The sequence below is a fragment of the Hyphomicrobium sp. CS1BSMeth3 genome (genome assembly GCF_900117415.1).
In the GTDB taxonomy this organism is placed as follows: Bacteria; Pseudomonadota; Alphaproteobacteria; order Rhizobiales; family Hyphomicrobiaceae.
Genome location: NZ_FPEI01000004.1, coordinates 732757 through 845809 on the forward strand (window position 1 = coordinate 732757; position 113053 = coordinate 845809).

A 113053-nucleotide genomic window follows, 5' to 3' on the forward strand; every position below is an offset into this window, starting at 1 on the left:
GCATCGCCGTCATCATCATCACGCACAACCTCGGCATCGTCGCGCGCTACGCCGACCGCGTGAACGTCATGTACGCCGCCCGGCTGATCGAAACCGGCCCCGCCGAGGCCGTCTTCGGCCATCCCATCCACCCCTATGCACGCGGGCTGCTCGCCGCCGTGCCGCGCCTCGATCGCGGCCGCGCGAGCCAGCTCACTACTATCGAGGGCGCGCCGCCGAACTTGCTCGATCCACCCGAGGGCTGCCGCTTCCGGCCGCGCTGCCGCTACGGAATCGACAAATGCGCCCACGTGCCCGCGCTCGCGGAGATAGAGCGCGGGCATTTCGCGGCCTGTCATCGCGCCGGCGAGATCGATGCGCTCGAAAAGGCCTCGCAGAAGGCCGATGCCGGCGAGCTGCAGACCGGCGCCGCTGAAAAGGGCGATCCGATCCTGCGCATCAACCACACATTGAAATTCTTCCCCGTCGGCGGCGGCTTCCTGCGCGGGCCGGCACGCCAGGTCAAAGCCGTCAACGACGTCTCGCTGCACATCATGCCGGGCGAGACGCTCGGCCTCGTCGGCGAGTCCGGCTGCGGCAAGTCCACGCTCGGCCGCCTCGTGCTCCGCCTCGACGATCCGACCGGCGGCGAGATCCTGTTCGCCGGCACGGACCTCGCCGCGCTCTCGCGCGCCGAGATGACGGGCGTACGCAAGAAGATGCAGGTGATCTTCCAGGATCCCTACTCCTCGCTCAATCCGCGCATGACCGTCGGGCAGATCATCGGCGAGCCGATGCGCGTCCACGACATCGTGCCGAAGGCCAAGGTTCCCGATCGTATTGCCGAGTTGCTGCAGCTCGTCGGGCTTTTCCCCTACATGGCGCTGCGCTATCCGCACGAGCTTTCCGGCGGCCAGCGCCAGCGCGTCGGCATTGCGCGGGCGCTCGCCGTCGAGCCCGATGTGATCGTGTGCGACGAGGCCGTCTCCGCGCTCGACGTTTCGATCCAGGGCCAGGTGATCAACCTGCTCGAGCATCTCCAGCGCAAGCTCGGCCTCACCTATCTCTTCATTGCCCACGATCTCGCGGTCGTGCGGCATATCTCGAGCCGCGTCGCGGTCATGTATCTCGGCCGGATCGTCGAGCAGGCATCGTCCGACGAGCTGTTCGCCAATCCGAAGCACCCCTACACACAAGCGCTGCTCGCTGCGGCCCCCGTTCCCGATCCTGTCATCGAACGGACCCGCCCGCGCACCATCATCACGGGCGAGTTGCCGAGCCCGCTCAATCCGCCTCCGGGCTGCGTCTTTCATCCGCGCTGCCCGAAGGCCACTGCCGAATGCAAGAAGGCCGTCCCCGATACGCGCGAGCTCGTCAGCGGACACACGGTCGCCTGCATTCACGCCTGACCGGCACCCAGAACGACGCAAAACAATAAGCGTCGCAATTCGCGAATGAACGAAGTGGAGGAAACTGAAGATGAGACGCACGACAAGTATCGCCTTGGCGTTGACCGCCGCGGCGCTGGTGGCCGCTCCGGCGGCTGCCCAAACTCCCAAGAAGGGCGGCATTCTGAAGTTCGCCTCGGTCGCCGAGCCGCCGACCACGGACTGCCACGGCACGACGACCTTCGCCATGATCCATCCGGTCGTGCCGCAGTACTCGACGCTGCTCAAGCTCGTCGGCCCGCACGACAAGACGCGGACCGAAGGCGACCTCGCGGAGTCGTGGGAGATCTCGCCGGACGGCCTGACCTATACCTTCAAGCTGCGCCGCGGCGTGAAGTGGCACGACGGCTCGCCGTTCTCGTCCGCCGACATCAAGGCGACCTACGAGCGCATCGTGAACCCGCCGGAGGGCGTCGTCTCCTCGCGCAAGGCCGTCCATCAGGACATCCAGCAGATCACGACGCCCGATGACTACACGGTGGTCTTCAAGCTGAAGCAGCCGAACGCATCGATGATCCTGCACTTCGCCTCGCCCTTCAACTGCGTCTACAATGCCGCCAAGCTCGCCAAGGATCCCACCTATCCCTCCAAGGAGGTCATGGGCACGGGCGCCTTCAAGTTCGTCGAGTACGTGAAGGGCTCGCACTGGGTCGCAACGCGCTTCGAGGACTACTGGGACAAGCCGCGGCCCTATCTCGACGGCTATCGTCTCTTCTTCGTGCGCGGCACCGCGGTCGTCGCAGGCATGCAGGGTGGCCAGTTCGATGCCGAGTTCCGCGGCCGCACCCCGCAGGAGCGCGACCAGCTCGTCGCCGCCATGAAGGACAAGGTCACGGTGCTGGAAGGGCCGTGGACCACCAACATCCTGCTCTCCTTCAACACCGAGAAGAAGCCCTTCGACGACGTCCGCGTGCGCCAGGCCTTGACCATGGCCATCGATCGCTGGGGCGGCTCGGAAAGCCTCGGCAAGGTCTCGCTGATCAAGGGCGTGAGCGGCGTCTTCCGTCCGGGCTCTCCCTACTCCATCTCCGACGAGGAGCTGAAGAAGATCCCGGGCTTCTGGCCGGACATCAACAAGTCGCGCGAGGAAGCCAAGCGCCTGCTGAAGGAAGCGGGCGTCAGCAACCTCAAAGTCAAGCTGCTCAACCGCACGATCGCGCAGCCCTTCACGCCGGCCGGCATCTTCGCCATCGACCAGTGGCGGCGCATCGGCGTCGAGACCGAGCACGTGCAGGTCGAGACCAAGCTCTGGTACGACGGCATGGAGAGCGGCAACTTCGATGTGTGCGTGCAGAACATCTCGGACTTCACCGATGACCCGAATGCCCAGTTCAACACGCTGCTGAGCAAGAAGGTCTCGGCGATCGCCTACTCGCGGCACACCGATAGCAAGATCGACGACATGTACACCCTGCAGTCGGGCACGGTCGATCCGACGGCCCGCTTGAAGATCGTGAACGATCTCGAGAAGTACGTCCTGACGCAGGCCTACAACATTCCCCTGCTCTGGTATCAGCGGATCGTCGTCAACAATGCGAAGATAAAGGGCTGGGATCTGACGCCCAGCCACTTCACCGGCCAGCAGCTCACGCACGTCTGGCTCGACGAGTAGGCCGCAAGAGCGGCGACCATTTTTCCCCTCTCCCCGTGCTTACGGGGAGAGGGTTAGGGTGAGGGGCGGCGACACACGCTGACGTTGGTAAGTGCCGCCGCCCCTCATCCCGACCTTCTCGTCGCGCTGAAAGCGCGCCTCTGGCGCGACAAGCACGGGGAGAAGGAGAAGTTCGCTCCTTACTGCGACATCGGACACCCATGACCGGCTACATCATCAGGCGCCTGCTCCTCGTTATTCCCTCGCTGATCGGGGTGGCTGTCGCCGTCTTCTTTCTCATCCGCGTCATGCCGGGTGATGTGGTCGTCGTGAAGCTGCGCGCTGACGGCGTTGCGGTCAGCGAGGACGCCATCATCGCCGAGCGCAAGCGCCTCGGCCTCGACAAGTCGATCGGCCACCAGTTCGTCGACTACATGTGGGGGCTGAGCCGCCTCGATCTCGGCAAGTCGCTCTGGACTGGCGAGCGCGTCGTCGACGAAATCATGCTGCGTTTTCCGGTGTCCCTGCAGATCGCCATCATGGCGACCCTCATCGCGGTCTTCATCGCGATACCCTTGGGCACGCTATCCGCGCTCTACCGAGATACCTGGATAGACTACACCGTGCGCGTCGTTGCCGTGTCCGGCCTCGCCATCCCGAGCTTCTGGCTCGGCATGATCATCGTGCTGGGCCTGATCACCGTATTCGGGTGGCTGCCGCAGATCGGCTATGTCTCGATCTTCGAGAACCCGTGGGCCAATCTCGCCGCGCTCTTCTGGCCGGCGTTGTCGGTCGGCTACCGCTACGCGGCCGTCGCGACGCGCATGATGCGCTCAGCCCTGCTCGAAGTCATGCGTGAGGACTACATCCGCACGGCGCGCGCGAAGGGCGTCTTCCGCCGCATCATCACGCGCCGCCACGCCATGCGCAATGCCATGCTGCCCGTCGTCACCGTCATCGGGCTCGAGTTCGCCTTCCTGATCGGCGGCCTCGTCGTCACCGAGCAGGTCTTCAACATCAACGGCATCGGCAAGCTCTTCGTCGACGCGACCACCCGCGGCGACTTCACGCTCATACAAGGTCTCGTGCTGCTGATCGCGGTGACCTTCATCCTCGTCAATCTTGTGGTCGACCTGCTCTATGCTTGGCTCGACCCGCGCATCCGCCTGAGCTGAGCGGGAGACACACTATGGCCGACGTCACGTTCTCTCCCTCGTCCGCAGCCCTGGCGCGACCCAAGCGGCCGAACCCTGTGCTGCACTTCATCCGCAAGCAGCCGCTCGGCTTCATCGGCTTCCTCATCATCCTCATCTATTTCGGCCTTGCATTCGGCGCCTACTGGATCTCGCCCTTCCACCCCGAGGAGATCGACTTCGCCGCCATGCTCGCCGCGCCGAGCCGCGAGCATCCCATGGGCACGGATCAGTACGGGCGCGACGTCTTCTCGCGCCTCGTGTATGGCGCCCGCACGGCCATGGCCGTCGGCATTCTCTCGGCCCTGCTCGGCTGCACGGCCGGCGCGCTGATCGGCGCCACGTCCGGCTACTTCGGCGGCCGCATCGACAACATCATCCAGCGCGTCGTCGACATCATGCTGGCCTTTCCGATCATCGTTCTCGCGATGGTCGTCGTCGCCGTGCTCGGCAAGAACCTGCTGTTCGGCGTCGACATGAACCTGATCATCGCCATCGCGCTCCCCATGGTGCCCAAGATGGCCCGCATTGCGCGTTCCTCGACGCTGTCGATCGCCCAGATGCCCTACATCGACGCCGCGCGCGCCGCCGGCTATGGCCACACGCGCATCATCCTCCGCCACATCACGCCGAACATCGTCGCCCCCTACCTCGTCATGGTGACGGCGTTCATTGCCCAGGCCATCCTGCTCGAGGCGAGCCTCTCCTTCCTCGGCCTCGGCGTCACCGAGCCGACACCCGCCTGGGGTCTCATGCTCTCCGGCGCCTCGGCGGACTTCTACAAGGCAGCACCCTGGATGATCATGTTCCCGGGCCTTGCCATCACGCTCGCCGTGTTCGCCTTCAACCTTTTCGGCGACAGCCTGCGCGACTGGCTCGACCCCAAGATGAAGGGCTGACCAGCCCGCCGTTCGCCGCAGGTGTCGTACACATGACCGTGCTAAGCTCGCGGCCATGCGTGCGCGTTCCAAATCCAGCCCTCTGAGCACCGCACGGCCGCGGACCAAGGCCGCGCCGGCCGTCGTGCTGCCCGAGCCGTTCGCCGGCTGGTTCGCACAGAAGGGCTGGCAGCCGCGCGCGCACCAGCTCGCGCTCCTTGCCCAGGCCGAGGCGCGCCGCTCGACCCTCCTCATTGCCCCGACCGGCGCCGGCAAGACGCTCGCCGGCTTCCTACCGAGCCTTGTTGCCCTGCACGCCAACCGCGACCAGCCCGCCAAGACTTCCGGCCTGCGCACGCTCTATATCTCGCCGCTGAAGGCGCTCGCGGTCGACATCGCGCGTAACCTGCTGACCCCGATCGAGGACATGGGCCTCGACATCCGTGTCGAGACACGCACCGGCGATACGCCCGCGAGCAAACGCCAGCGCCAGCGGTTGCGCCCGCCCGAAATCCTGCTGACGACGCCCGAGCAGCTCGCGCTCCTGCTCGCGAGCCCGGATGCCGCCTACATCTTCGGCGATCTCGACACGCTCATCCTCGACGAGTTGCACGCGCTCGCGCCCTCGAAGCGCGGCGACCTCCTCGCGCTCGACGTCGCCCGCCTCCGCGCGCTCGCGCCGAGCCTCATGTCGATCGGCCTCTCCGCGACGGTCGCCCAGCCGAGCGAGCTCCGCGCCTGGCTCACGCCGCAGAGGACGCCGGACACGACCATCCGGCTCGCCGATGTCGTGACCGTCGACGGCGGTGCCAAGCCGCAGATCATGATCCTCGAAACCGAAGGCGGCATGCCGATCGCGAGCCACACCGCGCGCTATGCCGTGCCGGACGTACTCGCGGCCATTGCCCGCCATCGCCTCGCGCTCATCTTCGTCAACACGCGCATGCAGGCCGAGCTCATGTTCCAGGAGCTCTGGAAGGCAAACACGGAAAGCCTGCCCATTGCCCTCCACCACGGCTCGCTCGATGTGGGCCAGCGGCGCAAGGTCGAAGCGGCCATGTCGCGCGGCGCGCTGCGCGCCGTCGTCGCTACCTCCACGCTCGACCTCGGCATCGACTGGGGCGATGTCGATCTCGTCATCCACCTCGGCGCGCCGAAGGGCGCTTCCCGCCTCATCCAGCGCATTGGCCGCGCCAATCACCGCCTCGACGAGCCGTCGAATGCCATTCTCGTGCCGGCCAACCGCTTCGAGGTTCTCGAATGTCGCGCGGCGCTCGAAGCCGCGCTCGCCGGCGAGCAGGATGCCGTCATCCACCGCAAGGGCACCATGGACGTGCTCGCGCAGCACGTGCTCGGCATGGCCTGTGCCGGTCCCTTTCACGTCGACGTTCTCTACGAGGAAGTGCGCGCCGCATTGCCCTACACAGGCCTCTCACGCACCGACTTCGACCGTGTCGTCGATTTCGTTGCGACCGGCGGCTATGCACTGCGCCAATACGAGCGCTTCGCCCGCCTCAAGCCCGACGCCGAAGGCCGCTGGCGCCTGACGCATCCGAGCTTTGCCCAGCAGTACCGCATGAACGTCGGCACTATTGTCGAGAAGCCGCTGCTCAAGGTCCGCATGATCAGTGCGCGTCGCCGACGCCCCGGCTCGGCGCAGGGCCTCATGGGCGGACGGATGCTCGGCGAGATCGACGACGAGTTCGCCGCCGAGCTGAGCCCCGACGACACCTTCATGTTTGCGGGCCAGATCCTGCGCATGGAAGGCCTCACGGACGAGGAGCTGCTCGTCTCGCGCTCCAATGCCAAAGACCCGAAGGTGCCGAGCTACCCGGGCGGGCGCTTCCCGCTCTCGACGCACCTCGCCGCGCGCGTCAGGCAGATGCTCGCCGATCCGGCACACTGGCAGAGCCTGCCACCTTCCGTCGCCCACTGGCTCGAAATCCAGCAGCGCGTCTCGATGATCCCCGCCGCCGACGAAGTCCTCGTCGAGACCTTTCCGCGCAACCAGCGCCACTATCTCGCGATCTATCCCTTCGAGGGCCGCATCGCGCACCAGACGCTCGGGATGCTGCTCACGCGCCGCCTGCACCGTGCCGGCGCCTTGCCCCTCGGCTTCGTCGCCAATGACTACGCCCTCTCGGTCTGGGCTGCCCGCGACATCGGACGCATGCTCGCAGACGGCGAGCTCGATCTCGCCGATCTCTTCGACGAGGACATGCTCGGCGATGATCTCGAAGCCTGGCTCGCCGAGACGAGCCTCATGCGCCGCACGTTCCGCACCTGCGCCGTGATCGCCGGCCTCGTCGAGCGGCGCGCGCCCCGCCACAAGAAGAACAGCCGCCAGCTCTCCATCTCGACCAACCTCATTTATGACGTATTGCGCCGGCACGACCCGCACCACATTCTCCTCGAAGCGGCCTATCAGGACGCGGCAACGGGTCTCCTGGATATCCAGCGCCTCGCCGGCTTCCTGGCGCGAATCAAAGGGAGAATCAGGCATAGTGCGCTCGATCGCGTATCGCCTCTCGCGGTGCCGCTGATCGTCGAGCTCGGCCGCGAATCAGTTCACGGCGCCTCTGCCGAGGAACTGCTCAGAGAAGCGGCCGAAGAGCTCATCGCCGAAGCCGCAGAACCCGGAAGCCTGGAGGCCCGATGAACGTTTTTGCGTTGAGCCCCGAGCGAGACCGCATGAGCGATAGCGCCAGCCAGCCGCTCGCGATCTGCGGCAAGCAGCTCCTCGCCGATATGTCCGGCGCGCTCTACTGGCCGGGCGAGCGCGCGCTCATCGTTGCCGACCTCCACCTGGAAAAAGCCTCGGCGCACGCCGAGCGCGGCACGCTGCTGCCACCTTACGACACGCGCGAGACGCTCGAACGCCTCGCGACCGTCATCGAGCGGTACGATCCCGAGGTCGTCATCTCGCTCGGCGACAGCCTGCACGATCGCGGCGCTGCGAAGCGCATTTCGTCCGGCGATCTCGCCGCGCTGCGCATTCTGCAGGAGGATCGCCGCTGGATCTGGATCACCGGCAACCACGATCCCGAGATCGGTCACCAGCTCGGCGGCGAGGTCGTGGATGGGCTCGCCGTCGGCGGCCTGCGCCTCGTCCACTTGCCGACCGAAGGGCACGCGACCCACGAAATTGCCGGCCATCTGCATCCGGCCGCCCGCCTCTCGCTCTACGGCCACACGCTGAGGCGCCCCTGCTTCATCGGCAACCGCCTCCGGCTCGTGCTGCCCGCATTCGGCACGTTCACAGGCGGCCTCAATGTGCTCGATCCGGCCTTCCTGCCGCTTTTCGGCAATGATGGCTTCGGAGTGTGGATGCTCGGGCAGGAAGGCGTCTATCCTGTTGCCACGCGCCAGCTCTACGGCGACTGACACCGGGGCGTGCCGCGCTTCTTCCCCTTCTCCCCGTTCTTACGGGGAGAAGGTCGGGATGAGGGGCGGCGACATACGCATACGTCGGCAGTTGCCGCCGCCCCTCACCCTGGCCCTCTCCCCGCGCGCGGGGAGAGGGGAATAGAGGAACACACTCTTGGCGCAGGAACTGTCAGCCAGACCAATCGCACGAAAGTGGCCCACCACTCTCGCACCGACGCCCGAGTACGAGGCCGCGCTCGACTATCTGAGCGAGGATGGCGGACATCTCTTCATCACGGGCCGCGCCGGCACCGGAAAATCGACGCTGCTGCGCGCGCTCTGCGACATGATGGAGGACGAGCACGTCGTCGTCGCGCCAACAGGGCTCGCCGCGGTCAATGTCGGCGGTCAGACGATCCATTCTTTCTTCGGCCTGCCGCCGCGCCTCATCCGCCCCGAGGACATCCGCCGCAGCCGCAATGGCGCCGTCATGCGCAAGCTGAAGCTGCTGGTGATCGACGAGGTCTCCATGGTCCGCTCGGACCTCATGTGGGCCATCGACCAGTCCTTGCGCATCAACCGCGGCCGCCCGCGCGAGCCCTTCGGCGGCGTGCGCCTCGTGCTCTTCGGCGACCTGCACCAGCTCCCACCCGTCGTGCAGGAGGCCGAGGTCGCGGCCCATCTCGAAGAAACGCACGGCGGCCCGTTCTTCTTCAGCATCTCGGCCCTGCGCGAGGGCGTCGGCACGTACCTGCTCGAGCTCTCGCACGTCTTCCGCCAGAGCGATGAGGCGCTCATCGACGTGCTGACGCGCGTGCGCGGCGGCGATGTCGAGGCCGAGCATCTCGAGCTGCTGAACTCGCGCGTCGCGCCTATCCGCACGCTCGCCGAGGGCGAGCCCTATGTCATTCTGACGCCGACCAATGCCGCCGCCAACCGCATCAACATGGCCTACCTCGATGCGCTTCCCGCGGCGCCCATCGCATTCTCCGCGACGACGACCGGCGAATTCTCGCAAGGCGCCCACCCGACCGACGAGACGCTCGTGCTGAAGGTCGGCGCCAAGGTCATGCTGCTGCGCAACGACTCCGAGCGCCGCTGGGTCAATGGCACGATCGCGCGCATCTCCCGCCTGGACGAAAAGCGCGTCTGGATCGAGGTCGACGGCAAGGAGCACGAAGTCGAAGCCGTCACGTGGGAGGCGCGCCGCTATGCCTACGACACCACGGCGCAAAAAATTGTCGAGAGCGTCGCCGGCACCTTCAAGCAGTTTCCCGTGCGCCTAGCCTGGGCTCTGACGATCCACAAATCACAGGGTCTGACGCTCGACCGCGTCTATATCGACCTTGGACGCGGAACGTTCGCCCACGGACAGGCTTACGTGGCCCTCTCTCGCTGCCGGTCGCTCGAAGGGTTGGCCCTCGCTCGACCACTCCGGCCGAGCGATATCCTTTTCGACCCCGCCGCCATGGGTTATCGGGAGATTTTTCCCACACTGACTTGAACTTAGCGCTCGGCTTCGGTGCTACACGACGCTCGTCGTTTACCTTGCAGTCAATAGGCGATACAGCCATGCCTATGACTTTTGAGTGATGTGCCGACGGCCAAGAGCGGTTAGGGTATTTGGAGAATTCATTTGAGTTGGCCATGCCTATGGACGAATTCGAGGCGGACGACGTCGCCCCACCGGGCAGCGAGGTGACTTCGTCGGGCACGCCCCGGCGACAGCCTCTCTATGTCCAGATCGCTGCGACGCTGGCGGCACAGATTGCCCATGGCAATCACCCGGTCGGCTCGCTCCTCCCGACCGAGGCTGAGCTGCAGCAGCAGTTCCACGTCTCGCGCTACGTCGTGCGCCAGGCCATCCAGCACCTGCGCTCCATGGGACTGGTCACGGCCCGCAAAGGCGTCGGCACGCGCGTCGAGGCGCGCCAGGCCGCGGCCCGCTTCCTCCTCACCATGCACTCCGTCGGCGACATTCGACAGTACGCGACAGGCATGCGCCTCGAGATCCAGGAAGTCGACGAAACCGTCCTGCGCGGCAGCAAGGCGGCGCTCATCGGCTCGCGCCCTGGCCGGCGCTTCCTGCGGATCACCGGCGTTCGCCGCCGCGATCGCGACAACAAGCCGATCAGCCATGCCGAGATTTTCGTCGATGACGCCTTCAGCGCCATCAAGTCCGAGATCCCGACCGTCGGCATCGCCATCTGGGAAATGATCGAGCGTCGCTCAGGCGAGACCCTGGTCGAGGTCGAGCAGCAGATCGATGCCGTCACTCTGGACCGCGAGCACGCACACCTCCTCGAGGTCGCCGAGGGCACGCCTGCACTGCGCGTCATCCGCCGCTACTACGTCACGGGCCGCCGTCTGGTCGAGCTCTCGATCAACCTCCATCCGGCCAATCGCTTTTCCTACAACATGCGCATCAAGCGGGATGTCGGCGAAGCCGTACCTCTCACGCGCAATCCGCGCTCGGGCAAGAAGTAGGCAGCCCCGCGATCCGCGGCCGATCACTGCGTCGGCTTGCCCCAGATGGCTTCGAGCCGGTCATCGCGTCCGCAACGATAGCGGTAGTACTTATAGCGCAGCGGATTCTTGACGTAGTAGTTCTGGTGATAGTCCTCAGCTGGCGTGAACGGTCCCGCATCACGCACGACCGTCGCGATCGGCTGCTTGAATGGGCCTGATACCGCAAGCGCCGCCTTCGAGGCCTCGGCCAGCTTCTTCTGCTCCGGCGTATGGGTAAAGATCGCAGTCGTATAGGACTCGCCGCGATCACAGAACTGGCCACCCGCGTCATAAGGATCGACATTCCGCCAGTACACGTCGAGCAGCTTCTCGTAGGTGACCTTTGTCGGGTCATAGAGGACCTGCACGACCTCGATATGGCCCGTGCCGCCGGCCGTCACCTGCTGGTAGGTCGGATTGGGCGTCGTGCCTCCCATGAAGCCCGAGGTCGTCGAGACCACGCCATCCAGCGCGTCGTAGGGCGGCTCCATGCACCAGAAACAGCCGCCCGCGAAGGTGGCGACGACAAGCTTCGCGGATTTCTCGGCTTCCGAGGACGGCGCCTGCGCGAGGACGGCAGCCGTCATAAAAAAAGCTGCCGCGAGGAGGCCTGCAACGAACGAAGCGATCTTTCCTGAGGATGTACGCATCGGACTTCCTCAACTCGGCACGCACTACGGCCTACGAGAATGGCCTCAGCGTACGGCGAGAGCAATCGGGCGGCAAGGCGCTCGCTGAAGGTCGCGAGCTGCTCAGGGCAGAAAGCCCTTCTCCAGGCTCAGGTCCTGGGAAAGGCGCTGCTTGCCCTTGGCCGTGCGCACGCGGAAGCTCCAGGCGAGATCCGTCCCGCCTTCCTCCGATGAGTGCGAGCGCACCTGGACGGCGAGCGTTTCCCCCGCCTTCAGTTCCATAGGCTCGAGCGCCGGCAGAAAGAGCTGCTCCCAGTGCGTCGGCGCGGCGAGCGGCGATGTCGAGAGCACGACGCCCGGCACCAGCTCCGCCACCCACCAGACGGCAAGACCGTGCACGGTGACCGGAGCCGCGATTGGCCACTCCGCCGTCCCCTTGCGCGCAAAGCGATTGCGCGCGTGGAAGTCGAGGCGATCCCAGGTAACGGCCGTGCGCCCCTTGTCCAACAGCTCGGCCGGCGGGAACACGCGCACATAGGCATTATTGAGGCTCATGGTATTGGCCGGGCCGAAGTTCAGCCCGCGACCAATGCGCTCCCAGGCCACGAGCTCATCGCGGCAGCGCGACGCGATCACCGGCGCGACCATCTGCTCGAGCCCGCCCGGAATGAGCACGCCGCCAGGCTTCAAATGCCGCGCCTTGGCATCGTTCATGGTCTCGACGAGAAATTCCTCGAGCGCGTAGTTGCCGAGCGTCTCGGTGACCACGACGTCGGCGCGCTCGGGCTCGATGATCTCGGTCGAGCGCATGGGAATGAGCTCGATGTTGCGCAGCTTGTTCAGCTTGACCAGACGCTCGGCGAGCGCGCCGATCTCCGCGAACTCGTACGCGATCACTTTCCGCGCACCGAGCTTGGCCGCGATCATGGCGAGAACGCCACTGCCCGTGCCGATGTCGGCAACGACCGTCTCACCCTTGCGGATGACTTTGGCGAGGGCGCGCTCGAACGCCGCGAGGCGGCCGATGTCGGCAATGAGCGAGCGATGATACTCGATGCGCATATGTTGGGGTCACCTGGGGCTGGCGCCGGCTTATGCTCGGATCATCGGGCCAGCAGCAGGACGAGGGGCGACGCATAATATCGGCACCATACGCCGCCCCTCGCCGTGGTCCTCTCTCCGCGAGCGCGAAGAGGGATGCCATAAGTCGATCAGAAAAGTCCAAACAATCACTGAAGATCAGCCGATGGTCTTCCAGTACGTGTCCTTCTTGGTCACATAGCCGTCGCGGAACTCCCAGAGGTCGCAGCCCACGAGATCGATCGGCGCGCCGCCGTTCTTCGGTGTACCGCGCACGATCCATTCCGAGATGGCCTTCGACTGATCGACAATCCAGTGACGTATCTCTTCCCAGCGCATGTCCGGGATGTCGCGGTAGCGCGCACTCAGAACCTCGCCGATCGCGGCCTTGCCGATAAGACGACGGCCTTCGGGCGCATTCGGACCGCGCGCCATGACCCATTCGCAGTCGTCGGCGAAGTGCGACAGGATCGCATCGACATCCTGCTTGTTGAAGCCATCCTGGATCTCGTCCAGCAGGGCAATCGTGACCTGTCGTGCCATGATCTTTGCGTCCTTCCCTTACTCGTGATCTTCCGCTCAACCTACCAGAGCCGCACGTCCTTGCCTTCCGCGCGCAGCTTTTCCGCGCGCTCGCCGAGCCACTTCTGGAACCCACCCGGCGCCGCGTACGCACGCTCGTGCACATAGGCGAATGTCTGGTGGAAGTGGAACGGCTTCCAGTAGCCGATGAGCTTCCAGGCTGCCGCCGAGCCACCATCCTTCCCCGCGAGCGCTGCAGCCGGCGGCACGAAGTAGTAGATGGTCGGCGTGAAGTTCACGCCCCAGCGCCGCGCCAGCGCCCGCTCCTCGAGCTCCTTGCCGTCGAAGTCGGTCACCGTCCGCGCGCCGTAGAGATTGAGCTGCACGACCAGGAAATGCTTCTGGATGTAGCTCGCGATCTCGGGATCGGAGAGGTTCGTGACGTGCATTTCCTTGCAGTAGGGACAGCCGCGCTGCTCGAACATGACGGCGAGGCTCTTTCCAGCCTTCTCGGCCTCCGTCAGGTCCTCCTTGAGGTCGAGGAAGGACTCGTGGAACCAGGGCTGCGTGTGGAGACCATCGTCATTGCGCGGCGGCTCCGGCTTCTCCGTCGCCCGAAGCGCGACCGGCGCAAGCGGCAGCAGCAAGCCGGCGCCTGTCAGTGTCAGCATCTCGCGTCGCGTGCGCATCATGGATCAGCTCCGAGGTTCGAGCTTTGCATGGAGTGAAGACGAGAACATCGCGCACGTCAATGTGCGTCGCGAATGCTTGACCTCGCCGCAACCGCGCCCGATCGTGGTCACAGCAAACAAAACGCGGAGGAAGCCCCATGAAAATCGTCGATGTCGAACTCACCTTGTTCAACTGGGACGACATCCCACCGACGCGCTATCACGCGGGCTCGGTGAACTCCGGCGGACGGAGCAACCTCGGCCTGCTCACCGTGCGCACCGATCAAGGCATCGACGGCCATGCTTTCCTCGGCGGTGCGACCAACCCTGCCGAGACCGACGCGGGCGCACTCATCCGCTTCCTCAAGCCCGTGCTCATGGGCAAGGATCCGCTCGCCCGCACGGACCTCCATGCCGCGCTGCGCGCCAAGCAGCGCACTGCCGGTCTGCGCACGGTCGGCGCGTGCGATACCGCGCTCTGGGACATTGCCGCCAAGGCTGCAAACCTTCCGCTCTACAAGTTCCTCGGCGCCGGCCGCTCCTCGATCGGCGCCTATGCATCGAGCCAGATCCTCGACGGCCGGCAGGCCTATGCGGGCGAAGCTGCCGAGTTCAAGGCCGCGGGCTGGAAAGCCTACAAGATCCATCCGCCGCAGGACCCGGACGAGGACATCAAGGTGTGCGAGGCCGTGCGCAAATCCGTCGGCGACGGCTACACGCTCATGCTCGATTCCACCTGGAGCTATCGCTATCCCGAAGCGCTCAAGGTCGGCCGCGCCATCGAGGAAATGGGCTTCCACTGGTACGAGGATCCGCTGAACGAGGAGGACATCTACTCCTACGTCAAGCTGCGCCAGAAGCTCTCGATCCCGATCCTCGCGACCGAATACCCCGCTGGCGATATCGGCACCTATGCCGTCTGGCTGACCGAGCGCGCGACCGACTACCTGCGCGGCGACATCCCCGTGAAGGGCGGTCTCTCGACCATGATCAAGACCGCGCACCTCGCGGAAGCCTTCCACATGAACTACGAGGTGCACCACGGCGGCAACTCGCTCAACAACATGGCGCAGCTCCACTTCGCCTGCTCGCTCAGGAACACGACCTACTTCGAGGTGCTGCTGCCGCACGGCGCGCACAAGTACGGCCTGCTGAACGACGTGACCATCGACAAGAACGGCATGGCGCACTGCCCCGAGACGCCCGGCATCGGCGCCGAGATCGACTTCGACCTCATCAAGAAAAAGCAGATCGCCGTGTTGAAGTGATCGGACGGCGCGCCCGCCTCACGCGGCGGGCGCAGCCGCCTGCGGCACCACGTCCACGCCGACCGTCACCACGTGCTCGCCGCCGCCGATCAGTACGCCGCTGATCGGGCTCACGTCATTGTAGTCGCGGCCATAGGCAATGGTGATGTGCTCCTCGCCGACCTCGATGCCGTTGGTCGGATCGAAGTCGCGCCATCCCGTCTCAGGTGACCAGACGGAAATCCAGGCGTGCGAGGCATCGGCGCCGGAAAGCTTCGGCTGCCCGGGCGGTGGATGCGTGAGGATGTAGCCGCTCACATAGCGCGCCGGCACGCGTAGCGCCCGAAGTCCCGCCAGAGCCAGATGCGCGAAGTCCTGGCACACGCCGCGCCGCTGCGCGAAGACCTGCTCGACGGGCGTCGAGACGTCCGTCGCGCCCGGATCAAAGCGGAAGTCGGCATAAATGCGCCGCGTGAGATCCATAGCCCCGTCGAGAACCGGACGACCCTGCCCGAACGAGGCCCGCGCGTAGTCGGCGATCTCCAGCGTCGCCCCCGTAATGCGCGTGCTGCAGCGGTACTGGATCACGTCGAGATCCAGCCCACCCGGCGCCTGCGTGATCACATCGTCCAGCCGGTCCCACGGCGTCGTCGCCGCAAGATCGGTGGCCTGAGGCGCGCGCGTCTCGATGGCACTGCGCGCCATCAGGATGAGCTCCTTGTGCGGCACCTGGACCTCGAGCACGACAAAGGGATTGCCGAACCCGTCCACGCCCTCATGGCGCATGGCCGGCGCCGGCTCCACCATCAGGTTGTGGCGGATCGTGGTCTGATGCCCGACCGTCCGTGGCGTCATGTGCACGAGGTGCTGCGACTGCGCGACCGGCGTCGCGTAGCGATAGTGCGTGCGGTGGCTGACCTCGAAAATCATGGCCGCGGCTCGATGCGCGTCAGAGCACGATGCGGTGTTTCTTCCGTCAGATTGAAATAGTGCCGCCCAACCGCATTGGAAAGCTCCGGCAGAACCTGAAGCTGCTCGCGCATGAGCCGCTCGAGCGTGGCGCGGTCCGCCTCCTCGGCAATGGCCATGACATCGGCGAGCCGGATGGAGGTCAGCAGCGAGAGAATGAGCCGGCGATCCTCCGCGAGACTGACGCCGTGGCGCGCATCGGGCAGCGCTTCGAGGTGCTTCGAGATGGCCGCAAGCTGATAGGCGAGCGCGCGCGGATTGGCTTCGTCGAGCAGCAGAAGATCGAGCACGAGCGCCAGCATCGGATCGAGGCGATAGCGCGAGCGGTACGTGATGAAGCTGTCGGCAAGCTCCAGCAGCAGAAGCAGGCTGCTCGTTTCCTCCTCGGCATCCGGCGGCGGAATGAAGAGCGTGAGAATGGCCTCGCTCAGGTTGTACGCGCGTTCGAGGCGCCGCCCCATGTCGAGGAACGACCAGCCATAGTTCCGCGTCATGTTCTCGTGCGTGAGACCATTGAACGAGGAAAGCGCGGCAAGGCCCTCGTCGAGAAGATCGAGCAGCGCGCCCGGTCCCGCGGCGCTCAGCGCGCGCATCCATGGATCGCCCGGCCGGAAACGGCTCAGCGTCTGCCAGGCTTCGTGCGAGAGACGATCGCGCACGAGATAGGACACCTGATAAAGCCCTTCGAGCGTGCGTGCGAGCGTGCGCGGACTGCGCGCGCGGGCAACGAGGTCAAGGCAGCGGCTTTCGACATCGCCAGCATCCGAGATCCGGCGCACGCCCGTGTCCGCCATCTCGGGATCGGTGAGCCGCATATCGAGGCAACGGCGCACGCCGCCGAGCCCGTCAACGGGACCACTGTCCTCCGCCACCCTGCGCAGCGCCCCGCGCAGCATGCGCATGGTCCAGTCGGCGCGCTCGCTGTAGCGCCCGAGCCAGTAGAGGTCATCGGCGACGCGGCTCTGCACGACACGCTGCGAACGCTCGACGCGCGCATTCTCGAGCTTCGGCCGCCACAGGCTCACGTGCGGCGCCTGCTGTGCATCCGAGAGCACCCACACATCGCGCGTGTGTCCGTCGGGCGCGCTCAAAGCCACGGCCCGCGCGGGATCGACTGTCATCGCGAGCCCACCCGGCATGGTCTCGAAGCCATTGCCCGTGTGTGCCACGAAGAAGCGCACCGCAAAGGGCCGCGCGACGAGGCTCTCGCCCTCGAAAGCAGGCGCCGTGCTGCAGCCGATCTTTTCTTCCGCGACGAGCCCCGCACCGTGCAGCGCGATCTCTGCCTTGAGCCGCTCGCGCTCGGCAGCGGAGATTTCTCCTGCGGCCCGGCCGAGCGCTGCCTGTCCCGGCCGCCCCGTCCCCTCCTGCGCGGCGCGAATGACGAGGCCATCGAGATTGTCGAGCACATGGCGACGCGCCGCCGGATCGCCGAGCCACCAGCGCGGCGCATCCGAAAGCAGCAGATCCTCACCGAGCAACTGCTTCGCGAGCGCCGGCAGATACTGGCCGAGCCCGCGGTTCTGCCCGAGCGCCGAGCCCACGGCATTCACGACGAGACGCGGGTTCTCGCGGTTCACGCGCAGCAGGCCCGCCGGCCCCATGAATCCTGCAGGATCGAGCTCCAGCGGATCGATCTGGCGCCCATCCACGCAGCGGACAATGAGATCAATCTCCTTCAGCCCTTCGAGCGTCTTGAGATAGACGTGGCTGCCGCGCGTGCGCAGATCCGATCCCTCGACCAGCAGCAGGCCGAGATAGCGCGCGAGATAAGCGTGCGAGAAATAGTCCTCGTGGTGCGGGCCCGGCGTCAACAGCGCGATCGCCGCGTTATCACGACCGGCGTGCGCCGTAAGCGCATTCTGCAAGCGCTGGCAGTGCGCCGCGAGACGGACGGCATTCACCTGCTTGAAGAGGTCACCCGTCACGTGCGTATGCGCGACGCGGTTCGCCAGCACGAAGCCGAGGCCCGCGAGCGTTTCGAGATGATTGTCGATGACGCGCCACTGGCCATCGGCGCCGCGTGCGAGATCCGCCGCGTAGAAGCGGAGCGGCCCGGCCTTGTCGAGAATACCCTGGCAGGGCCTCAGGAAAGCATTGTCGGAGAACACGAGCTCGGGCGGCACGAGGCCGTCGCGCATGAGCTTCTGCGAACCATAGACATCGGCGAGCAGCGCATCGAAGAGCCGCGCCCGCTGCGTCAGCGCCGTCGCCAGCCAGCGCCACTCGGCACTGGAGAGCACGATCGGCATGAGATCGAGCTGCCACTTCTGCGTCGCCGCATTGGGATCGGCGAACATGTCGTAGGCAACGCCCGTCTCGCGCACGCGCCGGTCGATGCGCGCCGCGCGGGCCGTGAGCTCCGCCGCAGGAAAATCGCCGAGGCCGCTGAGCAGCGCCTGCCAATAGGCGCGCACGGCGCCATCTGCGGCGCGCAGCTCGTCATAGCCGCTGGTCCCCGTCACGCGATAAAGATCGGCGAGGCTCGGTCCACCTTCCCGACGGGCGGAGGCGATCGTGTTCATCAGAGCCGGACCTTACCTCGTGCGCCCCCACCCGCGGCGAGACGCCCTCGCTTCAGAGCGCCATCGGGCGCCCCGTGTGTAGCACGCCGAATCGTTCTCCCAGCAACGGGTGCCCGCACCGCGCCGGTTTTGCCGCCAACCCTGTGACGCTGGCCACACACCGCCGGCTCCACTTACGCATTCCGACGCAGGTCGAGCGTCACGGGGTAGTCCGGGTTGACGCGCGCAGCCTGCGGCGCCATGAGCCCGGCCGTATGGCCATGGGCCTCGAAGCGCGCGAGGCGCCGCCCCTCGGCTTCGTAGGCATTGACCGGGAAGATCTCGAAATTGCGGCCGCCCGGATGCGAGACATGATAGCGGCAGCCGGCAACCGACCGTCCCGTCCAGCTATCGAAAACGTCGAAGGTGAGCGGCACGTGTGGCGGAACCGTCGGATGGAGCGCTGAAGGCGGCCACCACGCGCGATAGCGTACACCGGCGACAGCCTCGCCATAGGTGCCCGTCGGCGCCAAGGGCACAGCGCGGCCATTGCATGTGATGACGAAGCGCTCGCTCGTCAGGCCGCGCACCGCCACCTGAACCCGCTCGATGGAGGAGTCCACATACCGCGCCGTGCCGCCGATCACGCCCTCCTCGCCGAGCACGTGCCACGGCTCCAGCGCCTGCCGCAGCTCGATCTCCAAATCGCCCGCCGCAACTTTCCCCAATACCGGACAGCGGAACTCCGCGTGCGGCAAAAACCAGTCGAGCTCGATGGGCAGCCCCGCGGCCTTCAGATCCTGCACCACGTCGGAAAAATCCGACCACAGGAAGTGCGGCAGCATGAAGCGGTCGTGCAGCGCCGTGCCCCAGCGCACGAGCTTCTGCCGATAGGGCTTCTCCCAGAACATCACGACGAGCGCGCGCAGCAGAAGCTGCTGGGCAAGGCTCATTTGCGCGTGCGGCGGCATCTCGAAAGAGCGGAACTCCAAGAGCCCCAGACGCCCCGTCGGACCATCCGGCGAGTAGAGCTTGTCGATGCAGATCTCGGCGCGGTGCGTATTGCCCGTGACGTCGATCAGCAGATTGCGGAAGAGCCGATCGACGAGCCACGGCGAGATACTGCCCACACTCGGATCGGGCACCTCGGCAAGTGCGATCTCGAGCTCATAGAGGCCCTCGTGCCGGCCTTCATCCACGCGCGGCGCCTGGCTCGTCGGGCCGATGAACAGGCCCGAGAACAGGTACGAAAGCGAAGGATGGTTCTGCCAGTAGGTGACGACCGATGCGAGCAGATCGGGCCGCCGCAGGAACGGACTATCGGCCGGCGTCGCGCCGCCGAGCACGATGTGATTACCACCGCCCGTGCCCGTGTGGCGTCCATCGAGCATGAACTTCTCCGCGCTCAGGCGGCAGAAGTGCGCATCCTCGTAGAGTCCCGTCGTGATGGAAACGGCCTCGTCCCACGACATGGCCGGATGAACATTGACCTCGATGACGCCCGGATCCGGCGTCACCTTGATGACGTTCAAGCGCGGATCGTGTGGCGGCGTGTAGCCCTCGATGTGGATGGCGAGATCGGTCGCCTGCGCCGTCTGCTCGATGGCCGCGATCATGGCGGCATAGTCCTCGGCATCGGCGAGCGGCGGCATGAACACGCAGAGCCGCCCGTCTCGCGCTTCCACCGCCAGTGCCGTGCGCACCGAGCCGACGACCTCATCGGGAATTCCGACCGGCGACTGCGGCGCTTCGAGCGCGACCGTGCGGCGCCGCTGCATGAGAACGCGGCGCTCGGGCAGCGCCGGCGCGGGCGCGAACGGATCGCGCGGCAGCACGTGCGGATAGTCGACAGCCGGCAGCATGGCCGTCGAGCCGAGCGGCAGGCGGAACCCAACAGGCGAGTCGCCCGGCACGAGGAACAGCTTGCCGCGCCGCAGTGCCCAGCGCTCCGTCACCCAGCGCCGCCCGCGATCCTGCGTGTGCCAGACCTGCACGGGCAGCACATAGCCGACCGGCGCGCCGAGCCCGCGCTCGAATGTGCGCATGACGCGCGTGCGCTCGGCGGGATCATCGAGCTTGTTCGTCTCGGGCGTAACGTTGAGCGGCAGCTTCTGCTCGATGGTCATGAAGTGGATGGGATCTTCGTACGCTGCCACGCCGCTTTCCGTCGGCAAACCGAGCTGCTCGCAAAGCCCGCGCATGAAGAGATGCACGTCGTCGGCCGTCGGCGCCAGCCCGGTCGTCTCGCGCGCAACCAGGCTCTGGTCCTCCCACAGCGGCTCGCCATCCGCGCGCCAGTAGAGCGCGAAAGCCCAGCGCGGCAACTGCTCGCCAGGATACCACTTGCCCTGGCCGTAGTGGAGCATACCGCCCGGCGCGAAACGCTCACGCAGCCGGCGCACGAGGTCGTCGGCATAGCGCCGCTTATTCGGCCCGACAGCCGCCGTATTCCACTCCGCACCTTCCATGTCGTCGGCCGCAACGAAGGTCGGCTCACCGCCCATGCTGAGGCGCACGTCCCCGCTCTTCAAGCGCTCGTCCACTGCGTGGCCCGCATCGAGGATCGCCTGCCACTGCGCGTCGCTGTACGGCTTCGTCACACGCGGCGTCTCGCGCACACGCGTCACCGCCATGCGATGCGCGAATTCGACTTCCGCACGGCCATGACTGCCCGTAATCGGCGCGGCGCTCGTCGGATGCGGCGTCGCGGCGAGCGGAATATGCCCCTCGCCCGCGAGCAGGCCCGAGGTCGCATCGAGCCCGATCCAGCCGGCACCCGGCACATACACCTCGCACCACGCGTGCAGGTCGGTGAAGTCGACCTCCGTCCCCGTCGGCCCATCCAGCGACTTCACGTCCGGCGTGAGCTGGATGAGATAGCCGGAGACGAAACGCGCCGCGAGGCCGAGATGGCGCAGGATCTGAACCATCAGCCACGCACTGTCGCGGCACGAGCCGGACGCCTGCGCCAGCGTCTCCTCCGGCGTCTGCACGCCGGGTTCCATGCGAATGAGATAGCGGATGTCGTTCTGCAGGCCGCGATTGAGATCGATCAAGAAGTCGATCGTCGTGCGCTTGCGCTTATCGATCCCCGCGACGTACTTCGCGAGGCGCTGCCCGGCCGGCTCGATATCCAGATAGGGCTGCAGCTCCTTCTTGAGCGCGGCGTCATAGTCGAAGGGCCACTCGCTCGCGCTCTCCTCGACGAAGAAGTCGAAGGGATTGATCACCGCCATGTCGGCAATCAGGTCAACGGTGACCGAGAAGATCTCCGTCTCCTCGGGGATCACGACCCGCGCGAGGTAGTTGCCGAAAGGGTCCTGCTGCCAGTTCAGGAAGTGGACGGGCGGCTCGATCCGCATGGAGTAGCTGAGGATCGGCGTGCGCGCGTGCGGCGCGGGGCGCAATCGTATGACCTGAGGCCCCATGCCGATGCGCCGATCGTAGCGGTAGGTCGTCTCGTGCGTCAGCGCGACATGCAGTGCCATGGGGACATGAGGCCTTTCCGCGAGCCGCCTCCAAGGCCGTGGCGGCTGCCCGTTCAGGAACGAACCGGGCGGCCGGGCGTTGGTTGGCAGGACAGGATTCCGATACAGAGTCCGCCGCGGGGCGACAAGCGCAATCGCTCGGTTAACGGACCAAGCGTCCAGCTCGCGGGCACCCTGCCGAAAAATGTCCACCAGCTTGCCGAAAAATTTGGCACGTTGGGCGGGCATGTGACTTGGACCGTGCCCGGCCGGAAACGAAGCGGCGTCGTACCATGAAGAACTATGCCTGCTCGAAGTGCGGCAACAAGGTCTACTTCGAGAACGTCCAGTGCGTGAAATGCAGCGCCGAGCTCGGCTTCGATCCCGATCGCCTTGCCGTGATCGCGCTCGAGCCCCTCCCCGGGCCGGCCGGCAGCTATCGCGCCATCGGACATGAGGGATCTGCTCTGCGCTACTGCGCCAATGCCGCCCACGCCGCCTGCAACTGGCTCACGCCCGTCGACACGGGCGACGGCTTCTGCCGCGCCTGCGATCTCAACCGCACGATCCCGGACCTGTCGGTGAACGGCAACCTCACGGCCTGGCAGGAGCTCGAGCGTGCCAAGAAGCGCCTCGTGTACGACCTCCTCCGCTTCGGCCTACCTCTCGACACCACTCCGTCCGGCGGCGAGCGCCTCGCCTTCGATTTTCTCGTCGACGCGACGACCGGCCATCTCGACGGCGTCATCACCATCAACGTGCTCGAAGCCGACGCCGTCGAGCGCGAGCGCCAGCGCCAGCAGTTCGGCGAGCCCTATCGCTCACTGCTCGGCCATCTCCGCCATGAGAGCGGGCACTTCTACTGGAATGTGCTGATCGCCGCGACCGACCAGCAGGACTCCTTCCGCGCGATCTTCGGCGACGAGCGCGAGGACTACGGCGCTGCGCTTGCGCGCCATCATGCCGAAGGCCCACCGCCCGACTGGTCCGAGCGCCACGTGTCCGCCTATGCGAGCGCGCACCCGTGGGAGGACTGGGCCGAGACCTGGGCGCACTACCTGCACATTGTCTCGTCGATCGACACCGCCCAGGCCGAAGGCATGGAGCCGCGCGCCTCGGGCCTCATCTTCGGCGCGGCTTGGCCGTTCCGCGCCTATGATGTCTACCGCGAGGAAACGTTCGGCGCGCTCATGGAGCGGTGGATCCCCCTCACCATCGCGCTCAACAACATGAGCCGCGGCATGGGCCACAATGATTTCTATCCGTTCGTCATTCCCACCGCAGCCTACGACAAGCTCGCCTTCGTGCACCGCGCGATCCGCGACTACGCCACGGCATCCTCGCCCGCGATGACCGTCGCCGGCGATGAAGGCGGACCGCATCTCGCGCCGATCTCGCCGCCCGCCAATACCGCTCCGGCCTAACTCACGCGCTCGATCAGCGCCATGGCGGCCGCAGGATTGTGGACCTTGTGCCCGCTGATGACATAGAGAAAGACATCGCGCGGCTTGCCGTCGGCCTTCTGCTTCGTCACTGCATCGAGCCCTGCCGGCAGCTTGCCCGCTGCCCACTCTTTCGCGCACGCGGCCCAGGTGTCGAGCGCCTTCTTGGAATAGCCGAGCTTCTCCTTTTCCTCCGTGCCCATGATGCGCGCATAGACGAAGGGCGCGGTGACGTCCGCGATCTGAGGGAACTCGCTGTCGCCCGCCATCACGATCGCCACGCCGTGCTCGCGCGCCATGTCGACGAACTCGGGCACGCGGAAGCTCTCATGACGCACTTCCACGGCGTGGCGGATCTTGTGCCCCTCGACGCTCTTCGGCAGCAGCTTCAGGAAGCCCTCGAAGTCCACCGGATCGAACTTCTTCGTCGGCATGAACTGCCAGCTTATGGGCCCGAGCTTATCCTTCAGTTCGAGAACGCCGCTGCTCATGAAGCGCTCGATGGACTCTCCGGCTTCCGCGAGCACGCGCCGGTTGGTCGTGAAGCGCGAGCCCTTCAGCGCAAAGATGAAACCGTCCGGCGTCTCGTCGTACCAGCGCGCAAAGCTCTCAGGCTTCTGCGAGCCATAGTACGTGCCGTTGATCTCGATGGAGGTGAGCTTGCTCGCGGCATATTCGAGCTCGCGCTTCTGCGGCAGCTTGTCGGGATAGAAGGTCCCGCGCCACGGCTCGAAGGTCCATCCGCCGATACCGATGTGGATCGTGCCCTGAGATTTCGACAAGAGATCTTCCTTCCGTCATTGGGGACACGCGTCTCAGGCCCCGAACATGCCCTTCGATGACGTGATCTCCAGCACTTGCACGCTCTCCGGCAGCTCGAGAAGGTACTCCTTGTCGCGCTCCAGATGATGAATGCGCTTGGGGTCCGGCCCTGCGAAACGCGACATCGCCTCGATGCTCTCCCAGTAGGAAATGGTGACGAACTCGGTATCCCATGCGCGATCCTCGCGCAATTGCAGCACAGCGAGTGCCTTCTCTTCAAGCGGGCGGATGCCGTGCTCGTAAAGGTACTGCGCATACTCGTCGGCCTTGGCGCGGACGGTGCGGCCACGCCAGATCCTGGCGATGGCCGGCTTGGAACTCGTGCTTTCGGTGGCCATTGAATTGCTCCCGACAGCTTTGGAATTCAACGCGCGAGCCGGGCGGAACGTTCGCCCTGGCGCATCGGCCTCGACGCTGCCGCAGCCCGCGCTTAATCTTAGCCCAAAGGAGGTCGCTCATGTGCCGTAATATTCGAACGCTCTTCAACTTCGATCCGCCCGCGACGAACGATGAAATCCGCGCGGCGTCCCTGCAGTTCGTCCGCAAGCTCAGCGGCTTCAATGCGCCATCACAGGCCAATGCGCACGCCTTCGACCGCGCCATCGAGGAAGTGACCGCCGCAGCGACACGCCTGCTCGCCTCGCTGGAGACGAACGTCCCGCCGAAGGACCGCGAGGTCGAGGCACAGAAAGCCCGCGAGCGCTCCAAGGCGCGGTTCAGCCGGATTGTCTGAGCTGCTGCCCCGCGCGGCCTCACTTACCGAATGCTTCTTCCCACTCCGACGGCTTGAACCCGATGAGGAGCCCATCCGCGTGCTCGACGATCGGACGCTTGATCATGGACGGCTGCTCGAGCATCAGCGGGATGGCCTTGGCCTGATCGAGACCCGACTTCGCCGCATCGGGCAGCTTCTTGAAGGTCGTGCCGGCGCGATTGAGCACGCTCTCCCATCCGAACGCCTTGCACCAGGCTTTCAGCTTCGCCGCCGTGATGCCGGACTTCTTGTAGTCGTGGAACGCGTACGCAATGCCGTGCCCATCGAGCCACGCCCGCGCCTTCTTGACCGTGTCGCAATTGGGAATGCCGTAGAGTGTGATTGCCATTGCCGGAATTCTCGTTGCCTCTGCAGTAGCTCGTGCGACAGTAGCAGAGCTGAGTTCAATCCCACCAGAAATACCACCAATGGTCCGACATGAGTGCGGCTGCAAGCGCGCTGAAAGTCCCCACACCTTGATCCACAATGTCACCGCAGTAGGCGTGTTGCTCGCGCGCAAGCGCCAACGCTTCGTCGCGGGTTCTTGGTGCGCTTTTGGCCCTCAGATTCAGGGTGTCGAAGTTCATGCCAACCAACTCGACACCGTAACGATCCCGCCACGAACGTAGCGCCGCGACGTGATATTCCGATGGTGGGCAGGAGTTCCACCCGCCCCAGCGCAGGTGCGCCGGGATTGTCGTCCAGTCGTCCGTCGGGATGAGAACGATGTGCGCCGCCTCCACAGGTGCGCCCGTTCTGAAATCCATGACGACAGACAGTCCAGGCGCCGATGGCGCATCCGCGGGCCACGAACCGACTTCTGGCCCGACATCCAGCTCCTTGACCACTTCCTCGAATGATTTCCCACCAAGCAGCTTGGCATCGAACCCCTGCCTCAGAGTTTCGAGCGCCCTCGCTTTTTCCGCGTTCCGATGCGCCGCCAAGCTCTCTGGGTGCCTCAAGCCGTCAGCAATGCTCAGGACTTCTGCGACGTTTCGCTTCTCCAGCCATTGTTCGCTGAATGGCTCGGTCAATCTGGCAAGCGCCTCGTCATCACCGATGACAATAGGAACACCGCGACCGGCAGACTTCAGTCCCTCCCATTCCTTGAGCACCATGTTTCCCGGTGTTTTGATGACCTCGAAGGGAAAGGCCGCGAGAGCCTTCGCTCGCATCTCTTCCAACCTCCGCTTCATCTCGTCGGCCTTTGGATTGGACGGCATTGCTCCCCTCACATTTACAAAATTCATGAAGCCACTGGCTGAAAGAGCATAAAGGAAGTCGCGTCTTCGCACGGTTGGCCTCCGAACGCCCAACTAACTCTATCCCTTTGCCTCCCATGTTCAGCCCGGATTCCGCCCGCTTGCAAGCACCCGAATACAGCTGACGGCCGCGCGGAGAGCCGCTAGGGTCGCTCTCGAGCATCCGCAAGAAGAGGCCCGACATGGAACGACCGCCGCCCCTCGCTGCTGAGCTGGTCAACGAGTTCGTCCTCAAGGCGCACAGCGATCTGAACCGGGTCAAGGAGCTGCTCGCCAGGGAGCCGAAGCTCGTCAATGCGTGCTGGGACTGGGGCGGCGGCGACTTCGAGACCGCGCTCGGCGCCGCGGCTCACACCGGCCGCCGCGAGATCGCCGAGCTCCTGCTCGACAATGGCGCCCGCATGGACATTTTCGCTGCGGCCATGCTCGGCCACCTCGATGTCGTGAAGGCCGCGATCACAGCGGACCCGCGCGCCGCGAAGGCGCCTGGTCCGCACGGCATTCCCCTCCTCACCCACGCCAAGATGGGTGGCGAGAAGGCCACGCCGGTTCTCGAATACCTGCAATCTCTCGGATAGCTCTGCATGGCGAAATCAACCCGCAAGCGCGACACGCACTACCACAAGGACGGCAGCGTGCGCGCCAAGGGCTGGCTGCGCGACGGCCAGCTCGACGGCTACTGGGAGTGGTTCCGCAAGGACGGGACGAAAATGCGCTCAGGCCATTTCGACATGGGCGCGCAGGTCGGTGAATGGACGACCTATAACGCTGAGGGCGAAGTGCACAAGGTCACGCAGATCAAGGGCTGAGCCGACGACCGCGAGAGCCCGCTCGGCCTCGCCTACCCGCGCTGAAGTCTGGCTGCTGTCTGGAACTCGATGAGGCGGCCGAGCCCCGCGAGCATGCTGCCGAGCGCGAACAGCACGATCACGATGATTTCCATGTAGCCCTCGACCTTTTCCTTCTCCATCACGACATCCGCGATATCGCCGTCCGACGTCTTGTAATGCGCCACGACCTTGTCGCGCTGCGCCTCTGCCGCGCTCACCTGCTCGGCCGGCGCATTCATCACCTTCAGCAGCGCGAGCTGGTTCTCGTAGGCCGTGCGCAACTGGATCTGCGCCGACTGCTGCATGTTGAACGCGATGAGCCGCATCTCGATCTCGCGCTTCAGCGGATCGAGATAGAAGAGCTGCGCGGCCGTCGAGGCGAGCAGCAGAAAGATCCCGATCAGCTCGCCGATCTGATGAATGCGCAGGCGCATGTTCCCCGTCCCCCTGAACCAGCGTGTCTAGCTCCACCACACACGTCGGATTTCAGCAAGATCACCCCGCGCGAGCCTTGCGGCGCATCGTCGGCACCATGGCCGCGCATCCCGCGCGCACCGCGCCGGCTTCGGATGCGGATCATCCTAGCTTGCGCCGCGCTACCCGAACGCACCGCGGCGGCCTCGCCGTGTTCCCCCCGCGCCGGAGGCATGTCTTCGACAAGACGGGGAGGGGTCAGGGGGTGGAGGGAATCCCGACGCGCCCGGCGCGCGCGCCGGGCTGTTGAATGAAGTGAGGGGAGCAAGGCGCGGACGCCAGGCTCTTAATGCCGGCAGAGAGGACGACATCCGCGCCCTACGCCGCAGAATGGGAACCGGGCACGGCGACCGGCGAGCCGATCCGGCCATCTTCGTTCTTTCCCGGGCGCACCATCGTGGCGTCACCCCATCCTGCGGCCTCGTCCGACACCGCGAGCGCGCGTCGACAGCGCCCCCTCGTGGGATGAGTGGGAGGGAGTGTGCAGTGGAAGTGGAGGGTGGGGATAAGTTTGGGGGTGGGCGGCGCGAGCGAATGAGGCAGATTTCAGTATAGTGACCGCTCCTTGTTTTGTCTGCAGTGCATCCTTTCAGCCGAAACAGACTCATGGTCGAACGGGCCATTCTCACTCAAAGAATTGTTGACGAGGCCGAGGCGCCCATCGCGGGGGAGCGCTGGATCTCAGACACGCGCCAAAAAGGGTTTGGCCTCCGCATCTGGCGAGCCAAGAATGGCGAAACGAGGAAGTCCTACTGCATAAGGGCTGTTGACCAGCAAGGACGGGCAGTTCGCCTGACCATGGACTATATGCCTGCTTGGGCGGAACTCTATCGTCGGCGTTCATGGCGATATCGGGAGGGGCAACTGAACGATCCGACGCTCGGCGAGCTTATCGAGTATGCTCGCAGGTGGGCGCATGACGAGCTCGCTAAACTGCGTGGAACGGCAACATTGGAAGATGAAGAGGCCGCTCAGCGTGAGATTGGAAAACGGCGCGCAGCAGGCCTAACTTTTCGACAGACAGCCGACATCATATTGCGTGGGATGGCCAGCAATGGACTGTCTGAAGCCTATACGGATAGACTCGAAAAGCTCTTCTCGAACCACGTTCCTGCAACCGTCGCAGCGAAGCTAACACGCGAGGTTTCCAGGGAAGACATCGCAGGCATACTCAACTCAAGCCGGCTCGCGCCTGGAAACTTGCGCATCCTGCGTCCCTTTATCCGGCAGGTGCTCGACGTGCCCTGGCGCTTTCGCGCCGAAACGGAAGTCGCACCGCACCAAATCGATGAGATCGTAAACCCGATTGATGATCGTCCGCGGTCAGTCCTACACACGTGGAGCCAAGGCCAGTACGAGGCTCTATTCCAGCTTTTGGAATCTGAACTCGATAAGTGGCAGCAGGCGCGCTGCCTGCGCATCTATTTCCTCTCCCTTCATTGCCCCTTGTCCCAATTGATGCGCGCTCGCTGGGATGAACTTTGGGTCACCAAGCACGGCGGTCGATCAGGACTGAGGTGGGTATACTCTGAGCGCCCCCGCGGATGGGACAGCTTCCGATCGAAGGGCGAGCAGATCTTTCGAGAATGTCTACTGCGCGGGCGAGAGGAATTCGGCGAGAACGAGTTCTGCTTTCCTACTCACTTTGGCAGGAACGTTGGCCATATCCGCTCAATCGAGCACATCTGGCGGGAGACGCTGTCCTCTAGCAATCTTTCCTACGTATCTCCACGCGCGTTTCGGAAAGCGTACCGAGATGCACATCCGTGGCATGGATGGATGCATGAGTTTGCGGCGGATTTGTCCGTATTTGGTAACGGCATCCTCCAAGCTACTCACAGCGCACTTGATAAGAAATAATAAATTGGGGCAGACCCCGCCCTTGCCTTGATTTTCATTCGTACCGCCCGGCGTCGAGCCGCGCTATCTCGTCAACAGTCGATCTTGGCACAAATGTCCAACATCGTGGGCGTGAGACTAACAACCCACTGAAACTACATATAGAGCAACGGATCCTGCTGATTTTCATTCGTATCGCCCGCGCTTGCGCCAAGCTAGGAGCTGGAGCACAGCCGATCACGGCAAGATTGTCCGTGTTTGTGTACCGGCCCAAACGTAAGTCACTGATTCTGCGGGATTATGGAATCCCTTTGTTACTTTTCGTTCGTTGAAGCGCCCGATGAGAAGTCTCATTGGAGAGCAAGCGCGGGCAGTAGAGGAGGTCATACATGAAGCATCTTTCGAGAGCAGAGATTTCAGTCATCAAGGCCCGAATCCAGCGAGGAGACAGATACTCGGAGATAGCCGCGGACTACCGTATCAATCAGGGGCGCATATCCGACCTGAAATTCGATCGCATCCGCAAATATATAGACATCCCACCTGCCGACATCAGCGATGGGGTCGAGATGCGCTAGTACTTATGAAAATGGCCGGCATATCGCCGGCCATCTCGCCCCTACCCCAACACCTTATTACTGGCCTTCACCGCCTCGACGGATCTCCCGGCCTCGACCGGCAGATGCCCCGGCGTCGCCACCTCAACCCACCTTCGGCAGCTCGAAGCTGAACTCTTTCAGCACGCTCGGATCATCGGTCCGCTTGGACGCATCCAATATCTCGATGCCCACGATCCGACCCTCGGCGTCGTAGTCCACGACGATACCGTCAGCCACTTCCTCGCTCTCCTTGACCGGGCGATCGGTCAGATTGAGGTAGATCGCATCGGCTCCGTGATCGACTCTCACGCGCATGGGCATTTCCTGTCGAAGTAGGCCGTGATCACGTAGTGCGGATCGTCGTCGGCGGTCACGACGCGCAGCATGATGCGCCGGCCGGCCAGACATTTCAAATAGGACAGTCGGCGCCCCTTCATCCGTGGTATCGGGGTGAAGGATTGTCTCCTCCACCCACGCTTTCTCGATACCGCGACGCTCGATCTGAAATTCGGCGTGCTCATCGTAGCGGATCATGGGCACGCCCGCCAAATCGACCTACCCCAACGCCTTGTTGCTGGCCTTCACCGCTTCCACCGAGCTCCCCGCCTCACCCGGCAGGTGCCCCGGCGTTTTCACGGCGGCCGCCGCATCAGCCGCGACATAGACCTGATTGCCCATCTCGCGGAACTTGGCGGACATCTCGGCCATGCCCTTCTCGGCCTCGATGATGGCCGACGCGCCGGCATTGGTCTTCGCCGCGTAGTCGCGCACGTCCTGCGTGATCTTCATCGAGCAGAACTTCGGCCCGCACATGGAGCAGAAGTGCGCGACCTTGTGGGCGTCCTTGGGCAGCGTCTCGTCGTGCATCTTGCGCGCCGTGTCGGGATCGAGGCCGAGATTGAACTGATCCTCCCAGCGGAAGTCGAAGCGGGCACGTGAGAGCGCATCGTCGCGAAGCTGCGCCGCCGGATGCCCCTTGGCGAGGTCGGCCGCGTGCGCCGCGATCTTGTACGTGATGACGCCGTACTTCACGTCGTCGCGATCCGGCAGTCCGAGATGCTCCTTCGGCGTGACGTAGCAGAGCATCGCGCAGCCGAACCAGCCGATCATGGCCGCGCCGATGCCTGACGTGATGTGGTCGTAGCCCGGCGCGATGTCCGTCGTCAGCGGCCCGAGCGTGTAGAACGGCGCCTCGCCGCACTCCTTGAGCTGCTTGTCCATGTTGATCTTGATCTTATGCATGGGCACGTGGCCCGGGCCCTCGATCATGACCTGGCAGCCCTTCTTCCACGCGATCTGCGTCAGCTCGCCGAGCGTCTCCAGCTCTGCGAACTGCGCGCGGTCATTGGCGTCCGCGATCGAGCCCGGACGCAGTCCGTCGCCGAGCGAGAAGGACACATCATACTTCCGCATGATGTCGCAGATTTCCTCGAAGTGCTCGTAGAGGAAGCTCTCCTTGTGATGCGCGAGGCACCACTTCGCCATGATCGAGCCGCCGCGCGAGACAATGCCCGTCACGCGGTTCGCCGTGAGCGGCACATAGGCGAGGCGCACGCCGGCGTGGATGGTGAAATAGTCCACACCCTGCTCGCACTGCTCGATGAGCGTATCGCGATAGAGCTCCCACGTCAGCTTCACGGGATCGCCGCCGCACTTCTCGAGCGCCTGATAGATCGGCACGGTGCCGATCGGCACCGGCGAGTTGCGCAGGATCCACTCGCGCGTGTTGTGGATGTTGCGACCCGTCGAGAGGTCCATGACCGTGTCCGCACCCCAGCGGATCGACCACACCATCTTGTCCACTTCCTCCTCGACCGACGACGTCACGGCCGAGTTGCCGATGTTCGCGTTGATCTTCACGAGGAAGTTGCGGCCGATGATCATCGGCTCAAGCTCGGTGTGATTGATGTTGCAGGGGATGATGGCGCGGCCGCGGGCGATCTCGTCGCGCACGAACTCCGGCGTGATGTGCTCGGGAATGTCGGCGCCGAAGCTCTCGCCGTCCTTGATCGCGGCCTTGGCGCGCGCGAGCGCCTGCTTGCGCCCGAGGTTCTCGCGGTGCGCGACGTAGATCATCTCCTTGGTGATGATGCCCGCCTTCGCGAACTCGTACTGCGTCACCGGCGCATCGCCGACGCCACGGAACGGCAGCGCCTTGTTCGGGAAGTCGCGCGCGAGGTGCTTGCCCTTCACATTGCCGTTGTCCTCGGGCTTGATCTCGCGGCCCTCGTACTGCTCGACGCCGCCACGCTCGCGGATCCAGGCCTCGCGATGGCGCGGCAGACCCTTCTCGACGTCGATCTTGGCATTGAGGTCCGTGTAGGGACCCGAGCTATCGTATACGCGGAAGGGCGGCTCACCCGACTCCTTCGTCAGCGTGATCTCGCGGAAAGGAACGCGCACATCGGCAAGCCCCTCGGGCGAGTCGTAAACCTTGGCCGAGCCGGAAATGGAACCGGTCGTCACTTCCGGGACCATGAGGTCTTTCTTGCGCGTGATCTTGTTCATCGAGTTCTCCCTGAGTGGCCCGTTGCCTGTTGCGGGGCCAGATAGCCGAAGTAGGAAAGGACGCCGCCGAGCAGCAGCACGAAGAGGGCGTAGACGAGCACGAATGTCGGCGTGAGAAGCGGCATGACGAACTGCTGAAGCGCGCCGTGGGGCACGATCAGCCAGACGGCCGACTCGACGGCCGAGGCCCAGCCGAGGATCGTGATGATGAGGCGCCAGTCCCTCTCCCAGACGTTATGAGCGAGGATGACGGCGATGCCTCCGAGCAGGCCGAGAAGGCACAGGACGAAGATCAGCGTCGGGCTGTAGACGATGTCCTGAAAGACGGCGACGAAGCTCGAATAGCGCACGAGCAGGCTCAGGCCGAGGATCGCCAGGACCGGCCCGAATAGCTTTGCGAGATACGTGGATTTGTCCATTTCCCGTCCCTTCGCCGGCATGATCCGGATCAGGTTCAAAGGGTGCTCGCCCGGTGGCTCGAAGCAGCCTGTTGCTGCTTGAGGCCAGAGCGATCTCAGCCGGCTTCCACCGGCGCCCCTCGGCATGGGGTGCATATTGAGGTCCGCCCGCTGCGATTGCAAGGCAGTTCACCAAATTGCAGGGCAGCCGCCCGTCCGCGGGTTATTCGCAGCCGCGAAATCCGGCGAAGGTCTCTGTTGCAATGCAATATGACGCTCAGCTACTCTGCGCGCTGACAGATTGAACGCCGCGTCGACAGGGATCCACCCCAGGACGAACCATGAGCAAGCCCCCCAAAGCGATCGAGAAAGCCACCGAGCAGCCCTGGATCTTCCGCACATATTCGGGCCATTCGACCGCCGCCAAGTCGAACGCGCTCTACAAGACCAACCTCGCCAAGGGCCAGACCGGCCTTTCGATCGCCTTCGATCTGCCGACCCAGACGGGCTACGACAGCGACCATGTGCTCGCGCGCGGCGAGGTCGGCAAGGTCGGCGTGCCCATCTCGCATATCGGCGACATGCGCACGCTGCTCGACGGCATCCCGCTCGACCGCATGAATACGTCCATGACGATCAATGCGACCGCCGCGTGGGTGCTCGCGTTGTACATTGCCGTCGCCGACGAGCAGGGCGCACCGAGGACGAGCCTCACCGGCACCATCCAGAACGACATCATCAAGGAATATCTCTCGCGCGGCACGTACGTCTTCCCGCCCGAGCCCTCGCTGCGGCTCATCCGCGACACGATCACGTACACCTACAGGCAGGTCCCGCGCTGGAACCCGACGAACGTCTGCTCCTATCATCTGCAGGAAGCGGGTGCGACGCCGGTGCAGGAGCTGGCCTTCGCGCTCGCGACCGCCATCGCCGTGCTCGACACCGTGAAGAAATCCGGCGCCGTGCCGGACGAGGAATTCGGCACGGTCGTCGGGCGCATTTCCTTCTTCGTGAACGCGGGTCTCCGGTTCATCACCGAGATCTGCAAGATGCGCGCCTTCACCGAGCTCTGGGACGAGATCACGGCCGAGCGCTACGGCGTCAAGGACGTCAAGAACCGCCGCTTCCGCTATGGCGTGCAGGTGAACTCGCTCGGCCTCACCGAGCAGCAGCCGGAGAACAACGTCGCGCGCATCCTGCTCGAAATGCTGGCCGTGACGCTCTCCAAGAACGCGCGCGCCCGCGCTGTTCAGCTTCCGGCGTGGAACGAGGCCATGGGCCTGCCGCGCCCCTGGGACCAGCAGTGGTCGCTCAGAATGCAGCAGATCCTGGCCTATGAAACGGATCTGCTCGGATACGGCGACATCTTCGATGGCTCGACGGAAATTGCGCGCAAGGTCGCCGAGCTGAAGGGCGAAGCCCTCGCCGAGCTGCGGCGCATCGAGGAAATGGGCGGCGCCGTCGCGGCCATCGACTACATGAAGCGCCGCCTCGTCGAGTCCAATGCCGAGCGCGTCGCGCGCATCGAGTCCGGCGAGCAGGTCGTGGTCGGCGTGAACCGCTGGGGCGAGACCGAGCCCTCGCCGCTCTCGACGGGCACGGGCGCGATCCTCACGGTGGACGAGAGCGTCGAGGCCGACCAGATCGATCGGCTCGTCGCGTGGCGTGCTCAGCGCGACACCGCCGCCTGCGAGAACGCCCTCGCCGCGCTGGAGCAGGATGCGCGCGCCGGCACGAACATCATGGAAGCGTCGATCGCCTGCGCGAAGGCCGGCGTCACGACGGGCGAGTGGGGCGCGACGCTCCGGCGCGTGTTCGGCGAGTACCGCGCGCCGACCGGCGTCGGCAAAGTCTCCGCCGCCAACGGCACGGACGTCGAAGCCGTTCGTCGCCGCGTGGATGACGTATCGGACCGCCTCGGCCGCCGCATCAAGATCCTCATCGGCAAGCCGGGTCTCGACGGCCACTCCAACGGCGCCGAGCAGATTGCCGTGCGCGCGCGCGATTGCGGCATGGAGGTCGTCTACGAGGGCATTCGCCTGACGCCCGCGCAGATCGTGCGCGCGGCGATCGAGGAAAGCGCGCATGTCGTCGGCTTGTCGATCCTCTCGGGCAGCCACGTGCCGCTCGTGCGCGATGTTCTGGAGCGCATGAAGAGCGAGGGCGCGGGCGACATTCCCGTCGTCATCGGCGGCATCATTCCGCCGGAGGATGCGGAGCTTCTCAGGGGTCTCGGCGTCGCGGGTGTCTACACGCCCCGCAATTTCGAGCTCAACGCCATCATGAGCGACATCGTCGGGCTGGTGGAGCGCGGGGCGGATTAGGAAAAGTGCAGAACCAGCCTACAGTCCATCATCGGGCAATAGATCAGGATGGTCGCGCCTGACTGGTGTTCTCACGGCATCGTCTAATAGAAACTGCATCTCGCCTAAGCATCGTCTAACTTGCGCCGCCTGTTCCGCATCCGACATCGACAATGTCATTGATGTCGTTCGATTGAACCAATCGCCAAATTCGCGGTACGTGCGAGCCAGCTCCTCGGCTTCCTTTCGATCCATCGCAAGCTCCACCTGACACTTCGCTCTCAGCAGCGAGCTCTGCACCCCTTCCCCTTCTCCCCGTGCTTACGGGGAGAAGGCCGGGATGAGGGGCGGCCGCTTGCACCGACGCGGATACTGATGTCTCGTTGTCTCGTAGTGCGCTAGTTGGCTGAACGCTCGATTGCCTTCAACCGCTCGGTCGCCTCGTGTGCTGCAGCGTCCACGCCCCAAGCTGAATCGCTTGGATATCTCTCAGCCTCCGCTGCGCTAACGACACGTTCCGAGCGAGGCGCACCGACACCGATGCGATCGTCGGTATATTCAGCAATCCACGCCAGACCTGGCTGGCCAAGCGAGACGCCGCCGAATAGCGGTATAGGCCAGTCCGACCGCTGAAAGCCCTGCAGCGTGCCGATTGTAGGCCAAGCCCCTTCGACGATGCGGCGCACCCCCGTGCGCACGACGGAAATCGCTGCATTCGGAGATAACACGGGCACGTCGCCGAGACGCGGAACGCGGCGCAGCCTCGGCGGAAAGAAATAGACAAGTATGGCAGCTCCGAGCGAGCGGGACTTCTCTGCTCTTGCCACCAGCCCAACCACATACCCAACGCCATCGATGGCAGGAACTGCGACGAGCAGACCTTCGGTCACTGTCTTCTTAGGTTGCCGTACGCTTGCTTTTGCCATGCTGAATTCTACCAGCAGTCGACAAGCTCGCCTTATTTACCTCCAACCTTCCCTAACCGCCCCCTACCTCTCCAACTCCTCCTTCACCTTGGCGGCGAGTTGCGGGAGCGTGAAGGGCTTGGCGAGGAAGGCGAAGCTCTCGCCCGGATTGAGATTGCGCTTGAAAGCATCGTCGGGATAACCCGACATGAAAATGATCTTGATATCGGGCCGCTGCTTCCGAAGCTCGTTGAGCATCGTCGGCCCATCCATCTCCGGCATGACGACGTCGCTCACGATGAGATCGATCTGCCCGCCGACCTCCTCGAACTTCTCCAAGCCCTCGGCACCGGACGTCGCCTCGATCACGTCATAGCCCTGGCGCTTCAGCGCGCGGATCGCGAAGCTGCGCACGGAATCCTCGTCCTCGACGAGCAGCACGCGGCCACTGCCCGTGAGATCGCGCGCCTTTTCCTTCTTCGCCGGGCGCTGCTCGGCAGCCTTGTCCGCTGCCGTCTGCACGTAGCGCGGCAGGTAAATGCGGAAGGTCGTGCCCTGCCCCGGCGCGCTCTCGGGGAAGATGAAACCGCCCGTCTGCTTGACGATGCCGTACACCGTCGAGAGCCCGAGGCCCGTGCCCTTGCCCACTTCCTTGGTCGAGAAGAAAGGCTCGAAGATCTTGGCCATGATCTCCGGCGTCATGCCGTGGCCGGTGTCCGTCACCGCCAGCTCGACATACTCGCCCGGCACCATGCCCTGCTGGCGCATGTTCCGCGCCTCGCCTTCGGTGACATTGCGCGTCGAGATGATGAGCCGCCCGCCGTTCGGCATGGCATCCTTGGCGTTCACCGCGAGATTGAGCAGCACCTGATCGAGCTGCGTACGATCGGCCTTGATGAGCCAGAGATCGCGCCCGTGACGGGTCTCGAGTTGCACCGTCTCGCCAATGAGCTTGCGCAGCAGCGCCGTGCTCGTATCGCTGATGACGTCGCCGAGCTCCAGCACTTCGGGCATCAGCGTCTGGCGGCGCGAGAAGGCAAGCAGCTGCCGCACCATGCCCGCGGCACGGTTGGCATTCTGCTTGATGTTCATGATGTCCTTGTAGGCGGCGTCCGTCGGCCGGTGCGTCTGCAGCAGCAGGTCCGAGAAGCCGATGATCGCCGTCAGCACGTTGTTGAAGTCGTGCGCGATGCCGCCCGCGAGCTTGCCGACGGCCTCCATCTTCGTGCTCTGGGCGTACTTGATCTCGAGCGCCTTCTGCTCCGTCGCATCGATGACGTAGATCACCGCCGCCGCCTCGCCGTCACCGGAGGGAACCGGGCTGAAGAACAGGCGCCGCGTGAACTCGCCCTCGGCCCCGAGCGTCACTTCGACGGGCTCGCCGGCCGCCCGCCCCTTGAGCACATTCTCGGCGGCACGCTTCAGGCTAGCGCGGGCGTCGCTGTCGGCGATCCGCGCCACGATATCGGCGGTCGTCGCGATGCTCCCCGTATCGCGGTCGCGGAAGAGCTGACCGAAAGTCGCATTGGCATTCAGCACGCGGCCATCACCGGCGATCGTCGCCATGCCGAACGGCGCCGCATTGAGGAAGCGTGCGAGCTCGCCGTTCTTCCTCAGCGGTCCGCTGTCGGCGCTCGCGCGCGTGCGCCGGTGCAGCACGAGAATCTGGACCGCCGCATTGAGCGCCGGGTTGGCGGGCGGCACCGCGATGATCTCGACGGGGATGAACACACCCGCACCGCGCGAGAGCTCGGTCTCGACGCGCGTCCACTGTCCTTCCGTCACGGCGAGCGCCGTGCGAATCGCAGCCTCCGCCCCCTGGGCGAAGAGATCGTCGAGCCGCACGTCGTGCGCCGGATCCGCAGGCGCCTCGCGACCGAGCCAGACGGCAAGCGTTCCATTGATCTCCGTGACCCGGCCATCGGGCGCCAGCTCCAGCACGCCGAGCGGCAGCCCGTCGTAGTAGGCGAGCCGCGTCTCGAAACTGCGGAGCGTCTCGGCGACCCGCGCGTGCTCCTGCGTGATGTCGGCAACCTGCCACAGCGTCCGCGGCTGGCTCTCGCCGCCGCCGAGCGCCGCCGGGATCGGCCGCACCGTGACGCGCAGCCAGCGCGAGGTGCGCGAGCGCCCGTCCTGGCCGCGGATGCGGAACTCCTCCTGCCGGGCTTCGCCGCGCTCGACCGCGCGCAGCAGCCGGAAAAGGCACTGGCCAGCCTCGGGCTCGCCCGCGAAGGCATCCTCGATGGCACGCGGCTCCCCCGAGGGGTGCTCCCCGACAATTCTGCGGAAGGCGCGATTGGCCTTGAGCGTCCGCCCGGCCGCGTCCGTGACGAGAAATCCGAGGTCGAGCCCCTCCGTGGCGCGCTCGCTCAGATCGGCGCGCTCGTCCTCGACATTGAGTCGGATCAGCCCCGCCGCCGTGCCGAACAGGAAGAAAACGCCGATCACGGCCAGCAGCGACAGGAAGCCGAGCACGATCGGGCCCGTCGCCCGGGACGACCACATGGCCGCGATTCCGAGCACCAGCGCCGCCGCGAGCGTCAAAGTTGCCGCAATAATGACACCGCCACGGGAAGGCGTGCCCATCGTAAACTCGCTGCGTTTCTCATGGAGGCCCGTCATCGCGCGCCACCGTAGCTGATTCGCCGAAATTGCGGCGCGGGACACTCGTGTGATGACCGGGAAATTCGCCAGTTCTGGCGGCATGGTGCCGAGCGAATTTCCCGATCTGAATCACACGAGCAAGGCTATGTTTCTAGTGTCCCTTATGATTCCGAAGTTCGCTCGGGACACCAGCATCGAGGTGGGGCGAACTTCGGATAGGGACACTAGCCGAAGGCCGTGCAGCAATGCCGGTATCCCCCTGAAAGAAAACATAGCGCAGCGATGCGCCTTTCACACACCCAGAAGTGGCCGAACGCGGTTAAAATGCTCTGAAGTGCTGCAACTCGTGTGATGATCGAGAAATTCGCCAGATCTCGCGGCTTGCCACCGAGCGAATTTCTCGATCTGAATCACACGAGCAAGACTATGATTCTAGTGTCCCTTTTGATTCCGAAGTTCGCTCGGGCCGCCAGCATCGAGGTGAGGCGAACTTCGGAATCGGGACACTAGCCACATCCCGCCAAGGCCCGTGGAGGCGCGACGTTTCGCATATGAGACAAGCCGTGCGGACAACGTTACCGCATGGCCATCGTTTGCACGCGTCGTATGCCGCCCGATGCTGTCCACAATCGCTGCTCGTGCCGGAACATCCGGCTGTGGACTGGCGCCGGTTCGCTGATACAGATGGCGGGCGTTGTCGAAGTTCGTTCGTCAAGGGAGCGCGGCTGGGGCCGCGGCAGGGGAATGGCGAATTTCATCTGGTATGTGCTGCTCAGCACATCCATGGCGGTGATTGCCGTCGGCGCCGTCTGGTTCGTGCGCGGATACCTGAATGGCACGCCGCCGCGAATCTCCTTCTTCGGGCCGAAGGCGGAGCCGCGCCTTGCCGTGGTCGATCATGCCAATGTCGACGGCCGGCGCCGCCTGGTGCTCGTGCGCCGCGACAATATCGAGCATCTGATCATGACGGGCGGCCCCGTGGATGTGGTGATCGAGACGGGCATCCCGGCGCGGCCGGTTGCAGCCCATGTCGAGGAGCTGGAAGCCCCGTCGTCGGTGGCGCAGCCGGTCCTGCCGGCCCAGCCCGTCTTTTCGCGCGCGCCGCGCACACTCGGGACTGCAGCCGCCGGCAAGGAAGGCGCTGCCGGCTGAACACGGAGCCCTGAGACCACGCGCGCCGCGCGTGAAGCGTCGAACTTTTTACAAGGAGGCGTCGCAGAGCCGGCGCAGCATGGCGGGGCCATGCACAGTCCCGGGGACAGTACAGTGATGACAGCAATGCCCATGCGAACCTGGATCGCGGCCCTGATGGTGGCCCTCCTGTTCGCGCTAGCGCCTGCTGTGGCTCAGCAGGCGCCGCAGCCCCAGCCGCCGGCCGCACCCCCGGCGACCGAGGAAGCCCAACCTCCGCCGGCCGCATCAAACGGCGCCAAGCCCGCGCCGGCGACCGAGGTTCCGGCCCAGATCGCGCAGCAGATTGCGCGCCTTTCCTCCTCGATCGACGCCGCCGAGAAATCCATCGAGCGCATCCGCGATTCCGACAGCGACCTCGCACGGCTGCGGAGCGAGATCGATCAGACGCTCGCCGAGACCGCCAAGATCGCCGAGCAGGTACGGCCCCTGCTCGCCGCCGCCCGCCGGCAGATCGAAAGCCTGGGCCCCCTTCCAGCCAAGGACGCCCCGCCCGAGGCGCCCGCCATCGCCGCCGAGCGCGAAAGGCTCGGCACCGTCGTCTCCAATCTCGATGGCGCGCTCAAGACCATCGACCTCACGGAGGTCCGCGCCCGCGAGCTCATTCGGCGCATTACCGAGCTCCGCCAATCCCTCTTCTCGCGCAACCTGTTCGAGCGCGCCCAGAGCCCCCTGCTGCCCTATCATTGGCGGCTCGCGGCCCAGGATCTGCCGACGACGATCGACTTCGCCGAATATCTCGTGGCGGACTGGATCAAGGCCGCATCGGACGTCATGTCGGGCGTCGTCGCGGTCGTGATGACCGCGCTCGCAGCCTTCATCGGGCTCTGGTTCGGCGTGCGCTTCCTCGAACGCGCGACGCATTCACCGCCGCCGGATGGCCGAAACTTCATCCAGCGTGCCCAACGCATCGTATGGGTCGCGCCCGCGCGGATGCTGCCCGCGCTCGCGGCGCTCGCCATCCTCTTCGGCGGCCTCAATCAGCTCGGCCTCATGCGCCTGCCGGGCGGCAACATCGTCGCGGCGCTCCTCTCGGCCATCGTCCTGACCGTCATCGTCGGCACGCTGATCCGCGTCGTCCTCTCGCCGCGCGATCCCGAGCTGCGCCTCGTGAACCTCACCGACCGGGCGGCGAGCCGCATAAGCTGGTGCTTGATCGGCCTCGTCGCCGTCTACGCTGCCGACCTCGCGCTCTCCGAGATCGGACGCGCGCTTGTCGTGCCGCTCTCGCTCACCGTCGTTAGAACCTTCGCGGCGAGCCTCGCCTATGCCGGCCTGCTGACCGCGCTCCTGCTCACGCCCTTCACGCCACAGCCCGTGCCCACGGCGACCTCCGATGCCGTGATGCTGCCGGTGACGACCCGCATCACGCCATGGTGGTTCAAGCTGCCGCTGTGGGTGCTGACAATTCTCATCCTGGCGACGACGCTGCTGGGCTATCTCGCCCTCGGCCGCTTCATTGCCCAGCAGCTCGTGCTGAGCGGCACGGTCATCGTCGCCGCCGGCGTGATCTACCTCACGATCCGCTCGGTCACGCGGACGATCGACCAGTCGGACAACCCCGTAGGCTACATGCTGACGACGCGCCTGCGCGTCGTGCCGGCGCGCCTCGGCGAGCTCGCATGGCTTGCCGAGGTGCTGCTCACCTTCGTGCTGCTCACGATCGCGGTTCCCCTCGTTCTCGTGCAGTGGGGCTTCTCGACAGCCGACATCCGCGACTGGTTCGCCCGCGCCTTCTTCGGCTTCGAGATCGGCCAGCTCCGCATCTCGCCGGCCCGTATTCTCTTCGGCATCCTGCTCTTCATCGCGCTGGTCTTCGCAACGCGCGTCTTCCAGCGCTGGCTGCGCGAGCGCGTGCTGCAGCCGCGTCGCGTCGATGCCGGCATCGCGAACTCCATCGAGACCACCGTCGGCTACAGCGGCATCGCGCTGTCGGCGATCCTCGCCATCTCCTATGCCGGCCTCGACATCACCAACATCGCCATCGTGGCCGGCGCACTCTCCGTCGGTATCGGTTTCGGCCTGCAGTCGATCGTGAACAACTTCGTCTCGGGCCTCATTCTGCTCGTCGAACGCCCGGTCAAGGTTGGCGATGCCATCGTCGTCGGCGATCAGGAAGGGAACGTACGGCGCATCAGCGTGCGCTCGACGGAGATCGAGACCCTCAACCGCGCGCGCCTCATCATCCCCAACTCCGAGCTGATCACCGGGCGCGTGCTCAACAAGACCCATCGCAGCCTCATGGGCCGCGGCGTCGTGCGCGTCGGTGCGAGCTACACCGCGGATCCCGAGAGGGTGCTCGCCATCCTCCTCGCCTGTGCAAAAGCGCATCCGCAGGTGCTGACCGAGCCACCCCCCGGCGCCGTCCTCGACAATTTCGGCGTCAGCTCCCTCGACTTCTTCATGTGGTTCTTCGTGGCCGACGTCTCACGGGCCGGCGGCGTGCAGTCGGACCTGCGCATTGCCATCATGAAGGCCTTCAAGGCAGCCGGCATCGAGATCCCCTACGCCCAGCACGACATCCACCTGCGCGACCTCGACGGCGTGCGCACGCTCATCAATCGCGTGGTGGAGGAGCGAACGGCGAAGGCGCGCGGCCCTGCTCCGCCGCCGGATCGGACCACCGCCGAGGACGTAGGCGAAGCGCCGAACAAACCCGAGCCGCCCCCTGACGCGCCACCCGCCCGCGGCGGCTGATCGCGTGCGTTGGAGACGCGACGCGCGCCAACCGGCCGGCCCTCACTGCCGGCCGGTCCGCTCGCGCTCAGCCGCGGATGGAGAAACCGCCGCACACCGGGATCGCCGTGCCCGTCACGAAGTCCGAGGCCGGCGCCGCCAGGAAGACAGCAATGCCGGAGAAATCATCGGGCTTGCCCCAGCGCCCCGCCGGCGTGCGCTGCAGGACGCTCTCGTTCAGCCCTTCGATATCGACCCGCGCCCGCTGCGTGAGCTCGGTATCGATCCAGCCCGGCAGGATCGAGTTGACCTGGATGTTGTCCTTGGCCCAGGCGGTCGCGAGCGCGCGCGTCATCTGCACGATGCCGCCCTTGGACGCCGCATAGGCCGTCGTCAGTGGCGCGCCGAACAGCGACATCATCGAGCCGATGTTGATGATCTTGCCGCCGCCGACCTTCTTCATCTCGGGATAGACGGCCTGCGAGCAATAGAAGGCACCATCCAGATTGATCGAGAGGATCTCCCGCCACTCGCCGATCGTGTACGCCTCGGGCGGCTTCCTGATGTTGATGCCCGCATTGTTCACGAGGACGTCGATACGGCCCATCTGCTTCACCGCATCCGCCACCATGGCGCGGCACGAAGCATCGTCCGCCACGTTCACCTCGACGACACCCGTGCGCACGCCGCGCTTGGCGAGCGCTGCCGCCGCGGCCTTGGACTTCTCAGCCTTGCGCGCGGCAATGACGATGTCGGCGCCCGCGGATGCGAGCCCCTCGGCCATGCCGAGACCGATGCCGCCATTGCCACCCGTGATGAGCGCAACCTTCCCCTTCAAATCGAACATGGCCGTCCTCTCCAATCCTCACTGCGTGCGTCCTGCGGGGTTCTACGTGCCCCTCCTAGTGTGATGATCGAGAAATTCGCCACCTCTCGCGGCACGGTATCGAGCGAATTTCTCGATCTGAATCACACTAGCAAGTCAATGATCCTAGTGTGGTTCAGATTCCGAAGTCCGCCTCCGACATTTGCCGCGAAGTGATGGCGGACTTCGGAACCACCACACTAGAGCCTTGTAGTTCGGGCGTGCGCCTGCGTCACGCCTTTGCCGGGCGCGGCTCGAGCACCATCTGCGTCTGCGTGATGAGGGCGACGAGCCCGCCGTCGTTCTCGCGCGTGATCCGCGTCTGCCAGACCTGCGTGCGGCGGCCGCGATGGATCGGCGTCGCCTCGCCGATGAGCGTCGTGCCGACGGGCGCACCCGAAATGAAGTTCGTCTTGGACTCGATCGTCGTCGTCGAATGTCCCTCGGGCAGATTGAGCACCGTGCCGGCCGCGCCGAGCGTATCGGCAAAGGCCATGATCGCGCCGCCATGAATGGTTGCCGGCCGCGTGCACACCTCCGGCCGCACGACAAGATGCGCTCTCACGACATCGCGCGTCGCCGCCACCAGCTCGATGCCGAGCAACTCCGCAAAGGGCATTCTGAGGTTCTTGAGCCGCTCGAGCTCGGCTGTCGACATGGCCGTTTCTCCCGCCTGTTCTGATCCGTCAGAGGACTTATTTTCCCTAAGCCTATCCAACGATCCGCAACACGGCCAGTGTCCCGATTCCGAAGTTCGCCGTACCTCAATTCTGGCGCCTCGAGCGAACTTCGGAAGCAAAAGGGACACTGGAATCATAGTCTTGCTCGTGTGATTCAGATCGAGAAATTCGCTCGGTACCGTGCCGCCTGATATGGCGAATTTCTCGATCATCACACTAGCGCGCAAACCGCAATGACCTCGCACATCAAAGGCGGAACCCCTCCCCGGCGCGCGCGTTTTTCCTGGAACAATACGCAATGGATAGGAGACTACCCATGGCAGTTGATCATGAGCGGCGCGCGCCGCACGAATACCAGGACTACATCGACCGGGCTCCGGCGAGCTACAACGCCAGCGGCTGGGGCGTCGTGCTCGGTGTCATCGCCCTGTTCGCCATCCTCGGGATGCTTCTGATCGGTATCGGGAACAGCCCGAACGGCAACGCGCCGCAAACCAGCGTCGAGCGGACGGCTCCGGCCCCGACACCCGCGCCGACCCCGGCTCCGGCGCCAACGACGTCGCCAGCGCCCAACTAAGCGAGGGCTGAACCGCCCAATACAAGCGAGCCCCGGTCCCGATCGGGGCTCGCGCATTTTCGCACGCGCTGCTGTTGATCCTCCGGCCCGGGGAGCGTAGTGCTCGCGCGGGCTTCAGAGGATGCACGATGACCGAACCCTCAGAGCGCGCGGCGCTGGTCCTTTTCTCCGGCGGGCAGGATTCGACCGTTTGCCTCGCCTCCGCGCTCACGCGCTACGATCGCGTCGAAACCATCGGCTTCGACTACGGCCAGCGCCATCGCGTCGAGCTCGATCAGCGCGGCAAGGTGATCGCGGCGCTCAGGGCCCGCTTCCCCGATTGGGCCGCGCGCCTCGGCGAGGATCATAGGCTCTCGCTGCCGACGCTCGCACAGATCAGCGAGACGAGCCTCACGCGCGAGACCGCGATCGAGATGACCGCTTCGGGCCTCCCGAGCACGTTCGTACCGGGGCGCAATCTGCTGTTCTTCACGTACGCGGCCGCGCTCGCCTATCGGCGCGGCATTGCCACGCTCGTCGGCGGCATGTGCGAGACCGACTATTCGGGCTATCCCGACTGCCGCAACGACACGCTCCAGACGCTCGCCCACGCCCTCACGCTCGGCCTCGACCGACCCGTCGCGATCGACACCCCGCTCATGTATATCGACAAGGCCGGCACCTGGGCGCTCGCCGAGACACTCGGCGGCGCAGCGCTCGTCGACATCATCATCGAGGAGACGCACTCCTGCTACCTCGGCGATCGCGCGACGCGCCATCCCTGGGGCTATGGATGCGGAAGCTGCCCCGCCTGCGAGCTCCGGGCCAATGGCTTCACGCGCTGGCGGTCCGAACGCGGAGCCGCCTAGAGCGTGTTCATTTCGTGCGGACGCTTGCAGTCCCATACGCCGCACTAATCCCTCCCCCCCTCGTGGGGGAGGTTAGGAGGGGGGGGGATTGCAGAACACTGGCGGTAGGGATTCCCCCCACCCCTAACCCCTCCCCACCAGGGGGAGGGGGATTACGACTCCATTTTGATCGAACAGCCTAGCTCAACGTGCCTCGAGGCGCTTCAGGCGCTCGGCCGCTTCCGGCGCGCCGAGCTCGCGCGCCTTCGTGTACCACTGGCGGGCTGCGGCAACATCCGGCTGCAAGCCGACGACCCTGAGCTTCGCAAGCTCGTGCGGATCGTAGGTGCCGGCGAGCGCGAGCGCGCTCTCGGCGAGCCCCGACTCGGCGGCACGGCGGAACAGTGCCCGCGCCGGCTGGACATTGCCCAGACCGAGCAGCTCCTTGCCCTTGGCGTGCAATCCGAGCGCCCGCTCACGCTCCGGACTGCTCTGCGGCTCCGGCTGAGGCACCGGCTCGATCGGGCGGGCGAGGTTTGCGACGACGCTCGGCGCCTGCTTCGCCTGTGCCTGCTGCTGGCTCGGCGCAATGAGCTGCACCGGCCCGACGACGAGCGCCGTCTTGGCCTCGGTCAGAACCTTGCCCTCGATGGTCACCAGCGCGACGACGACATCCCACCGCCCCTGCTGGAGGCCCACCGGCAGCACGATACCGAGGCTCGCGAGACCGGCGAGCGGAATGGCCCACGCGCCGGCGCTGATGGCGTGCCCTTCAGTGAGCGTCGCCGTCGCCGGCAGGCCGCGAATGCGCACGAAGCTGTTGCGCATCAGCGCGTCCTGTGGACCGACCTGGATGGGCAGCGGGCTCCTGGATGCCGGCTCGGCCAGCATCACGGGCGCGACATTCAGGAAGAATTCCTGCTGCTGCGCCTGCGCCTGCGCCTGCCCAGGCAGCCCCAAGTGGTGCACCCCGCCCATGAGCAGCGCCGTGGCAGCGAGTGCTGCAAACGCCAATCGGCGCGGCATCTGACGACGATGCCGCGCTACGCCCCTCGCGAATGGTATTGGCCGATCCTCGACCCGGCGTTGTTGCCGCATACGCAACGTTCGCCTCCTCCCCTCGATGATCCTGATCGTCGTCCGGAATTCTGCCGCCCCGGTTTCGACGCGCCCGATTAGCGTCTCTGCTTGCTCCACTCCAGGAACTGGCGGAACAGGCGATCCTGCTCGGCCGGATCGAGCGGCGCTGCCTTTGCCGCCTGCGTCCGCGCCAGCGACGTGTCGATGCTCGACGTCGCCGTCGCGTGGGCCTTGTCGATCAGCTCCTGAGCAGCCGGAAAGCGCGTCCAGCCCGGAATGGTGCCGGCAATATTCATCTCCCGCCACTTCGGCTGGTAAGGCGGCTGACGCAGCTTCTCGAAGCGCTCGAAGAGATATTCGATGAAGCGAACGCACCGCCGGTAGCGGTCGCCGTTCACATTCGGGCTCCAGTTGAAGACGGCGAGCAGCGCCATCACCGAAATCGTCGATACGGACTGGCCCTTGGGAATGAGGTTCGGGTAGTCGGCGTGCGTAAGCTCCGCCGGCACATAATAGTCCTCGAATTTCTCGCTGAACTCGAGGGGAAGCAGCTTGAAGCCCGGCTCGGGATTGATCTTGCTGAAGAGCGCGTTCGGCTTGCCGACCACGTGGATCACGGCTGCGATCTCGCCCTTCTTCATCTCCTCGAGTGCGATGGCGTTGTTGAGGTAGGTGCGCTCGACCTGCAGGCCGAGGCGGTCGAAGACGATGCCGCCGGTGTAGTTGGCCGCGCTGCCGACCGTATTGAAGTTGACCTTCTTGCCTCTCAGATCCTCGAGCGTGTTGATCTCCGGGCGCACATAGATGTGCAGCTCGCCCTGGAACATCGGCATGACGTAGTTCACGCGCTTCTCGATGTTCGGGATCTTGAGCACGTTCTTGTAGTGATCGAGCACGTCCGCGTAGGTGATCGCGAAATCGACGCCCTTGAGGTAGATCAGGTCGCTGACGTTACCCACTGCGCCGTAGGTGATCATGGGGATCACGCGCAGGTTGTCGCCGTCGTCGAGCGCCCGGCCGAGATCGGCCGCATAGGCGACGAACGTTCCCTCGAGCAGACCGCCGGCCAGACCGATGGTCCAGTTATTGATGACCGAGGCGCGCTCGTTCTCGTCCTGGGACGTCGGCTTCGGTGGCACGGGTAGCGCGCGCTTCGGAACGCCCTTGCCCTGGGCCTGCGCAATCACGAAAGGCAGGGTCTGCTGTTGAGCTTGAGCGGGAGCCAAACCGAGCAACCCACTGATCAGCAAAGTCCCTGCGCCAACAAACAGTGCACGCACGCTGCACCCCCCTGCTACGAACCCTCCACCCGTCCGGCCGCGGATTTGTCGCATCGCGTCACCTGGACGCACGTATAACAGTTTTTCAATGTGGCAATGATGTGATCCGCGATCGGACTTGCGGCAGGATCCGTACGAAATATCGGCCCGGAAACCGCACCTCGGGCGCCGATGCGACTTCCGCATGGCCGCGCAGCGATCCCACGGCTTGACCATCCGTTCCGCCACCCGCATCAGTATGCGGTTCCCCCTCCCAGGAGCCGCTTCACCATGTTCGATTTCGACCGCGTCATTCCACGTCGCGGCACTCATTCGTCCAAGTGGGACAATATCGCGAAGCTCTCCGGCATTTCCGCCCCCGACGCGATCCCCATGTGGGTCGCCGACATGGATTTTGCCGCGCCTCCCGGCGTGACGGCGGCACTGACCGCCGAGGTCGAGCGCGGGACGTACGGCTACTACGCCGATACGGGCACCTGGGCCGAAGCCCTCGCCGACTGGATGGCGCGCCGCCACAAGCTCAAGGTCGACCCCGCCTGGGTGAGCCCGACGCCGGGCATCGTCTCGGGCCTCGGCCTCATTCTCCAGGCGCTGACCGAGCCCGGCGACGAGGTCGTCGTGTTCCCGCCCGTCTATCATGCCTTCCGGCGCATTATCGTCGCCAATCAGCGGCGCATCTTCGATGCCAATCTGGTCGAGGCCAACGGCCGCTACGCCATGGACCTCGACGCCCTCGCGGCCAAGCTCACGCCGCGCACGAAGATCGTCTTCCTGTGCAGCCCGCACAATCCGGGCGGCACCGTGTGGTCGCCCGCCGAGCTCCAGGCGCTCGCGGCCTTCTGCATCAAGCACAATCTCATTCTGGTCTCGGACGAGATCCACTGCGATCTCGTCTTCCCCGGCGCCCGCCACACACCGACGCTGACCGCCGCCCCCGAAATCGCCGATCGTCTCATCACCTGCGTCGCCGCGACCAAGACCTTCAATCTCGCCGGCGCCCATGTCGGCGCCTGCTTCACGTCCAATGCCGATTTCAAGAAGCGCCTCGATGCGCGCATCATGGCCTCGGGCGTCGGCTCCTACAATTCCTTCGGCATGATCGCGACCGAGGCCGCCTGGCGGACGGGCGAGGCCTGGCTCGACGCGCTCCTTCCCTATCTCGCGCGCAATCGCGATCTCCTCCACGCCCGCATCGAGGCGGCCGCCCCCGGCGCCCGCGCCATGAAGCTCGATGCGACCTATCTCGCCTGGGTCGATTTTGCCGGCACCGGCCTCGCGCCCGAGGAAGTCGGCAAGCGCGTAAAGCAGAGCGCGCGCATCTTCGCGAGCCCCGGCGAGCAGTTCGGGCCGGGCGGCGAGACGCGGCTGCGCTTCAATTTCGCGACGCCGCGCCCGATCCTCGAGGAGGCCCTCGGTCGCCTCGACGAGGCATTCAGAGATCTGAGAACAGGCAGATGATGCGAGACGGAGCGGGGGCTCGGCAGCGATGAAACCCGTAGTCGGCGTGATCGGCAATACGCACCACGTCGAGAACCGCTTCGCGGCGCAACTCGTCGGCGAGCGCAATCTGCGCGCCGTGGCGCAGGTCGCCGACGCCCTCCCGATGATGTTCGCGGGCGCTCCCGAGATCACCGACGTCGGCGCGCTGCTGGAGGTCGTCGACGGCATCCTGCTGACGGGGGCGCGCGCGAACGTGCACCCGACCCGCTATCGCATGGATCCTCATGTCGGCTACGAGCCCTATGACGAGCGCCGCGACGCGCTGGCGCTCGCGCTCCTCGAAGCCTGTGTCGCGCAAGGCAAGCCGATCTTCGGCATCTGCCGCGGCTTCCAGGAGATGAACGTCGCGTTCGGCGGCTCGCTCCACCCCGAGATCCGCGAGATTCCGGGCCGCATGAACCACCGCATGCCGCGCCTCGAGAACGGCGAGATCCATCCCGACCCGACCGTCGTCTTTGCCGAGCGCCACGAGGTCACGCTCACGCCCGGTGGCACCTTCGCGCAGCTTCTCGGGCGCGAGACCATCCGCGTGAACTCGCTGCACGGCCAGGGCATTCTCGAGCCCGGCGAGCGCGTCATCATCGAGGGCATCGCCGAGGACGGCACGATCGAAGCGATCCGCATTGCCGAAGCCCCCGGCTTCGCCCTCGGCGTCCAGTGGCACGCCGAGTACGAGGCGCAGAACAACTCGGTCAACAAGACGCTCTTCGAAGCTTTCGGCGCCGCGCTGCGTGCGCACAAGCAGAGCCGCTAGCGCGTATTCATTTCGCACCCGATCACTTAGCGTCGCAATCAACATCGGGCTGCGTGCTCATGTCCGCGTTCGCGTCCGCTCCTCCCCAGACCCGTATCGACCTTTCGCCAATTGCTCCGCGAGACATGAGATACGGCCGCACCTCGAAGTTACCCGCCAGATGGGGCCTTGGAAAAATGCTGTTCGACAAGCTTTCGGGCGGCTTCCCACAGCATCGTCGATCCTCCCGCAATCGCTGGCCCATACCGCTCGATGACTTGCGTCACACCGACTCCGTTTTCACTCCACGTACCGCCGCCGACCGCCACGTTGAGCAGCAGCGGCTGCAGCCGATCCAATGCCTTAGCGAACCGCGCTTCTGGTGATTGACCGGCCTCGAATTCAAGCCAAATTGAACGAAACTCCGCGGCCTGATCAGACGGCAGGAGGCCGAAAATGCGTTCTGCAGCTCGTTGTTCTGCCGCTGCGAGATCGGCTTTTGAGCCATTGGCCGCATGGATAGGCGCATCGCCCGCGTCGATTTCTACGATGTCGTGCAGCAACAAGAGTTGGATGACGCGAGCTACATCAACTTTCACATCTGCATGACTACTCAGTGCCAGCGCAAACATTGCGAGATGCCACGAGTGCTCCGCCGAGTTCTCCCGCCTAGCACCATTCGCTAGATGTGATTGGCGGACGATCAATTTCAGGCGGTCAAGTTCCAGCAAGAATTCAAGCTGCTTCTTGAGCGCGTCGCTCTCGGATTTTGGCATTTCAATTGGCCTTGCGGTTGCCGCGCATCCTACCAGACGGCAAAGCCAGTGTCCCGTGTGCTGGCTCTTCGGCCGCGGCTAATAACGGAGGTGCCGCTTGCTGTTGACCAAGCGGATGCCGGACGCCTGCTCTTCCCTCAAGACCGACGGCGCCGACAGTCGAGAAATTGAGGCCGCCGTGACCGCCCTTGGCCCGTAGCACCGGCGAGACCAAGGCCACCGACTGCTCTTTTTGCACTCAGCGCATTGGGCGCGATGGAGGGGGGAACAGCGATGCCAATTCGAGCAAACGCCCCGTGGCTTTCTCCTCAGGCTCCCTCGATCTCGCTGAGGAACGCAACCAGCGCCTCGGCCTCGGACCGCGCGTGGCTGAAGGGCAGACCGTGCTTCGAGCGCGGCACGATCCTCAGGCGTGAGTTCGGCACGAGCGCGTGCATCTCGGCGCCATGCGAGGGCGTAATGAACGGGCTCGAGTCCGGCAGCGTGATCGACAGCGGCACCTTGAATGAGCGCAGCGCCTCGCTGAGATCCAAGCCCGCGAGCAGTGCCGCCAGCGCCAGCACGGCATGGCGGTCAGCCTTCTCCTGCACCTCGGAGAACCACGCCAAGGCCGCCGGATCCGCCGCGCCGGGATAGAAGCGGTTCGCCATCATCTCCACATTCCAGGCCGCATTGCCTTGGCTCTCGTAGGTCCTGCGCCAGCCCTGGATGTTCGTGATGCCGGGCCCGCGATGCGAGGCATTCGAGATCGCAACCGACGCAAAACGCTCCGGTGCCCTGAGTGCCGCCGCCAGCGCGATCGTGCCGCCGATCGACTCGCCGACGACGTGAACTTTCCCGCTTCCCGTCGTCGCCGCGACTTCGAGCAGGTCATCGATCAGCTCATCCATGCTCCAGCGATGATCGGTTGGCGGCACCGGCGAGCTGCCGAAGCCGCGCAGATCGAAGCGCACCATCGGATGACGCGCTGCCACGATCGGCACCCACTCCGACCAGACGCCGTGGTTCGTGCCGATGCCATGATTGAACACGACCGGCAGGCCCGACGTCCGCCACGGCGGCCGCAGGTCATTCGTCACATAGTTCAGGCCGCGTGCGGTCTTGGGCATGGTGCTCTCCCCGTTCTCACGCCGCGCCGACTTGGATATCGAGCCAGCCGAAGGCCGTCGTCGTCGCGCGATCGCCCCCACGCAGCAGCACGGTCGTCATCGCCGACTCGACGATCGCCGGTCCCTCGATAAGCTGCCCTGGCGCCAATGCATCGAACGAATAGACCGGCGCCTCGTGCCACCCGCCGAGATAGATCCGCCGCCTGTGATGCGGCTCGGCGGCCGCCCGCTTCGGCAGCGCCGGCTCCTGCGGCAGCTTCGGCAAGGCGCCGATGACGGCCGCACGCGCATTGATCAGCACGGCTTCCTGATCGCGCAGGCTGTAGGTGTAAAGCTCCTCATGCCGGGCATGGAAGGCATCCGCCATCTTCGCGACGAGGTTCGGATCATCGAGCGCGATGCCATCGAGCGGCACATTCACCTCGAAGATCTGCTCGCCATAGCGCATGTCGGCGGACCGCTGCACACGCACCTCGCCCGTATGCGCCGCGGCCTTGATGCGCGCGCGTCCCTCGGCTTCGAGCTCGCCGAAGGCAGCCCTGAGCTGATCCGCATCCAGATGCGTCGCATCGCCGATGTGCGTGCGTGCAAGCTCATAGCGCAGATCCGACGCCAGCATTCCCCACGCCGAGAGCACCGCCGCCAGCCGCGGCACGATCACCCGGCTCACATCGAGCTGGCGCGCCACATCAGTCACGTGCAGACCTGCTGCACCACCGAACGAGAGGATCGCAAATCGCCGCGGATCGACACCGCGTCTTACCGAGACGAGGCGGATACCCTCCGCCATGCGCGTGTTGATGATTCGATGAATGCCCTCGGCCGCCGTCATGCGATCAACGCCGAGTTTTTCCGCCACCCGATCGACCGCCGCCTCGGCCGCCGGCGCATCGAGGTGCGCGCGCCCGCCGAGGAAGTTATCGGGATCGAGGAAACCGAGCACGCAATTGCTGTCCGTCACCGTCGCGCGCGTGCCGCCGCGGCCGTAGCAGGCCGGCCCCGGCATCGCCCCCGCACTCTCGGGCCCCACATGCAGGATCCCGCCGGCATCGACTTCCGCAATGGACCCGCCACCCGCGCCGATGCTCGCAATGTCGAGGCTCTGCAGCGCCACCCGCTGCCCGCCAAGTCGGCGATCCGAGGCAATGGCTGCCTCGCCCTTGATGACGAGCGAGATATCCGTCGAGGTCCCGCCCATATCGAAGGGAATGAGATCGCCGTGTCCCATCAGCCGCGCGGCATAGCGGCTTCCCGCAACACCACCCGCCGGTCCCGAGAGCACCGCACCCGCCGCGAGCCGCACCGCATCCGGGATCGTCGCCACGCCGCCGTGCGACTGGATGATGAGCACCGGTCCCGCAAGCCCCGCCTCAGCAAGCCGCGTCGCCAGCCGCGTGAGGTAGCGCTCCAGCACCGGCCCGACATAGGCATTCACGATCGTCGTGCAGACGCGGTCGTATTCCTTGATCTGCGGCAGCACTTCCGAGGATCGACACACATAGGCATTGCCGAGCGCCGCCTTCAGCGCTTCGACTGTCGCCTTCTCATGCGCTTCATCGCGCCATGCGTGCAGGTAGCAGACCGCCACCGCCTCGACGCCATCGCGCTTAAGCGTCGCAATCGCCGTATCCAGCGATCCGCGATCCAGCGCCGTCTCGATGCGCCCATCCGGACGAATGCGCTCGCGCACACCAAGCCGTCGCTCGCGCGGCACGAGCTGATCCGGCGGCGGCTGGCGCAGGTTGTAGCGATCGTCCTTCAGGCCCTCGCGCATCTCGACGATGTCGCGATGACCTTCCGTCGTGAGCAGGCCGACCTTGGCACCCTTGTGCTCGAGCAGCGCGTTCGTCGCGACCGTCGTGCCGTGCACGATGATCTCCGTCTTTGCGAGCATATCGGCGCGGCCGATGCCAATCGCCTCCGCCAGCCGCTCGAGCCCATCCATCACACCGATCGACTGATCCTGCGGCGTCGAGGCCGCCTTCGCGATCGTGACTTGGCCCTCTGCATCCACGGCCACGAGGTCCGTGAAGGTGCCGCCGACATCAATTCCAATGCGATACATGATGCGCTAGTGTCCCGATTCCGAAGTTCGCCATACCTCGATGCTTGCGTCCCGAGCGAACTTCGGAATCAAAAGGGACACTAGAAGCATAATATTGCTCGTGTGATTCAGATCGAGAAATTCGCTCGGTACAATGCCGCGAGCGCTGGCGAATTTCTCGATCATCACACGAGCCCCCTCAGCGCGTCACGAAACCAAGCGACTTGTCGCGCGCCCGCGCCTCATCCGTCCGCTCTTCCGGCGGCCCCCAACCGCCGCCACCGCCCGAGCGCACCTGCAGCACATCGCCGGGCTTCAGCACCACGCCCGTCTCCTTGGTCTTGAGCGGCCGATCGGGACTGCCCTTGGACTCGAGCCAGTAGTTATGGGGCGCGCCATCCTCGCCGCCGACCATCCCGCAAGCCCCATACTTCACGCCATCGCCGGCCGTATTGCCGACCGCCGGCTCGGCCGTCTCGATGACCATCTCCAACTCCGCGCCCGGCCCGCCGCGATAGCGCCCATCGCCGCCGCTGTCGGGACGGAACTCGTGGCGGCGAAAGAAGAAGGGAAAGCGCACCTCGTGCACTTCGATGCTGCCGAACTTGATGCCACCGGCTGCTTGCCACTCGCCCGCCGCCGCCCAGCCATCGCCCGCTGAGGAGGCCCCGCCACCCGGCCGCGCCTGGAAGAGATGCCAGATGAACGGCTTTTTCGTGCGCGGATCCACGCCCTGGATGGCCACGCGGAAGCGCCGCCCCCAGCCCGCCATGGCCCGCTCAGGACATGCCGGCGCGAGCGCGCGAATGATCGCCTCCATGATCTCCTGCCCGCAGTGGTTCGTGCACAGCGTCACCGGCGCGCCGGGCCGCGGCCACACGACCGTGCCCTCTTTGAGCTTCACGCTCAGCGGCCGGAAGGCGCCGTCGTTCTTCGGCGTGTCGGGATCGATCAGATAGGCGAGCGCGACGACGACCGCCGAGTGCGTGTTCGCATAGGACGAGTTGATGAAACCCGTGACCTGCGGATGGCTCTCCGTGAGATCGACCTCGAGATCGCTGCCACGCTTCGTCACGCGGGCGCGAATGTAGACGTCCTTGAACTGATGGCCGTCATCATCGAGGAAAGCTTCGCCCTCGTACACGCCGTCCTTCCACTCCGAGATGATCGCGCGCACCTGCCGCTCCGCGCCATCGAGCACGGCCTCGACAGCCGCCCGCGACTGCGCCGAGCCGAACTCGCGAATGAGCTCGCTCATGCGCCGCTCGCCGAGCCGCGCCGACCCGATCATGGCCGCGAGATCGCCGCGGAAATCGCGCGGATGGCGCACATTGAGCACGATCATCTCGTACACGTCCTCGCGCCTCACACCCTGGTCGTAGAGCTTGAGCGGCGGGACGCGCAGGCCCTCCTGGAAGATCTCCTTGGCGCTCGCGTTGTAGGCGCCGTGCGTCGCGCCGCCGATGTCGCTCTGATGCGAGCGGTTGATGGCCCAGTAAACGAGCTCGTCGCCGTCGAACACGGGCACGAAGGCCGTGAGATCGGGCAGGTGGTTGCCGCCTCGGTAAGGATCGTTCAGCAGGTACACGTCGCCCGGACGGATCGTACCCTTGAAGAACTCGTAGACGGACTTGGCCGCAAAGGGCAGCGCGCCGACGTGGATCGGCACGTGCTCGGCCTGCGCGACGAGCCGCCCTTCGGGGTCGCACAGCGCCGTCGAGAAATCGCGGCTGGAGTTCAGGATCTGCGAATAGGAGGTGCGAAGCATCGCCTCGCCCATCTCCTCGACAATGGCGCGAAGGCGGTGCTGGATCACGGAGACCGTGATCGGATCAACAGCGTGGCTCATGCGGAAATCAATCCCGGGCTGAAGGCCTTGGCCGGCCTTTCGGCCACCTACCGGGGAGAATAATGCAGCACGGGCCTCCGTCAACGCAGGCGGGAAGGTGTTGGCGAGCGCACTTGGCGTGATATGTTTCGAGTACCGCATGGCGACGCCCGGATTGGCGCCATGACGGCCGACGTCAGATCGGAACTTGGGAGAACGCCACGATGACCGCTCTAAAGGCCCGGGGAGCGTGCGCGCTTGCCCTTGCCACGCTCCTCTTTGCCCCCGCTGCTCATGCGCAGAAGCAGGGTGGCATCCTCAAATCCTATGTCTGGGACACGCCGCCGAGCGCCTCGATCCACGAGGAAGCGACCATCTCGACGGTCTTCCCGTTCATGCCCGTGTTCAACAACCTCGTGCTCTTCGACCAGACGAAGCTCGAGGCCAATCTCGGCACGATCGTCCCTGACCTCGGCAAGAGCTGGGCCTGGGACGACAGCAAGACCAAGCTGACCTTCCAGCTCGAGCAGGGCGTGAAATGGCACGACGGCAAGCCCTTCACGGCGAACGACGTCAAGTGCACGTTCGACCTCATCTCCGGTCTCGTGAAGTCGGACGACTTCCGCAAGAACCCGCGCAAGATCTGGTACCACAACGTCAAGCAGATCACCGTCAAGGGCGATAATGAGGTGACCTTCGAGCTGAAGGCGCCGCAACCGAGCTTCCTCGCCCTGCTCGCATCGGGCTACTCGCCCGTCTATCCCTGCCACGTTCCGCAGAAGGAAATGCGCGTCAACCCGATCGGCACGGGGCCCTTCAAGGTTGCCGAGCAGAAGCGCGGCGACTCGATCAAGCTCGCGCGCAATCCCGACTACTGGAAGAAGGGCAAGCCGCACCTCGACGGCATCGAGTATCGCATCATCAACAACCGCTCGACGCGCGTTCTTGCTTTCATCGCCGGCGAGGTCGACCTCACGTTCGTCTCCGACATAACGGTCGCCGGCCTCAAGGACGTCGAGGCAAAAGCGCCGAAGTCCGTCTGCCAGTTCGTGCCCTCGAACAACACGATCAACATGATCGTGAACTCGTCGGCGCCCCCGTTCGACAATCCGAAGGTGCGCCTCGCCATGGCACTCGCGATCGACCGCGGCGCCTTCAACACCATCCTTGCAGAAGGCAAGTCCTCGATCGGTGCCGTCATGCTGCCGGGGCCCGAGGGTGTGTGGTCCATGCCGCCCGAGGAGCTCGCCAAGCTGCCGGGCTACAATCCCGACCGCTCGAAGGACCTCGCCCAGGCGCGCAAGATCATGGAAGAGCTCGGCTATGGTCCGAACAAGATGCTCAAGGTGAAGGTCTCGACGCGCAACATTCCGCTCTATCGCGATCCCGCGGTCATCTTCATCGACCAGATGAAGGCGGTCTACATCGACGGCGAGCTCGACAACGTCGACACACCGCTCTGGCACGCCAAAGTCACGCGCAAGGACTACGCCGTCGGCCTCAATACGACGGGCGTCGGCGTCGACGATCCCGACGTTGCCCTCGTCGAGAACTTCACCTGCGCGTCGGAGCGCAACTACACGGGCTACTGCAACAAGGAGGTCGACGACCTCATCTTCGCCCAGTCACGCGAGACGGATCCTGGAAAGCGCAAGCAGATCCTCTGGCAGGCCGAGCGCAAGATCGTCGAGGACGTGGCGCGCCCGATCATCCTGCACAACAAGGCCGCCACCTGCTGGGCGCCCTACGTGAAGGGCGTCACGAGCCACATCAACTCGCTCTACAATAGCTGGCGCATGGAGAATGTCTGGCTGGATAAGTAGGGCGGCCCAAGACGGACGGGCACAGGAATCGAGTTCGTCGGCTCCACATAGAAGCGCATTTCCCCTCCCCCTTGTGGGGAGGGGTTAGGGGTGGGGGATTCCCTATCGCTAGCGTTGTGCGATCCCCCCTCCTCGTCACGCGCTCGCCTTGCTAAGCGCCGCGAGATCATCTGCGCTAAGCTTCAGCTCCGCGCATTTCAAGATCTCGGCAAGCTGCGCCGTCGTCGTCGCGCTTGCGATCGGTGCCGCGATGGCCGGCTGGGCGAGAAGCCATGCGAGAGCCACTTGCGCCGGCGTCGCGCCGTGCTTCGCCGCGACCGTATCGAGCGCCTTGAGAATACCGAGGCCTCGTGGCGTCAGGTGCTTCTTCACGCCGCCGGCACGCGCCTTCTGGCCGAGATCGGCCTCCGAGCGATACTTGCCGGTGAGGAACCCACTCGCCAGCGAGTAATACGGAATGACGCTGATGCCCTCGGCAACGCACAGATCCTGCAGCGGTCCCTCGAATTCCGTCCGATCCGCAAGATTGTAGTTCGGCTGCAGCGTCTCATAGCGCGGAATGCCGAGCTTCGCGCTCGCCGCCAGCGCCGCCTTCAGCCGATCCGCCGAATAATTGGAGGCGCCGACGACCCGCACCTTCCCCGCCTTCACGAGCTCGGCGTGAGCCGCCATCGTCTCCTCGAGCGGCGTCTCGGGATCGTCGCGATGGGACTGATAGAGATCGATGTAGTCCGTCTGGAGCCGCTTGAGCGATGCCTCCACCGCGCGCACGATGTAAGCCTTCGAAAGCCCCTTCTTGTCGGGCGCCATCTCCAGTCCGCACTTCGTCGCGAGAATGACCTTGCTCCGCTTTCCCCGCGCCTTGAACCAGTTGCCGATGATCGCCTCGCTCTCGCCGCCCTTGTGTCCAGGAACCCAGCGCGAATAGACATCCGCCGTATCGATGCAGTTGAAGCCGGCATCGAGGAAGGCGTCGAGCAACGCGAACGATCCCTTCTCGTCGACCGTCCAGCCAAACACATTGCCGCCGAAGATGAGCGGCGCGATTTCCAGATTGCTTCGTCCGAGTTTGCGCTTCTGCATGACAACCTCTTGAGCAACGGTCCTACACGTGCTTGCGAGGCTACGGCCCGATGCGTGAGCTGGCAAGAAGATCGCCGTTTCTCGCCTCAGTGCATCGCGCGACCGGGCACAGCGCGCACCTTGCGCGGCGCGGCGAGCCAGATCGCCGCAGCCGAAACGACGCAGCAACCGATGATGAGGACGAAGGCCAGCCGGTAGCTGCCCGTGGCATCATGAATGATGCCGGCGATCCAGGGCCCCGCCGCGCCGCCGCTGATCAAGGCCACACTGATCGTGCCGAATATCGAGCCGTAGTGCGGCCCCTCGAAGATCTCGACGACGATCGGTCCCATGACGGACGTCAGCGCATAGCCGAAGAAGCCCTGGGTGAACACCATCACATAGAGCAGCGCCGTCGAGGGCGTCTGTTCCAACCCGATCAGCGCGGCATAGCAGACGGCAAAACCCGCACACCCGGCTGTCCAAACCCATTCGCGGCCGATGCGATCCGACAGGCTGCCGAGAATGATCTGACCGGGGATCGCGACAACGCTGACCGCCCCGAGCGCCCAGGCCGCAACGAGCGGCGAGAATCCGATCTCGGTGAGGTATTTCGTCTGGTGCACCTGCACCGCGTACCAGGCAATGAGCGCGCAGAAGTAGCCGAACACGATCCACCAGAAGCGTGCCGTGCGCATGGCCCGCGCGAGCGTCCACTCGACGGCAACCCAGGCCGGATCGACAATATTCGAGGCCTGACGCGACGCGGATGCCGATGTCCCGCGCGCCACGCCATCGGGCTGCAACCCGATCTCCTCGGGCCTCTTCCAGACGAGCAAATTCAGCGGTGCGAGGACAAGCACGACGAGCCAACCGATGGCCCAGCAGGACGCGCGCCAGCCTTCGTTCAGGATGATCGACTGCAGCCAGGGCAGAAGCACGATGGCACCGACGCCCGCGCCGGCAAAGGCAAGGCTGATGGCGAGGCCGCGCCGCTTGAGAAACCAGTTCGGCAGGAATTGCGAGTGGGCCGTATAGGTCATCATGTTGGCGCCGCCGCCCACCAGGACACCGAGCGTGACATAGAGATGCCAAGGCCGCTCGATGAGCGGCGCAAGGAACAAACCCGACGACAGCAGCACGATGCCCGTCAGGATGACGACGCGCGGCCCGCGCCGATCCATGGCGCGCCCGACAAAGGGACTGAGGACAGCCGACACGAGAAAGCCGAACGAGAAAGCGCCAGCCGCGAGACCGCGATCCCAGCCGAACTCGTCGATCAGCGGCGGCATCAACAGCGAGAACGAGGTTCGCGCGGTCACGCCGATCGCCATCGTGACGAAGGCGATGCCGACGATCAGCCAGCCGTAGTAGAAGGGCAGCCGCGCGGCCCAGTGACGAGGCTCGTACTCCATGGTGCCCTCAAACGGACCGCGCAATCGGATCAACGAGGCGAACCGCGAACGATCCGGCAAATGCGATCTTCATGGGATCGTCCTTTTACGATGCCGTAGCCTGAGCAGCAGGCGAGGCGGTTCCGCTTGGGCACCGCGGCGGCACTATCCGCGCCCTGGCTGCCAAGATCAATGACCTGCGAGGTAATCGCGGAGGTGAGTGCGATCCCCGCTCTAGCCGATCGCATAAAGCAGCGCGCGCACCGCCATGAAAATGATGATCAGCGATCCGGGCGTCCAGAGGATGGCGCGCACATCGTGGCTCTGCGCGGTGAGATAGGCCGCAAAATGAAGGAGCCGCGTGACCACATAGCCGTAGAGCAGCACCTGCGCGAGAAGCAGCGACGGCGCCGTGAGCACGAAGAGCAAGCCCGCAATCAGAAAGTACGGCAGGTTCTCGAGATCGTTCAGTTGAATCCTGCGGATCCGCTCGACGCGCTCGTTGGGCGCGAGCTGAACCGGATCCGGGTTCGGATTGAGCGGCGTCCGCCTGATGTCCTCCGGCGCACGGAAGCCGCCGTTCTCCTGCATCATTCTGACGACCGTGAGCCACGACATGCTCACCGCCTTGAGAATCATGATGGCGGCCGCGACTGCATACGTTGCAAACAGCGGATCGTTCAGACCGAGCTTGTCCATTGTTTCCTCCCCCCGTCCCCTCGCAGCCCTCGAGAATTGGCACAGTGTGGCACTGCCAGGCCGCGAGAACACGCCGTGTTCTATCATGCCGACCGGTTTCTGGGATGCCTATGCGGGCCTCTTCACCAGCTCTCGCGACCGCGAAAAAGAGAGCTCCCCGCTCCTCGCCGCCAACCTCCGACTACGGAGTTCGCGCGCCGTCGGAGGTGTGATAGGTAGGCGCCACATCCGAGAAATTCGCCACCTCTCGCCGCACCGTACCGAGCGAATTTCTCGATCTGAATCACACGAGCTCCCCGGCCCCATTCGCGGATCGAACATGACGGAATTCACACCTTTAGCCTCGCTGCTCGGCGGCCTCCTCATCGGCCTCGCCGCCGTCCTCCTCATGGCCCTGCATGGGCGGATCATGGGCCTTACGGGCATTCTCTCGGGCCTGCTGCCACCGCCCGACGCGGACTGGAGCTGGCGTGCCGCTTTCCTCCTCGGGGCCATCTCCGCACCCGCACTGATCGTCGCGCTCGGCGACAGGACCATTCCCTTCGAGACGCCCCTGTCATTTGGCGCCCAGGTCGTCGGCGGACTGGTCGTCGGCATCGGCGCGGCGCTCGGCTCGGGCTGCACGTCCGGTCACGGCGTGTGCGGTCTTGCGCGCCTTTCGCCGCGCTCGCTCGTCGCGACATGCACGTTCATGGCGACCGCGCTCGCGACCGTCTTCGTGATCCGTCACCTGCTGGGGAGCGCCTGATGACCATCATCGCAGCTCTCGCCATCGGCCTCATCTTCGGCACCGGCATCGCCGTCTCCGGCATGATCAATCCGGCCAAGGTGATCAACTTCTTCGATATCGCGGGCACGTGGGATCCCTCTCTCGCGTTCGTCATGGCAGGCGCGCTCGCCGTGACCATGGTCGGATATCGCGTCGTGCTGCGCCGTCCCGCCCCCATGCTCGATCGTGAATTCCACGTGCCGACATCACGGCAGATCGATCTTCCGTTGATCCTCGGCTCCGCGATCTTCGGCATTGCATGGGGCGCAACGGGTGCCTGCCCTGGCGGAATCATTCCTGCCATTGGGCTTGGCGAGCCGGCGGCGCTCGTCTTCGTCGTGTCGATCGCCATCGGCATTGGCATCGTGCGCCTCGTTCAAGCGCGGCGATAGCCATCTATATCGCCCGCGCGAAAACGCTGACGATCACCGCCGCCGGACTTTCTGCCCTGCCCACTTCGGCAACGCCGCAGCGATCTGCCGCGCGCGCGTGATACTGCGCGTCGCATTGCTGGTTTCCACGTATGGCGAGCCTCCGCGCGAAGCCGTACGAGCCCCTTGTAGGTCCTGCAGGATCGCAAGCAGGCTCGATCATGAAGACCATCACGGTTCAAGAAGCCGCATCCATGATCCCGGACGGCGCAAGCCTGATGGTCGGCGGATTCATGGGCGTCGGAACGCCTCACCGCCTCATTGATGAGCTCGTGCGCCAGGGCAGGCGCGATCTCATCGTCATCGCCAACGACAATGCGAAACCGGGCGTAGGCATCGGCAAGCTCGTCGATGCAGGACGCGTGGCGCGAACGATCGCGAGCCACATCGGGCTCAATCCCGAAACCCAGCGGCAGATGATATCGGGCCAGATGGCCGTCGATCTGGTGCCGCAGGGTACGCTGATCGAGCGCATACGTGCCGGCGGCTACGGCCTCGGCGGCATCCTCACGCCGACCGGCGTCGGCACCGTTGTCGAGGAAGGCAAGCGCAAGATCGAGATCGAGGGAAAGGCCTATCTCATCGAGACCGCGCTACGGGCAGACTTTGCGCTCGTTCATGCTTTTCTCGCCGACTATACGGGCAACCTCTCCTACGCGCTCACGGCGCGCAATTTCAATCCGGTCATCGCGATGGCAGCGGACACCGTGATCGCGACCGCCGACAACATCGTGCCCGTCGGCCTCATCGCGCCCGACCATGTCGTGACACCTGCCGCGATCGTCGACTACCTCGTTGCCAACAGGTGAAGGCAATGGATGCACAGGCCATCATCGCAAAGCGCATCGCACGCGAGCTTCGCTCCGGAATGCTCGTCAATCTCGGCATCGGCATCCCGACGCTGGTCGCGAACTACCTCCCCGAGGGCGTGAACGTCTTCTTTCAGTCCGAGAACGGCTTGATCGGGACGGGCCCCATTCCCGAGGAAGGCATGGGACATCCGACGCTGACGGATGCCGGTGGAAGCCCCGTGACGGCGCTTCCCGGTGCCAGCACGTTCGACAGCGCGACGTCGTTCGGGCTGATCCGCGGCGGCCATCTCGACCTGACCGTCCTCGGGGGACTGCAGGTCGACGCACAAGGACATCTCGCGAACTGGATGATCCCCGGCAAGATGGTGCCGGGCATGGGCGGCGCCATGGATCTCGTCACCGGCGCCAAGCGCGTGATCATCGCCATGCAGCACACGGCCAAAGGCAAACCCAAGATCCTCGAGAAATGCACGCTGCCCTTGACCTCGGCGCGGCCTGTGGACCTCGTCGTGAGCGAGATGGCCGTCATCGGATTTCCAGGCGGACGCGCCACTCTTCTCGAGACGGCGCCGGGCGTGAGCGTCGATCAGGTCCTGGCCGCGACCGAAGCCCGGCTGGCTACGCCGGAGAATGTGGTGGAGATGCCGCTATAGACGCGAGCGACCACACGCTCCACCAAGATCACCGCCAGAGACCACGGCCAGAGACTAGGGGAGGAGAAGCGCGACATGCACAACATCAGCCTCACGCGCGGTCTGCACCTGAAGCCCGCTGTTCCTGAACACCTTGAGCATGGCGGCATTGTCCGCCAGCACGTCGGCCGACAGCTCCCTGAGCCCGGCCTTGCCGCCGATCGCCGCGAGGTGGCGCATGAGCGCGGCCCCCATGCCATTTCCCTGGCAACGGTCCACGACGAAAAAGGCCACCTCCGCCTTTTCCGGCCCGATCAGGATGTACCGACCGCCGCCGACGATGGCACCCCGGCCACGCTCGTCCACGGCGACCAGCGCCACGTGGGTGCTGAAATCGATATCCAGAAAGTAGGCGATCTCGTCGTCCGAGAACCTGCTCTTTCCGGAGAAGAACCGTCGATAGCGGGATTCGGCACTGCTCTCCTGCAGGGCGAGCAGCAGACCATCACGATCCCCGGGCCTGAGCGCGCGGATTTCGATCGCGCGACCATCGCGCAATGTCTCAATCGCCGCGTAGCGCGCTGCGTCCATTGGTGATCGCTCTAGAAAAGCATACCCAGCAACTTCTGCAGAAGCTCTTGCAGCGGCATCATCGTGAGCACGAGCGGCGCCATCGGCGCTGCCGTTACCGCCGCGAGAAAGAGCACGGCAAAATTGGTGAAGGGCATGATGCGCATCCCCTGCACGACCTCGTAGCTCGATCCCATGTCGGCGAGCGATTGGATATCACCGCTGCCGATCAGTGGCTCGCCTGGAGGCACCCGGCCGCGCAGCCACTTCTCATCGAACGCGCGCACGTAGCGCTCGGCCAGCGTTCCGTACTCCCGCAGTCCCAGTCTTTTCGTGTGAGCGAGCTGCGGCGCGAACACCAGCAGCGGACCCAGGACCAAGCAGGTGAGAAACGCAACGAGGACGATGATGTCGATCGCGAAGTCGGGCAGTCTCGCGCCGACATAGAAGATGCGATTGGCGAGCAGCCCTGCCAATAGGGCCCCGTGCGCGAGCAGGATCGGGACGAACGCAAAGACCGTATTGGACAGGAAGGACAGGCCGCCGACGCGGTCCGGATGCGTCGGCACCAGCCTCAGGTCGATGCGCGACACCTGCCAAAGAAACCGCACCCAGATGAACAATCGGAAATACCAGCGGCACATCAGGAACTGGAAGAGCGGCAGGCTCACATAGCTGAACCACATGCCGGCAAGCGTCAGCTTGGCGCCCTCGGCGGAACGTGTCGCGTACCAGGTGGACACGTCGATCGCCACGTACTGCCGCCAGATCACGAGAATGCCGACAGCGTACACGAACGCGAACAGCAGCAGCTCGGCGAGCACCGAGTTGCGCAGCCGGAATGCCGACTCTACCGCGGCCTCGAAGCGAGGCATCGCACTCTCGGGAATCAATCGGCGCTCGAGGAACTGCCTGACCACGAAGCGCAGCCGCAAGTGCACGATCAGCTCCGCACAGACCAGCAGCGGGATCGCCATCAGGAAGCGGGTATAGACTTCGGCATCCCGGAGAAAAGGTATGGTTATGTTGCCGCCCAGAGCATTTCCCTCCAGGGCCGACAGCACCAGGAGCGGCAGCCAGCAGAGCAGCGAAATGACGATCATCCGCTTCCACATCAGCCCCAAGGCACCGTCGGACAGATGCGAGCGGCGCAGCAGTTGGAAGGTCGGGCCGCCGAGGACGAGCGAGAAATCCTCGTCGCGAAGCGGATCATGTCTGACGATTTGAGGGAGAGGCTTCATCGGCACATCTCCTTGGCGCGCTGGCCCACCAGCTCCGCCGCCCCACGGCTTTTGCCCGGCGGACGGGGTAGCGGAGCAGGAATTCGCTAGCCACCGACTGTTGATCGTTCAGCCGTGGCCGTGAGGCCGGGGGCGGCGCGTCCGGCTCCGCATGTGGTTAATGTCCCCGCCCAGAAACTGCAGCGAACTGCAGCGAATGTATCAAGTCGACAGCGCGTGAGGATCAGCAGTAGTCTGGATTTCGTCAGGAACTCCCGCACCCGCAAAATCGTTTATCTTCGGAGCTCTGCGGGCATCCGGTCCCTGCGTATCCGAGTATTGCATCATGCCGAAGCAAGCGCGCGCCTACTGGAAGGGCTTCCTCCGCCTTTCGCTCGTCTCGATCCCCGTCGAGATCTACAACGCCGTCGAGTCGAAATCCGAGATCTCGTTCCGCCAGATCCACAAGCCGTCCGGCCGCCGTATCAGCTACGAGAAGGTCGTCCCCGGCGTCGGCAAGGTCGAGAACAGCGACATCGTCAAAGGCTACGAGGTCGATACCGATACCTACATCACCCTCGAGCCCGAGGAGGTCGACGCCGTCAAGCTCGACAGCAAGAAGACCATCGACATCGCCCAGTTCGTCGACGTCGCCGAGATCGACTGGCGATACTTCGAGCGCCCCTACTACATCGTGCCCGGCGACGAGATCGCCGGCGAAGGCTATGCGGTCATCCGCGAGGCCATGCGCAAGACCGGCAAGGCCGGCATTGCCCAGGTGACGATCGGCGGGCGCGAGTGGCTCGTCGCCGTCGCCCCGCTCGGCGATGGTCTGGTCATGGTCCTGCTGCGCTATGCCGACGAGTTGCGCAATGCCGCCGACTATTTCGACGAGATCCCCAAGGTAAAGCCCGACAAGGAGATGGTGGATCTCGCCGCCGAGCTCATCGGGCGCAAGACCTCCGCCTTCGATCCCTCGAAATACGAGGACCACTACGCAACGGCACTGAAGGCTCTCATCAAGGACAAGCTCAAGGGCCGGCGCATTGTCGCCTATGCCGAGGAGGAGCGGCCCAAAGGCACCAACGTGGTCGATCTCATGGAGGCGCTCCGGCGCAGTGTCGGCGGCGGCAAGAAGACGCCGGCGAAGGCCGCGCCCAAGGAACCGAAGCGGCGCTCCAAGCCGAAGCCGTCAGGCCGCCGCGCCAGCTAAAGCGTGTTCACGTCATACCGACGCGCTTCGCGTCACACACCACCCTATTCCTCCCCCCTTGTAGGGGAGGTTAGGAGGGGGGGATTGCAGAACGCTGGCGGCAGGGATGCCCCCCACCCCTAACCCCTCCCCACAAGGGGGAGGGGGATTACGATTCCATTCTGATCGAGCAGCCTCTAGCGAGAAACCACAGTGGCCCGCACGAAGCTCACCGAGTACCGCGCACGCCGCGATTTCACCAAGACCGACGAGCCGAGCGGCAGGAGCGCGATCAAGCCTGCCGAGTACCCGCGCTTCGTCATCCAGAAGCACGATGCGACGCGCCTCCACTACGACCTGCGTCTCGAGGTCGGCGGCGTGTTCAAGTCGTGGGCCGTGACGCGAGGCCCATCGCTCGACCCGAGCGACAAGCGTCTCGCCGTCGAGGTGGAGGATCACCCGCTCGACTACGGAGATTTCGAGGGCACCATCCCGGAGGGCGAGTACGGCGGCGGCACGGTCATGCTGTGGGACCGCGGCTTCTGGATGCCCGAAGGCAACGAGCCCGCAGCCGAAATGCTGCGCGATGGCGAGCTGAAGTTCGTGGTGGCCGGCGAGAAGCTCAAGGGAAGCTGGGTGCTCGTGCGCATGTCGGGCGACCGCTACGGTGGCAAGCGCACGAACTGGCTGCTCATCAAGCATCGCGACAAGTGGGCCCGCGCGAAGTCGCAAGGCGACGTGCTCAAGAAGGATCGTTCCGTCGCATCCGGCCGCACGATGGGGCAGATCGCGGCGGGCAAGGGCGAGAGCCCATCGGCCTTCATGAGCGGACGCGGCCGCGCCTTCAAGCCCGATGCCGTGTGGAGCACGACCGACAAGCCGGCGACACCCACGCGCCGCGTCGCCGCACGCGCGACCAGCAGCGTCAAACGCGCACGTCGCGCCGAAGGTGGCGACGATCCCGTGCTGGGCATTGCGATCTCCAAACCGGACAAGGTGCTTTGGCCGGCAAGCGGCGACACGCCCGCTATCAGCAAGCTCGATCTCGCACACTATCTCGCCGAGGTCGGCCCGTGGATGCTTCCGCACATCGCGGGCCGGCCGTGCTCGCTTTTGCGCGCGCCCGACGGCATCGACGGCCAGACCTTCTTCCAGCGTCACGCCACGCGCGGCCTCGAGGAAATCACGGAGATCAAGATCTCGGGCGACAGCCAGCCCTATGTCCAGATCGACACGGTCGAAGGGCTCATCGCCATGGGCCAGTTGGGCACCCTCGAATTCCACCCCTGGAACAACGCCCCCGACAAGCCCGACGTACCGGGCCGCCTCGTATTCGACCTCGACCCCGGCCCCGACGTGCCCTTCGACAACGTCGTCGCCGCCGCGCGCGAGCTCAAGTCGCGCATCGAGGACTGCGGCCTCGTCGCCTTCTGCAAGACCACCGGCGGCAAAGGCCTGCACGTCGTCACACCCTTGCGGACGACGGCGCGCGAAGAGATCGGCTGGGACGCGTCCAAGATGTTCGCACAGACCATCTGCGCGAGCATGGCCGAAGCCCAACCCGACCGCTACCTCATCAAGATGACGAAGGCCCTGCGTGGCGGACGCATCTTCCTCGACTACCTGCGCAATGACATGAAGGCGACCGCGGTGGCCCCGCTCTCGCCGCGCGCGCGTCCCGGCGCAACGGTGTCCATGCCGCTCACCTGGCAGCAGGTGCGCCCCGGCCTCGATCCCAAGCGCTTCACGATGCGGACCGTTCCGAAGCTGCTCGCACGGTCGGCAGCCTGGCGCGACTACGACAAGAGTGCGCGATCGCTGAAAGCCGCCATCAGGAAACTGGTCGCATAGGATCCGACATGGCGCAGGCGCGTCGGAAGCATCAATCCGCCAAGCCCGTGCTTCCAGGGAGCAAGCTCGCCGCCCTGCCCGGGTTCGTCGCGCCATGCCTCGCCCTGCGCCAGAGTGAGCCGCCGACCGGCGAAGCGTGGGTGCACGAGATCAAGTTCGACGGCTACCGCATGGAAGCCCGTTTCGAGGGCGGGAAGGTCAAGCTCCTGACGCGCAACGACCTCGACTGGACGAGGCGCTTTCCGCACGTCGCCAAGGCCGTTGCCACGCTCGCCGCCGAGACCGCACTGCTCGATGGCGAGATCGTCGTCGAGCGCGAGGACGGCACGACGAGCTTTTCCGATCTCGTTGCGGAGCTCAAAGCCGGCAACTCCGACCGCATGGTCTACTACGTGTTCGACCTCCTCTACCTCGACGGCATCGACTTGCGCGGGTCAACGCTGATCGACCGCAAGGCTTCCCTCGCGCGGCTACTCTCCGGCCGCAGGAACGGCGCCATCCGCATGAGCGAGCACTTCGCGACCGACGGCAGGCAGATGCTCGATAAAGCGTGCGCGCTCGGCCTCGAAGGCATCATCTGCAAGCGCGCCGACAAACCGTACCGCTCCGGCCGGACCGGCGACTGGATCAAGGTCACCTGCCACCTGACCGACGAGTTCGTCATCGGCGGATACCTGGACTCGACAGCACAGAAAGATGCCATCGGCGCCCTCGCTCTCGGCAGATACGAAAAGCAGCGCCTCAAGTATGTCGGTCGCGTCGGCACCGGTTTCAGCCGCGAGACCGCGGCCGAGCTCTGGCGCACCGCCCAACGCCTGCGGCGGCAGAGCTCACCCTTTGCAGATCCGCTCGATACCGCGCAGCGCCGCGGCGTGACCTGGCTCAGCCCCAAGCTTGTCGCGCAGGTCGAGTACCGCGCCTTGACCGGCGATGGTCTGCTCCGTCACGCGTCGTTCAAGGGATTGCGCGAGGACAAGCCCGCGAAAGATGTGACCTAGGCCGCCCGAGCCAATGAAAGGCGGCTACTTCCGCCGGGTCGCGATCTCGCGCTCGACGTGGGCGAGGTCGTCCTCCAGCATCGGCGCAAACTTCTCGCGCAGCCGCTCGAACTCCCGCCGAATGGCCTCGAGCTCCTCGTCGGTCATATGCTCGAGATTGACAAAACCCGTGCGCGCGCCCTGCACGGCGCGCAGCAGTTCGTCGAGCTTGAGGGCCGTGATCTGGCTCTCGCGGTTCTGGGTGTTCTGGATCAGAAAGACCATCAGGAACGTGACGATCGTCGTCCCCGTGTTGATGACGAGCTGCCAGGTATCGGAATAGCTGAAAATCGGCCCCGTCAGAGCCCATGCCGCGACGACGACGAGGGCCAGCAGGAATGCCCAGTAGGTGCCCGTCCAACAGGCCATTCGCTCCGAGAACTCGCGGAACTGCTCTTTCATCAGCCTCTCCCGCTCCTTGATCACGGGCTGGCTTTATTGGGCGATCGGCAGCTCTCTAACGCTTATTCCCCGTGCAGGTTGCGGGACCGCAAAAGTGTCGCAACGAGAATGTGCGGCCCGGCAATGTGCAGCTCGGCGTCTATTCGGCGCCCCTCTGGTCCGTCGTCCTCCGACGCAGCTCGAGCTGTGGGCTCTCCGATTGGGGCAAATCAAGCCTGACCTCCGCAGCTTCGCTCGAAGCAAGCGCCTCCAGGGCCTTCCTCATGGGGTAGGGGAGGTCATCGGGCGGGCAGAACGAGCGCCGCAGGCCCTTTCCGAAGATATGTATCCGTGTCTTGTCCATGTCACAGAAACATCAGCGGGCACGGCACGTTGCACCCTTCCGCAAATTATTTTTCGGTGCGGCAAGAAGGCAGCGGAGTTTGCTTCGGCGCCCATTCCCGGCAATGCCGGGAGCGGCGTCGAGCTGGCAACGCAATGCCTCTCTTCAATTCGTTTCGGCAGCCGGCTCATCTCGGCAAATGCCTCGCTGCTCGGGGGGGGGCAGGCCTCGTTCGCGCCGTGATCCGCGATGCTCTACAAGCCACGCCGACGCGCGAGCTCCGACGAAATCTCGGCGGCCCGCCTGATGAAGCCCTCGACGGCTTCCGTGTTCCATGAGCCGAGGCGCGAGGCGACCGCCGCAGACGTATCGGCCAGCCGATCGCTCATGCGCGACAAGGGGCGGTTCCTTCGCAGCGCCCGCTCCATGGACGCCAGCTCGCGCCCGAGCCGCCGCTCCAATGAGCGCGCACGCGATTCGGAGGCACCGCGATTGCTGAGCGCGATTGCCGCCAATGCGCCCACGGCGATGGCGGCGCCGACGACCAGCGTCGGGTTGTTGCGTGCCGTATCAGCGACCCAATCGAATGCCGATTGCTCGCTTGCTCCGTTCAGCGAATGATCTGCGCCTTGAGGTGACTCGGTATGGCTGGACATGGGATCTTCCTCGACTGCTGCCTGATACGGAAACGATCATGCGCAGACGAGAGTTCCTCCACCGCCAGGTAGCCTCACGCGTTTGCCGTGATCACTCGGCTGCCTTGATGTCACAGATTGCGCGCGGGCCGCCGCCGTAGGGCTGATAGGTGCAGGTCGCCGAATCGAACGAGCGAAAGCGACGGCCGCAGGCATCGGCGTCGCACGATCCCGAGGCTGCGGCCGCGCGCGCGATGCGCGGAATGGACGATGAGGGATCAAACCGCCATTCACAGAGCCGTCGCGGGCCGGAATACGGCTGATAGGTGCAGTCTGAAGACCTGAAGGAGGAATACGCCGTCGAGCAGGCTTTCACATCGCACGCCGGCGTGGCCGGACCATCCGACGGCGCCGCCACCGCATCGGCGACTGCATCATCGGGCTGGCCGAGAATTGGCGTCGCGGCCGTCATGAAGTCGCGCCAGATGGTTGCCGGCAAGGAGCCACCCGTGACGCGGTGCATGGGCGTGCGGTCATCATTGCCGACCCAGACGCCCACGACGAGATCACGGCTGTAGCCGATGAACCAGGCATCGCGATAGTCCTGGCTGGTGCCTGTCTTGCCGGCGGCAGAGCCATCGCTCAGCGCAGCACCTCGGCCCGTGCCGGATGTCACGACACGCTCCAGCAGCTCGTTCATCTCCTGTTGGTGCGTCAGCTCTTGCGTGATGCCCACCGGCGGCGAAAGCTGTCTCAGGCCGCTGCCCTCAGGACCGAACGCGGCTATGCCCCAGGGCTCGAGACGGGCGCGTCCAGCACGTATTGAAGCAAAGGCGCCGGTCAGGTCGAGGAGCGAGACCTCGTTCGTGCCGAGGGCCATGCTCGGCACCTCCGCGAGCGGCGCTGTCAGGCCGAGCTCGCGCGCCGCCGCGACGACATTGTCGAGGCCCACATCGAGAGCTAGGCGAATGGCTGCAGTATTCACGGAGTACGCAAATGCATCTTCCAGGCTCAGGCGGCCATAGCGCTGTCCGCCATAGTTCTCCGGCCTCCACGACTTGATCTCGATCGGCGATGCATCGATGACGTCGTTGATGGAGTATCCATTACGCAGGGCTGCGTAGAACACGAAGAGCTTGAAGGCCGATCCCGGCTGGCGCCGCGCATCGACCGCGCGATTGAACTGGCTGTCCTTGTAGTCCCGCCCACCGACCATCGCCACCACCGCTCCATTGGGGCGCATGGCCACCAAAGCGGCCTGTGATACTCCGAGGCTCGCACCGGAACGCTCCAAGGCATTGTTCACAACGCGCTCGGCCACAGCCTGCACGCGCCTGTCGAGCGTCGTGCGCACGCGCATGGGCCGGCTCGTGGTCCCTGCCACTTTGGCGAACTCGTGCTGCGCGATCCAATCCGCGAACCAGGTCTCGGCCGGCACTGTCCGCGGGGACGAGCGCACGATCGCCGGCGTTGCTTTGGCGGCTGCCGCCTGCGCCGGACCGATCGCCTTGGCATCGACCATGGCATCGAGCACCACGGCCGCGCGCTGCTGCGCTGCTTCCGGATTGGTCATCGGATTGAAACGGGACGGCGCCTGGATCAAGCCGGCGAGCATCGCCGCTTCGCTCAGCGTGAGCGCCTGAAGATCCTTGTTGAAGTAGTTGCGGGCCGCAGCCGCCATGCCATACGCACCAGCCCCGAGATAGACGGAGTTCAGATAGCGCGTGAGGATCTCGTCCTTGCTGAGACGCGTCTCCAGCCAGAGCGAGAGAAATGCTTCCCGGAACTTTCTCGTGTAGCTGCGCTCGTTGCCGACGTACTGCATTTTCGCGAGCTGCTGCGTGATCGTGCTGCCGCCCTCGGCAATGGCGCCGGCCACCCAGTTCGCGTTTGCGGCGCGCACGACGCTGCGAGGGTCCACACCCCAATGACTGTAGAAGCGTCGGTCTTCGATGCTCAGAACGGCGTTGACGAGAATATCCGGCATGCTCTCGCGCGGCACCTGATCACCGAAGGCGCCGACGCGCCCCAGAGGTCGGCCATCTGCCGCCTCGATGAGCACGGACGGCGACACGTGCGCCGCTTTGACCTCCAGTCCCGTATCGTGCAGCACCCACAGCATGGCCCCGCCGGCCGCTACGAGAGCCGCAATGCCCGCCAGGAGCAGCAGCTTGATGAGCATCAGCGAGTGGCGGATGCGCGGCCTCGCCCGACGCGCGGCTCTCGCGATGTCCGCGGCAAGAGCGGACGCGAGCTGGCGGACCGCGTTTCGCGTGCCGACGCTGCTGTTCGCGTCGGACCGCGGCGTTTCGTCAATGGGCGCGGACATTTAGCAACTCACTGGCGTGTCGCGGCCGACGACACGAGATAACGCACCTCCGACGGCCGGATCGGCAGGAGCGACCAACTCGGCAATGGTGGCCACCATTGCCAGGGATCGCTCACGCTGAAACGCCCGCGTACGGATTGGGTTGCACTGCACATACCGTCAAAGCGCTAAAGCCTCGGACCTCGAATGCGCCCCACGGTTGGCATCGGGTTCAAAGTTGCATTCGATGCCAAAAGACGATTTATATTCAATAAGTTCTAAGGCAACACTCGACTTGGAATTCGCCTCACCTCGATGGCGGGCGGAAGCGAATTTCAAGTCCGTTGCCTTGGATGCGGAGCGTTCGACGCTGATCTGCTTTTGGCGATCTTGCACGCGGCCGGGATACTTGTAGCCTCCGCGCATCCGCAGCGTCATGGGTTCGACTGACCAGAATGCGCACTGAAATCCCCAACCTCGGCAGCCCGGCGTTCGAAGACTACAAGCGTCTCTTCGAGCGACTGGAGCAGTCGAGCCTCTGGCTCGATGCGCGGTATCGCATTCCCTTCACGCGCATATATTTCGGCTGGGATCCCATCATCGGCCTGGTCCCCATTGCCGGTGACATCGCGGCCGCCGCCCTCAGCATCCGAAATATCCGCTGGGCCTATCAGCTCGGTGCCGATGCGCGGCTATTACGCCAGATGATAGGCAATGCTGCCATCGACGCGATGCTCGGCGCTGTACCGATCGTCGGCGTCTTCTTCGATGTCTGGTATCGCGCCAACGTGCGAAACCTGCACCTGCTCGTAAATGCTCTCGAGGCGCGGCAAAAAGCCGACAACGCCATTCATGGGATCGCGCCCCATCCCGGCACGTAAGCCAGCTCGTTTCCGCCGACCAGATTAAGCCGCGGCCTCTCGGTGGTTTCCCGGATGCCGCCGCTGAATGGCGAACGCTACGAAGACAATGTTCATCGCGTTGATGCCAAGCGGCAGTGCGGCTGAGACACGCGCGCCGTCGCGTGGTTAGGCGTGGCTGAACTCCAGGAGGAAAAGGAGACGACAATGAAGGCCCGCATGACCAAGTTCGCAGTCGCCGGCACGATCGCTCTTCTCTCGCTCAGCACTGCTTCCGCACAAAGTGATTTCGACAGCAAGAAATTCTTCGAAGAGCTGCAATTGCGCGGCGTGAAGACACAAGGCATCGACCCCGAGAAGTTCTTCGAGGAGCTGCGCATGACCGGCGCGAGCGCTCAATCGCCGCTGGATCCCGAGGCTTTCTGGCGCGAGCTCGCCACGCGCGGCGCATCGGCGCCGGCCAATTTCGACGCCCGCAGATTCTTCGATGATCTGGCCACAACCGGCGCAAAGGCGCCGAGCATGGTGAAGCCGACGAAGTAGCTTCAGCCCGAGCGGCGCGCCATTCGCGTCATGCTGGCGCGTCGCTCCCCGCTGGCGAAGCACCTTCGATGCCCGCAATGGGCTTGTCGATACGTCTGCAAACGTCTCCGAGGCGGATATGCCCTCTCACAGGCCGATGACCATCGCCCGAACCTTCATTCTAACTCTCGCACTCCTACTGCTCGCGATACCGGCGTCCAGAGCTCAGGATCCACAATCACAGTCGAGAGACACGTTTGCCGCCGCCATCAAGAAGGCGCTCCCGAGCGTCGTCGGCATTCAGGTGCTCACGCTCGAGCCCGTCGAGGAGACGAGCCCCTTCTTCAATCATCCGGCAGCCCTCAACGGCGCCGAGCCGCAGAAGACCCGCACCCGCAGATCCGGCTCGTCAGGTTCCGGCGTCATCGCCATGGCGACCAAGGACACCGGCCTGATCATCACGAACTTCCACGTGATACAGGACGCCGAGCGGATCGGCGTTCGGCTGACGGATGGCCGCGCCTTCGAGGCGCATCTGGTGGGACGTGATGCCGCCACGGACATCGCCGTGCTTTCGGTTGAGGCCCCGGACCTCAAGCCGATCACCTTCTCTCCGCGCAAGCCGCAAGTCGGAGATGTCGTGCTCGCCATCGGCGGCCCGTTCGGCCTCGATGCGACGGCGACGATGGGTATCGTCAGCAATCTCTTCCGCTCATCCATCCGGTACCGCAATTTCGAAGGCTACATTCAGCACGACGCCTCCATCAATCCCGGCAACTCGGGCGGCGCACTGCTGGACGTGAATGGGGATCTCCTCGGCATCAATACGGCCATCGCCGGTCCGACGGGCGCCAGCGTCGGGCTCGGCTTCGCCCAGTTGGCCGGCCTTGCCATAAAGACCGCGCACCAGCTCGTAAAGTACGGGAAGGTTCGTCGTGGCCAGATCGGCATTGCATCGACGGATCTGACGCAGCGCCTTGCGGCCGAGCACAAGATCCCCTTCAGGCAGGCAGCGATGGTGACGAGCGTTGTGCCGGACTCTCCGGCTGCAAAGGCCGGCATCGAGGTCGGTGACGTGATCGACGAGGCGGGCGTGCCCCGTGACGACAGGTTCCTCGGCATCGGGGAATCGCTATCGATGGTCCCGATCATGTCTCAGCGCGCGCTCGAGACGGTGCTGGGCATCAATGCCGTCGGCGACAAATTGATGCTCCGCTTCAATCGCGGCCCGAAAACGGAGTTCGTCGGCGTCCAGTTCGCGCCGCTCTCGAACGATGTGCCGACCTATCCGGCGCCTGAAACCCTGGTCCGCCTCAGAGGTCTCGTCGTGTCGGAGCTCGGGCCGCTGAACGAGAAGTTCGGGGAGGTGAACGGCGTCGTCGTGACCGATGCGAAGCCGGGCTCCATGGCTCAATACGCCGGCCTCCTGCCGGGAGACATCATCACCCACGTCAAAGGTCATGAAATCCGCAAGCCCGAGGATCTCTTCCAGGGAGCCGATGGCGGCGAGATCCCGGAGATTCGCCTGATGCGGGGCACCACGCCCATTCGCTTCAAGCTTCCGTACTAAAGCACCGGCTGGTGGCTGCGTGGCCACCAGCAGCGTCATCTCGTAATCTGATCGGCAGATCTCAGCGCTTGCGATACGCGGCGAGGAATGCGTGCACGGCCATATCGACAACATGGCCGATACGTTCCTCCGACGGCGGCCCCGCATGATTGAAGAGCATGGGCTTGAACGTCGTCGATACGCAGGCATCGATGAATTGAGCCGCGGAGACCTCGCAGTCGTGCGGCTCGAGCACGCCCTCCGCGACCTTCTCCTCGAGGTACTTCTGCAGGTTTTCAACGCCGAGAGCAGGCCCGGACAGATAGAAGCTCGCGCCGAGCTCCGGCATGCGCTCGGCGATGGCAATAACCGTCCTCAGCTCCGACACGCCGCCCGGCCGCGACACGAAGCGCGAGAAGTCCCGCCCTAGTCGCTTGAGCTCGGCCTCGATATCCGCTCCGCGCTCCAGACTGAAGATCTGCCCACCCTGCAGCCGGCACTGCGCTTCGACGATCGCTTCGAAAAGCTCTTCCTTGCTTTTGAAATAGACGTAGAGCGTGCCCTTGGAGACGCCGGCCGCGCGCGCAATCTCGTTCATGCTGGCCGCGTCGAAGCCGTTGGAGAGGAATGCGCGCCGCGCCCCGTCCAGAATCTGCCGCCTCTTGGCGCTGTCCTCGCGCGCCTCATCGGTGGGCCTGTCCCGCTCCAGCGTCGACATTTCCCGCCACTCCTTCCTGCCAAAATTCTGATCACAAGATCGTTGACCGAACCGTTCGGTCATTGACATAGGGTGTTCGATTGCATATGTCAAGGGCGTTATGACCGAACGGTTCGGTCATTGCGAGGTGGGTTATGCTGGATAATCAAGAGTTTGAAGACGATCGTGAGCAAAAGGTCGAGGTCGCGGACAAGGCGGAGAGCCTACCCGAGCCTGCGGAAAGCCTTGCCAAGCCGGCCGAACCGAGCAAACCCGCCGGGGCACCTGCTCCGGCGGGACGCCGCAAGTCACTGGTCCGTGGCGCAGCCGCGCTCGGACTACTGCTGGCCCTCGGCGGCGGCGCATACTACGGCAACTACTGGTGGACGGCCGGCCGCTTCCTCGTGAGCACGGACGACGCCTATGTCGGGGCCAAGAGCGCAACGCTTTCGCCGAAGGTCTCGGGCTACATCTCGGACATCGCGGTGGCCGACAACGCCCAGGTCTCGGCCGGTGACGTCATCGCGCGCATCGACGACGGCGACTACCGCCTCGCGGTGCAGACCGCGCGGGACCAGATTGCCGTCCAACAGGCGACGGTGCAGCGCCTCGGCCAGCAGGTCACCGCCCAGGAGGCCATGGTCGATCAGGCCAAGGCGCAGCTTGCCTCCGCGAAGGCCGGCCTCACCCGAACCGACCTCGAGCTGAAGCGTCAGCAGGATCTGGCCGCGCGTCAGATCAACAGCAGGCAGCTCCTCGAGCAGGCACAGGCCTCGTACGATCAGGCCGTGGCTGCCGTGCAGGCGGCCGAAGCCACGCTCCACTCGGCGTCGGCCAATGTCGGCGTATTGAGCGCGCAGCAGGAAGAGGCACGCCGTACCCTCAAGCAGTACGAGACGTCGCTTGCCAAGGCCGAGCGTGATCTCTCCTTCACCGTGATCCGCGCGCCCTTCGACGGCGTCATCGGCAACCGCGCCATGCAGATCGGCGACTATGTCCAGCCGACGCAACGGCTCGCGAGCCTCGTGCCGCTCGATGCCGTCTATGTCGACGCCAACTTCAAGGAAACGCAGCTATCGCGCGTGCAGCCCGGCCAGCCGGTGAGCATCGCGGTCGATGCATTCCCTGAGCACAACATCGACGGCCGCGTGGCGAGCGTCGCACCCGCATCGGGCTCGGTGTTCTCGCTGCTGCCGCCGGACAACGCGACCGGCAACTTCACGAAGATCGTGCAGCGGCTTCCCGTTCGCATCCACGTGCCAGCCTCCGTCGCCGAGAAGTCTCTGCTGCGGCCCGGCATGTCGGTCGTCGTGAGCGTGAACACGAAACCGGGCGCACCCGTCACCGAGCAGAAGCTGACGAGCGCCCAAGTGCGCCCGACCACGAACTAAAGCGCGAGCTGAAGAGTACGCCCCCATGGCCAACAGCATCGCATCAACCGCAACAGGACCGACGCCGGCCGCACAGTCGGCGTCGGATAGTGACCGCATCCAGCCGCGCAGGCTCGTTGCGTTCCTCGCGATGACGTTCGGCATGTTCATGGCGATCCTGGACATCCAGATCGTCTCGGCGTCGCTCACGGAGATCCAGGCAGGTCTTTCGGCTTCGGCCAACGAGATCACCTGGGTCCAGACGGCCTACCTCATTGCCGAAGTGGTGATGATCCCGCTCTCGGGCTACCTGTCGCGCGCGCTCGGCACGCGCATCCTGTTTGCGCTCTCGGCCGGCGGCTTCACCGCCGCGAGCCTGATGTGCGGCCTCTCCACGAGCATCAATGAAATGATCGTGTGGCGCGCCATCCAAGGCTTCATCGGCGGCGGCATGATCCCGACGGTGTTTGCGACCGCCTATCTCATCTTCCCGCGCTCGCGCATGAGCCTGGTTGCGCCGATGATCGGCCTCGTGGCGACCCTTGCCCCCACGATCGGCCCCACGGTCGGCGGCTATCTGACCGATGCCTTCTCGTGGCACTGGCTGTTCTTCGTCAACGTCATCCCCGGCATCGCCGTTACCGCAGCCGCGCTCATCCTCATCGATTTCGACGAGCCCGACTGGTCGCTCCTCCGCAGTTTCGACTGGGTCGGCTTCCTGGCCATGGCAGGCTTCCTCGGCGCACTCGAGTATGTGCTCGAAGAGGGGCCGCGGAACGACTGGTTCGGCGACCAGAGCGTGTTGTTGATGGCCTGGGTGTCCGGGATATCGGCGGTCGTCTTCTTCGTGCGCGTCCTCACGTACCGCGAGCCGATCGTGGATCTGCGCGCCTTCACGGATCGCAACTTCGGGCTCGGCAGCCTCTTCTCCTTCGTGATGGGCATCGGCCTCTACGGCCTCACCTATCTCTATCCGCTCTATCTGGGCATGGTCCGCGGCTATGACGCGCTCATGATCGGCGAGACCGTATTCGTCTCCGGCGTCGCCATGTTCCTGACCGCACCCATTGCCGGGCGCCTGTCGACCAAGCTCGACCCGCGTTTCATGCTGATCGCCGGCTTCCTGTTCTTCGCCTTGGGCACGTTCTGGCTGACGTACCTGACGAAGGACTGGGATTTCTGGGAGCTCTTCTGGCCGCAGGTCTTCCGCGGCGTCGGCCTGATGCTGGCGATCGTGCCGATCAACAATATCGCGCTCGGAACGCTGCCTCCCGAGCGCCTGAAGAACGCGTCGGGACTTTATAACCTGATGCGCAACCTCGGCGGTGCCGTGGGTCTTGCCGCGCTCACCACGATCCTCAACAACCGAACCGATCTCCATCTGGCGCGCCTGCACGAATCCATCACCTGGTCGCGCCAGCCCGCGCTCGAGACCCTCAACAACCTGACGCAGCGCTTCTCCTCATTCGGCAGTGATGCGCAGGCCATGGCCTTGAAACAGCTCAATCAGATCGTGCACCGGCAAGGTGTCGTAATGGCCTTCGCGGATGTGTTCCTGGTGTTGACGTTCCTCTTCATGAGCCTCGCCGTACTGGCGCTGATCATGAAGCGGCCGCCGGCTGCCGCCGCACCCGGCGGCGGCGGACACTAGCTGAGAATGAGGCGGCTCAGAATTTGAGGGTCCCCGTAAAGATGGTCATCCGGCCATCCATGCGGTTCCTGGGATCGAACTCTTCATAGTGCCGGAGATTGAATATCAGAGGCGTCGTGCCGACGATGGTCGTATAGACCGCGCCCGCGCCGATCGCGTCGACACTTCCCTTGTAGGGTCCCAGCCGCGCACCCGAGCCGGAGTCGCCGTCGAGCTGACGATAGTTGTAGCCGACGATACCGAGGACCAGTCCCTGAGACACTTCCTTGCCGACGGCCCACTCGAAATGGAACTCGTGTCCTGATTGATAGTCGGTCTTGTCGTTCTCGAAGTTGAACGTGAAGCCGAAGGTCCCATTGAACTGGAACTTGGACGTCGGCTCCTCCCACGTGAAGGACCAGCCCGTGTCGATGCCCGGCCGATGCAGGCCGACGATCGGCTCGAAACCGACCTTGTAGCGGCCTGTGGGCGCAACGCCCTGAACATAGATCAAGTGGGCGAACGTGCCGCTCTGCCAGCCGAGCTGAATGCGGCCATTGATGTCGCCGAGCCCCCAGCCATCGGTCTGGCGGGTGAGAGTGGCGCCGCCCGGACCAGTAATTCCGGCCGTTATATCGACATGTCCGGCAGGAATGGTCAGCGCGATGCCGACCTTGCCGCCGAACAAGGTCGCCTCGGGAACGTAGAGACCGCTCAGCGCACTCTGGAAGAACTTGGCCTTGGCGCCGGCAGTGAAGATCTGGCCGCCGAAATCGATCGTGGCCCGCGTCTCGCCCGAGTAGTAGCCGATAACGGTGGTGACATACGTCCCTGGCGGCGGCGTCGCGCCGGCCCCGAATGCGGAGCTTCCCAGACCGTATGTGGAGAACCCGTATTCCGCGGCATCTGCACGCGAAACAAAACCCAGAGCCGCCACCCCTAACGCAAATGCCAACAACAGATGTGGCTTTCGCATATTGGCGCCCTCGCCATTGGGACGACGAACAGCACCTCGCTAGCAGATTCGCGAACTTCGGGTGTACCTCCGCTGCCACGTAGGGCGCCGATTCATTTGAACGCTGAGGATCATTAGTGTCCCGATTCCGAAGCTCGCGCGACCTCGCTGCTCGCGTCCGGAGCGAATTTCTCGATCATCGCACTAGTCCACCGAGGGATGGAAAACGGTCTTCCAATCGCGCTGCATGCTCACGAGCTTGATGCCGCACTTTTCCGCCTTGTCCAGCGCCTTGGAGAGCGGACTGATCTTGAAATCACGGTCGTACGCCACTTCCCGATTAGCATCGTCATGATGCAGCAGGAGCGCCAGCCGCAGGCCGCTGCCGGCCAGAACGTACTGGAGCATCTCGAAATCGCCGTCCGAGTTGCCGAATGCGAAGATGGGCCGGCGCCCGATGAACTGCCCGATGTGCTCCGGCTTCGCCTCGCGATCGTCGACACTTTCGGCTTCCGCGACCTTCACGAGCACGGCGCGATTGTCGCGGATTACGAAGCGCAGCTTCAGGCTGGAGCCGATCACCTGCTCCCTGGGAATCCCATAGAGCTCCTCCGAGAATGCCCGCATGAACTCGACGCCACCGCCTGAAACGATGTAGGTCTTGAAGCCATTCGCGCGCAGATATTCCAGAAGCTCCAACTGGGGCTGATACGTCATCTTCGAAAAATTGCGGCCGGTTTCGGGATGCTTCGCCGTTCGCATCCAATCGCGCGCCAGCTCGTCGAAAGCCTCGACGGTCATGCCCGCGTGCGTCGAGAAGAACAGCTCGGCAATGCCTTTCGAGCCCATATCATGGAGCGCTTTGAGGTCGCCCTCCAGGAGCGCCTTGAAGGGCTGACGATCCCGCAATGCCTCGTTCTTCGCCGCGAGCGTCTTCACCCTGTCGATCAGAAAGAAGGCTTGCACGGGTATGGGCTGCTCGCTCCACAGGGTCCCGTCATTGTCGAACGTCGCGATCCGCTCCGCTTGAGGTACGAAGTCCGCGTGTCCGACGCGCGTGACGCGGCCGACAAAATCGACAATGGCATTCTTCACCGGCCCCTCTCGCCACGAGGGCAGAGGATCGGCCCGGGCAATAGTTCCTAAAATTGCAATCGTTATCGCGAGGACCGCGAGGCCCCCTGCAGTGCGCCATATATGAGCAATCGTCGAACGGATCGGAACCAAATTCATCAATACACTCCGCATTGGATCAAGTTGTCGATCGCATGGAGATCGCGCCCCCTACGCATGGTCCGCGCCCACCTCGCGATGATGCGCATTCGGCGCGCGGGCTGCGACCTTTGTCTCTTCCTCCCGCGTTCTTGTCTCGGCCATGTCGCGCTCCAGGAAATAGTTGAGGAAGGTGCGGATCGCCGCGATCGAGCCCAGTCGAGCAATCGCCTCCCAGCTCGTCGCGTTGGCCGTCTCGATAATGTCGGCTGCGAGTTGAAACGTCAGGCCCGCGACGAGCCATCGCGCATAGCGCAGCCAGATCTTCTGTCGCTCCTCCTCCGTTGACTGAGACACGAGCAGGCGCACGACGGCGAAGAAAGCCTGCGCGCTGCCGAATGCCACTATGGCGAGTGCCATCCCATCGATGACGAGAACTGCAGCGCGACTGAGAACCAGCAGCCCCTCTTCCATGATGCAGCTACTCACATTCTCGCAAGTTGATAGGTCTCCTTGTGCGCCTCATGACGAGAGATGCAGCTCGGCAAAGGAGCCGGCCGCAGGCGCGCGCCCGCGGCCCACTCATGTCGTCAGTCGCCGCTCACGGACTCGCTCATCTTTTTCAGCGCGTCGTCCACCGTGAAGGTGTTCGGCTTCTGCACCGCCGGGAAGTCCGTGAAGGTATCCACGAACTTCGCCATGATCATCTGCGCCGCGAAGATGATGTAGGCGTGATGGATCATCCAGTCGTAGTACGCGTTCGACGTGATCGGCGCGAACTCGTAGGGATCGGTGCGCAGATTGATCACCTTCGGCAGGCGCAGGTGCACGAACGGCTCCGCCCACACCCCGAGCGTCCCTTCGAGACGCTGCTCCATGAAGATGATCTTCCAGTTATCGTAGCGCACACCGAGCACGTCGCCGTCGTCACTGAAATAGAAGAAGACCTGGCGCGGGCTCTCCTTCGTCTCTCCCGTCAGATACGGCAGGAGGTTGAAGCCATCGATGTGGTTCTTGTACGTGCGGCCGATCGCCTTGTAGCCGGTCTTCAGCTTCTCGACCACATCGGGCGCGCCGGCAGCCGCGAGGAACGTTGGCAGCCAGTCATGATGCTGCACGATGCCGTTGGCGACGGTGCCTGGCTTGATCTTGCCCGGCCACCGCGCAAGCTGCGGCACGCGGAATGCACCTTCCCAGTTCGTGTTCTTCTCGCTGCGGAAGGGCGTATTGCCGCCGTCCGGCCACGTATTGCGATGTGGTCCGTTGTCCGTCGAGTACACGACGAGCGTATCATCGGCGAGGCCGAGCTCGTCCAGGAGATCGAGCATCTGCCCGACGTTCTTGTCGTGATCGATCATCGTGTCGTGATACGGCGACTGCCAGCGCCCGGCCTGGCCCATGCTCGACTTCTTCGTGTGCGTGATGAAGTGCATGTGCGTGGTGTTGAGCCAGACGAAGAACGGCTTGCCTTCCTTGTGCTGGCGCTTGATGAAGTCCGTCGCCGCCGCGACGAACTCGTCGTCGCAGGTTTCCATGCGCTTCTTGTTGAGCGGGCCGGTATCCTCGATCTTCTGCTTGCCGACCTTGCCCCACCGCTCCATGACCGTCGTGTCGTCCTTGTCGGTCGCCCAGGAGTGGATGACGCCGCGCGGCCCGAAATTCTTCTTGAAGTTCGGGAAGTCCTTCTCCGGCGGATAGTCGTACATCTCCGGCTCTTCCTCGGCATTGAGGTGATAGAGATTGCCGAAGAATTCATCGAAGCCGTGATTGGTCGGCAGCATGTGATTGAGGTCGCCGAGGTGGTTCTTGCCGAACTGCCCCGTCGCGTAGCCCTGCTCCTTGAGAACAGCCGCGATGGTGACGAGCTTGTCGTTCATGCCGATCGGCGCTGCGGGAATGCCGACCTTCGACAGTCCTGTCCGGTACACGCTCTGCCCGGTAATGAAGGAAGAGCGGCCGGCGGTGCAGGATTGCTCGCCATAGGAGTCGGTGAACAGCACGCCTTCCTTGGCGATGCGGTCGATATTGGGCGTGTGATAGCCCATGAGTCCGTGCGTGTAGCAGCTGAGATTCGACTGCCCGATGTCGTCGCCCCAGATGACGAGGATATTCGGCTTCTGGGGGCCCGCCCCATTCTGGCCGCCTTTACGCGTGGTCGCCATGTCGCACTCCTTCTTTCACATTGATTCCAAGTGGTAATTTCCAAGCGCCGCAGCGCTGATTTTGCTTTGTGACGTCGCCGCCCTCATGCGACCGTTCTTGAGACTTTGACCAATGTCGGGGGACCTTCGTGGACTACGATCCCAGGTGGGGGGATGGCTCGAACGATCCGTGGTGCACGCACTGCAGACAGCCGATCACTCCCAAGCAGCAAAGCGTGCGCGTCGACTTCCCGCACGATCCGCATGGATTTCGCGGCCTGAGCGGCCTCTATCACGCAGAGTGCAGCAAGCCGTTCGCGTCCATGGCGCGCGCCATGAACATGCTGTCGTTCCGCCGCATCTAGCTGGCTCGCAACTTTGCCGATCACGCCTGCGCCTCCTTCGACGAGGCGCGGGGCTGCGCCTCGCCGACACGGCTCAAATCTCCGACGCCTAATCCTTCGGCATGAGCTTCTCGACGATCTGGTCGATGGTGAAGCTCGCGGCCTTCTGGCGTGGCGGAAACTCCTTGAAGCTCTCGAGCCACTCGTGGACGATCGCCTGCGCGGCGTACTGAAATGGAATGTGCTCGACGAACCAGTCATTGTACTTGAAGCCCTCCTCGCCACGCTCGAACGGATCGGCGCGAAGATCGAAGATCTTCGGAATGCGCAAGCGCGACAGTTCCTCGCGCCAGACATCGATGCCCGTTGCACGCTGCTCGGCGAACACGATCTTGTATTGATGCGCGCGCAGCGCCATCAGGTCGCCGTCATCGCTCCAGTAGAGGAAGCCCTCGCGCGGACACTTCTCCTCCTTTCCGGAGAGGAAGGGCATGAGGTTGTATCCGTCCAGGTGAACCTTGAACGTCGCGCCGTCGGCCTTGTAGCCCTTCTTCGCCTTTTCAACGAGGTTCGGCTCGCCGGCTGCCGCTGCGAACGTCGGGATGAAGTCCTGCAATGAGCAGATGTCGTTGATCACGCGGCCCGGCTCGATCACGCCCGGCCAGCGCATCACGCAAGGCACCCGCCAACCGCCCTCCCAGTTGGTGTCCTTCTCGCCGCGGAACGGGGTCGTACCGCCGTCCGGCCACGACATGACCTCCGCGCCGTTGTCCGTCGTGAACACGACGACGGTGTCGTCGGCGATGCCGAGATCATCGAGCTTCTTGAGAAGCTGGCCGACATAGCCATCCAGCTCGACCATGCCATCGGGATAGAGGCCGTGCCCGGTCTTGCCGACGGACGACGGCTTCAGGTGCGTGAAGACGTGCATGCGCGTCGTGTTGACGTAGCAGAACCAGGGCCCGCCCTCCTTGGTCTTGCGCTCCATGAAATCGAGCGCCGCGGCGATGAATTCCTCGTCCACCGTCTCCATGCGCTTGCGCGTCAGCGGACCGGTATTCTCGATCGTCTGCTTGCCGACCTTGCCGAAGACCGGATCGACCGTCGTATCGTCCTTGTCGGTCGCCTTGCATTTGAGGACGCCGCGCGGCCCGAACTTCTTGCGGAAATTCGGATCCTTCGGATAGTCGGGATACTCCGGCTCCTCTTCCGCATTGAGATGATAGAGGTTGCCGAAGAACTCATCGAAACCGTGCACGGTCGGCAGATGCTCGTTGCGGTCGCCGAGGTGGTTCTTGCCGAACTGGCCCGTCGCATAACCGAAGTTCTTGAGGAACTGCGCGACGGTCGGATCCTCTGCCTTCAGTCCGAGCGTCGCTCCCGGCATGCCGACCTTCGTCAGGCCCGTGCGGATCGGCGATTGGCCGGTGATGAAGGCTGCGCGGCCGGCCGTGCAGCTCTGCTGCCCGTAGAAGTCCGTAAAGTTCGCGCCCTCTTTGGCGATGCGGTCGATGTTGGGCGTGCGATAGCCCATGACGCCGTTGTTGTTGCAGCTAATATTGAACCAACCGATGTCGTCGCTCATGATGAAAAGGATGTTCGGCTTGCTCGCCTTGGCCATCTGGACACTCCTCTCACGCGCGCTGCTTCTGATGACGTTTCGTCTAATCTCGCGCCTTCATTCAGGCGCCTTGCCTCTCTCTCCTTCAGCCAAAGGGACCGAACTGAAAGACCATGTCGGCGATCGCGAAGATGCCGATCGCAAGCAGTGCAATTGCCGTTATGAGCGTGAGGGAGGGCGGAAACACGCTTTCGCCATGGATCAATCCTTCCTCGCGCATGGCCTCGCGAATCCGCCGAAGACCGAGCATGAACTGGACGTGATAGAGGATGCCGATCAGAAGCATCACGATGCCGAGCAGCACCAGGGAGATGCCAAAATTGCGCGGCGCGGCTGCGTGCGTGAGCGTGCCGGCCTCCTTCAGCTTTCCGAAGAACTGGAAGATCGTGAAGCCGAAGCCGATCAGCGACAGCGATGTGCGGATGACCGACATCAGCGTGCGATCCGCGCTCATGCGCGTGCGCTGGAAGGACATCCCCGTGCGGCGCATGGACATCTCGGTCCGCTCGCCGGAAAGATCGGTGCGGTACTCCGAGAGCGATGTCCGATGCTCGGAAAGCGCCGTCCGATGCGTGGAGAGCCCCGTGCGGTGCGCTGAATATTGAACCGATGCCTGGTCCGGCTTGGATGCATCAACCACCGGCAAAGGCGGAGGTTGCGTCTCTTTCATGCGAACCGGCCGTTCGGGGCGTTCTGTCAATCCCGCAAGAGCCACTGCCTACCTCCTGCTCGAGCTGGATTGGCCCGCTTGATCCGACGAGCGCCACCGGCGCGCGAAGTACGCAGCAGGACTGCGGACCACGAGGTAGGGCACGAATGCGAGAGCGAGAGCCACGATCACCGCCTCGACCGGATAGAAAGTCTTGAGCACGGTGATCTGGTAGATCGCATCCATCGCGAGCCCGAGAAGGAGGATGCGGGCCGTGGACACGAGAGCCTCGCTCAAGCGAGCGATACGCTCATGCGGCTCATGCTTCCTGCTCCAGAAGTTGAGAGATCTGCCGGAGCGCGCATCCGCGAGCCCGTCGTGTATGGCCGCGATGACAGCCATCGATGGCTGGAGAATGTACCTGAATGTCATCGGCCCGCCGGGACGGTCCGCGAGGTCCCGCCAAAGGCGGCTCCAGTTGTCGGCGGACACGCCGTACCAAAGCGGCCCGGCGAGCAGCAGGATGACGATCAGGACGAGCGCCAGCCTTGCCTGAGGCGTCAGCGACTGCGTGTGCATCTCGCCCATGACGGTCGACCTCGATCGGCAAGCCCAGCTCTCTTCATGCCGGGCCATCAAGCAGCCTCAGCGTGGACACGCATCCCAGAAGCCATTGGTCCGTGATGCATCGGTGTAGTACCAGCACATGCCGGGTGAAGGCGGCGCACCGGCCCAGGCGTAGGCCGTCGCGGCCGTCACGAAGCCGATGGCCGCACCGGCTGCGACCGCGCCACCAGGGCGCCACCAATAATTCGCGGGACGCGCCCAGCGGCCGGCAGTCCCCGGCCCAGTTCGCCGGATTGCCGCCGTTCGACGGACATCACGATCGCGCACGACATCGCGGTTGCGGGCGACATTCCGATCGCGAGCAACATCGCGATTGCGCGCGACATCGCGGTTGCGCACGGCGCCCCGGTCTCTCATCCCACCCTCGCCGCGACGGAACTCACCGCCACGCCTCGCCATCCCGCCGCCGCGCTCCCCGCCGCCACGGCGCACCAGCTCGACGGCAGGTGCGGAAGTTTCAATGGCCGACTTCGCGAGCACCAGCGGCGATGACTGGCTCGGCGCTGGAATGGCCAGCGTGCCGATCGCGCAGACGAACAAGGCTGCATATCCTTTCATGACGCGCTCCTTTCGTGCTCGCGGACTTCGAGGTCGCGGCTCGCAGCAGGTTGGGTGCGGATGATGCAGCGAAAGCCGATATGGCTCGCGGATGTGTCGATCGGCTGTGCGTGGCGCGCGGCAGGGCGGTAGCGCCTGCAATAGTTCGGCGCGCAAAGATGCGAGCCGCCCTTCAGCACCTTGCGCGGGATCTTGATCTGCGGCTGGCAGGGATCGTAGCTCGCTGCCTCGGCACCGCCGCGCGGGTTCTCGGGAATGCAGCACGGCTTTGAGGGATTGGCCGTGTGTCCGGCCCCATACCAGTCCGCCGTCCATTCCCAGACATTGCCGATCATGTCGTGAAGGCCGTAGCCATTCGGCGGAAAGGCGGTCACGGGCGATGTGCGTGCGTATCCGTCGCTCTTGAGGTTCTCGTGCGGAAACTGGCCCTGCCAGGTATTGGCCATGTGCCGCCCACCTGGTGCGAGCTCATCACCCCAGGCGAACTCGGCGCGGTCCAATCCGCCGCGCGCGGCAAATTCCCATTCTGCTTCTGTCGGGAGCTCCTTGCCGGCCCAGCGGGCGTAGGCTGCGGCGTCGCGATAGGCGATGTGGACCACGGGATGATCGTCCAGGCGCTTTATCGAGCTCCTCGGACCATAGGGATGCCGCCAATCGGCGCCAAATTTGAAGCACCACCAGTTGCTCCAATCACGTAGGTCCACCGGCGTCGACGGCGGGGAGAAGACGAGCGAGCCCGCCTTGAGCATGTGAGGCAGGGCATCGTGGTAGTCGGATGCCTTCGGACGGATTTCCGCAAACGTTACAAAATCCGTGGCCTCGACGAACGCCCGAAACTGCGCGTTCGTCACCGGCGTCTTATCGATCCAGAAGGCCGCCACGGACACGCGATGTGCCGGCGCCTCTTCCTGATAGTGCTTATCCGACCCCATCCAGAACGTGCCGCCAGGAACGAGGACCATCGATCCAAGATCTGCGGACGTATTGCGCATCGCACATCCTCTAGCTCCCCCGATTTGACCTCCACGTTTACGGGGCAAACTAGCGTCGGCCGCCCGTGAGCGACATCGGGGAAAGCCCCGAAAGGCAAGGGCGATTAATGGACGGGCACGCCGAAAGGCTCGGCATGACGGCATCGCTCTGATTTGAGCGAGCAGCTACGGCCGAAGCATCGCCGGCATTCGATTGCTGAACACCGCGCCTCGATCGAGGTCCGCCAAGCCTTCAGCGCGAGCCGGGCAGGGCGTACGAAACAAGCCGCGGCTCGCCTGTGGGCAGCTTCAGTGCTTCAAGGCCTTGAGGACCTGCAGCCTGAGCTTCACGAACATCTCGTTCGTCGTCGCTTCCTCGAACACGCGCGGGCGCGGGAGCGGCACGTCCAGAACCTCGACGATCCGGCCCGGCCGTGCGCTCATGACATAGATGCGGTCGGAGATGAACACCGCCTCGTCGATGTCGTGCGTGATGAAGAGCACGGTCGGCGCGATATCGAGACAGAGATCCAGAAGCAGCTTCTGCATCTCGAGACGTGTCTGATAGTCGAGCGCGCCGAAGGGCTCGTCCATCAGCAGAATGTTGGGCTCGTTGATGAGCACGCGTGCGATCTGCAGGCGCTGGCGCATGCCGCCAGAGAGCTGATAGGGAAAGTGGCGCTCGAAACCCTTGAGGCCGACGATCTCGATGTAGCGCTCGGCTGCCGGCATGAAGATGTCGCGCGGCACGCCCCGCATGCGCGGCCCGAACACGACATTGTCGAGGACATTGAGCCAGGGATAGAGCTGCGGGTGCTGGAACACGATGCCGCGATCCGCACCTGGTGCTGTGATCGGCTTGCCACCGAGAAGAATGCGGCCCTCGGTCGGCGTGTCGAAGCCCGCGACCATGCGGAGGAGCGTGCTCTTGCCGCATCCCGAGGGCCCGACGATCGACACGATCTCCGAAGGCGCAATCGTGAGATCCACGTTCGCCAAGGCGTGAACGGTGCCACTCGGACCTTCGAAACGTCGGTCGACGCCGGAGATGACGAGCGGCAGAGCTGCCGTGCGGGATTGTGTTTTCGTCATTGTTTGCCGCGCCAATGCAGGACACGCCGCTCGATCATAAGCAGGATGCCTTCCAGAACAAGGCCGATGAGACCGATGGTGAGAATGCCCACGAACACGAGCGGTATTCGAAAGAACGTCGTTGCGTCGGTGATGAGATAGCCGAGACCGACCTGCGCGGCGATGAGCTCGGCCGCCACGACCAGCGCCCACGAGAGCGTCATGGCAATGCGCATCCCCGTGAGAATGTGCGGCAGCGAGGCCGGCAGGACGACATGCGAGAAGATCTGCCGCCCCGTCAGCCCGAGCGACTGCGACGCGAGAATGAGATCGTGCGGAATGCCCTTCACGCCGGCGGCCGTATTGACCGTCAGATAAAGGAACGCCGTCATAAAGATCAGCGCCACCTTCGATCCCTCGCCGATCCCGAAGTAGAACGTGAAGAGCGGGACCAGCGCGATCGGCGGGATCGGCCGCATGAACGTGAGGAACGGGCTGATCATCGCATCGGCAAGGCGGCTCGAGCCGAGCCAGATGCCGAGCGGCACGCCGAGTAGCACGGCAAGCCCGAAGCCCGAGAGCGCGCGGCCCATGGATGCCAGGATCTGGATATAGAACGGGCTGCCGGAGTAGCCGCGCGTCACGAGCTCGCTCAGCGCTTCCCAGATGGCCTGAACCGGGGGGAAGGTGTTGGTCTGTAGAAGGCCCGCTGCACTGAGCGCGCCCCACAAAGCAAGAGCGAGCGCAACCACGAGGATGCTTACGGCGCGGTAAAAGCCTTCTGATCGCGACTGCATCAGGGATCACATCTCTGACTGGCGCAAGCGGAGACGCGGTCCGCTTGCTGGCTTTCGGGGGGATTGCGAGCTTCTGGCTTCAGCCTTTGCGCGCTAGCTGCATCACATCGGTTCTGATGTAGTCGTCGATGTTGACAAGGTTCTTCGCGATACCAATGTCGAGACCGAACTTGAGAAAATCTCCGAGCATCGCGTGCAGCTTGCTGTCCTTGGACCAGTGGACGATGCTTTGCGGATCGAGGGCAGCAGTCGAGTTGAAGCAATCCAGATCCTTGGCGATAGCCACCGCCTGCTCGCGCGCCATGCCGGTGAAATCGAGCGTGTAGCGGATCGCCATTTCAGGATCCTGCTTCATCTTATCGAGGCCCATATTCCAGCCGCGCAGCAGGCGCGACACGGCATCGGCGTTCTTATCGAGCCATGGCCGCCGCCCCGCCCAGCCGAGGAACGCCGGGCCCGGCGACAAATCGGAGTTGCGAGCGATGATGCGCGCGCCGGCGTCGACGAGAGGCGTTGCGAAGGGCGCCCAGATAAATGCAGCGTCGACGTCGCGGGCGTTGAATGCCGCCACTTGCTGTGGCGGAGCCATCCCCACGAGCTGCGCATCGTCTTTGCTCATTCCATGCGCGAGCAGCAACTTCCAGAGGCCGTAGTGGACATCCGATCCCTGGACGCCCGCCACCTTCTTCCCTTTCAGGTCCTTCATCGATTTGATCGGGCTGTCCTTTGGGACAAGCACCATTTCGAGTTTGTTGTAGTCCATGAGGACCGAGGTGAATTGCAGATCCTGACCATTGGCATTGGCAACCAGGAATGGCCCGCCCCCACCCCAAGCCAAATCGACCTGGCCACCCGCGAGTGCAGCAAACTGCGCCGGTCCGGACGTGAACTTGACGAAATTGACTTCGAGACCGAGCTTCTCGAAATACTTCTCGCGGAAGGCGATATGGGCGGGCCCGTTCATGATGGGCTGCATGCCGGCATTGATGCGTAGCGTTGTCTGCGCGCGGGCGCCAATGCTCGGCGCCATGAGGGCGGCAGCGCCTCCCGCGGCAATGCCTTTGATGACGGAACGTCTTCCGATTCCCGCTGTCATTGTCCTCTCCTCCCAGCACCCTTGTTGTTTGGAGAGCGGATTGCTCCGCTCTCCGATCAGGATTGGCCTGCTGTCAGCCCTTCTTCACCTGCTGCATGAACTGCGTCATGAGGTAGTCGTCGATATTGATCGTCTTCTGCGCGAGACCGAATTCATTGCCGAACTTGAGGAAGTCGCTCAGAACGGTGTGGAGCTTGCTGCCCTTGGCCCAGTAAGCGGGGCTCTTCGGATCGAGCGCTGCAGTCGCCTCGAAGTGGACGAGATCCTTGATGATCGCGTCGGCCTGCTCGCGCGCCATGCCCGTGAAGTCGAGCGTGTAGCGGATCGCCATCTCGGGATCCTGCTTCATCTTCGCGAGGCCCTGGTTCCAGCCGTGCAGCAGGCGCACGATCGCATCCGGGTTCTTCTCCAGCCACTCCTTGCGGCCAGCCCAGTTCAGGAAGGACGGACCGGGATCGAGGTCCGACATGCGCGTGATCGCGCGTCCGCCCGCCTTGATCATCGGCGTGACGAACGGCTCCCAGGTGTAGACGCCATCGACGTCGCCGGCATTGAAGGCGGCAATCTGCTGCGTCGGCGTCATGCCGACGAGCTGCGCGGCATCCTTGGCCATGCCGTTGTTCTGCAGCAGCTTCCACAGGCCGTAATGCGCATCCGAGCCCTGCACGGCGGCGATCTTCTTGCCCTGCAGATCCTTCACGCTCTTGATCGGGCTGTTCTTCGGCACGACGAGCGACTGCAGCTTGTTGTAGTCCATGAAGACCGCGATCGACTGCAGATCCTGGCCGTTCGCCTTGGCAATCAGGTAGGCGCCCATGCCGCCCCAGCCGAGATGCGACTGGCCACCCGCGAGCGCGGCGAACTGCGCCGGCCCCGACGTAAACTTGATCAGGTTCACATCGAGACCGAGCTTCTCGAAGTATTTCTCGCGCAGCGCGATATAGACCGGCCCATTGAGGATCGGCAGCATGCCGGCGTTGATGCGCAGCGTGGTTTGCCCGCGCGCGACGATGCTCGGCGCGAAAACGGCACCGGCCGCCCCGAGAGCCATCCCCTTCACCATCGAGCGCCGCGTTATCGAAGTGTCCGCCATTCTTTCCTCCTGCAGTGACCAGGTGTGGTCTTGATTGATCGAGCAGCTTCAGCGGCCGCTCTTGACTGGCTTGACGGGCAGCCGCTCCGCCGCGGCCGACGCGCCCAGCATCTCCGCGACACGGCGCGTGAGCCCGATGAGCCGCGGTGCGAGATCGGTCTCGATCAATCGGGGCGGTAGCGTCGAGGCGAGGCCGCCGATGTTGAAGGAGAGAATGCCGTAGGGCGAATTCACATCGAGCGGCACGCCGAGCGAATGGATCTCCGGCACCCAGTCGCCGAGCGACGTGCAGTAGCCGCGCTCCGCGACATCGCGAATGGCCTGCTCGATGCCGCGGCGTACTTTCGGCCAGGCCGAAGGATCATTGCGGCGGATCTCATCGAGCAGGGGCTTGCGCTCCTCATCGCTCATCGCGGCGAGATAGGCGCGGCCGACGCTCGTCGTTGCGAGCGGAATGCGGTCGCCGATGTCGAGGCCGAGACCGAGCGCATTGGGGCTGCGGCGGAACTCCAGATAGATCATGTTGAGGCCGTCGCGCGCGCAGAGCGCGACGCTCGCCCCGGCGTAGTCGGCAAGGTTCTGCATGAGCGGGCGCGCGACCTGCCGCACATCGAATTTCGACAGCGACGCATAGCCGAGCGCAAGGGCGCCCGGCCCGAGCCGATAGCGGCCGCTCGCTGGATCGTGCGTGAGATAGCCGAGCCGGCTCAGCGTGTACGTGAGGCGCGAGATCGTGGCTTTGGAGAGCGCCGTGCCGCGCGAGAGCTCGCCATTCGAGAGCGTCTCATGCGCCGATGAAAACATCCTGAGGACGCGAAGACCGCGCTCGAGCGCCGCGACGAACTGACGGTCGTCAGCGGGCAGGTCATCCACGTCCCGAAGCAACTCGATTGTGCGATTCCGCCCCACGAAGCATCTCCTTCGTCTTTTTTTGTATTTGAGCAGTGCGCACCGCGTACCGCAAGTCAAAATATGTTCCGCTATGCGGTACATCCACCGGAGAGCCATGTGAGCGCAATGCGAGCGCTCTGCGCGCCTTTCAGTCGGGCATCGGGAGGCTTCACGCGCGCGATCGCGACGCCCCGTGAGGAGCGCCGGATTGCACCGAAAAATTTGGATCGAGCGCGCCGCTAGTCCTGCTCGCGGAAGGCTTCCTCGCGGCCCTTGCGCAAGGACGGCAGCGCCATCATCAGCAGCAAGGCGACTGTCACGCCGATCAGCGCCGCGCTCAGCGGCCGCGTGAGGAAGATCGAGAAGTCACCGTCCGAGAGCAGCAGCGTGCGGCGGAACTGCTCCTCGACCATAGGCCCCAGGATGAAGCCGAGCACCATGGGCGCGGGCTCGCAGCCAATGCGGCGGAGGAAGTAGCCGAAGACGCCGAAGCCCGCCATGAGGAACACGTCGAAGACGCGGTAGTTGATCGAGTACACGCCGACGCAGCAGAACACGAGGATCGCCGGAAAGAGATAGGCATAAGGGATCTTGAGCAGCTTCACCCAGATGCCGACGAGCGGCAGGTTCAGGATGACGAGGATCATGTTGCCGATCCACATGCTCACGACCATGCCCCAGAACAGCGTCGGCTGATCGGTGAGGAACTTCGGCCCTGGCGTGATGCCGTGGATGGTCATCGCCGCAATCATGAGCGCCATCACGGCATTCGGCGGAATGCCGAGCGCGAGCATGGGAATGAAGCTCGCCTGCGCGCCGGCATTGTTGGCGGCCTCGGGCCCTGCAACGCCCTCGATGGCGCCCTTGCCGAAACGCGAGGGATCCTTGGCGAGCCGCTTCTCGAGGCTGTAGGACGCAAATGACGAGACCAGCGCACCACCGCCCGGCAGCACGCCGAGGATCGAGCCGAGGAGCGTGCCGCGCACGGTTGCCGGCGCCGCCTGAATGACATCTTCCTTGGTCGGCATGAGCCGCGTGATCTTGCCCGATGGCAGCTCGCGCGTATGGCGGTCAGCCAGGTTGGCAATGATCTCCGCGACGCCGAAGAGGCCCATGGCGACGACGACGAAATCAATGCCGTCATAGATCTGGCGGATGCCGAACACGAAGCGCTGCTCGCCTGTCGTCACGTCCGTGCCGATGAGGCCGAGCAACATGCCGACCATCACCATGCCGATCGAAGCAACGATCGAGCCCGACGCCAGCACGACGGCCGCAATGAGGCCCATGACCATCAACGCCGTGAACTCGGGCGGGCCGAACAGCAAGGCCATGCGCGAAAGCGCCGGCGCCGCAATCGCAATGACGATGGTCGCGACGCATCCCGCAAAGAACGAGGCGAGTGCCGCCGTCGCCAGCGCAACGCCCGCGCGGCCCTGGCGCGCCATCTGGTAGCCGTCGAGCGCGGTGACCACGCTCGAGGACTCGCCCGGCAGGTTGACGAGGATCGCGGTCGTCGAGCCGCCATACTGCGCGCCATAGAAGATGCCGGCCAGCATGATCAGCGCGCCGGTCGGCTCCAGGTGGAACGTGATCGGCAGCAGCATGGCGATCGTCGCCAGCGGCCCGATGCCGGGCAGCACGCCGATCAGCGTGCCGAAGAGCGCACCGGCGAAGCAATAGAAGAGGTTCTTCAGCGTGAGAGCGACGGAGAAGCCCAGCGCGAGGTTCGAGAACAGGTCCATCAGAAGGGCCAAACCGGGATTTGAAGATTGAGAGCGGTGGAGAACAGCAGCGTCGACAGCACGGCCATGCCTGCGGCGATCGCGCCGAGCGCCGGCCAGTGGAATTTCTCGCCGGAGAACGCCGCCGCCCCCGTCATGAGCGCAACTGTGAGCGGGAGCCCGAGCCGCGGCAGAAGGAATGCAAATCCGATCACCATGATCGTGACGAGCAGCAGGGGCCGCCACGCGATCGAAAGCCGCACCTCATCGTCCGCGGGCGAGGAGAAGAACGCCTGCACGAGCAGCAGACAGCCGACGGCAACGCAGCCGATGGCGAGCGCGCGCGGCGTGTAGCCGATGCCCATGTCGGCGGCCGTGCCGATCGTCAGGTCTCTCCCTGCCCAGACGGCAAGCGCACCGAACGCTATGAAGAACAGCCCGGAAAGATACTGCTGCTGTGTGCCCATGCGTGCCTCCTCGCGCTCTTGTGCTGCGCGGGCGGCCCTTGCCACCCGCGCAGCAAGGTCACTTCTTGCCGAGGCCGGCGGCCTGCACGAGATCGCCGACGCGCTTGTAGTCCGCCTCGAAGAATGCCTTGAAAGCTGCCGCATCCTGGTAGGCGATCGGATACTTCTGGCGCTCGAAGACCTCTTTCACCTTCGCGTCGTCCAACGCGGTCTTGCACGCCTGACCGAGCTTGGCCTTGACGTCCGCCGGCGTTCCGCGCGGGACGAAAATGCCGTTGTAGTTCGTCACCACGACATCGAAGCCGGCTTCACGGACCGTTGGCGTATCCTTGAAGTTGTCGATGCGGCTCTCGGCGTAGACGGCGATCGGATGCAGATCGTACTGCGGCACGAGGTTCGCCTGATCGCTGTAGAGATCGGTCGTGTTCGACATCATGGCCTGAACGGCATCGGCAGAGCCCTTGAACGGCACGTGCTTCAGCTTGATATTCGCGGCCTTCTCGAGTGCCAGCTTGGCGAGATGCGTGATGGACCCGGGCCCGGACGTGCCATACGTGACTTTTCCGGGCTCCGCCTTGGCTGCCGCAATCACGTCGGCGATCGTGCGGTACTTGCTGGTCTTTGGCGCCATGAGGACGAGCGGCTGCTCGACGAGCTTGCAGATGGCGTCGAAGCTGTCGATGTCGTACGTCAGCTTCATGCGATGGGGCTGGGCTGCCGTCGGCCCGCTCGGTGTTATGAGGATCGTATAGCCATCGGGCGTAGCGGCAGCAGCTTCCGCCGCACCAATGGTTCCGGCGGCGCCGTTCACGTTCTTCACGACGATCTGCTGACCGAGCGCGCGCGAGAAGGCCTCTTGCATGCCGCGCGCCACCAGATCCGTCGCGCCGCCTGCCGGGAACGGCACGATGGCCGTGACAGGGCGCTCGGGGTAAGCGGCGGTTGCCGGCGCTTGGGCGAAGGCAGCCATGCTCCCCGCGACCAGCGCGAGGGCCAGTAGCTTTCTCATTTCAGGCGTTCTCCTCTGGATCTTTTTTGTTGTTCTGCGGTTGGCAGGCGCTCATCCTTACTGAACGGCCGTGAGCGCGCAAGCGGCCATGGTGCATGGCGCCATGACAGCTTGCAGCGTTGCCACGGCTCACTTCACTTTAAGGCCGGCCTCCGAGAGCAGCTCACCGTTCTTCTTGAATTCGGCTGCAATGAATGCCGATGCGGCCTTGCGATCGAGGAAATCGATCGGCTGGCGCTGGCGGCCGAGGTTCTCGATCACGCCCTGATCGGCGAGCGCCGTGCGGCACGCCGCTTCGAGCTTGGCCATGATCGGCTCGGGCGTGCCCTTGGGCGCGAACATGGAATTCCAGATCGAGAACTGCAGGTCGTAGCCCGCTTCCTTCAGCGTCGGAATGTCCTTGTAGGTCGGGATGCGATTGGAGGCGAAGATGCCGAGCGCCGTCAGATTATACTGCGGCACGAGGTTCGGCTGATCCGTGAAGAGGTCGACCGTGTTCGTCAGCAGACCCTGCACGACATCCGCCGAGCCCTTGTACGGCACATGCTTGATGTCGATGCCGGCCGCCTTCGCGAACGCGATCATCGACACATGCGGGATGGTGCCGGGGCCGGTCGAACCATAGGGCACCTTGCCCGGCGCGGCTTTCGCGGCCGCGACGACCTCGGCGACATTCTTGTATTTCGAGTTGGGCGCCGCCATCAGCACGACCGGGCTGTCGACGAGCTTACAGACGGTCTCGAAGCTGTCGTAGCTGTAGTCGAGCTTCATGCGGTGCGGCTGCAGCGTGATCGGACCGATCGGGCTCACGAGGATCGTGTAGCCGTCCGGCGCCGAGCGCGCAGCCTCAGCCGTGCCGAGCGTGCCGGCAGCGCCCGGCACGTTCTTCACGACGACCTGGCCGCCGAGCGCCTTCTGGAAAGCATCCTGAATGCCGCGCGTGAGCAGATCTGTTGCGCCGCCCGCCGTCCACGCGACGATCACGGTCACCGGTCGCTCGGGATAAGCAGCCTGCGCTGGCGCGGCTGTGGCGATCAGCACCGGAGCCAGTGCGCTGAGAGCAATGCGGGTGAGCCGCTTGAGGCGGAGCATCTCGTTTCCTCCTGGGTTGTGGCGCGCTACGACGCCTTGCGAATATGAAGCGGAAACCTAGTAGGCGGCCGGAGCCGCGTCAAAGAAGAATCTCGACCAACGAAATATTTGTTCCGCATATCGGAACTCGCGTCGATGTCGGCTTGCACCGCCACGCTCACGAATCCGCGTGCTCTGCTGCGCGCAAGCAGGGCTCACGCGAGCCCCTTCGTGCGCAGATCGCGGAAGTGCTCGATGGTACGCCGCACACCTTCAGCGAGAGGCGTGAGCGGGCGCGGCCCGATGATCTTCTCGAGCGCTGCAACATCAAAGCCCGTGGTCGGCGAGAGCCGCTCGGGCCCCTCTGCACGCACGTCCGCTTCGGGTGCCACGGCGCGAATGGCGGCGATGATATCCGCCGTGCTCTCGACATTGTCCGTCATGTCGGCAAGGTGCGCGCCGTTCCACTCGGCTTCGACGAGGCGCACGAACATCTCGGCGATATCATCGGCGAATTGGAAGCATGTCGCCGTCGTCCACGGCACCGTGTAGCGCGCACCGAGTGCTACCGCACGCATTGCGCTCGTGACCGCCGATGTCTCGCCTTGATCGCGCCCGATGCCATAGACCACATGTGGCCTGAGGCCGAACGACGAGACACCGAAGTCCTCGGCATAGAGGCGCGCGATCTCCTCGTCCGCACGCTTGAAGACGCCGTAGAGATTTGCCGGCGCATTGGCGGCGCCGCGCGGCTTCGCAGCAACCGAGCTCGTATAGATGACGCGAGCGCCGACGCTGCGCGCCGCTTCCAGCACGCTCACATGCCCGACTACATTCACCTTCGCGCCGGCAAGCGGGTTTGCCCGGCAGGCGGGGATCTGAAGCGCCGCGAGATGGAGGATCGTGCTGACCGCATGTTGTTCTGCAATGCGAGACATAATCCCATCATTCGTCAGATCGGCGACCTGCCAGGCGATCTCGTCCGGCGCCTCTCCCCGCACGACCTGACGCAAGCGCATCTCGTCGCGCGCAATATCGACGGCAATGACCGTGAGGCCGCGCGCGATCAGTTTCGGCAGTATCCATGCGGCTAGAAAGCCAGATGCGCCGGTTACCACGACGGTTCTGTTGCTGCTTGTCATCTGCGTCCTCGTGTGCAATCTCGCATCTCGATGCAGAGTGTATCCCACCATTTCATGTCGGCGATCAACCATTCTGCACAGCGAAACACGATCAGCGCCCCCTCTCAACCGAAGGCTTCAGGAACATGGTCAAGACCAACGAGCTCGTCGTCAACGCTCTGGTCGAAGGTGGCATCACGCACGCCTTTACACTTCCCGGCCTCGGCATCACGTGGTCGCTCCCTGCCTTCAAGGCGCAGGAGAAGAAGCTCAACGTGGTCCTCACGCGCTCGGAGTGGATCGCCTCCGTGATGGCGCAGACGGCCGGCCGCCTGCTGCGTCGCCCGTCGGTGCTCATGGGCCAGGGACCGTGGATCACGACGATCGGCGGCATGGGCATTCTGGAAGCGCACTTCTCCGGCTCGCCGATGGTCGTGCTGACCGAGACCTCCGACTACGACGGCTATGGGCAGATGGGCGTCTATCAAACCATGACCGGCGACTATGCCGGCGCGGATGCCATGGCCTCGCTCAAGCCGATCACCAAGTACTGCACGTACACGACCGCGCCGCAGGAAGCCGTCTACGGCGTGCAGATGGCGATCAAGCACGCGAGCCTGCCGCGCATGGGTCCTGCGGCCGTCATCATGAAGACGCCGATGATCCGCGCGGAAGCGCCGCCCGACATGAAGCCCGTGCTCTATCCTTCGGCCGGCTATCACCGCTACACGCCGCCGCGTCCTGATCCCGCTGCCATTCGCAAGCTCGCCGAGATGCTCGCGCGCGCCGAGCGCCCCGTGATCATCGCCGGCAACGGCGTGACGATGACCGAGAGCGGTCAAGCCTTGCAGGATGTCGCGCTCGCCAACGGTATCGCTGTCGCGACGAGCTACAACGGCAAGGGCGTGATCGCCGAGACCGCGCCTGTCGCCGTCGGCATGATGGGAACGTGGGGCCACGCGTGCGCCAACCGCGCCGTCGCCGCGGCAGATCTCATCGTCATGCTCGGCGCGAGCATGGGGCCCGACTACACGCGCTTCCGCGATCCCGCGATGATCCGTCCCGGCGATCAGGCGCTCGTGCAGGTGGATATCGATCCGCGCAATGCCGGCTGGGTCTATCCGGTCGATCACGCGATCACGGCCGATGTTGCCGACGTGATCGCGGAGCTCGCCAAGCTCGACCTCGGCGCCGCGAAGAAAGCCGCACGCCTCGCCCACATCGCAACTCTGCGCGACAAGTGGAACTTCGATCGCCTGCCGGCTCTGAAGGCCGGACAGGGCAGCGTCCATCATGCCGATATCATCAGCGCCATGCAGGGCTTCATCGGCAAGGACGACCTGATCACGCTCGATGCCGGCGCCAATCGCATCTGGGCCACCTTCGGCCTCAGGAGCACGCATCCGCACCAGTTCCTCGTCGCGGGCGGCACGGGCGCCATGGGCTGGGGCGCACCCGCTGCCGCCGCTGCCAAGCTCGTGCTGCCCAATCGTCGCGTGACCTGCCTCGCGGGCGACGGCGGTTTCATGATGACATTGCAGACGATCACCACGTGCGTGCAGCAGAACCTGGACGTGGTGTACATCGTCGACAACAATGCGGGCCTCGGCATGGTGCGCGACAATCTCGGCGCGAACCGCATCGCCGTTGATTTCGCCGACTGCGACTTCGCGAAGATCTCGGAAGGTTTGGGCGGCCGCGGCATGACCGTGACCCATCCGGGCGAGCTGCGCGATGCGATCGAAGAAGGCCACAGAATGAGAGGCCCGGTGGTCATCGACGTGAAAGTCGATCCCGAGGCCGGACACAAGGAGGCATCCGACCATGCGCCGATTTGAGAACCGTTCGGCCCTGATCACCGCCGCGGCCAGCGGTCTCGGTCTCGGCGTCGCACAACGGCTCGCGAGCGAAGGCGCGCGCGTCGTGATCTGGGATCGCGATGCGACGCTCCTTGCCGATGCGCTCAAGGAGGCCGCCGCCGGCGGCCTCAACATCACGGGCCGCGCGCTCGACATGATGGACAAGCGCGCGATCGATCAAGCCGTTGCCGAGATGATCGACAGCCACGGCCGCATTGACATCCTGGTCAACAACATCGGCGGCTCGCTGCATGTGCCCTTCCGCTTTCTCGAGCAGTCGGATGACGACTGGCAGAAGGTGATGGACGTCAACGTGAAGACGTGCGTGTGGGCGACGCGCGCCGTCATTCCGTACATGCAGAAGGCGCACTACGGCCGCATCATCAACATGGGCTCGAAGGCCGGACGGTTCGGCTCGCTCTTCGCGGGCACGCCCTACGTCGCGGCCAAGGGCGCCATGCAGGCCTTCACGCTGCAGATCGCGCAGGAATTCGGCCCCGACGGCATCACGTGCAACACCGTGTGCCCCGGCGCGATCCTCACGCCGCGCGTCGAGCGCTTTCTCAACGAGCGTCATTCGCCCGAGGAGCGCGCACGCGTGCTGGCCTCCATTCCGGTGCGCCGCCAGGGGCGCGTCGAGGATATTGCGGCCGCGATCGCCTACCTCACGTCCGAAGAGGCGGGTTTCGTCACGGGCGCGACGCTCGACGTGAATGGCGGCCAGGCCATGTCGATCTGAGAGGGCCCAAAGCCAGGCCGAGCATCACTGCCGATCTCGCCCTATGTGACGGGCGCGGACGCGTTGATGCTCGGCGGCACTTCGGCGACTGCCGCTACTTCATTGTCGGCATGACGAACTCGGCGCCAGCCCGAATGCCGGTCGGCCAGCGCGAAGTGATCGTCTTCAGGCGCGTGTAGAAGCGCACGCCCTCCGGCCCGTGCATGTGATGATCGCCGAAGAGCGATGCTTTCCAGCCGCCGAATGAGTGGAAGGCCATCGGAACGGGGATCGGCACATTGATGCCGACCATCCCGATCTGGATCTCCTGCGCGAACTCGCGCGCCGCATCGCCATCTCGCGTGAAGATCGCGGTGCCGTTGCCGAATTCGTGCTCGTTGATCCACTTGGCGGCGGTGGCATAGCTGTCGGCGCGCACGACAGAGAGGACGGGTCCGAAGATCTCCTCCTTGTAGATCTTCATGTCGGTCGTCACGCGATCGAAGAGCGTACCGCCAATGAAATAGCCGTCCTCATAGCCCTGCAGCTTCAGTTGGCGCCCATCGACGACCAGCTTGGCGCCTTCTGCCTCGCCGGCATCGACGTAGGCGCGCACCTTCTCCAGGTGCTGCTTCGTGACGAGCGGCCCCATCTCCGCCTCGGGGTCCGTGCCGGGCCCCACTTTCAGCGCGCGCACTTTCGGCTCGAGCCTGGCGATCAGCGCGTCGGCCGTCTTCTCGCCGACCGACACCGCCACGGATACGGCCATGCAGCGCTCGCCCGCCGAGCCGTAGGCCGCGCCCATGATCGCATCGACGGCCTGATCGAGATCCGCATCCGGCATCACGATCAAATGGTTCTTCGCACCGCCGAGCGCCTGGCAACGCTTGCCGGTCTTCGCGGCGGTCTCATAGATGTACCTGGCAATGGGCGTCGATCCGACAAAGCTGATCGCCTGGATGTCGGGGTCGTTGAGGAGCGCATCGACCGCCTCCTTGTCGCCCTGCACGACATTGAACACGCCGTCGGGAAGCCCCGCCTCCTTGAGCCACTTGGCGAGCAGCAGCGAGGCCGAAGGATCGCGCTCCGATGGCTTCAGGATGAAGCAGTTGCCGCACGCGAGCGCGACCGGAAACATCCACATGGGCACCATGGCCGGGAAGTTGAACGGCGTGATGCCGGCGACGACGCCCAGGGGCTGCCTCAGCGCGTGGCTGTCGACGCCCGTGCCAACATTCTCGGTGATCTCGCCCTTGAGGAGCTGCGGCGCGCCAACGGCGAACTCCACCACCTCCATGCCGCGCTGAATCTCGCCCTTCGCGTCGGACAGCACTTTGCCGTGCTCGGCCGTGATCACGGCGGCGAGCTCGTCGGTCCGCTGCTCCAGGATGCGCAGGAAGGCATTCAGAATGCGGGCCCGGCGCAGCGGCGTGGTCCGCATCCACATGGGCGCCGCCGCCACGGCTGTCTCGACGGCCGTGCGGACGTCGCTGCGCGATGCGAGCGCGACGCGCCCGGACTGTGCGCCCGTCGCCGGGTTGAAGACCGGCGCGAAGCGATCGCTCGTTCCCGTGAACTCGGCGCCACCGACGAAATGACTGATGACCTTGGGCATCCCGATACCTCCAGCTTGCTGTCGGCCCTCGTCGGAGCGATCAGCGGCATTGACGTCTCCGGTGCCCAGATTGATTGTTGAATGGCGCACATCAATCCTCTTGTTTCGGCAATCGTTGTGCGGAAATTAGAGCCATGGACTGGGATCACCTCCGCATCTTCCTTGCCGTTGCCCGCCAGGGGCAGCTCCTTGCCGCCGCGCGCCGGCTCGGGGTGAACCACTCGACTGTGGCTCGCCGGCTCGACGCGCTCGAGCTCGCCCTGGGCACGCCGCTCTTCGACCGCAGGCCATCGGGCTGCGTTCCGACACCGGCCGGAGACCGCTTGCTCCCTGTGGCGGAGAAGATCGAGTTCGAGCTCCTGGGTGTCGCCGAGGCCATCCACCGCGAAGAGGACGAGGTGTCCGGTACCGTGCGGATCGGGGCGCCCGACGGCCTCGGCAATTATTTTCTCGCGACCGAGCTTGGCGAGCTGACGCACCGACATCCCAATCTCATCGTCGAGCTCGTGCCGCTCCCGCGCACGTTCTCTCTCTCCAGGCGGGAAGCGGATCTCGCCATCGTCCTGGATCGGCCGGTCGAGGGGCGGTTGGTCGTGGTGCGTCTGGTCGACTACACCTTGAGCATCTATGCGGCGCGCAGCTATCTCGCGCGCCACGGCACGCCTGCAACGGCCGAGGCCGTCCGAGATCACACCGTGGTCACCGGCGTAGAGGATCTCGCCTATGCCTCTGCGCTCGACTACTCAGCAATTCTCGAAAGGCACGCTGTTCGGATTTTCCGGTGCGCGAGCGTTGTCGGCCAGATCGAGGCCGTCAGAGCAGGCATCGGCATAGGCGTGCTCCACGACTTCGCCGCCCGATCGTTCGACGACATGGTGCGCGTGCTCCCCGAGATCAGCTTCCGGCGCAGCTACTTCCTGCTCTCGCATCCGGATGCCAGTACGGTCCGGCGCATCTCGGTGCTGCACGATTTCGTCGTTCGCCGCTTCAAGGAGCAGCGCCTGCGGTTTCTGCCGCAGAGCTGAACCCTCGGCAGCCACTCGCTTCCGCGCAGAAAAATGTGGGGCAGTTTGCAGGAGCGCGCCGATGAGGGAGGAAAGCTCTCTCGACGAGAGCCATTCGCTAGCGCTCTTCTTTTGGTGGAGCCGAGGGCCACCGGATCGACTTCCATGCGCGTCCACAGGCGTCCACTTTTTTGTTGCGATGCCGAAACTTAACCGTGCTGCGCCGAAATCGTCTTATCTTTCAAAGGGCCGTCAGCGACGCGCTCACTTAGGCATTTCTTTAGGCACAGAAATGGACGCACGGGCTGTGTGAGGGTGTTGGATTTCTGGGGGTAGCTGGGGCGAAACCCTATCGGCAGATATGGTTCTTGAGCAAAATCTATGAATGCGAACCGATTCGGGTACTTGGCTTCCTAGTGGTAGGGGAGTCGCGGACAACATAGTTGCAAGCGCGATTACGACACTCGCTTTGAGCGCGCTTGGGGGCGCTATCACTTGGTGGGCTGATCTCGGACTGACACGGCTAGGCAACTTGTTGGTGTTCGCCGGCCTCATGCTCACATTAGGCGTGGTGTGGGTTCTGGCAGCGTGGGGTTGGCGCATCCTTTATCCAGCTCCCAAGAAAGATGAGACGGCACAAAAGTTGGCACGTGCCGCTGTTGAAGCTTTCTCGCCTTTCGTTACGGGAGGGAAGCCCCGAACGGTTGGTCCTCCGGGCACACCGCCTTCACCAAGGCCGGTTCTACGAGAGTGGACGGCTTACGAGAGAGAAGAGCGCTCGAAGCAGCTCGGCGAAGTGCTCAAATTTCTCGATAACAACGTTGCGCCCGTATTGACCGAAGCTCACCGCCTCGCGGAAGCCCACAGCCTGCCATGGCGGAACCGTATGCGCGCGCCGTCCTACGTCAAAGACCTCTTGGCCAATCGAGATGCTGCCCGCGAAATCACTAAGACACTCCAGCAGATGGCTGCATCCTATTACAGCGACATTGCAACGATCTTTGACGAACACAACTTCGCACGCCTTGTGAATGCCGAAGAAAATTTCCATAGGTCGCTGATTAACGCTCTCCAACTTCCTCCCGATACTAAGACCGAGATACTCCTCGATCTCCTAGGGCCGCGCGTGGCGAACTTTACGACATCAGTTGATGAACTTAGGCGGTGGCACGGCACCGCTAGGCGCGATTTGATCACGCTACGAGAGTCTGGCCACTAAAACAGCGCGGCCTGCTCGCTGCGCGACACAGGCGCAGTTTCCGCAACGAATAGGCTTGTCTGCATCTGCGCTGACTCAATGCGCTCGCACGCGATGCCGATAAACTTGCGGCCCAACTGCAATGCTGCCACTCCCGTTGACCCTGATCCCATGAAAGGGTCTAGGATCGTATCGGCGTCACCGAGTTGTTGAATTGTCCACGCCTTTGCTGTGCGCCCGGTTGGTGGACCTCTCAGGAAAAAGATCGAACCAAATCTTTGACGAACTTGCCAGTTGGGAGGAGGCCCTGAGGGGCTCCTCACTGGCAAACCCGACGCCGCCAGAATCATGAAAAAGGCCTCCGTGTAAGAAGTGGGAAAAAGTCGAAGCCTCATCGTCTCTCCGATGGACGCGCCGGCACGTGGAAGTTGCTCTCGAGTGCCATCGCCACAACAATGATCGCAGCGGTGTGTTTCAACATGTCAATCTCCCTGCATGTTGTGATGCAGCCTGCTTGGTCCGAAGGTGGGCTGACGCGTAATCCAGAGAGGCGCGGGGACGCCGACGTGCGCGCTCGCGGAGGCGGCAGGGCTTGCCTCGACACCGGACCTGCTGCCCGAAAAGACGAAGGCAACCGCCAACACCATCGTGAGCGACATCGAAGCAATGGCCGTGCGGCGCCAAAGAATGCTGCGCCGATGAATGGCCTGGGCTTGTTGCCGCCAAGTCAACGCACGTGCTGATGCACTCGGCAGCATGACCGAGGACGCCGACCGCGGTGGCACGCGCCGCCCGCCGGGTTGGCGCAGCGGCATTGCGAACCAGGCTGCCGCACACACCTGCAGTGCGAGGGGAATGGCCATGGCGACGCGGTGCGCCTCGGCGGGATAGGCGCCCTCGACTTGCGGCCATTGCGCGATGACAAAACCAGTTCCCGACTGCAAGAGAAACGCTGCACTGACGTGGAGCAGGTTGAGGGCCCCGTTGGCGCGGCCGGACATAGACTTCGGGAAATATGCGCCCATCAGGGCATAGGTGAGCACGGTCGCCGCCCCGGCAGCGGCAATGATCGTCCACGGCACAAGGGTCGGAATGGGCCATCGCAGGACAAGGGCCGTCTGCGCAAGCATGGAAAGGCCGAACGTTGCGAGCAAAAGGCTCTCAGTCCTGACGCCGGCACGACGAAGCCAGTCGGCGGCGGCGCCGAGGAGCAGCGCACCGGCGCAGAGGGCGGCGGCCATCACCCCGAGGTGGTGCACGATCGCGGTGCGCTCCAAGCCTTCGACATCATGCAGCCAAGGCGCGGCCCACAAGCCCTGCAGCGACCAGGACGCAGCGACACCAAGCGCGGCGAGTGGGGCAACGCGCCAGAAGCGCGGATCGCGATAGACGACGCTGTAGCCGGCGATGTTGCGTTGCGCAGTCGTGGCCACTGTCTGCTCCGGCACGGCGAGCAGCACCAGCAACGCTGTGAGGGCCGAGAGACCAGCGAGGGCCATGAAGAGGCCGCGCCATCCGATTGCCTGAACCGCCAGCTCGGCAGGCCCTGTCGCGGCGAGCGCGCCGAGAGCGCCGAGCGTGACCAGCCAGCCAGTGACGAAAGCAAGGCGCTCAGGCGGGAACCACATGACGATCGCCTTGATGCCGGCCATGAGCGCCACGGCAACGCCGATACCGATCATGGCGCGGCCGGCCACAAGCCCGGCGAAGCTGCTCGATGACGCGAAGACGAGAGCTCCGACGGCGGCGACCAGCATCAAGACGCTCTGCACGAAACCTGGTCCTAGGCGGTCAAGCAGCGCACCGAGCGGCAATTGGACGGCGCCGAACACGAGGAAATACACGGCCGTGAGCATCCCGAGGTCAGCAGCGCTGATGCCGAGCTCGGTCATCAGATCCGCAGCGATGACGGCATTGATGGAGCGGAACAGGTACGACAGGAAATAGCCTGCCGCGAACGGCAACAGCACGCAGGCGATAAGACGGGCACGCGACATGAATCAGACGCTCCGGACGAGTTGCTGGGTAACGGCGCGGATCAGGTCTCGTCCTTGCGTTCCCGGCGCCACACGAGGCGCGCGACGCCATCCTCGGTCGCCTCGAGCAACGCACCCCAAATCGGCTGCGGGAGCGTTGGGTCATCGAGCTTGACGAGAAGGTAGGAGTCCTCGGTGCCCTGTTTCGTCCGTCGCCATGCTGCCCCGATCTCAGTGGTGCCGGTCAGGATGCGGAAGTCGGGGCCGCTCGTCCCGTCCTTGCGATCGTTGGCAACGAGGCGGATTTTCGCGCTGATCGTCAACGTGCGTAGCGTGCCGGCGTAACCATCCTTGACGGCGGAGAAGGTGCCAATAACGGCCATTGTGCTTCACTCCGTGAATTGCTTTTGGAGTCCATTCAGGGGTTGCTCGTGACGGAGAACCGTCGTGACGTCAGGGGCTGATGCTAAGCCTTCCGCGATCGATTGGAGCGCAACGATAGTCTGCTGCGGCAGGGGCATTGAGCGCCGTGTCGACTGATGGATCAGCACTACAGTCGAATGTGCGCGAGCGACGCAGCGATCCTGCAAGAAAAGGCCTTGAGCAATAGCGAGCGAAGAGCGGCCGATGCGATCGAGCCGTGTGCCGATCTCGACGATTCCGGGCCAGTACATCTCCCCAAGAAACTCAAGCTCCAGGCGTACCAGGACGAACTGAGCCTCGGCGGGTATCGGAAGCCGGCCTCGATCGTACAGCAGCTCCATACGGGCGTTCTGACAGCACACCGCGAACACGGCATTGGAGATGTGCCCGTTGCGATCGGTGTCGGCAAAGCGCAGCTTCTCGTGCGTTCGGATCGGATAGTCGACCAGATCGATATGGGACGATAGTGCCCTTACGGGCTGTATCGGCCAGCGTAAGTAAGATCGGATCATCGTCGGTAAGCTCACAGTAGCTCTCCCAGGTTGGTGGTCACGGTGTTGGCGCGGGTCGATAGGGCCGGAGCACGATGTCTCTGTGCACGATCACGCGCAGCGGCCAGCCGGGTCGGACGGTGATGGTCGGCTGCACGTTGAGTTGGCGCTCGACAAGGCGCTGGCCGGCGCGGTTGGTGGTCGATTGCGTTGACGACTGCAACGCGCGCACGAGATCACTGTCGGAGGAGTTGAATGCGAGCTCGCTGCCGAGGCCCAACACGGTCGCCAGTGCCACGCCCTTCAGAAGCTTCCAAGTATGGAGGTCGACCTCGTCTGCGAGACCGGCGTAGCCGCCCGTGTCGGTCGCGGGGAGATTGTCGATCACGATCGACGATCCGTCGGGCAGGATGATACGCTGCCAGACGACGAGCGCACGCTCCTGGCCGAAGGCGACGATATTGTCGTACTTGCCGGCGAGGCGCGCGCCCTGCGGGATCAAGAGATGCCGGCCGGAGACGCTGTCGTAGACGTTCTCGGTGATGTGGGCGATCACGAAGCCGGGCAAATCGGAGTTGAGACCGGTGACCAGGCTGGCGGCGATGATGGTGCCCGCCATCAGCTGATACGGCGAGGCCGGCGTCTGCAGCGCGTGCGGATTGTAGATCTGGGTCTCGGGCTTGCTGTTCAGGAACGAGAGCTTGCGCGTCTGATCGCTCGTGTCGCCGCCCAACAGATCCGTGTCCCCGGAAAGGGCGCGTGCTTTCTCGGCAGCGCGGAGAGTCGTCAATGTCGCGAGGTCGCTTGTGGGCGATGGACGCGACACCGACTCCACGGCTTTCACTGCGCTCGGCGTCTCCTGCAGCGGTGACTTGAGTGCGAGGCGGAAGAACACCTGGCTCTCTCGTGCCTGCCCGGCCATACGAGCCAGGCGTTGTTTGTCGATGCGCTCGATTTCATCCACGTCGTCGCCAGCGGGCGCCTTGAGCTGGGGGACACCTGACGGCAAGGGCTGCGCGTCGGCTTTCTTCTCCAACCGCACCCCGTCATAGCTCGACGGTAGCTTACCGAGCCCGTCGGTGATCGGCTTGTGCTCGACGTTGAACAGCTCTTGGCGGTCGGCACCCCGGAAGGTCGGCGGCTTGAGCGCAACAAGGACAATACCGGAGATCAGCATCAGAGCGACGGCGGCACCACCAATCAGCACCTTGCGATTGATGCGCGTGACCGGCTGCGGCCGGGCACGCAATTCCAGCGCCTCAGGTTCGACCTTTGGCTTATCCGCTCCGCCTTGATCCCCATCCGTCATGACCGGGTCTCCCGCCACACGGCATCGGTGCGGACGATGCGCACGATGCGCTGCGGCGTCGTGCCGAGCCGGAGCTCGGCGGCGGCGAACAGGCGATCGACGATGTAGGTCGTCCCGCGCACGCGGTAGTTGACGAGGGCCGGCTTGCCGTCGGAGCCGATGACGAACAGCGGCGGTGCCTCGCTCTGGGCGAGCCCGGACGGAAACTGGATGTAGACCTTGGCACCATCGTCGAACACGCGCACGGGCTTCCATGGCGCGTCGCCTTCGATGCGATAGCGGAAGCGCAACTGCTCGATATTGATGCCGGTGTCGGCAACAGCTGCGGCCTCCGCCTCGGTGCGCTGCCTCTTGAGCGAGACAAGCTCGGCGGCGGGATAGGTCCACGACACCGAGGCCATGTACGTCTTCTCGCTCGAGCGCATCTCGAGGTGATAGGTGCGCCGATCGGTGGTGATGACGAGGTTGGTCTCGAGGTCGGCGCCGATCGGCTTGACGAGAATGTGGACCTGGGCCTCCTTGCCCTCGCCGCTCGACGTGTCGCCGACCACCCACCGCACAGTGTCGCCGGCCGACACGGACACCAGCTTCTCGCCGGCCTCGAGCGCGATGTCGGTGACCTGGTTGACGGCGGCATAGAGCTGGTACAGCGCGCCCTTGGTGTAGGGATACACCTGGATGGCATTGATGTAACCGTCCTTCACCGGCTCCATGCGCGCCGCTGCATTGGCGCCGGTCACGCGCTCGGTCGGTGGCCGAGCATCCTTCTTCTTTTCAGCCTCCTTGCCGACCGGCTTGAGCTGTCCGGGAAGAGGAAGCGGCGTCGGGACTTCGACATACCGCACGTCCCGCTTGGGCTCGGGCTCGCGTTTAGCCGGGGTGAAGGCCGCGCCGTCAAGGATCGGGATTTCAGGCACCCGGACCGGCAGGGTACAGGCGGTCAGAGTGGCGACCGATCCAACGACGACAAGGATAAGACAGGAGTGACGGCTCATTTGGCGCCTCCCGCCTGCACGTCCTGCGACCAGTTGAAGGTGTGCACGTAGATGCCGAGCGGATTCTTGCGCACCGCTTCCACTGTCTTGGGCGGCGTGATGATGATCGAGAACAATCCGGTGAGCCGCCGCGTATCCTTCGCGGCACCACCTTCGAATACGCGCTCTAGCCAGCGCGCCTGGAACGAGCTGTCCGAGGCACGCACCACGCTCGTCACCTCGACGGTGATGGTCTCGCGACCGACCTTGGCGAACGGGTCGTTGTCGCGGGCATACTCGTTGAGCGTCACGGCCGCTCGGTCGGTGACGAAGTCGTACGCCTTGAGCCAGTTCTGGCGCACGACAACGGGATCGATCGACAGCGACCGCACATTGTCGACGAACGCCGCTAGGTGAAAGGCGATCTGCGCGTCACTCGGCGTGTAGGATTCCTTGGCCGGGCCGACGGCGCGCGCACCGCCCCGCGGATCGACCTCGACAATGTAAGGCAGAGTCGAGCCGGAGCGCCCGAGCCACAACAATCCCGCGGCAAGAAGCAGCGATAGCGCCAGGCTGCCGATCGCCACTAGCCGCCAGTTGTGCGCTTGTGCGCGGGCGCTGCCGATGCGCTCGTCCCAGACCTGGGCCGCCTTCTGGTAGGGCGTCACCGGATCCGGTGTCTCGCCGTAGCGCAGGTTCGATCGCTTGAAGGACATTGTATATGTGCCTCCTCTCAGCTCTTCGGTTTGAGATCGGGAGCCCCGCCCGCGGCGGACTGATCGCCCGCACGTAATGCCTGAGCGGCCATCATTCCGGCCTGGGTCATGGTCTGCCGGCGCGCCAGGCTTTGCGCCCACGCCGGTGGTCCGGATGGCGATGACGAGGGCGGTCCTCCGTCGCTGGGCGCAGATGCACCGGTATCGCGATAGCCCTGAGCCGCACCCTGCCGGTAGGCATCGCGTACCGGCGCCGTCGCAGTCTGCCCCATGCGCGCCGCCGGCGCCGTGATGGTGGTACGCGCGATGCCCGACATGCCCGCCGTCTCGTACGCCGCGCCGACGCGGCCTGAGAGCGCGGCCGCAGCCTTGACACTTCCACCTGCAGCACGTCCGGCAAGGCGTGCAGCGCCGGTCGTCGCCATGGTGCCAGCAACGGCAGTACCACCGAGCCCGACGGCGGTGGCGACTGCGGCGCCAGCGCCGAGCTGCGGCGCACCGGAGATGAGCCCCGATGCCAATGCCGGCACGAAGATCGCGAGCCCGAATACCGCAATCGCCGCCAGTATGCAGGACGCGGCCTGCGTCAGCGTGATCTCGCCCGTCGGCCGGATCAGCTCTCCGAACAGCGTCGCGCCGATGCCGACGACGATGGCCAGCACCATCAGCTTGATGCCGGACGAGATCACATTGCCGAGTACACGCTCGGCAAGGAACGCCGTTGCCCCGAACAGCGCGAACGGCACCAGCACGAAGCCCGCCAGCACCGTCAGCTTGAACTCGATGATGGCGATGAAGAGCTGCACCGACAGCACGAAAAACGCCAGCAGCACGATCAGCCACGCCAGCATCAACACGGCGATGGTCACGAAGTTGGAGAAGAACGTTGTGAAGCCGATCAGCTCGCCGGCCTTCTCCAGCAACGGCTTCGACGCCGTGAAGCCGGTCGACGCCACGAACCCGGGCCGCATCAGATCGGCCGCGGTCAGCGAAGCACCGGACGCCTTGAGCCCGAGGCCTGCGAACGACTGGAAGATGATGTCGGCAAGCCCCCTGAAGTTGTTGAGCAACAGGGCGAAGAAGCCGACGTAGAGCACTTTCTTGATGAGCTGGGCCGGAACATTATCCTCGCCCATCAGCACCCAGAACAGGCCCGCGAGCGTGATGTCGATGGTCACCAGCACTGTGGTGAGGAACGCCACGTCGCCGGCGAGCAGGCCGAAGCCACTGTCGATATAGCGGGAGAAGGTCTCCGTGAAGCGGTCAATAATCGCAAGATCATCCATCGAAGTGCTCCGGGCAACGCTCCGCCGTCGGGCGAAAACACACTTCGCCATTGGCCGTGTCAGAGTTGGAAGGTCAGACGGCGGCTATTGTCGTCGCCGTCGGCCACGGTGGTGAGGAATTGCTCCGCAAACGGGACTGCTGCCCCGTGCCCCGCGTGAGGGGACACCCCTCACACTCCCCGTCTTTCTCAATCTCAGAAAGGAGCGGACTTGGGGGACACTTCCCCATCGTGCCGAAGGCGCGTCTCCGACACAATACGAGTGCGGGCGGTAGCCTGCTCGCGCAGCGACGATCGCGGACCTCATCGCCGTGCTCCATAT

General features: G+C 64.5%; 104 protein-coding genes and 1 riboswitch (2 of these 105 running past the window's edge). Of the genes, 40 read left to right on the forward strand and 64 right to left on the reverse strand.

Features of this window, described 5'->3' with window-relative positions:
* The 8 genes from CS1BSM3_RS07705 to CS1BSM3_RS07740 all read left to right on the forward strand — a co-directional run.
* On the forward strand, window positions 1-1388 hold the 3' portion of the coding sequence (locus CS1BSM3_RS07705) for an ABC transporter ATP-binding protein (protein WP_244540448.1). Its footprint begins 691 nt before the window's first position; the window shows 1388 of its 2079 coding nt (coding positions 692-2079); the start codon falls outside the window, past its left edge; it ends in the stop codon at window positions 1386-1388.
* Window positions 1389-1458: 70 nt separating this feature from the next.
* Window positions 1459-3039 carry an ABC transporter substrate-binding protein gene (locus tag CS1BSM3_RS07710; protein ID WP_072386415.1) on the forward strand — a complete coding sequence of 527 codons (1581 nt, stop codon included), beginning with the start codon at window positions 1459-1461 and terminating at the stop codon, window positions 3037-3039.
* Between the two features lie 200 nt (window positions 3040-3239).
* Window positions 3240-4193, forward strand: coding sequence for an ABC transporter permease (locus CS1BSM3_RS07715; RefSeq protein ID WP_072386416.1), 954 nt, complete (start codon window positions 3240-3242; stop codon window positions 4191-4193).
* A 14-nt stretch (window positions 4194-4207) separates the two neighbouring features.
* Entirely contained in the window at window positions 4208-5110 is a 903-nt protein-coding gene (locus CS1BSM3_RS07720) for an ABC transporter permease (protein ID WP_072386417.1), read from the forward strand.
* A gap of 55 nt (window positions 5111-5165) precedes the next feature.
* Window positions 5166-7748 carry a ligase-associated DNA damage response DEXH box helicase gene (locus tag CS1BSM3_RS07725; RefSeq protein WP_072386418.1) on the forward strand — a complete coding sequence of 861 codons (2583 nt, stop codon included), beginning with the start codon at window positions 5166-5168 and terminating at the stop codon, window positions 7746-7748.
* A gap of 32 nt (window positions 7749-7780) precedes the next feature.
* A complete protein-coding gene (gene pdeM, locus CS1BSM3_RS07730) occupies window positions 7781-8473 on the forward strand; it encodes a ligase-associated DNA damage response endonuclease PdeM (RefSeq protein WP_244540449.1) in 693 nt (230 codons plus the stop codon).
* 157 nt (window positions 8474-8630) lie between these two features.
* A complete protein-coding gene (locus tag CS1BSM3_RS07735) occupies window positions 8631-9959 on the forward strand; it encodes an ATP-dependent DNA helicase (RefSeq protein WP_072386420.1) in 1329 nt (442 codons plus the stop codon).
* A 143-nt stretch (window positions 9960-10102) separates the two neighbouring features.
* Complete coding sequence (locus CS1BSM3_RS07740) at window positions 10103-10942, forward strand: GntR family transcriptional regulator (protein WP_083528418.1); 840 nt, start codon at window positions 10103-10105, stop codon at window positions 10940-10942.
* A gap of 23 nt (window positions 10943-10965) precedes the next feature.
* Here CS1BSM3_RS07740 and msrA read toward each other — a convergent pair whose 3' ends face one another.
* The 4 genes from msrA to CS1BSM3_RS07760 form a co-directional block, all read right to left on the reverse strand.
* Window positions 10966-11613 carry a peptide-methionine (S)-S-oxide reductase MsrA gene (gene msrA / locus CS1BSM3_RS07745; protein WP_083528419.1) on the reverse strand — a complete coding sequence of 216 codons (648 nt, stop codon included), beginning with the start codon at window positions 11611-11613 and terminating at the stop codon, window positions 10966-10968.
* A gap of 102 nt (window positions 11614-11715) precedes the next feature.
* Entirely contained in the window at window positions 11716-12654 is a 939-nt protein-coding gene (locus CS1BSM3_RS07750; protein WP_072386422.1) for a 50S ribosomal protein L11 methyltransferase, read from the reverse strand.
* A gap of 177 nt (window positions 12655-12831) precedes the next feature.
* Window positions 12832-13215, reverse strand: a complete 384-nt coding sequence (locus tag CS1BSM3_RS07755) for a nuclear transport factor 2 family protein (RefSeq protein WP_072386423.1) — start codon at window positions 13213-13215, stop codon at window positions 12832-12834.
* A gap of 41 nt (window positions 13216-13256) precedes the next feature.
* The gene (locus tag CS1BSM3_RS07760; protein WP_083528420.1) at window positions 13257-13886 is read right to left on the reverse strand and encodes a thioredoxin family protein; all 630 of its coding nucleotides are present in this window, start codon (window positions 13884-13886) and stop codon (window positions 13257-13259) included.
* Between the two features lie 137 nt (window positions 13887-14023).
* Here CS1BSM3_RS07760 and CS1BSM3_RS07765 point away from each other — a divergent pair, with 137 nt between their 5' ends.
* Window positions 14024-15133, forward strand: a complete 1110-nt coding sequence (locus CS1BSM3_RS07765) for an enolase C-terminal domain-like protein (RefSeq protein WP_072386424.1) — start codon at window positions 14024-14026, stop codon at window positions 15131-15133.
* Between the two features lie 18 nt (window positions 15134-15151).
* On the opposite strand, the gene CS1BSM3_RS07770 is transcribed toward CS1BSM3_RS07765, so the two are convergent.
* The 3 genes from CS1BSM3_RS07770 to CS1BSM3_RS07780 all read right to left on the reverse strand — a co-directional run bounded on the left by CS1BSM3_RS07770 (window position 15152) and on the right by CS1BSM3_RS07780 (window position 22073).
* Window positions 15152-16042, reverse strand: coding sequence for a transglutaminase family protein (locus CS1BSM3_RS07770; protein WP_072386425.1), 891 nt, complete (start codon window positions 16040-16042; stop codon window positions 15152-15154).
* A complete protein-coding gene (locus CS1BSM3_RS07775) occupies window positions 16039-18606 on the reverse strand; it encodes a circularly permuted type 2 ATP-grasp protein (RefSeq protein ID WP_072386426.1) in 2568 nt (855 codons plus the stop codon). Before CS1BSM3_RS07775 ends, CS1BSM3_RS07770 begins: the two co-directional genes overlap by 4 nt.
* A gap of 173 nt (window positions 18607-18779) precedes the next feature.
* Window positions 18780-22073 (reverse strand): transglutaminase family protein, encoded by a 3294-nt coding sequence (locus CS1BSM3_RS07780; RefSeq protein ID WP_072386427.1) that lies wholly within the window; start codon window positions 22071-22073, stop codon window positions 18780-18782.
* A 272-nt stretch (window positions 22074-22345) separates the two neighbouring features.
* Here CS1BSM3_RS07780 and CS1BSM3_RS07785 point away from each other — a divergent pair, with 272 nt between their 5' ends.
* Entirely contained in the window at window positions 22346-23476 is a 1131-nt protein-coding gene (locus tag CS1BSM3_RS07785; RefSeq protein WP_072386428.1) for a zinc-binding metallopeptidase family protein, read from the forward strand.
* On the opposite strand, the gene CS1BSM3_RS07790 is transcribed toward CS1BSM3_RS07785, so the two are convergent.
* Both CS1BSM3_RS07790 and CS1BSM3_RS07795 read right to left on the reverse strand, forming a co-directional pair.
* The gene (locus CS1BSM3_RS07790) at window positions 23473-24276 is read right to left on the reverse strand and encodes a DUF72 domain-containing protein (RefSeq protein WP_072386429.1); all 804 of its coding nucleotides are present in this window, start codon (window positions 24274-24276) and stop codon (window positions 23473-23475) included. The genes CS1BSM3_RS07785 and CS1BSM3_RS07790 overlap by 4 nt on opposite strands.
* Before the next feature lie 33 nt (window positions 24277-24309).
* A complete protein-coding gene (locus tag CS1BSM3_RS07795) occupies window positions 24310-24654 on the reverse strand; it encodes a hypothetical protein (RefSeq protein ID WP_072386430.1) in 345 nt (114 codons plus the stop codon).
* A gap of 119 nt (window positions 24655-24773) precedes the next feature.
* Here CS1BSM3_RS07795 and CS1BSM3_RS07800 point away from each other — a divergent pair, with 119 nt between their 5' ends.
* Window positions 24774-25049, forward strand: a complete 276-nt coding sequence (locus CS1BSM3_RS07800) for a DUF2277 domain-containing protein (RefSeq protein WP_072386431.1) — start codon at window positions 24774-24776, stop codon at window positions 25047-25049.
* A 19-nt stretch (window positions 25050-25068) separates the two neighbouring features.
* Here the strand turns inward: CS1BSM3_RS07800 and CS1BSM3_RS07805 are convergent, their stop codons facing one another.
* Both CS1BSM3_RS07805 and CS1BSM3_RS07810 read right to left on the reverse strand, forming a co-directional pair.
* On the reverse strand, window positions 25069-25419 hold the full coding sequence (locus tag CS1BSM3_RS07805) for an ArsC family reductase (RefSeq protein ID WP_072386432.1): 351 nt from the start codon (window positions 25417-25419) through the stop codon (window positions 25069-25071).
* A gap of 55 nt (window positions 25420-25474) precedes the next feature.
* A complete protein-coding gene (locus CS1BSM3_RS07810) occupies window positions 25475-26365 on the reverse strand; it encodes a DUF4253 domain-containing protein (RefSeq protein WP_210188749.1) in 891 nt (296 codons plus the stop codon).
* Window positions 26366-26514: 149 nt separating this feature from the next.
* On the opposite strand from CS1BSM3_RS07810, the gene CS1BSM3_RS07815 reads away from it, so the two are divergent.
* Both CS1BSM3_RS07815 and CS1BSM3_RS07820 read left to right on the forward strand, forming a co-directional pair.
* Window positions 26515-26910, forward strand: coding sequence for an ankyrin repeat domain-containing protein (locus CS1BSM3_RS07815; RefSeq protein WP_072386434.1), 396 nt, complete (start codon window positions 26515-26517; stop codon window positions 26908-26910).
* 6 nt (window positions 26911-26916) lie between these two features.
* On the forward strand, window positions 26917-27141 hold the full coding sequence (locus tag CS1BSM3_RS07820) for a toxin-antitoxin system YwqK family antitoxin (RefSeq protein WP_072386435.1): 225 nt from the start codon (window positions 26917-26919) through the stop codon (window positions 27139-27141).
* 32 nt (window positions 27142-27173) lie between these two features.
* Here CS1BSM3_RS07820 and CS1BSM3_RS07825 read toward each other — a convergent pair whose 3' ends face one another.
* A complete protein-coding gene (locus tag CS1BSM3_RS07825) occupies window positions 27174-27596 on the reverse strand; it encodes a hypothetical protein (protein ID WP_072386436.1) in 423 nt (140 codons plus the stop codon).
* Between the two features lie 646 nt (window positions 27597-28242).
* Here CS1BSM3_RS07825 and CS1BSM3_RS07830 point away from each other — a divergent pair.
* Both CS1BSM3_RS07830 and CS1BSM3_RS07835 read left to right on the forward strand, forming a co-directional pair.
* Window positions 28243-29496 carry a hypothetical protein gene (locus CS1BSM3_RS07830; RefSeq protein ID WP_072386437.1) on the forward strand — a complete coding sequence of 418 codons (1254 nt, stop codon included), beginning with the start codon at window positions 28243-28245 and terminating at the stop codon, window positions 29494-29496.
* Between the two features lie 368 nt (window positions 29497-29864).
* Window positions 29865-30053, forward strand: a complete 189-nt coding sequence (locus CS1BSM3_RS07835) for a hypothetical protein (RefSeq protein WP_072386438.1) — start codon at window positions 29865-29867, stop codon at window positions 30051-30053.
* A gap of 123 nt (window positions 30054-30176) precedes the next feature.
* Here CS1BSM3_RS07835 and CS1BSM3_RS07840 read toward each other — a convergent pair whose 3' ends face one another.
* From CS1BSM3_RS07840 to CS1BSM3_RS07855, 4 genes are all read right to left on the reverse strand, one after another.
* Window positions 30177-30389 carry a DUF2283 domain-containing protein gene (locus CS1BSM3_RS07840; RefSeq protein ID WP_072386439.1) on the reverse strand — a complete coding sequence of 71 codons (213 nt, stop codon included), beginning with the start codon at window positions 30387-30389 and terminating at the stop codon, window positions 30177-30179.
* A complete protein-coding gene (locus tag CS1BSM3_RS28780) occupies window positions 30380-30511 on the reverse strand; it encodes a hypothetical protein (RefSeq protein WP_280174732.1) in 132 nt (43 codons plus the stop codon). Before CS1BSM3_RS28780 ends, CS1BSM3_RS07840 begins: the two co-directional genes overlap by 10 nt.
* Window positions 30512-30629: 118 nt before the next feature.
* Window positions 30630-32582, reverse strand: coding sequence for a phosphomethylpyrimidine synthase ThiC (gene thiC / locus CS1BSM3_RS07850; protein ID WP_083528421.1), 1953 nt, complete (start codon window positions 32580-32582; stop codon window positions 30630-30632).
* The gene (locus CS1BSM3_RS07855; RefSeq protein WP_072386440.1) at window positions 32579-33001 is read right to left on the reverse strand and encodes a hypothetical protein; all 423 of its coding nucleotides are present in this window, start codon (window positions 32999-33001) and stop codon (window positions 32579-32581) included. Before CS1BSM3_RS07855 ends, thiC begins: the two co-directional genes overlap by 4 nt.
* A riboswitch (TPP riboswitch) is annotated at window positions 32991-33131 on the reverse strand. It overlaps the preceding gene by 11 nt.
* A gap of 190 nt (window positions 33132-33321) precedes the next feature.
* Here CS1BSM3_RS07855 and CS1BSM3_RS07860 point away from each other — a divergent pair.
* Window positions 33322-35304, forward strand: a complete 1983-nt coding sequence (locus tag CS1BSM3_RS07860) for a protein meaA (protein ID WP_072386441.1) — start codon at window positions 33322-33324, stop codon at window positions 35302-35304.
* A gap of 377 nt (window positions 35305-35681) precedes the next feature.
* Here CS1BSM3_RS07860 and CS1BSM3_RS07865 read toward each other — a convergent pair whose 3' ends face one another.
* Window positions 35682-36209, reverse strand: coding sequence for a hypothetical protein (locus tag CS1BSM3_RS07865; protein ID WP_143149105.1), 528 nt, complete (start codon window positions 36207-36209; stop codon window positions 35682-35684).
* 63 nt (window positions 36210-36272) lie between these two features.
* Entirely contained in the window at window positions 36273-38774 is a 2502-nt protein-coding gene (locus CS1BSM3_RS07870; protein ID WP_174263648.1) for an ATP-binding protein, read from the reverse strand.
* Window positions 38775-39536: 762 nt separating this feature from the next.
* On the opposite strand from CS1BSM3_RS07870, the gene CS1BSM3_RS07875 reads away from it, so the two are divergent.
* Both CS1BSM3_RS07875 and CS1BSM3_RS07880 read left to right on the forward strand, forming a co-directional pair.
* The gene (locus tag CS1BSM3_RS07875) at window positions 39537-39944 is read left to right on the forward strand and encodes a flagellar biosynthetic protein FliO (RefSeq protein WP_072386444.1); all 408 of its coding nucleotides are present in this window, start codon (window positions 39537-39539) and stop codon (window positions 39942-39944) included.
* Between the two features lie 117 nt (window positions 39945-40061).
* Entirely contained in the window at window positions 40062-42680 is a 2619-nt protein-coding gene (locus tag CS1BSM3_RS07880; RefSeq protein WP_174263649.1) for a DUF3772 domain-containing protein, read from the forward strand.
* 67 nt (window positions 42681-42747) lie between these two features.
* Here CS1BSM3_RS07880 and CS1BSM3_RS07885 read toward each other — a convergent pair whose 3' ends face one another.
* On the reverse strand, window positions 42748-43506 hold the full coding sequence (locus tag CS1BSM3_RS07885) for a glucose 1-dehydrogenase (protein ID WP_072386446.1): 759 nt from the start codon (window positions 43504-43506) through the stop codon (window positions 42748-42750).
* A gap of 250 nt (window positions 43507-43756) precedes the next feature.
* Entirely contained in the window at window positions 43757-44182 is a 426-nt protein-coding gene (locus CS1BSM3_RS07890) for a PaaI family thioesterase (protein ID WP_072386447.1), read from the reverse strand.
* 338 nt (window positions 44183-44520) lie between these two features.
* Between CS1BSM3_RS07890 and CS1BSM3_RS07895 the strand changes: the two genes are divergently transcribed.
* A complete protein-coding gene (locus CS1BSM3_RS07895) occupies window positions 44521-44781 on the forward strand; it encodes a hypothetical protein (protein ID WP_072386448.1) in 261 nt (86 codons plus the stop codon).
* A gap of 128 nt (window positions 44782-44909) precedes the next feature.
* On the forward strand, window positions 44910-45629 hold the full coding sequence (queC, locus tag CS1BSM3_RS07900) for a 7-cyano-7-deazaguanine synthase QueC (RefSeq protein ID WP_072386449.1): 720 nt from the start codon (window positions 44910-44912) through the stop codon (window positions 45627-45629).
* Between the two features lie 183 nt (window positions 45630-45812).
* Here queC and CS1BSM3_RS07905 read toward each other — a convergent pair whose 3' ends face one another.
* On the reverse strand, window positions 45813-46634 hold the full coding sequence (locus CS1BSM3_RS07905; RefSeq protein ID WP_072386450.1) for an SEL1-like repeat protein: 822 nt from the start codon (window positions 46632-46634) through the stop codon (window positions 45813-45815).
* A gap of 149 nt (window positions 46635-46783) precedes the next feature.
* On the reverse strand, window positions 46784-47875 hold the full coding sequence (locus CS1BSM3_RS07910; RefSeq protein WP_072386451.1) for a TAXI family TRAP transporter solute-binding subunit: 1092 nt from the start codon (window positions 47873-47875) through the stop codon (window positions 46784-46786).
* A gap of 363 nt (window positions 47876-48238) precedes the next feature.
* On the opposite strand from CS1BSM3_RS07910, the gene CS1BSM3_RS07915 reads away from it, so the two are divergent.
* Window positions 48239-49426 (forward strand): MalY/PatB family protein, encoded by a 1188-nt coding sequence (locus tag CS1BSM3_RS07915; RefSeq protein ID WP_072386452.1) that lies wholly within the window; start codon window positions 48239-48241, stop codon window positions 49424-49426.
* Between the two features lie 28 nt (window positions 49427-49454).
* Window positions 49455-50222: a gamma-glutamyl-gamma-aminobutyrate hydrolase family protein gene (locus CS1BSM3_RS07920; RefSeq protein ID WP_072386453.1), complete on the forward strand. Its 768-nt coding sequence runs from the start codon at window positions 49455-49457 to the stop codon at window positions 50220-50222.
* A 149-nt stretch (window positions 50223-50371) separates the two neighbouring features.
* Here CS1BSM3_RS07920 and CS1BSM3_RS07925 read toward each other — a convergent pair whose 3' ends face one another.
* From CS1BSM3_RS07925 to CS1BSM3_RS07940, 4 genes are all read right to left on the reverse strand, one after another.
* Window positions 50372-50977, reverse strand: coding sequence for an HD domain-containing protein (locus CS1BSM3_RS07925; RefSeq protein WP_072386454.1), 606 nt, complete (start codon window positions 50975-50977; stop codon window positions 50372-50374).
* 308 nt (window positions 50978-51285) lie between these two features.
* Window positions 51286-52086, reverse strand: a complete 801-nt coding sequence (locus tag CS1BSM3_RS07930) for an alpha/beta fold hydrolase (RefSeq protein WP_072386455.1) — start codon at window positions 52084-52086, stop codon at window positions 51286-51288.
* A 16-nt stretch (window positions 52087-52102) separates the two neighbouring features.
* Complete coding sequence (locus CS1BSM3_RS07935) at window positions 52103-54151, reverse strand: hydantoinase/oxoprolinase family protein (protein ID WP_072386456.1); 2049 nt, start codon at window positions 54149-54151, stop codon at window positions 52103-52105.
* A 178-nt stretch (window positions 54152-54329) separates the two neighbouring features.
* Window positions 54330-55979, reverse strand: a complete 1650-nt coding sequence (locus CS1BSM3_RS07940) for a hydantoinase B/oxoprolinase family protein (protein ID WP_072386457.1) — start codon at window positions 55977-55979, stop codon at window positions 54330-54332.
* Window positions 55980-56182: 203 nt separating this feature from the next.
* Between CS1BSM3_RS07940 and CS1BSM3_RS07945 the strand changes: the two genes are divergently transcribed.
* Window positions 56183-57781, forward strand: coding sequence for an ABC transporter substrate-binding protein (locus CS1BSM3_RS07945; RefSeq protein WP_072386458.1), 1599 nt, complete (start codon window positions 56183-56185; stop codon window positions 57779-57781).
* A gap of 135 nt (window positions 57782-57916) precedes the next feature.
* Here the strand turns inward: CS1BSM3_RS07945 and CS1BSM3_RS07950 are convergent, their stop codons facing one another.
* The 3 genes from CS1BSM3_RS07950 to CS1BSM3_RS07960 all read right to left on the reverse strand — a co-directional run bounded on the left by CS1BSM3_RS07950 (window position 57917) and on the right by CS1BSM3_RS07960 (window position 60936).
* On the reverse strand, window positions 57917-58864 hold the full coding sequence (locus CS1BSM3_RS07950; RefSeq protein ID WP_072386459.1) for an aldo/keto reductase: 948 nt from the start codon (window positions 58862-58864) through the stop codon (window positions 57917-57919).
* Window positions 58865-58950: 86 nt separating this feature from the next.
* On the reverse strand, window positions 58951-60258 hold the full coding sequence (locus CS1BSM3_RS07955; protein ID WP_072386460.1) for an MFS transporter: 1308 nt from the start codon (window positions 60256-60258) through the stop codon (window positions 58951-58953).
* 213 nt (window positions 60259-60471) lie between these two features.
* Window positions 60472-60936, reverse strand: coding sequence for an MAPEG family protein (locus tag CS1BSM3_RS07960; RefSeq protein ID WP_072386461.1), 465 nt, complete (start codon window positions 60934-60936; stop codon window positions 60472-60474).
* 319 nt (window positions 60937-61255) lie between these two features.
* Here CS1BSM3_RS07960 and CS1BSM3_RS07965 point away from each other — a divergent pair, with 319 nt between their 5' ends.
* The 4 genes from CS1BSM3_RS07965 (at window position 61256) to CS1BSM3_RS07980 (ending at window position 63601) form a co-directional block, all read left to right on the forward strand.
* Window positions 61256-61684, forward strand: a complete 429-nt coding sequence (locus tag CS1BSM3_RS07965; protein WP_072386462.1) for a YeeE/YedE family protein — start codon at window positions 61256-61258, stop codon at window positions 61682-61684.
* Window positions 61684-62097 carry a DUF6691 family protein gene (locus CS1BSM3_RS07970; RefSeq protein WP_072386463.1) on the forward strand — a complete coding sequence of 138 codons (414 nt, stop codon included), beginning with the start codon at window positions 61684-61686 and terminating at the stop codon, window positions 62095-62097. The genes CS1BSM3_RS07965 and CS1BSM3_RS07970 overlap by 1 nt, the downstream gene beginning before the upstream one ends.
* A 200-nt stretch (window positions 62098-62297) precedes the next feature.
* On the forward strand, window positions 62298-62945 hold the full coding sequence (locus CS1BSM3_RS07975) for a 3-oxoacid CoA-transferase subunit A (protein ID WP_072386745.1): 648 nt from the start codon (window positions 62298-62300) through the stop codon (window positions 62943-62945).
* Window positions 62946-62950: 5 nt separating this feature from the next.
* Window positions 62951-63601 (forward strand): 3-oxoacid CoA-transferase subunit B, encoded by a 651-nt coding sequence (locus CS1BSM3_RS07980; RefSeq protein ID WP_072386464.1) that lies wholly within the window; start codon window positions 62951-62953, stop codon window positions 63599-63601.
* Between the two features lie 54 nt (window positions 63602-63655).
* Here the strand turns inward: CS1BSM3_RS07980 and CS1BSM3_RS07985 are convergent, their stop codons facing one another.
* Both CS1BSM3_RS07985 and CS1BSM3_RS07990 read right to left on the reverse strand, forming a co-directional pair.
* Window positions 63656-64171, reverse strand: coding sequence for a GNAT family N-acetyltransferase (locus CS1BSM3_RS07985; RefSeq protein ID WP_072386465.1), 516 nt, complete (start codon window positions 64169-64171; stop codon window positions 63656-63658).
* Between the two features lie 11 nt (window positions 64172-64182).
* Window positions 64183-65391, reverse strand: coding sequence for a hypothetical protein (locus CS1BSM3_RS07990; RefSeq protein WP_072386466.1), 1209 nt, complete (start codon window positions 65389-65391; stop codon window positions 64183-64185).
* Window positions 65392-65716: 325 nt separating this feature from the next.
* On the opposite strand from CS1BSM3_RS07990, the gene CS1BSM3_RS07995 reads away from it, so the two are divergent.
* The 3 genes from CS1BSM3_RS07995 to ligD (CS1BSM3_RS08005) all read left to right on the forward strand — a co-directional run bounded on the left by CS1BSM3_RS07995 (window position 65717) and on the right by ligD (CS1BSM3_RS08005) (window position 69411).
* Window positions 65717-66583, forward strand: coding sequence for a non-homologous end joining protein Ku (locus CS1BSM3_RS07995; protein ID WP_072386467.1), 867 nt, complete (start codon window positions 65717-65719; stop codon window positions 66581-66583).
* A gap of 192 nt (window positions 66584-66775) precedes the next feature.
* A complete protein-coding gene (gene ligD / locus CS1BSM3_RS08000) occupies window positions 66776-68413 on the forward strand; it encodes a non-homologous end-joining DNA ligase (protein ID WP_072386468.1) in 1638 nt (545 codons plus the stop codon).
* 8 nt (window positions 68414-68421) lie between these two features.
* Window positions 68422-69411 (forward strand): non-homologous end-joining DNA ligase, encoded by a 990-nt coding sequence (gene ligD, locus CS1BSM3_RS08005; RefSeq protein WP_072386469.1) that lies wholly within the window; start codon window positions 68422-68424, stop codon window positions 69409-69411.
* Between the two features lie 24 nt (window positions 69412-69435).
* Here the strand turns inward: ligD (CS1BSM3_RS08005) and CS1BSM3_RS08010 are convergent, their stop codons facing one another.
* The 4 genes from CS1BSM3_RS08010 to CS1BSM3_RS27900 all read right to left on the reverse strand — a co-directional run bounded on the left by CS1BSM3_RS08010 (window position 69436) and on the right by CS1BSM3_RS27900 (window position 73555).
* Window positions 69436-69852 carry a low affinity iron permease family protein gene (locus CS1BSM3_RS08010; RefSeq protein WP_072386470.1) on the reverse strand — a complete coding sequence of 139 codons (417 nt, stop codon included), beginning with the start codon at window positions 69850-69852 and terminating at the stop codon, window positions 69436-69438.
* 576 nt (window positions 69853-70428) lie between these two features.
* Complete coding sequence (locus tag CS1BSM3_RS08020) at window positions 70429-70830, reverse strand: hypothetical protein (protein ID WP_072386472.1); 402 nt, start codon at window positions 70828-70830, stop codon at window positions 70429-70431.
* A gap of 91 nt (window positions 70831-70921) precedes the next feature.
* Complete coding sequence (locus CS1BSM3_RS08025) at window positions 70922-73138, reverse strand: PBP1A family penicillin-binding protein (RefSeq protein ID WP_072386473.1); 2217 nt, start codon at window positions 73136-73138, stop codon at window positions 70922-70924.
* A 159-nt stretch (window positions 73139-73297) separates the two neighbouring features.
* Window positions 73298-73555, reverse strand: a complete 258-nt coding sequence (locus tag CS1BSM3_RS27900; protein ID WP_143149107.1) for a hypothetical protein — start codon at window positions 73553-73555, stop codon at window positions 73298-73300.
* 17 nt (window positions 73556-73572) lie between these two features.
* Here CS1BSM3_RS27900 and CS1BSM3_RS08030 point away from each other — a divergent pair, with 17 nt between their 5' ends.
* The 3 genes from CS1BSM3_RS08030 (at window position 73573) to CS1BSM3_RS08040 (ending at window position 76069) form a co-directional block, all read left to right on the forward strand.
* Window positions 73573-73998, forward strand: coding sequence for a DUF4112 domain-containing protein (locus CS1BSM3_RS08030; protein WP_072386474.1), 426 nt, complete (start codon window positions 73573-73575; stop codon window positions 73996-73998).
* Window positions 73999-74184: 186 nt separating this feature from the next.
* Entirely contained in the window at window positions 74185-74520 is a 336-nt protein-coding gene (locus CS1BSM3_RS08035; RefSeq protein ID WP_072386475.1) for a hypothetical protein, read from the forward strand.
* 118 nt (window positions 74521-74638) lie between these two features.
* Window positions 74639-76069 carry a trypsin-like peptidase domain-containing protein gene (locus CS1BSM3_RS08040; protein ID WP_083528424.1) on the forward strand — a complete coding sequence of 477 codons (1431 nt, stop codon included), beginning with the start codon at window positions 74639-74641 and terminating at the stop codon, window positions 76067-76069.
* A gap of 61 nt (window positions 76070-76130) precedes the next feature.
* On the opposite strand, the gene CS1BSM3_RS08045 is transcribed toward CS1BSM3_RS08040, so the two are convergent.
* Entirely contained in the window at window positions 76131-76766 is a 636-nt protein-coding gene (locus CS1BSM3_RS08045; RefSeq protein ID WP_072386477.1) for a TetR/AcrR family transcriptional regulator, read from the reverse strand.
* A gap of 134 nt (window positions 76767-76900) precedes the next feature.
* Here CS1BSM3_RS08045 and CS1BSM3_RS08050 point away from each other — a divergent pair, with 134 nt between their 5' ends.
* Both CS1BSM3_RS08050 and CS1BSM3_RS08055 read left to right on the forward strand, forming a co-directional pair.
* Complete coding sequence (locus CS1BSM3_RS08050) at window positions 76901-78136, forward strand: HlyD family secretion protein (RefSeq protein WP_072386478.1); 1236 nt, start codon at window positions 76901-76903, stop codon at window positions 78134-78136.
* Window positions 78137-78161: 25 nt separating this feature from the next.
* On the forward strand, window positions 78162-79766 hold the full coding sequence (locus CS1BSM3_RS08055) for a DHA2 family efflux MFS transporter permease subunit (protein WP_072386479.1): 1605 nt from the start codon (window positions 78162-78164) through the stop codon (window positions 79764-79766).
* A gap of 16 nt (window positions 79767-79782) precedes the next feature.
* Here the strand turns inward: CS1BSM3_RS08055 and CS1BSM3_RS08060 are convergent, their stop codons facing one another.
* The 4 genes from CS1BSM3_RS08060 to CS1BSM3_RS08075 all read right to left on the reverse strand — a co-directional run bounded on the left by CS1BSM3_RS08060 (window position 79783) and on the right by CS1BSM3_RS08075 (window position 84074).
* A complete protein-coding gene (locus CS1BSM3_RS08060; RefSeq protein WP_083528425.1) occupies window positions 79783-80721 on the reverse strand; it encodes a SphA family protein in 939 nt (312 codons plus the stop codon).
* A gap of 183 nt (window positions 80722-80904) precedes the next feature.
* A complete protein-coding gene (locus CS1BSM3_RS08065; RefSeq protein WP_244540450.1) occupies window positions 80905-81795 on the reverse strand; it encodes an HAD family hydrolase in 891 nt (296 codons plus the stop codon).
* Window positions 81796-81984: 189 nt separating this feature from the next.
* On the reverse strand, window positions 81985-82386 hold the full coding sequence (locus CS1BSM3_RS08070) for a DUF1622 domain-containing protein (protein ID WP_072386482.1): 402 nt from the start codon (window positions 82384-82386) through the stop codon (window positions 81985-81987).
* A gap of 116 nt (window positions 82387-82502) precedes the next feature.
* The gene (locus CS1BSM3_RS08075; RefSeq protein WP_072386483.1) at window positions 82503-84074 is read right to left on the reverse strand and encodes an arylsulfatase; all 1572 of its coding nucleotides are present in this window, start codon (window positions 84072-84074) and stop codon (window positions 82503-82505) included.
* Between the two features lie 128 nt (window positions 84075-84202).
* On the opposite strand from CS1BSM3_RS08075, the gene CS1BSM3_RS08080 reads away from it, so the two are divergent.
* The gene (locus CS1BSM3_RS08080) at window positions 84203-84418 is read left to right on the forward strand and encodes a hypothetical protein (RefSeq protein ID WP_072386484.1); all 216 of its coding nucleotides are present in this window, start codon (window positions 84203-84205) and stop codon (window positions 84416-84418) included.
* A gap of 88 nt (window positions 84419-84506) precedes the next feature.
* Here CS1BSM3_RS08080 and CS1BSM3_RS08085 read toward each other — a convergent pair whose 3' ends face one another.
* The 15 genes from CS1BSM3_RS08085 to CS1BSM3_RS08155 form a co-directional block, all read right to left on the reverse strand.
* Window positions 84507-86018, reverse strand: a complete 1512-nt coding sequence (locus tag CS1BSM3_RS08085; protein ID WP_072386485.1) for an arylsulfatase — start codon at window positions 86016-86018, stop codon at window positions 84507-84509.
* A gap of 85 nt (window positions 86019-86103) precedes the next feature.
* Window positions 86104-86688 carry a YidH family protein gene (locus CS1BSM3_RS08090; protein WP_083528426.1) on the reverse strand — a complete coding sequence of 195 codons (585 nt, stop codon included), beginning with the start codon at window positions 86686-86688 and terminating at the stop codon, window positions 86104-86106.
* A 48-nt stretch (window positions 86689-86736) separates the two neighbouring features.
* Window positions 86737-87255: a hypothetical protein gene (locus CS1BSM3_RS08095; RefSeq protein WP_244540451.1), complete on the reverse strand. Its 519-nt coding sequence runs from the start codon at window positions 87253-87255 to the stop codon at window positions 86737-86739.
* Window positions 87256-87312: 57 nt separating this feature from the next.
* A complete protein-coding gene (locus CS1BSM3_RS28540; protein WP_244540452.1) occupies window positions 87313-87852 on the reverse strand; it encodes a hypothetical protein in 540 nt (179 codons plus the stop codon).
* A complete protein-coding gene (locus CS1BSM3_RS08105) occupies window positions 87849-88844 on the reverse strand; it encodes a formylglycine-generating enzyme family protein (protein WP_072386486.1) in 996 nt (331 codons plus the stop codon). The genes CS1BSM3_RS28540 and CS1BSM3_RS08105 overlap by 4 nt, the downstream gene beginning before the upstream one ends.
* A 288-nt stretch (window positions 88845-89132) precedes the next feature.
* Window positions 89133-89915: an ABC transporter ATP-binding protein gene (locus CS1BSM3_RS08110; RefSeq protein ID WP_072386487.1), complete on the reverse strand. Its 783-nt coding sequence runs from the start codon at window positions 89913-89915 to the stop codon at window positions 89133-89135.
* On the reverse strand, window positions 89912-90691 hold the full coding sequence (locus CS1BSM3_RS08115) for an ABC transporter permease (RefSeq protein WP_072386488.1): 780 nt from the start codon (window positions 90689-90691) through the stop codon (window positions 89912-89914). The genes CS1BSM3_RS08110 and CS1BSM3_RS08115 overlap by 4 nt, the downstream gene beginning before the upstream one ends.
* A gap of 79 nt (window positions 90692-90770) precedes the next feature.
* The gene (locus tag CS1BSM3_RS08120) at window positions 90771-91787 is read right to left on the reverse strand and encodes an ABC transporter substrate-binding protein (protein ID WP_072386489.1); all 1017 of its coding nucleotides are present in this window, start codon (window positions 91785-91787) and stop codon (window positions 90771-90773) included.
* A gap of 73 nt (window positions 91788-91860) precedes the next feature.
* Window positions 91861-92880: an ABC transporter substrate-binding protein gene (locus CS1BSM3_RS08125; RefSeq protein WP_072386490.1), complete on the reverse strand. Its 1020-nt coding sequence runs from the start codon at window positions 92878-92880 to the stop codon at window positions 91861-91863.
* 48 nt (window positions 92881-92928) lie between these two features.
* Complete coding sequence (locus tag CS1BSM3_RS08130; protein ID WP_244540453.1) at window positions 92929-93789, reverse strand: IclR family transcriptional regulator; 861 nt, start codon at window positions 93787-93789, stop codon at window positions 92929-92931.
* A gap of 221 nt (window positions 93790-94010) precedes the next feature.
* On the reverse strand, window positions 94011-95516 hold the full coding sequence (locus tag CS1BSM3_RS08135) for a tripartite tricarboxylate transporter permease (protein WP_072386491.1): 1506 nt from the start codon (window positions 95514-95516) through the stop codon (window positions 94011-94013).
* Window positions 95516-95962 carry a tripartite tricarboxylate transporter TctB family protein gene (locus tag CS1BSM3_RS08140; protein ID WP_072386492.1) on the reverse strand — a complete coding sequence of 149 codons (447 nt, stop codon included), beginning with the start codon at window positions 95960-95962 and terminating at the stop codon, window positions 95516-95518. The genes CS1BSM3_RS08135 and CS1BSM3_RS08140 overlap by 1 nt, the downstream gene beginning before the upstream one ends.
* Before the next feature lie 58 nt (window positions 95963-96020).
* Window positions 96021-96971, reverse strand: coding sequence for a Bug family tripartite tricarboxylate transporter substrate binding protein (locus tag CS1BSM3_RS08145; protein WP_072386493.1), 951 nt, complete (start codon window positions 96969-96971; stop codon window positions 96021-96023).
* A 129-nt stretch (window positions 96972-97100) separates the two neighbouring features.
* The gene (locus CS1BSM3_RS08150) at window positions 97101-98063 is read right to left on the reverse strand and encodes a Bug family tripartite tricarboxylate transporter substrate binding protein (RefSeq protein WP_072386494.1); all 963 of its coding nucleotides are present in this window, start codon (window positions 98061-98063) and stop codon (window positions 97101-97103) included.
* Window positions 98064-98257: 194 nt separating this feature from the next.
* Window positions 98258-99184 (reverse strand): NAD-dependent epimerase/dehydratase family protein, encoded by a 927-nt coding sequence (locus CS1BSM3_RS08155; protein ID WP_072386495.1) that lies wholly within the window; start codon window positions 99182-99184, stop codon window positions 98258-98260.
* 125 nt (window positions 99185-99309) lie between these two features.
* Between CS1BSM3_RS08155 and CS1BSM3_RS08160 the strand changes: the two genes are divergently transcribed.
* Together CS1BSM3_RS08160 and CS1BSM3_RS08165 are read left to right on the forward strand one after the other, a co-directional pair.
* A complete protein-coding gene (locus CS1BSM3_RS08160; protein WP_072386496.1) occupies window positions 99310-101001 on the forward strand; it encodes a thiamine pyrophosphate-binding protein in 1692 nt (563 codons plus the stop codon).
* On the forward strand, window positions 100988-101761 hold the full coding sequence (locus CS1BSM3_RS08165; RefSeq protein WP_072386497.1) for an SDR family NAD(P)-dependent oxidoreductase: 774 nt from the start codon (window positions 100988-100990) through the stop codon (window positions 101759-101761). Before CS1BSM3_RS08160 ends, CS1BSM3_RS08165 begins: the two co-directional genes overlap by 14 nt.
* 94 nt (window positions 101762-101855) lie before the next feature.
* Here CS1BSM3_RS08165 and CS1BSM3_RS08170 read toward each other — a convergent pair whose 3' ends face one another.
* Window positions 101856-103355 (reverse strand): CoA-acylating methylmalonate-semialdehyde dehydrogenase, encoded by a 1500-nt coding sequence (locus CS1BSM3_RS08170; protein WP_072386498.1) that lies wholly within the window; start codon window positions 103353-103355, stop codon window positions 101856-101858.
* 134 nt (window positions 103356-103489) lie between these two features.
* On the opposite strand from CS1BSM3_RS08170, the gene CS1BSM3_RS08175 reads away from it, so the two are divergent.
* Window positions 103490-104380 (forward strand): LysR family transcriptional regulator, encoded by an 891-nt coding sequence (locus CS1BSM3_RS08175; protein ID WP_072386499.1) that lies wholly within the window; start codon window positions 103490-103492, stop codon window positions 104378-104380.
* 721 nt (window positions 104381-105101) lie between these two features.
* Here CS1BSM3_RS08175 and CS1BSM3_RS08180 read toward each other — a convergent pair.
* The 3 genes from CS1BSM3_RS08180 to CS1BSM3_RS08195 form a co-directional block, all read right to left on the reverse strand.
* Entirely contained in the window at window positions 105102-105410 is a 309-nt protein-coding gene (locus tag CS1BSM3_RS08180) for a hypothetical protein (protein WP_072386500.1), read from the reverse strand.
* 629 nt (window positions 105411-106039) lie between these two features.
* Window positions 106040-107554, reverse strand: a complete 1515-nt coding sequence (locus tag CS1BSM3_RS08190) for an MFS transporter (RefSeq protein ID WP_072386501.1) — start codon at window positions 107552-107554, stop codon at window positions 106040-106042.
* 41 nt (window positions 107555-107595) lie between these two features.
* A complete protein-coding gene (locus CS1BSM3_RS08195) occupies window positions 107596-107916 on the reverse strand; it encodes a DUF736 domain-containing protein (protein WP_072386502.1) in 321 nt (106 codons plus the stop codon).
* A 156-nt stretch (window positions 107917-108072) separates the two neighbouring features.
* On the opposite strand from CS1BSM3_RS08195, the gene CS1BSM3_RS28545 reads away from it, so the two are divergent.
* A complete protein-coding gene (locus tag CS1BSM3_RS28545; RefSeq protein WP_244540454.1) occupies window positions 108073-108423 on the forward strand; it encodes a hypothetical protein in 351 nt (116 codons plus the stop codon).
* Between the two features lie 82 nt (window positions 108424-108505).
* On the opposite strand, the gene CS1BSM3_RS08205 is transcribed toward CS1BSM3_RS28545, so the two are convergent.
* The 5 genes from CS1BSM3_RS08205 to trbJ all read right to left on the reverse strand — a co-directional run.
* Window positions 108506-109756 (reverse strand): TraB/TrbI/VirB10 family type IV secretion system protein, encoded by a 1251-nt coding sequence (locus CS1BSM3_RS08205; protein WP_072386504.1) that lies wholly within the window; start codon window positions 109754-109756, stop codon window positions 108506-108508.
* Window positions 109753-110751: a P-type conjugative transfer protein TrbG gene (gene trbG / locus CS1BSM3_RS08210; RefSeq protein ID WP_072386505.1), complete on the reverse strand. Its 999-nt coding sequence runs from the start codon at window positions 110749-110751 to the stop codon at window positions 109753-109755. The genes CS1BSM3_RS08205 and trbG overlap by 4 nt, the downstream gene beginning before the upstream one ends.
* Window positions 110748-111446, reverse strand: coding sequence for a conjugal transfer protein TrbF (trbF, locus tag CS1BSM3_RS08215; RefSeq protein ID WP_072386506.1), 699 nt, complete (start codon window positions 111444-111446; stop codon window positions 110748-110750). Before trbF ends, trbG begins: the two co-directional genes overlap by 4 nt.
* A gap of 17 nt (window positions 111447-111463) precedes the next feature.
* The gene (trbL, locus tag CS1BSM3_RS08220; protein WP_072386507.1) at window positions 111464-112732 is read right to left on the reverse strand and encodes a P-type conjugative transfer protein TrbL; all 1269 of its coding nucleotides are present in this window, start codon (window positions 112730-112732) and stop codon (window positions 111464-111466) included.
* Between the two features lie 302 nt (window positions 112733-113034).
* A protein-coding gene (gene trbJ / locus CS1BSM3_RS08225) for a P-type conjugative transfer protein TrbJ (protein ID WP_072386508.1) crosses the window boundary here: on the reverse strand, window positions 113035-113053 show its 3' portion. It continues 707 nt past the right edge of the window; the window shows 19 of its 726 coding nt (coding positions 708-726); the start codon falls outside the window, past its right edge; its stop codon occupies window positions 113035-113037.

Coding starts and splice junctions, on each gene's coding strand:
- CS1BSM3_RS07710 (WP_072386415.1), top strand. CDS start 1,459: ATGAGACGCACGACAAGTATCGCCTTGGCGTTGACCGCCGCGGCGCTG.
- CS1BSM3_RS07715 (WP_072386416.1), top strand. CDS start 3,240: ATGACCGGCTACATCATCAGGCGCCTGCTCCTCGTTATTCCCTCGCTG.
- CS1BSM3_RS07720 (WP_072386417.1), top strand. CDS start 4,208: ATGGCCGACGTCACGTTCTCTCCCTCGTCCGCAGCCCTGGCGCGACCC.
- CS1BSM3_RS07725 (WP_072386418.1), top strand. CDS start 5,166: ATGCGTGCGCGTTCCAAATCCAGCCCTCTGAGCACCGCACGGCCGCGG.
- pdeM (WP_244540449.1), top strand. CDS start 7,781: ATGAGCGATAGCGCCAGCCAGCCGCTCGCGATCTGCGGCAAGCAGCTC.
- CS1BSM3_RS07740 (WP_083528418.1), top strand. CDS start 10,103: ATGCCTATGGACGAATTCGAGGCGGACGACGTCGCCCCACCGGGCAGC.
- msrA (WP_083528419.1), bottom strand. CDS start 11,613: ATGCGTACATCCTCAGGAAAGATCGCTTCGTTCGTTGCAGGCCTCCTC.
- CS1BSM3_RS07750 (WP_072386422.1), bottom strand. CDS start 12,654: ATGCGCATCGAGTATCATCGCTCGCTCATTGCCGACATCGGCCGCCTC.
- CS1BSM3_RS07755 (WP_072386423.1), bottom strand. CDS start 13,215: ATGGCACGACAGGTCACGATTGCCCTGCTGGACGAGATCCAGGATGGC.
- CS1BSM3_RS07760 (WP_083528420.1), bottom strand. CDS start 13,886: ATGATGCGCACGCGACGCGAGATGCTGACACTGACAGGCGCCGGCTTG.
- CS1BSM3_RS07765 (WP_072386424.1), top strand. CDS start 14,024: ATGAAAATCGTCGATGTCGAACTCACCTTGTTCAACTGGGACGACATC.
- CS1BSM3_RS07770 (WP_072386425.1), bottom strand. CDS start 16,042: ATGATTTTCGAGGTCAGCCACCGCACGCACTATCGCTACGCGACGCCG.
- CS1BSM3_RS07775 (WP_072386426.1), bottom strand. CDS start 18,606: ATGAACACGATCGCCTCCGCCCGTCGGGAAGGTGGACCGAGCCTCGCC.
- CS1BSM3_RS07780 (WP_072386427.1), bottom strand. CDS start 22,073: ATGGCACTGCATGTCGCGCTGACGCACGAGACGACCTACCGCTACGAT.
- CS1BSM3_RS07785 (WP_072386428.1), top strand. CDS start 22,346: ATGAAGAACTATGCCTGCTCGAAGTGCGGCAACAAGGTCTACTTCGAG.
- CS1BSM3_RS07795 (WP_072386430.1), bottom strand. CDS start 24,654: ATGGCCACCGAAAGCACGAGTTCCAAGCCGGCCATCGCCAGGATCTGG.
- CS1BSM3_RS07800 (WP_072386431.1), top strand. CDS start 24,774: ATGTGCCGTAATATTCGAACGCTCTTCAACTTCGATCCGCCCGCGACG.
- CS1BSM3_RS07805 (WP_072386432.1), bottom strand. CDS start 25,419: ATGGCAATCACACTCTACGGCATTCCCAATTGCGACACGGTCAAGAAG.
- CS1BSM3_RS07815 (WP_072386434.1), top strand. CDS start 26,515: ATGGAACGACCGCCGCCCCTCGCTGCTGAGCTGGTCAACGAGTTCGTC.
- CS1BSM3_RS07820 (WP_072386435.1), top strand. CDS start 26,917: ATGGCGAAATCAACCCGCAAGCGCGACACGCACTACCACAAGGACGGC.
- CS1BSM3_RS07825 (WP_072386436.1), bottom strand. CDS start 27,596: ATGCGCCTGCGCATTCATCAGATCGGCGAGCTGATCGGGATCTTTCTG.
- CS1BSM3_RS07830 (WP_072386437.1), top strand. CDS start 28,243: ATGGTCGAACGGGCCATTCTCACTCAAAGAATTGTTGACGAGGCCGAG.
- CS1BSM3_RS07835 (WP_072386438.1), top strand. CDS start 29,865: ATGAAGCATCTTTCGAGAGCAGAGATTTCAGTCATCAAGGCCCGAATC.
- CS1BSM3_RS07840 (WP_072386439.1), bottom strand. CDS start 30,389: ATGCGCGTGAGAGTCGATCACGGAGCCGATGCGATCTACCTCAATCTG.
- CS1BSM3_RS28780 (WP_280174732.1), bottom strand. CDS start 30,511: ATGAAGGGGCGCCGACTGTCCTATTTGAAATGTCTGGCCGGCCGGCGC.
- thiC (WP_083528421.1), bottom strand. CDS start 32,582: ATGAACAAGATCACGCGCAAGAAAGACCTCATGGTCCCGGAAGTGACG.
- CS1BSM3_RS07855 (WP_072386440.1), bottom strand. CDS start 33,001: ATGGACAAATCCACGTATCTCGCAAAGCTATTCGGGCCGGTCCTGGCG.
- CS1BSM3_RS07860 (WP_072386441.1), top strand. CDS start 33,322: ATGAGCAAGCCCCCCAAAGCGATCGAGAAAGCCACCGAGCAGCCCTGG.
- CS1BSM3_RS07865 (WP_143149105.1), bottom strand. CDS start 36,209: ATGGCAAAAGCAAGCGTACGGCAACCTAAGAAGACAGTGACCGAAGGT.
- CS1BSM3_RS07870 (WP_174263648.1), bottom strand. CDS start 38,774: ATGGGCACGCCTTCCCGTGGCGGTGTCATTATTGCGGCAACTTTGACG.
- CS1BSM3_RS07875 (WP_072386444.1), top strand. CDS start 39,537: ATGGCGAATTTCATCTGGTATGTGCTGCTCAGCACATCCATGGCGGTG.
- CS1BSM3_RS07880 (WP_174263649.1), top strand. CDS start 40,062: ATGACAGCAATGCCCATGCGAACCTGGATCGCGGCCCTGATGGTGGCC.
- CS1BSM3_RS07885 (WP_072386446.1), bottom strand. CDS start 43,506: ATGTTCGATTTGAAGGGGAAGGTTGCGCTCATCACGGGTGGCAATGGC.
- CS1BSM3_RS07890 (WP_072386447.1), bottom strand. CDS start 44,182: ATGTCGACAGCCGAGCTCGAGCGGCTCAAGAACCTCAGAATGCCCTTT.
- CS1BSM3_RS07895 (WP_072386448.1), top strand. CDS start 44,521: ATGGCAGTTGATCATGAGCGGCGCGCGCCGCACGAATACCAGGACTAC.
- queC (WP_072386449.1), top strand. CDS start 44,910: ATGACCGAACCCTCAGAGCGCGCGGCGCTGGTCCTTTTCTCCGGCGGG.
- CS1BSM3_RS07905 (WP_072386450.1), bottom strand. CDS start 46,634: ATGCCGCGCCGATTGGCGTTTGCAGCACTCGCTGCCACGGCGCTGCTC.
- CS1BSM3_RS07915 (WP_072386452.1), top strand. CDS start 48,239: ATGTTCGATTTCGACCGCGTCATTCCACGTCGCGGCACTCATTCGTCC.
- CS1BSM3_RS07920 (WP_072386453.1), top strand. CDS start 49,455: ATGAAACCCGTAGTCGGCGTGATCGGCAATACGCACCACGTCGAGAAC.
- CS1BSM3_RS07925 (WP_072386454.1), bottom strand. CDS start 50,977: ATGCCAAAATCCGAGAGCGACGCGCTCAAGAAGCAGCTTGAATTCTTG.
- CS1BSM3_RS07930 (WP_072386455.1), bottom strand. CDS start 52,086: ATGCCCAAGACCGCACGCGGCCTGAACTATGTGACGAATGACCTGCGG.
- CS1BSM3_RS07935 (WP_072386456.1), bottom strand. CDS start 54,151: ATGTATCGCATTGGAATTGATGTCGGCGGCACCTTCACGGACCTCGTG.
- CS1BSM3_RS07940 (WP_072386457.1), bottom strand. CDS start 55,979: ATGAGCCACGCTGTTGATCCGATCACGGTCTCCGTGATCCAGCACCGC.
- CS1BSM3_RS07945 (WP_072386458.1), top strand. CDS start 56,183: ATGACCGCTCTAAAGGCCCGGGGAGCGTGCGCGCTTGCCCTTGCCACG.
- CS1BSM3_RS07950 (WP_072386459.1), bottom strand. CDS start 58,864: ATGCAGAAGCGCAAACTCGGACGAAGCAATCTGGAAATCGCGCCGCTC.
- CS1BSM3_RS07955 (WP_072386460.1), bottom strand. CDS start 60,258: ATGGAGTACGAGCCTCGTCACTGGGCCGCGCGGCTGCCCTTCTACTAC.
- CS1BSM3_RS07960 (WP_072386461.1), bottom strand. CDS start 60,936: ATGGACAAGCTCGGTCTGAACGATCCGCTGTTTGCAACGTATGCAGTC.
- CS1BSM3_RS07965 (WP_072386462.1), top strand. CDS start 61,256: ATGACGGAATTCACACCTTTAGCCTCGCTGCTCGGCGGCCTCCTCATC.
- CS1BSM3_RS07970 (WP_072386463.1), top strand. CDS start 61,684: ATGACCATCATCGCAGCTCTCGCCATCGGCCTCATCTTCGGCACCGGC.
- CS1BSM3_RS07975 (WP_072386745.1), top strand. CDS start 62,298: ATGAAGACCATCACGGTTCAAGAAGCCGCATCCATGATCCCGGACGGC.
- CS1BSM3_RS07980 (WP_072386464.1), top strand. CDS start 62,951: ATGGATGCACAGGCCATCATCGCAAAGCGCATCGCACGCGAGCTTCGC.
- CS1BSM3_RS07985 (WP_072386465.1), bottom strand. CDS start 64,171: ATGGACGCAGCGCGCTACGCGGCGATTGAGACATTGCGCGATGGTCGC.
- CS1BSM3_RS07990 (WP_072386466.1), bottom strand. CDS start 65,391: ATGAAGCCTCTCCCTCAAATCGTCAGACATGATCCGCTTCGCGACGAG.
- CS1BSM3_RS07995 (WP_072386467.1), top strand. CDS start 65,717: ATGCCGAAGCAAGCGCGCGCCTACTGGAAGGGCTTCCTCCGCCTTTCG.
- ligD (WP_072386469.1), top strand. CDS start 68,422: ATGGCGCAGGCGCGTCGGAAGCATCAATCCGCCAAGCCCGTGCTTCCA.
- CS1BSM3_RS08010 (WP_072386470.1), bottom strand. CDS start 69,852: ATGAAAGAGCAGTTCCGCGAGTTCTCGGAGCGAATGGCCTGTTGGACG.
- CS1BSM3_RS08020 (WP_072386472.1), bottom strand. CDS start 70,830: ATGTCCAGCCATACCGAGTCACCTCAAGGCGCAGATCATTCGCTGAAC.
- CS1BSM3_RS08025 (WP_072386473.1), bottom strand. CDS start 73,138: ATGTCCGCGCCCATTGACGAAACGCCGCGGTCCGACGCGAACAGCAGC.
- CS1BSM3_RS27900 (WP_143149107.1), bottom strand. CDS start 73,555: ATGACGCTGCGGATGCGCGGAGGCTACAAGTATCCCGGCCGCGTGCAA.
- CS1BSM3_RS08030 (WP_072386474.1), top strand. CDS start 73,573: ATGCGCACTGAAATCCCCAACCTCGGCAGCCCGGCGTTCGAAGACTAC.
- CS1BSM3_RS08035 (WP_072386475.1), top strand. CDS start 74,185: ATGAAGGCCCGCATGACCAAGTTCGCAGTCGCCGGCACGATCGCTCTT.
- CS1BSM3_RS08040 (WP_083528424.1), top strand. CDS start 74,639: ATGCCCTCTCACAGGCCGATGACCATCGCCCGAACCTTCATTCTAACT.
- CS1BSM3_RS08045 (WP_072386477.1), bottom strand. CDS start 76,766: ATGTCGACGCTGGAGCGGGACAGGCCCACCGATGAGGCGCGCGAGGAC.
- CS1BSM3_RS08050 (WP_072386478.1), top strand. CDS start 76,901: ATGCTGGATAATCAAGAGTTTGAAGACGATCGTGAGCAAAAGGTCGAG.
- CS1BSM3_RS08055 (WP_072386479.1), top strand. CDS start 78,162: ATGGCCAACAGCATCGCATCAACCGCAACAGGACCGACGCCGGCCGCA.
- CS1BSM3_RS08060 (WP_083528425.1), bottom strand. CDS start 80,721: ATGCGAAAGCCACATCTGTTGTTGGCATTTGCGTTAGGGGTGGCGGCT.
- CS1BSM3_RS08070 (WP_072386482.1), bottom strand. CDS start 82,386: ATGGAAGAGGGGCTGCTGGTTCTCAGTCGCGCTGCAGTTCTCGTCATC.
- CS1BSM3_RS08075 (WP_072386483.1), bottom strand. CDS start 84,074: ATGGCGACCACGCGTAAAGGCGGCCAGAATGGGGCGGGCCCCCAGAAG.
- CS1BSM3_RS08085 (WP_072386485.1), bottom strand. CDS start 86,018: ATGGCCAAGGCGAGCAAGCCGAACATCCTTTTCATCATGAGCGACGAC.
- CS1BSM3_RS08090 (WP_083528426.1), bottom strand. CDS start 86,688: ATGAAAGAGACGCAACCTCCGCCTTTGCCGGTGGTTGATGCATCCAAG.
- CS1BSM3_RS08095 (WP_244540451.1), bottom strand. CDS start 87,255: ATGGGCGAGATGCACACGCAGTCGCTGACGCCTCAGGCAAGGCTGGCG.
- CS1BSM3_RS28540 (WP_244540452.1), bottom strand. CDS start 87,852: ATGAAAGGATATGCAGCCTTGTTCGTCTGCGCGATCGGCACGCTGGCC.
- CS1BSM3_RS08105 (WP_072386486.1), bottom strand. CDS start 88,844: ATGCGCAATACGTCCGCAGATCTTGGATCGATGGTCCTCGTTCCTGGC.
- CS1BSM3_RS08110 (WP_072386487.1), bottom strand. CDS start 89,915: ATGACGAAAACACAATCCCGCACGGCAGCTCTGCCGCTCGTCATCTCC.
- CS1BSM3_RS08115 (WP_072386488.1), bottom strand. CDS start 90,691: ATGCAGTCGCGATCAGAAGGCTTTTACCGCGCCGTAAGCATCCTCGTG.
- CS1BSM3_RS08120 (WP_072386489.1), bottom strand. CDS start 91,787: ATGACAGCGGGAATCGGAAGACGTTCCGTCATCAAAGGCATTGCCGCG.
- CS1BSM3_RS08125 (WP_072386490.1), bottom strand. CDS start 92,880: ATGGCGGACACTTCGATAACGCGGCGCTCGATGGTGAAGGGGATGGCT.
- CS1BSM3_RS08135 (WP_072386491.1), bottom strand. CDS start 95,516: ATGGACCTGTTCTCGAACCTCGCGCTGGGCTTCTCCGTCGCTCTCACG.
- CS1BSM3_RS08140 (WP_072386492.1), bottom strand. CDS start 95,962: ATGGGCACACAGCAGCAGTATCTTTCCGGGCTGTTCTTCATAGCGTTC.
- CS1BSM3_RS08145 (WP_072386493.1), bottom strand. CDS start 96,971: ATGAGAAAGCTACTGGCCCTCGCGCTGGTCGCGGGGAGCATGGCTGCC.
- CS1BSM3_RS08150 (WP_072386494.1), bottom strand. CDS start 98,063: ATGCTCCGCCTCAAGCGGCTCACCCGCATTGCTCTCAGCGCACTGGCT.
- CS1BSM3_RS08155 (WP_072386495.1), bottom strand. CDS start 99,184: ATGACAAGCAGCAACAGAACCGTCGTGGTAACCGGCGCATCTGGCTTT.
- CS1BSM3_RS08160 (WP_072386496.1), top strand. CDS start 99,310: ATGGTCAAGACCAACGAGCTCGTCGTCAACGCTCTGGTCGAAGGTGGC.
- CS1BSM3_RS08165 (WP_072386497.1), top strand. CDS start 100,988: ATGCGCCGATTTGAGAACCGTTCGGCCCTGATCACCGCCGCGGCCAGC.
- CS1BSM3_RS08170 (WP_072386498.1), bottom strand. CDS start 103,355: ATGCCCAAGGTCATCAGTCATTTCGTCGGTGGCGCCGAGTTCACGGGA.
- CS1BSM3_RS08175 (WP_072386499.1), top strand. CDS start 103,490: ATGGACTGGGATCACCTCCGCATCTTCCTTGCCGTTGCCCGCCAGGGG.
- CS1BSM3_RS08180 (WP_072386500.1), bottom strand. CDS start 105,410: ATGGAAATTTTCTTCGGCATTCACAAGGCGTGCGAAGTTGTGTTCGTC.
- CS1BSM3_RS08190 (WP_072386501.1), bottom strand. CDS start 107,554: ATGTCGCGTGCCCGTCTTATCGCCTGCGTGCTGTTGCCGTTCGCGGCA.
- CS1BSM3_RS08195 (WP_072386502.1), bottom strand. CDS start 107,916: ATGGCCGTTATTGGCACCTTCTCCGCCGTCAAGGATGGTTACGCCGGC.
- CS1BSM3_RS28545 (WP_244540454.1), top strand. CDS start 108,073: ATGGATCAGCACTACAGTCGAATGTGCGCGAGCGACGCAGCGATCCTG.
- CS1BSM3_RS08205 (WP_072386504.1), bottom strand. CDS start 109,756: ATGACGGATGGGGATCAAGGCGGAGCGGATAAGCCAAAGGTCGAACCT.
- trbG (WP_072386505.1), bottom strand. CDS start 110,751: ATGAGCCGTCACTCCTGTCTTATCCTTGTCGTCGTTGGATCGGTCGCC.
- trbF (WP_072386506.1), bottom strand. CDS start 111,446: ATGTCCTTCAAGCGATCGAACCTGCGCTACGGCGAGACACCGGATCCG.
- trbL (WP_072386507.1), bottom strand. CDS start 112,732: ATGGATGATCTTGCGATTATTGACCGCTTCACGGAGACCTTCTCCCGC.